90 protein-coding genes, 2 tRNA genes and 3 pseudogenes (1 of these 95 cut by a window edge) are annotated in these 105,010 nt (G+C 73.4%); 63 read left to right on the top strand and 32 right to left on the bottom strand.

Annotation, left to right across the window (positions count from 1 at the left end; genetic code table 11):
* From IE170_RS23700 to IE170_RS23685, 4 genes are all read left to right on the top strand, one after another.
* A partial coding sequence (locus IE170_RS23700; protein ID WP_189811465.1) for an aminotransferase class III-fold pyridoxal phosphate-dependent enzyme occupies positions 1–992 on the top strand: 992 nt, incomplete at its 5' end.
* 96 nt (positions 993–1,088) lie between these two features.
* Positions 1,089–1,769 (top strand): GntR family transcriptional regulator, encoded by a 681-nt coding sequence (locus IE170_RS23695; RefSeq protein ID WP_125544942.1) that lies wholly within the window; start codon positions 1,089–1,091, stop codon positions 1,767–1,769.
* Positions 1,766–4,267, top strand: a complete 2,502-nt coding sequence (locus IE170_RS23690) for a glycosyltransferase (RefSeq protein ID WP_189811464.1) — start codon at positions 1,766–1,768, stop codon at positions 4,265–4,267. Before IE170_RS23695 ends, IE170_RS23690 begins: the two co-directional genes overlap by 4 nt.
* A gap of 148 nt (positions 4,268–4,415) precedes the next feature.
* Positions 4,416–5,066, top strand: coding sequence for a putative DNA-mimic protein (locus IE170_RS23685; RefSeq protein WP_189811463.1), 651 nt, complete (start codon positions 4,416–4,418; stop codon positions 5,064–5,066).
* Between the two features lie 52 nt (positions 5,067–5,118).
* Here the strand turns inward: IE170_RS23685 and IE170_RS23680 are convergent, their stop codons facing one another.
* Positions 5,119–5,886, bottom strand: a complete 768-nt coding sequence (locus IE170_RS23680) for an SLATT domain-containing protein (RefSeq protein WP_229885110.1) — start codon at positions 5,884–5,886, stop codon at positions 5,119–5,121.
* 255 nt (positions 5,887–6,141) lie between these two features.
* Here IE170_RS23680 and IE170_RS23675 point away from each other — a divergent pair, with 255 nt between their 5' ends.
* The 7 genes from IE170_RS23675 to IE170_RS23645 all read left to right on the top strand — a co-directional run bounded on the left by IE170_RS23675 (position 6,142) and on the right by IE170_RS23645 (position 12,332).
* Positions 6,142–6,486, top strand: a complete 345-nt coding sequence (locus IE170_RS23675; protein WP_189811462.1) for a YbaB/EbfC family nucleoid-associated protein — start codon at positions 6,142–6,144, stop codon at positions 6,484–6,486.
* Positions 6,487–6,532: 46 nt separating this feature from the next.
* Positions 6,533–7,132: a recombination mediator RecR gene (gene recR, locus IE170_RS23670; RefSeq protein ID WP_189811461.1), complete on the top strand. Its 600-nt coding sequence runs from the start codon at positions 6,533–6,535 to the stop codon at positions 7,130–7,132.
* Complete coding sequence (locus tag IE170_RS23665; RefSeq protein WP_189811460.1) at positions 7,125–7,799, top strand: DUF5063 domain-containing protein; 675 nt, start codon at positions 7,125–7,127, stop codon at positions 7,797–7,799. The genes recR and IE170_RS23665 overlap by 8 nt, the downstream gene beginning before the upstream one ends.
* A 147-nt stretch (positions 7,800–7,946) precedes the next feature.
* On the top strand, positions 7,947–9,227 hold the full coding sequence (locus IE170_RS23660; protein WP_189811459.1) for an aspartate kinase: 1,281 nt from the start codon (positions 7,947–7,949) through the stop codon (positions 9,225–9,227).
* Positions 9,224–10,297: an aspartate-semialdehyde dehydrogenase gene (locus IE170_RS23655; RefSeq protein ID WP_189811458.1), complete on the top strand. Its 1,074-nt coding sequence runs from the start codon at positions 9,224–9,226 to the stop codon at positions 10,295–10,297. The genes IE170_RS23660 and IE170_RS23655 overlap by 4 nt, the downstream gene beginning before the upstream one ends.
* Before the next feature lie 173 nt (positions 10,298–10,470).
* The gene (locus tag IE170_RS23650) at positions 10,471–11,259 is read left to right on the top strand and encodes a SigE family RNA polymerase sigma factor (protein ID WP_189811457.1); all 789 of its coding nucleotides are present in this window, start codon (positions 10,471–10,473) and stop codon (positions 11,257–11,259) included.
* Positions 11,256–12,332 carry a hypothetical protein gene (locus IE170_RS23645; RefSeq protein WP_189811456.1) on the top strand — a complete coding sequence of 359 codons (1,077 nt, stop codon included), beginning with the start codon at positions 11,256–11,258 and terminating at the stop codon, positions 12,330–12,332. The genes IE170_RS23650 and IE170_RS23645 overlap by 4 nt, the downstream gene beginning before the upstream one ends.
* Here IE170_RS23645 and IE170_RS23640 read toward each other — a convergent pair.
* Both IE170_RS23640 and IE170_RS23635 read right to left on the bottom strand, forming a co-directional pair.
* On the bottom strand, positions 12,304–13,143 hold the full coding sequence (locus IE170_RS23640; RefSeq protein WP_189811455.1) for an SURF1 family protein: 840 nt from the start codon (positions 13,141–13,143) through the stop codon (positions 12,304–12,306). The genes IE170_RS23645 and IE170_RS23640 overlap by 29 nt on opposite strands.
* 44 nt (positions 13,144–13,187) lie before the next feature.
* A complete protein-coding gene (locus tag IE170_RS23635) occupies positions 13,188–14,993 on the bottom strand; it encodes a S9 family peptidase (protein WP_189811454.1) in 1,806 nt (601 codons plus the stop codon).
* 151 nt (positions 14,994–15,144) lie between these two features.
* Here IE170_RS23635 and IE170_RS23630 point away from each other — a divergent pair, with 151 nt between their 5' ends.
* Genes IE170_RS23630 through IE170_RS23615 form a run of 4 tightly spaced genes read left to right on the top strand, consistent with a single transcriptional unit; the run spans position 15,145 to position 17,860 of the window.
* Positions 15,145–15,312, top strand: a complete 168-nt coding sequence (locus IE170_RS23630) for a hypothetical protein (protein WP_189811453.1) — start codon at positions 15,145–15,147, stop codon at positions 15,310–15,312.
* Between the two features lie 41 nt (positions 15,313–15,353).
* On the top strand, positions 15,354–16,682 hold the full coding sequence (codA, locus tag IE170_RS23625; RefSeq protein ID WP_223855521.1) for a cytosine deaminase: 1,329 nt from the start codon (positions 15,354–15,356) through the stop codon (positions 16,680–16,682).
* A gap of 11 nt (positions 16,683–16,693) precedes the next feature.
* Complete coding sequence (locus IE170_RS23620; protein ID WP_189811452.1) at positions 16,694–17,296, top strand: HD domain-containing protein; 603 nt, start codon at positions 16,694–16,696, stop codon at positions 17,294–17,296.
* A 54-nt stretch (positions 17,297–17,350) separates the two neighbouring features.
* Positions 17,351–17,860 (top strand): DUF5956 family protein, encoded by a 510-nt coding sequence (locus IE170_RS23615; RefSeq protein WP_189811451.1) that lies wholly within the window; start codon positions 17,351–17,353, stop codon positions 17,858–17,860.
* Positions 17,861–17,869: 9 nt separating this feature from the next.
* On the opposite strand, the gene IE170_RS23610 is transcribed toward IE170_RS23615, so the two are convergent.
* A complete protein-coding gene (locus IE170_RS23610) occupies positions 17,870–18,982 on the bottom strand; it encodes a sulfite oxidase (protein ID WP_189811450.1) in 1,113 nt (370 codons plus the stop codon).
* Positions 18,983–19,045: 63 nt separating this feature from the next.
* Here IE170_RS23610 and IE170_RS23605 point away from each other — a divergent pair, with 63 nt between their 5' ends.
* Positions 19,046–19,390, top strand: coding sequence for a VOC family protein (locus tag IE170_RS23605; RefSeq protein ID WP_189811449.1), 345 nt, complete (start codon positions 19,046–19,048; stop codon positions 19,388–19,390).
* 10 nt (positions 19,391–19,400) lie between these two features.
* Here the strand turns inward: IE170_RS23605 and IE170_RS23600 are convergent, their stop codons facing one another.
* The 4 genes from IE170_RS23600 to IE170_RS23585 all read right to left on the bottom strand — a co-directional run bounded on the left by IE170_RS23600 (position 19,401) and on the right by IE170_RS23585 (position 22,048).
* Complete coding sequence (locus IE170_RS23600) at positions 19,401–20,174, bottom strand: aminotransferase class IV family protein (RefSeq protein ID WP_189811448.1); 774 nt, start codon at positions 20,172–20,174, stop codon at positions 19,401–19,403.
* Positions 20,175–20,280: 106 nt separating this feature from the next.
* Positions 20,281–20,685 (bottom strand): VOC family protein, encoded by a 405-nt coding sequence (locus tag IE170_RS23595; RefSeq protein ID WP_189811447.1) that lies wholly within the window; start codon positions 20,683–20,685, stop codon positions 20,281–20,283.
* Positions 20,686–20,936: 251 nt separating this feature from the next.
* Positions 20,937–21,010: transfer RNA gene (locus tag IE170_RS23590), tRNA-Pro, on the bottom strand.
* A 99-nt stretch (positions 21,011–21,109) separates the two neighbouring features.
* Positions 21,110–22,048 (bottom strand): metallophosphoesterase, encoded by a 939-nt coding sequence (locus tag IE170_RS23585; protein WP_189811446.1) that lies wholly within the window; start codon positions 22,046–22,048, stop codon positions 21,110–21,112.
* 67 nt (positions 22,049–22,115) lie between these two features.
* Between IE170_RS23585 and IE170_RS23580 the strand changes: the two genes are divergently transcribed.
* Complete coding sequence (locus tag IE170_RS23580) at positions 22,116–22,580, top strand: GatB/YqeY domain-containing protein (protein ID WP_189811445.1); 465 nt, start codon at positions 22,116–22,118, stop codon at positions 22,578–22,580.
* Positions 22,581–22,656: 76 nt separating this feature from the next.
* Here IE170_RS23580 and IE170_RS23575 read toward each other — a convergent pair whose 3' ends face one another.
* Complete coding sequence (locus IE170_RS23575; RefSeq protein WP_189811444.1) at positions 22,657–24,951, bottom strand: transglycosylase domain-containing protein; 2,295 nt, start codon at positions 24,949–24,951, stop codon at positions 22,657–22,659.
* Positions 24,952–25,348: 397 nt separating this feature from the next.
* On the opposite strand from IE170_RS23575, the gene IE170_RS23570 reads away from it, so the two are divergent.
* Positions 25,349–25,699, top strand: a complete 351-nt coding sequence (locus IE170_RS23570; RefSeq protein WP_030228569.1) for a WhiB family transcriptional regulator — start codon at positions 25,349–25,351, stop codon at positions 25,697–25,699.
* A 42-nt stretch (positions 25,700–25,741) separates the two neighbouring features.
* Here IE170_RS23570 and bagB read toward each other — a convergent pair whose 3' ends face one another.
* Both bagB and bagA read right to left on the bottom strand, forming a co-directional pair.
* Positions 25,742–27,025, bottom strand: coding sequence for an ATPase BagB (gene bagB / locus IE170_RS23565; protein ID WP_189811443.1), 1,284 nt, complete (start codon positions 27,023–27,025; stop codon positions 25,742–25,744).
* Between the two features lie 89 nt (positions 27,026–27,114).
* Positions 27,115–28,077, bottom strand: a complete 963-nt coding sequence (gene bagA, locus IE170_RS23560) for an ATPase BagA (protein WP_189811442.1) — start codon at positions 28,075–28,077, stop codon at positions 27,115–27,117.
* 112 nt (positions 28,078–28,189) lie between these two features.
* On the opposite strand from bagA, the gene sp36 reads away from it, so the two are divergent.
* The 5 genes from sp36 (at position 28,190) to IE170_RS23535 (ending at position 31,025) form a co-directional block, all read left to right on the top strand.
* Complete coding sequence (gene sp36 / locus IE170_RS23555) at positions 28,190–28,351, top strand: Sp36 family protein (RefSeq protein WP_007264966.1); 162 nt, start codon at positions 28,190–28,192, stop codon at positions 28,349–28,351.
* Positions 28,348–28,821 carry a RidA family protein gene (locus tag IE170_RS23550; protein WP_189811441.1) on the top strand — a complete coding sequence of 158 codons (474 nt, stop codon included), beginning with the start codon at positions 28,348–28,350 and terminating at the stop codon, positions 28,819–28,821. The genes sp36 and IE170_RS23550 overlap by 4 nt, the downstream gene beginning before the upstream one ends.
* 148 nt (positions 28,822–28,969) lie before the next feature.
* On the top strand, positions 28,970–29,881 hold the full coding sequence (locus IE170_RS23545; protein WP_189811440.1) for an NUDIX hydrolase: 912 nt from the start codon (positions 28,970–28,972) through the stop codon (positions 29,879–29,881).
* Complete coding sequence (locus tag IE170_RS23540; protein WP_189811439.1) at positions 29,878–30,723, top strand: MBL fold metallo-hydrolase; 846 nt, start codon at positions 29,878–29,880, stop codon at positions 30,721–30,723. The genes IE170_RS23545 and IE170_RS23540 overlap by 4 nt, the downstream gene beginning before the upstream one ends.
* The gene (locus tag IE170_RS23535) at positions 30,720–31,025 is read left to right on the top strand and encodes a hypothetical protein (protein WP_229885107.1); all 306 of its coding nucleotides are present in this window, start codon (positions 30,720–30,722) and stop codon (positions 31,023–31,025) included. Before IE170_RS23540 ends, IE170_RS23535 begins: the two co-directional genes overlap by 4 nt.
* A gap of 81 nt (positions 31,026–31,106) precedes the next feature.
* Here the strand turns inward: IE170_RS23535 and IE170_RS23530 are convergent, their stop codons facing one another.
* Together IE170_RS23530 and IE170_RS23525 are read right to left on the bottom strand one after the other, a co-directional pair.
* Positions 31,107–31,907 (bottom strand): nucleotidyltransferase domain-containing protein, encoded by an 801-nt coding sequence (locus IE170_RS23530; RefSeq protein WP_189811438.1) that lies wholly within the window; start codon positions 31,905–31,907, stop codon positions 31,107–31,109.
* Positions 31,908–32,048: 141 nt separating this feature from the next.
* Positions 32,049–32,723 (bottom strand): Crp/Fnr family transcriptional regulator, encoded by a 675-nt coding sequence (locus tag IE170_RS23525; protein WP_014046869.1) that lies wholly within the window; start codon positions 32,721–32,723, stop codon positions 32,049–32,051.
* A gap of 353 nt (positions 32,724–33,076) precedes the next feature.
* Here IE170_RS23525 and nth point away from each other — a divergent pair, with 353 nt between their 5' ends.
* The 3 genes from nth to IE170_RS23510 all read left to right on the top strand — a co-directional run bounded on the left by nth (position 33,077) and on the right by IE170_RS23510 (position 36,025).
* Positions 33,077–33,883, top strand: a complete 807-nt coding sequence (gene nth / locus IE170_RS23520) for an endonuclease III (protein ID WP_373299046.1) — start codon at positions 33,077–33,079, stop codon at positions 33,881–33,883.
* Between the two features lie 170 nt (positions 33,884–34,053).
* On the top strand, positions 34,054–34,809 hold the full coding sequence (locus IE170_RS23515; protein ID WP_189811437.1) for an NUDIX hydrolase: 756 nt from the start codon (positions 34,054–34,056) through the stop codon (positions 34,807–34,809).
* A 13-nt stretch (positions 34,810–34,822) separates the two neighbouring features.
* Positions 34,823–36,025, top strand: coding sequence for a MarP family serine protease (locus IE170_RS23510; RefSeq protein ID WP_189811436.1), 1,203 nt, complete (start codon positions 34,823–34,825; stop codon positions 36,023–36,025).
* A gap of 361 nt (positions 36,026–36,386) precedes the next feature.
* Here the strand turns inward: IE170_RS23510 and IE170_RS23505 are convergent, their stop codons facing one another.
* From IE170_RS23505 to IE170_RS23485, 5 genes are all read right to left on the bottom strand, one after another.
* Positions 36,387–37,343 carry an alpha/beta fold hydrolase gene (locus IE170_RS23505; protein ID WP_189811435.1) on the bottom strand — a complete coding sequence of 319 codons (957 nt, stop codon included), beginning with the start codon at positions 37,341–37,343 and terminating at the stop codon, positions 36,387–36,389.
* Entirely contained in the window at positions 37,340–37,798 is a 459-nt protein-coding gene (locus IE170_RS23500) for a phage holin family protein (protein ID WP_189811434.1), read from the bottom strand. Before IE170_RS23500 ends, IE170_RS23505 begins: the two co-directional genes overlap by 4 nt.
* Before the next feature lie 63 nt (positions 37,799–37,861).
* On the bottom strand, positions 37,862–39,322 hold the full coding sequence (nhaA, locus tag IE170_RS23495) for a Na+/H+ antiporter NhaA (protein ID WP_189811433.1): 1,461 nt from the start codon (positions 39,320–39,322) through the stop codon (positions 37,862–37,864).
* A gap of 118 nt (positions 39,323–39,440) precedes the next feature.
* Positions 39,441–41,438, bottom strand: coding sequence for an acetate--CoA ligase (acs, locus tag IE170_RS23490; RefSeq protein WP_189811432.1), 1,998 nt, complete (start codon positions 41,436–41,438; stop codon positions 39,441–39,443).
* Between the two features lie 161 nt (positions 41,439–41,599).
* Positions 41,600–44,029: a SulP family inorganic anion transporter gene (locus IE170_RS23485; protein WP_189811431.1), complete on the bottom strand. Its 2,430-nt coding sequence runs from the start codon at positions 44,027–44,029 to the stop codon at positions 41,600–41,602.
* A gap of 298 nt (positions 44,030–44,327) precedes the next feature.
* Between IE170_RS23485 and IE170_RS23480 the strand changes: the two genes are divergently transcribed.
* A complete protein-coding gene (locus tag IE170_RS23480; protein ID WP_189811430.1) occupies positions 44,328–45,626 on the top strand; it encodes a polysaccharide deacetylase family protein in 1,299 nt (432 codons plus the stop codon).
* Here IE170_RS23480 and IE170_RS23475 read toward each other — a convergent pair.
* Complete coding sequence (locus tag IE170_RS23475; RefSeq protein ID WP_189811429.1) at positions 45,580–46,656, bottom strand: ATP-binding protein; 1,077 nt, start codon at positions 46,654–46,656, stop codon at positions 45,580–45,582. The two genes, IE170_RS23480 and IE170_RS23475, sit on opposite strands and share 47 nt — an antisense overlap.
* Before the next feature lie 109 nt (positions 46,657–46,765).
* On the opposite strand from IE170_RS23475, the gene IE170_RS23470 reads away from it, so the two are divergent.
* A complete protein-coding gene (locus IE170_RS23470) occupies positions 46,766–47,587 on the top strand; it encodes a Fic family protein (protein WP_189811428.1) in 822 nt (273 codons plus the stop codon).
* A gap of 393 nt (positions 47,588–47,980) precedes the next feature.
* On the opposite strand, the gene IE170_RS23465 is transcribed toward IE170_RS23470, so the two are convergent.
* The gene (locus IE170_RS23465) at positions 47,981–48,823 is read right to left on the bottom strand and encodes an HAD family hydrolase (protein ID WP_223855626.1); all 843 of its coding nucleotides are present in this window, start codon (positions 48,821–48,823) and stop codon (positions 47,981–47,983) included.
* Between the two features lie 542 nt (positions 48,824–49,365).
* On the opposite strand from IE170_RS23465, the gene ssd reads away from it, so the two are divergent.
* From ssd to IE170_RS23430, 7 genes and pseudogenes are all read left to right on the top strand, one after another.
* A complete protein-coding gene (gene ssd / locus IE170_RS23460) occupies positions 49,366–50,565 on the top strand; it encodes a septum site-determining protein Ssd (RefSeq protein ID WP_189811473.1) in 1,200 nt (399 codons plus the stop codon).
* Positions 50,562–51,710 (top strand): TadA family conjugal transfer-associated ATPase, encoded by a 1,149-nt coding sequence (locus IE170_RS23455; protein ID WP_189811426.1) that lies wholly within the window; start codon positions 50,562–50,564, stop codon positions 51,708–51,710. The genes ssd and IE170_RS23455 overlap by 4 nt, the downstream gene beginning before the upstream one ends.
* Positions 51,707–52,585 carry a type II secretion system F family protein gene (locus IE170_RS23450; RefSeq protein WP_229885102.1) on the top strand — a complete coding sequence of 293 codons (879 nt, stop codon included), beginning with the start codon at positions 51,707–51,709 and terminating at the stop codon, positions 52,583–52,585. Before IE170_RS23455 ends, IE170_RS23450 begins: the two co-directional genes overlap by 4 nt.
* Entirely contained in the window at positions 52,582–53,367 is a 786-nt protein-coding gene (locus IE170_RS23445; RefSeq protein ID WP_373299045.1) for a type II secretion system F family protein, read from the top strand. Before IE170_RS23450 ends, IE170_RS23445 begins: the two co-directional genes overlap by 4 nt.
* A 76-nt stretch (positions 53,368–53,443) precedes the next feature.
* Complete coding sequence (locus tag IE170_RS23440) at positions 53,444–53,641, top strand: DUF4244 domain-containing protein (RefSeq protein WP_189811424.1); 198 nt, start codon at positions 53,444–53,446, stop codon at positions 53,639–53,641.
* Positions 53,642–53,708: 67 nt separating this feature from the next.
* Positions 53,709–54,017, top strand: coding sequence for a TadE family type IV pilus minor pilin (locus tag IE170_RS23435; protein ID WP_373299044.1), 309 nt, complete (start codon positions 53,709–53,711; stop codon positions 54,015–54,017).
* Positions 54,014–54,274 (top strand): annotated as a pseudogene (locus IE170_RS23430) (Rv3654c family TadE-like protein); the annotation flags it as partial. The gene IE170_RS23435 and the pseudogene IE170_RS23430, both read left to right, overlap by 4 nt.
* A gap of 586 nt (positions 54,275–54,860) precedes the next feature.
* Here IE170_RS23430 and sftH read toward each other — a convergent pair.
* A complete protein-coding gene (gene sftH / locus IE170_RS23425) occupies positions 54,861–57,344 on the bottom strand; it encodes a DEAD/DEAH box helicase (protein WP_189811423.1) in 2,484 nt (827 codons plus the stop codon).
* Between the two features lie 82 nt (positions 57,345–57,426).
* On the opposite strand from sftH, the gene bldG reads away from it, so the two are divergent.
* The 12 genes from bldG (at position 57,427) to IE170_RS23365 (ending at position 75,432) form a co-directional block, all read left to right on the top strand.
* Positions 57,427–57,768, top strand: a complete 342-nt coding sequence (gene bldG, locus IE170_RS23420; RefSeq protein WP_030152678.1) for an anti-sigma factor antagonist BldG — start codon at positions 57,427–57,429, stop codon at positions 57,766–57,768.
* Positions 57,769–57,896: 128 nt separating this feature from the next.
* Positions 57,897–58,334: an ATP-binding protein gene (locus IE170_RS23415; RefSeq protein ID WP_189811422.1), complete on the top strand. Its 438-nt coding sequence runs from the start codon at positions 57,897–57,899 to the stop codon at positions 58,332–58,334.
* A 259-nt stretch (positions 58,335–58,593) separates the two neighbouring features.
* Positions 58,594–60,996, top strand: a complete 2,403-nt coding sequence (locus IE170_RS23410) for a sodium-translocating pyrophosphatase (RefSeq protein ID WP_189811421.1) — start codon at positions 58,594–58,596, stop codon at positions 60,994–60,996.
* Between the two features lie 138 nt (positions 60,997–61,134).
* Positions 61,135–61,695 (top strand): small secreted protein, encoded by a 561-nt coding sequence (locus tag IE170_RS23405; protein ID WP_189811420.1) that lies wholly within the window; start codon positions 61,135–61,137, stop codon positions 61,693–61,695.
* A 104-nt stretch (positions 61,696–61,799) separates the two neighbouring features.
* A complete protein-coding gene (locus IE170_RS23400; protein WP_189811419.1) occupies positions 61,800–63,323 on the top strand; it encodes a DUF7059 domain-containing protein in 1,524 nt (507 codons plus the stop codon).
* A 139-nt stretch (positions 63,324–63,462) separates the two neighbouring features.
* The gene (locus IE170_RS23395; protein ID WP_189811418.1) at positions 63,463–63,660 is read left to right on the top strand and encodes a hypothetical protein; all 198 of its coding nucleotides are present in this window, start codon (positions 63,463–63,465) and stop codon (positions 63,658–63,660) included.
* Between the two features lie 268 nt (positions 63,661–63,928).
* Positions 63,929–66,766: a type I DNA topoisomerase gene (gene topA, locus IE170_RS23390; protein ID WP_189811417.1), complete on the top strand. Its 2,838-nt coding sequence runs from the start codon at positions 63,929–63,931 to the stop codon at positions 66,764–66,766.
* 209 nt (positions 66,767–66,975) lie between these two features.
* Complete coding sequence (gene tmk / locus IE170_RS23385; protein WP_189811416.1) at positions 66,976–70,197, top strand: dTMP kinase; 3,222 nt, start codon at positions 66,976–66,978, stop codon at positions 70,195–70,197.
* 748 nt (positions 70,198–70,945) lie between these two features.
* Positions 70,946–72,157: a DNA polymerase III subunit delta' gene (locus IE170_RS23380; RefSeq protein ID WP_189811415.1), complete on the top strand. Its 1,212-nt coding sequence runs from the start codon at positions 70,946–70,948 to the stop codon at positions 72,155–72,157.
* Between the two features lie 170 nt (positions 72,158–72,327).
* Entirely contained in the window at positions 72,328–73,896 is a 1,569-nt protein-coding gene (locus IE170_RS23375; protein WP_189811414.1) for an alpha/beta hydrolase, read from the top strand.
* A 117-nt stretch (positions 73,897–74,013) separates the two neighbouring features.
* Positions 74,014–74,087: transfer RNA gene (locus tag IE170_RS23370), tRNA-Thr, on the top strand.
* A gap of 133 nt (positions 74,088–74,220) precedes the next feature.
* On the top strand, positions 74,221–75,432 hold the full coding sequence (locus IE170_RS23365; RefSeq protein WP_189811413.1) for a serine hydrolase domain-containing protein: 1,212 nt from the start codon (positions 74,221–74,223) through the stop codon (positions 75,430–75,432).
* Between the two features lie 4 nt (positions 75,433–75,436).
* Here the strand turns inward: IE170_RS23365 and IE170_RS23360 are convergent, their stop codons facing one another.
* The gene (locus IE170_RS23360; protein ID WP_189811412.1) at positions 75,437–77,158 is read right to left on the bottom strand and encodes a bifunctional 3'-5' exonuclease/DNA polymerase; all 1,722 of its coding nucleotides are present in this window, start codon (positions 77,156–77,158) and stop codon (positions 75,437–75,439) included.
* A gap of 690 nt (positions 77,159–77,848) precedes the next feature.
* On the opposite strand from IE170_RS23360, the gene IE170_RS23355 reads away from it, so the two are divergent.
* Entirely contained in the window at positions 77,849–79,027 is a 1,179-nt protein-coding gene (locus tag IE170_RS23355; protein WP_189811411.1) for a DUF2786 domain-containing protein, read from the top strand.
* Between the two features lie 158 nt (positions 79,028–79,185).
* Positions 79,186–79,422 (top strand): DUF397 domain-containing protein, encoded by a 237-nt coding sequence (locus tag IE170_RS23350; protein ID WP_114053532.1) that lies wholly within the window; start codon positions 79,186–79,188, stop codon positions 79,420–79,422.
* Positions 79,423–79,547: 125 nt separating this feature from the next.
* Here IE170_RS23350 and IE170_RS23345 read toward each other — a convergent pair whose 3' ends face one another.
* Complete coding sequence (locus IE170_RS23345) at positions 79,548–80,051, bottom strand: ATP-binding protein (RefSeq protein ID WP_189811410.1); 504 nt, start codon at positions 80,049–80,051, stop codon at positions 79,548–79,550.
* 372 nt (positions 80,052–80,423) lie between these two features.
* On the opposite strand from IE170_RS23345, the gene IE170_RS23340 reads away from it, so the two are divergent.
* The 6 genes and pseudogenes from IE170_RS23340 to IE170_RS23315 form a co-directional block, all read left to right on the top strand.
* Positions 80,424–81,302, top strand: coding sequence for a Sco1979 family transcriptional regulator (locus IE170_RS23340; protein ID WP_189811409.1), 879 nt, complete (start codon positions 80,424–80,426; stop codon positions 81,300–81,302).
* 86 nt (positions 81,303–81,388) lie between these two features.
* Positions 81,389–82,846 (top strand): aldehyde dehydrogenase family protein, encoded by a 1,458-nt coding sequence (locus IE170_RS23335; protein WP_189811408.1) that lies wholly within the window; start codon positions 81,389–81,391, stop codon positions 82,844–82,846.
* A gap of 61 nt (positions 82,847–82,907) precedes the next feature.
* Positions 82,908–84,974: pseudogene (mrdA, locus tag IE170_RS23330) on the top strand (penicillin-binding protein 2); the annotation flags it as partial.
* 133 nt (positions 84,975–85,107) lie between these two features.
* Complete coding sequence (locus IE170_RS23325; RefSeq protein WP_189811406.1) at positions 85,108–85,665, top strand: DinB family protein; 558 nt, start codon at positions 85,108–85,110, stop codon at positions 85,663–85,665.
* A gap of 100 nt (positions 85,666–85,765) precedes the next feature.
* Positions 85,766–86,524, top strand: coding sequence for a MerR family transcriptional regulator (locus IE170_RS23320; RefSeq protein WP_189811405.1), 759 nt, complete (start codon positions 85,766–85,768; stop codon positions 86,522–86,524).
* Positions 86,525–86,675: 151 nt separating this feature from the next.
* A pseudogene (locus IE170_RS23315) lies at positions 86,676–87,311 on the top strand (DedA family protein); the annotation flags it as partial.
* A gap of 139 nt (positions 87,312–87,450) precedes the next feature.
* Here IE170_RS23315 and IE170_RS23310 read toward each other — a convergent pair.
* Complete coding sequence (locus tag IE170_RS23310; protein WP_189811403.1) at positions 87,451–89,106, bottom strand: threonine/serine exporter family protein; 1,656 nt, start codon at positions 89,104–89,106, stop codon at positions 87,451–87,453.
* Positions 89,107–89,290: 184 nt separating this feature from the next.
* Complete coding sequence (locus IE170_RS23305) at positions 89,291–89,782, bottom strand: inorganic diphosphatase (RefSeq protein WP_125541818.1); 492 nt, start codon at positions 89,780–89,782, stop codon at positions 89,291–89,293.
* Positions 89,783–89,929: 147 nt separating this feature from the next.
* Between IE170_RS23305 and dacB the strand changes: the two genes are divergently transcribed.
* From dacB to folE, 6 genes are all read left to right on the top strand, one after another.
* Positions 89,930–91,363, top strand: coding sequence for a D-alanyl-D-alanine carboxypeptidase/D-alanyl-D-alanine endopeptidase (gene dacB / locus IE170_RS23300; protein WP_229885100.1), 1,434 nt, complete (start codon positions 89,930–89,932; stop codon positions 91,361–91,363).
* A 69-nt stretch (positions 91,364–91,432) separates the two neighbouring features.
* Entirely contained in the window at positions 91,433–92,584 is a 1,152-nt protein-coding gene (locus IE170_RS23295) for an Rv3626c family coenzyme F420 biosynthesis-associated protein (RefSeq protein ID WP_189811401.1), read from the top strand.
* Positions 92,585–92,785: 201 nt separating this feature from the next.
* The gene (tilS, locus tag IE170_RS23290) at positions 92,786–93,868 is read left to right on the top strand and encodes a tRNA lysidine(34) synthetase TilS (protein WP_189811400.1); all 1,083 of its coding nucleotides are present in this window, start codon (positions 92,786–92,788) and stop codon (positions 93,866–93,868) included.
* Positions 93,869–93,933: 65 nt separating this feature from the next.
* Positions 93,934–94,494 carry a hypoxanthine phosphoribosyltransferase gene (gene hpt, locus IE170_RS23285; protein ID WP_114053543.1) on the top strand — a complete coding sequence of 187 codons (561 nt, stop codon included), beginning with the start codon at positions 93,934–93,936 and terminating at the stop codon, positions 94,492–94,494.
* Between the two features lie 207 nt (positions 94,495–94,701).
* A complete protein-coding gene (ftsH, locus tag IE170_RS23280; protein WP_189811399.1) occupies positions 94,702–96,714 on the top strand; it encodes an ATP-dependent zinc metalloprotease FtsH in 2,013 nt (670 codons plus the stop codon).
* Between the two features lie 109 nt (positions 96,715–96,823).
* Positions 96,824–97,429, top strand: a complete 606-nt coding sequence (folE, locus tag IE170_RS23275; RefSeq protein ID WP_189811398.1) for a GTP cyclohydrolase I FolE — start codon at positions 96,824–96,826, stop codon at positions 97,427–97,429.
* 24 nt (positions 97,430–97,453) lie between these two features.
* Here the strand turns inward: folE and IE170_RS23270 are convergent, their stop codons facing one another.
* The 6 genes from IE170_RS23270 to IE170_RS23245 all read right to left on the bottom strand — a co-directional run bounded on the left by IE170_RS23270 (position 97,454) and on the right by IE170_RS23245 (position 102,468).
* Positions 97,454–97,945, bottom strand: coding sequence for a DUF3180 domain-containing protein (locus tag IE170_RS23270; protein WP_114053546.1), 492 nt, complete (start codon positions 97,943–97,945; stop codon positions 97,454–97,456).
* A gap of 61 nt (positions 97,946–98,006) precedes the next feature.
* On the bottom strand, positions 98,007–98,615 hold the full coding sequence (gene folK / locus IE170_RS23265) for a 2-amino-4-hydroxy-6-hydroxymethyldihydropteridine diphosphokinase (protein ID WP_229885095.1): 609 nt from the start codon (positions 98,613–98,615) through the stop codon (positions 98,007–98,009).
* Complete coding sequence (folB, locus tag IE170_RS23260; RefSeq protein WP_229885094.1) at positions 98,612–98,971, bottom strand: dihydroneopterin aldolase; 360 nt, start codon at positions 98,969–98,971, stop codon at positions 98,612–98,614. The genes folK and folB overlap by 4 nt, the downstream gene beginning before the upstream one ends.
* A gap of 128 nt (positions 98,972–99,099) precedes the next feature.
* The gene (locus IE170_RS23255; RefSeq protein ID WP_189811395.1) at positions 99,100–99,543 is read right to left on the bottom strand and encodes a nuclear transport factor 2 family protein; all 444 of its coding nucleotides are present in this window, start codon (positions 99,541–99,543) and stop codon (positions 99,100–99,102) included.
* A gap of 43 nt (positions 99,544–99,586) precedes the next feature.
* Entirely contained in the window at positions 99,587–100,459 is an 873-nt protein-coding gene (folP, locus tag IE170_RS23250) for a dihydropteroate synthase (protein WP_189811394.1), read from the bottom strand.
* A gap of 152 nt (positions 100,460–100,611) precedes the next feature.
* Positions 100,612–102,468 (bottom strand): phosphatidylglycerol lysyltransferase domain-containing protein, encoded by a 1,857-nt coding sequence (locus tag IE170_RS23245; protein WP_189811393.1) that lies wholly within the window; start codon positions 102,466–102,468, stop codon positions 100,612–100,614.
* Positions 102,469–102,623: 155 nt separating this feature from the next.
* On the opposite strand from IE170_RS23245, the gene IE170_RS23240 reads away from it, so the two are divergent.
* Positions 102,624–103,733: an alpha/beta hydrolase gene (locus IE170_RS23240; RefSeq protein ID WP_189811392.1), complete on the top strand. Its 1,110-nt coding sequence runs from the start codon at positions 102,624–102,626 to the stop codon at positions 103,731–103,733.
* A gap of 94 nt (positions 103,734–103,827) precedes the next feature.
* Here IE170_RS23240 and IE170_RS23235 read toward each other — a convergent pair whose 3' ends face one another.
* Positions 103,828–104,811 carry an ABC transporter ATP-binding protein gene (locus IE170_RS23235; protein ID WP_189811391.1) on the bottom strand — a complete coding sequence of 328 codons (984 nt, stop codon included), beginning with the start codon at positions 104,809–104,811 and terminating at the stop codon, positions 103,828–103,830.
* Between the two features lie 167 nt (positions 104,812–104,978).
* On the opposite strand from IE170_RS23235, the gene IE170_RS23230 reads away from it, so the two are divergent.
* On the top strand, positions 104,979–105,010 hold the start of the coding sequence (locus IE170_RS23230; RefSeq protein WP_189811390.1) for an ABC transporter permease. The gene runs 682 nt beyond the window's last position; the window shows 32 of its 714 coding nt (coding positions 1–32); the start codon lies at positions 104,979–104,981; its stop codon lies off the right edge, out of view.

Raw genomic sequence — 105,010 nt, 5'->3', positions numbered from 1 at the left:
ACGCCGTCCGCATGGCCCGCCTGCACACCGGGCGGCCGAAGGTGCTGTCCGCCTACCGCTCCTACCACGGCGCCACCGCCGCCGCGATCAACCTGACCGGCGACCCGCGCCGCTGGCCCTCCGACACCGGCTCCGCCGGGGTGGTCCACTTCTGGGGGCCCTTCCTGTACCGCTCGCCCTTCCACGCGGCAACGGAGGCCGAGGAGTGCGAGCGGGCCCTGGCCCACCTCGCCGACACCATCGCCTTCGAGGGCCCGGCGTCCATCGCCGCGATCATCCTGGAGACCGTCCCCGGCACCGCCGGGATCATGGTGCCGCCCGCCGGCTACCTGGCCGGCGTGCGCGAGCTCTGCGACCGGTACGGCATCGTCTTCATCCTCGACGAGGTCATGGCGGGCTTCGGCCGCACCGGCCGGTGGTTCGCCGCCGAGCACTGGGGCGTCACCCCCGACCTGATCACCTTCGCCAAGGGCGTCAACAGCGGGTACGTCCCCCTCGGCGGCGTCGCCATCTCCGCGGCCATCGCCGAGACCTTCGCCACACGCCCCTACCCGGGCGGGCTGACCTACTCCGGACACCCGCTGGCCTGCGCCGCCGCGGTCGCGACCATCCGCACGATGGAGGAGGAGGACGTCGTCGGGCACGCCGCCCACCTCGGCCGCCACGTGATCGGCCCCGCCCTCGCCGAGATCGCCGAGCGCCACCCGTCCGTCGGCGACGTCCGCGGCCTCGGCGCCTTCTGGGCCGTCGAGCTCGTCCGCGACCGGGAGACCCGCGAGCCGCTCGTCCCGTACAACGCCTCCGGCGCCGACAACGCGCCGATGGCCGAGTTCGCGGCCGCATGCACGGCCTCCGGCCTGTGGCCGTTCGTGAACATGAACCGCGTGCACGTCGTCCCGCCCTGCACCGTCACCGAGGCGGAGGCGAAGGAGGGCCTGGCCCTCCTGGACGAGGCGCTGACCGTCGCCGACCGGCACACGGCCTCCGCCTGACCGGAGGCAACTCGATAACAGCACCGAATCGATCGGTTTCGGCCGCGCTGCCTGCCCTAAGGTGTCCGAAGTTCACCCCAAGGAGTAAGGACCCCCATGGCAGGCAGCGCCGCCGTCACCCGCAACACACTCCGCCGGCAGATCGCGGACGCGCTGCGCGACGAGGTGCTGGCGGGACGCCTGCCACCCGGCACCGAGTTCACCGTCAAGCAGATCGCCGAGCAGTACGGCGTCTCCGCGACGCCCGTGCGCGAGGCGCTCGTCGACCTCGCCGCGCAGGGGCTGCTGGAATCCGACCAGCACCGCGGCTTCCGCGTGCGCGTCTTCACCCTGGACGACTTCCGGGGGATGATCGAGGCCCGTACGCTCATAGTCGACGGGATCTTCCGGCGGCTCGTGGAGCGCGGCACCGCGCCCGGCTGCGGCGAGAGGCTGGTGTCGGTGCGCCGTCGGGCCGAAGAGGCGTGCCGGGCCGTGCAGAGCGGCTCGCTCGAAGTGCTGATCGGCTACGACCTGCGCTTCTGGAGGGAGCTGAGCGGGCTGGTCGGCAACACGTACATCTCGGATTTCCTGCACCGCATCCGCGTGCAGTGCTGGGTCTTCGCCGTGCCGCACCTGAAGGCGGCACCGGACCTGAACGCCGGGCTGTGGTCCGGCCACAACGAGCTGATCGACGCGGTGACCCGCGGCGACGCCGACGAGGTGCGCCGCCTCGTGTACGCGTACAACCAACACGGCCTGGACTGGGCCGCCACCCTGAAGACGGCCGACGCATGAGCGCCGCGAACGCGGACTCCGCCGCCACCCCGCACGCCGCGGCCCCGCCCGACCCGGGCCCCGCCCCGGGGAGCCCCGCCGCGCCCGCCGGCCTGTCCGTCGTCGTCCCCGCGTACCGCGACGGGCACCGGATCCGCGCCACGGCCGCCGCCCTCCGCGAGCACCTCGACTCCCGCCCCGGGACGGGGCCCGCCGCCTGGGAGGTCGTCGTCGCCGACGACGGCTCCGACGACGACACTGCCGCCGCCGTCGCGGCCGAGGCGGCCGCCGACCCGCGGATCCGGCTCGTCCGCCTCGACGCCCCCCGCGGCAAGGGCGCCGCCCTGCGCGCCGGAGTCGCCGCCTCCACGGGCCGCCGCATCCTGCTCGCCGACGCCGGGCTCGGCGTACCGCCGGAGGAACTGGACCGCCTCGAACCGGTCCTCGCCCCGCCCGCGGGCACTACCGCCGACCGGGATCCGGACGCCCCGGCCCCCGAAGCCCCCGAACCCCCCGTCGCCGTCCTCGGCCGGACCGGCAGCCGCCTCGTCCGCGCCCTCGGCATCCCCGGCGTGCCCGGCTTCCGGGCCGACACCTGCGGCTTCGCCCTCCTCGACGGCGACCGGGCGCGCGCCGCGTTCGCCGCCTCCACCCTCGACGGACCCGCCGTCGACGCCGAGGTGACCCGCCTGCTGCGCCGCGAGGCCGGCCCCGGCGCCGTCGCCGAAGTGCCCGTACGCCGCTCCGCCGCGCCGACCGGCCCGCCCGGCCGCCGCCCCGCGGGCGGCCGCCGCCGCGCGCTCGCCGACCTGTGGCGCCTGAACGCCGGCGGCCTCGCCGTCGCCGGGGTGTTCCTCGCCCTGTCCTTCTACCTCTTCCACGGCCTGTGGGCCGACCTCGACGGCCGCTACCTGCGCGACGCCCTCCAGGACCAGAACCAGTGGGAGTGGTTCACCGGCGTCGTCACCGACAACATCACCCACCTGCGGAACCCCCTCTTCACCACCGCCCAGGGCATGCCCGACGGCGTGAACCTGATGGCGAACGCCACGATGCTCGGCCTGAACGTCCCGTTCATCCCGATCACGCTGCTGTTCGGGGAGACGGTCACCTTCGCCCTCGTCCTCACGCTCGGCATGGCCGCCAGCGCCTGGACCTGGTACTGGCTGATCCGCCGCCGCTTCGTCCGCAGCCGGTGGGCCGCCGCCGCGGGCGGGGCGCTCGCCGCGTTCGCGCCGCCGATGGTCTCGCACGCCAACGGCCACCCGAACTTCACCGTCCTCTTCATGCTGCCGCTGATCGTCGACCGCGCCCTGCGCCTGTGCGAGGGCCGCCGCGTCGTCCGCGACGGGGTGCTGCTCGGCCTGTTCGCGGCGTACCAGGTCTTCATCGGCGAGGAGCCGCTGCTCATCGCCGCGCTCGGCATGCTGCTGTTCTGCCTCGCCTGCCTGCTGGTCGACCGGCGGCGCGCCCTGGCCGCCGCGCGCCCCCTCGCGCGCGGCCTCGCCATCGCGCTGGCCGTGTGCCTGCCGCTGGTGGCGGTCCCGCTGTACTGGCAGTTCCTCGGCCCGCAGAGCTACCACTCGGTCCTCCACGGCGACAACGCCGGCAACAGCCCGCGCGCCCTGATCGAGTACGCCGCCCGGTCCCTCTTCGGCGACGCCGAGACCGCCGCCCGGCTCTCCATGAACACCACCGAGCAGAACGCCTTCTACGGGTGGCCGCTGCTCGCCTTCGGCGCCGCCGTGTGCGTCTGGCTGTGGCGCCGGCCCGGCATCCGCGCGCTGGCCCTCACCGGAGTCGCCGCGCTGCTGCTCTCGCTGGGGCCCCGGGTGAGGGTGCCGCTCACCGACATCGTGCTGCCCGGCCCCTGGGCGCCGCTCGCCCACGCGCCGCTGTTCGAGTCCGTGATCGAGGGGCGCGTCGCCATGGTGTGCGCTCCCGTCCTCGGCATCCTGCTGGCCCTCGCCCTCGACGGCGCCGCCCGCGCCCGGTCGCGCGACATGCGGAGGCTCGGCCTGTTTGCGGCCGCGGCCGCGGTGATCCCGGTGCTGCCGCTTCCGCTGGCCGTACGGGACCGGGCGCCGGTGCCCGCGTTCATCACCTCGGGCGCCTGGAAGGACTACGTCCGCGAGGGCGAGGCCCTCGTCCCGGTGCCGCTCCCGGACCCCGCCCAGGCCGACGCGCTGCACTGGCAGGTCGAGGCGGACTTCGGCTTCCGGCTCGCCGGAGGCTACTTCAACGGCCCGTGGGGCGAGGAGCGCATCGGCATCTACGGGGCCCCGCCGCGCCACCTGTCGAACCTGCTGCGGGACGTCCGCTACGGCGCCCCGGCCCCGGAGGCCACCCCGGAGTGGCGGGAGCAGGCCCGCCGGGACCTGGCCCACTGGAAGGCGGGCGCCGTGGTGCTGCCGTCCCAGGACCGGGCCGACGAGCTGCGCGGCCTCCTGACGGGGCTGCTCGGCGCGGAGCCGGAGCGGGTCCGGGACGTCTGGGTCTGGCGGGTGGGCCCCCGGTAGCCGCGGAGGCGGCGGGCCGCCGGGCTCCGGCCGCGGGGTGGCCGGAGCCCGCCCCCTGCGGCCCCCGGGTTCTGCGCAGCCCTTCGCTCGGGGTGTCCGGAGCACTACGCTGGCGGCATCGGCGCGACAACGACTGATCGGAGCCCGAGTGGCCTGTGACCTGTGGCTGGTTCCCCTTGTCGACGTGCTGTGCCACAGCGCCGACAACCCCTTCGCGGAAGAGATCGCCTCGTACGACAAGGCGCTGGGCGAGGCCGGGCTGCCGTCCGTGCCGGTCTTCGCGTACATGCCGGGGCTGAGCGGGGACGTCGCCCCGGTCGCCGGGTTCGACTACGACGCCCTGCACTTCCTGCGCCGGGCCTACCTGCTGCGGGTCTGCGGACTGCCGGTGACGCCCGTCGACGAGCTGGGCGGGGACTACGAGCAGCTGCTGGAGATGTTCGAGGCGGCGGCCCAGCAGTCGCACCTGGTCTGGCACTACGACCACGCGGGCGCGTACGTGCCGGTGGACTTCGCGGCGCCGCTGGCGAACGAGGAGCTGCTGGCCGGGGGCGGCCCGCTGGGCTCGGCGCAGGGCTTGCTGCGGGAGCTCGCGGTGGTGGCCCCGGCGATCGGGATCGACCCGGCGAACCCGCCGGTGGCGCCGGCTCCGCCCGGCCGGCCGACGTCGCTGGAGGAGCCGGCGGGGCCGATCCCGTACGACGACAGCCCCTTCGCGCGGGAGCGGCACGTGTGGCTGGGCCTGCACGCCGCGGCGACGCGGAGCCTCGGCCAGGGCTCGATGATCATCTTCAGCTGAAGCCTCGCCGGTTCCCTCTGGCCGCGCTCGCCTGCCCGGCCCCCGCCGCAGGTCAGCGGGGCTGCTCGGGCGGCCGCTGCCGCGGCATGTTCGGGCGCGTCCCCGGCGGGAGCGGGAAGCGGGCCGGCGGGGTGCCCGCCTCCGACGCACGGCCTGCGGACCCGCCGAGGGACTGCATCACCAGCGGCGCCGGGCCGACGCTGAACTCGACCATCCACTCGGCCGTCTCCGAGCGCACCAGCTCCGTGATGTCCTCCGAGAAGCGGCGCAGGACCGTCAGGCAGCGCTCGGCGGCCTCGCTGGCGGTGCCTTCGGTGGGCCCCAGCACCTCGCGCACGTTCTCCGACGCCCAGTCGAACTGGAGGGTCTGCAACCGCCGCTGCACCGCCTGCGCCGTCGCGACGTCGCGCATCCAGCCGGAGGTGAGGCCGAAGAACCGGTCGCAGGCCAGGCAGGCGGCGCTCAGCAGCAGCGCGAGCCAGCCGTACTGCGACGCGCCGTGCCCGGCCCCGGCCAGCTCCACCAGCGGCATCGCGGCGCCGACGACCGCGCCCGCCGCGGTCCCCGCCCGCAGGATCCGCGCGCCCCGCCGCTTGAACGCCCGGTCGGAGAGGTACCACTCGGCGGTGCGCAGCGCGTCGGCCTCGACCCGCCGGTACAGCTCGTCCAGCCGCTCGGCCGGCTCGCCCCAGTCCCCCAGGGGGAACGGCCCCCCGGTCAGGTCGCCCGCCGCCATCGGTCCGCCGCCCTCCTCCCGGGGGTCCCGGGGCTCCCGGGGATCCCGGGCCGGCCCCTCGGGCTGCATGTCCGGCTGGCTCACCCGGCGCTCCCTCTGCTGCGCTGACGTGTGGTGGTGCGCGTGTGCTAAATGGTGCGCATGCCCTTTCCTACCTTCGAATGGCGGCCGGTGGGCGGGGAATCCCCGGTTTTCCGCCCGCAGGAAGGTCCCCATCAGCGATGCGCACGCCGCGCCCCTCACTCGAAAGAGTTGGTCCTCTCGGCGTAGGGCGCCGCGCGCGGTGAGCACGTAGGCTCGGATTGACCAAGCGTCCCGACGTACGGAGTGAATCACCTGATGTTTCCCGGTGGCGGTCAGCCCAACATGCAGCAGCTGCTCCAGCAGGCCCAGAAGATGCAGCAGGATCTCGCGGCGGCCCAGGAGGAGCTGGCGCGCACGGAGGTCGACGGCCAGTCCGGCGGCGGCCTGGTCAAGGCGACCGTGACGGGCTCCGGCGAGCTGCGCGCGCTGGTGATCGACCCGAAGGCGGTGGACCCGGAGGACACCGAGACCCTCGCCGACCTGGTCGTCGCCGCCGTGCAGGCGGCGAACGAGAACGCCCAGGCGCTCCAGCAGCAGAAGCTGGGCCCGCTGGCCCAGGGCCTGGGCGGCGGCAGCGGCATCCCCGGCCTGCCGTTCTAGCCCCCTCCCCCGCACCCCCCACCCCATAGCGAAAGAAGGCGTTCCGTTGTACGAAGGCGTGGTCCAGGACCTGATCGACGAGCTGGGCAGGCTGCCCGGCGTCGGGCCCAAGAGCGCGCAGCGGATCGCCTTCCACATCCTGCAGGCGGAGCCGGCTGACGTCCGGCGCCTCGCGCACGCCCTGCTGGAGGTCAAGGACAAGGTCCGGTTCTGCGCGGTGTGCGGCAACGTGGCGCAGGAGGAGCAGTGCGGCATCTGCCGCGACCCGCGCCGCGACACCTCCGTGATCTGTGTGGTGGAGGAGCCGAAGGACGTCGTCGCGATCGAGCGGACCCGCGAGTTCCGCGGCCGCTACCACGTGCTGGGCGGGGCGATCAGCCCCATCGAGGGCGTCGGCCCGGACGACCTGCGCATCCGCGAGCTGCTCGCGCGGCTCGCGGACGGCGCGGTGAACGAGCTGATCCTGGCCACGGATCCGAACCTGGAGGGCGAGGCGACGGCCACGTACCTCGCGCGCATGATCAAGCCCATGGGCCTGAAGGTCACCCGCCTGGCCAGCGGGCTCCCCGTCGGGGGAGACCTGGAGTACGCGGACGAGGTCACGCTCGGGCGTGCCTTTGAAGGAAGGCGGCTACTCGATGTCTGACGCAACGCTGCACGCCCTGGGACAGGACCCGGACGACTTCGCCGTCCAGATCGCGGACCAGATCGAGTCGTTCATCGTCGCGGTCACCGAGGTGGCCAAGGGCGAGGACCCCGACAGCGCCGTGCCCTTCCTCCTGCTGGAGTTCTCGCAGCTGCTCCTGGCGGGCGGCCGGCTCGGCGCCTACCAGGACGTCCTGCCCGACGAGCGCTACGAGCCCGACCTGGGCCCGGAGCCGGACGTGGACGAGCTCCGCGAGCGCTTCGCGTACCTGCTGGAGCCGGTCGACGTCTACTCGGAGGTCTTCGACCCGTACGAGCCGCGGAAGGCGCCGGTGGCGCACCGGATCTCCGACGACGTGGCCGACGTGGTGGCCGACCTGCGGCACGGGCTGGCGCACTACCGGGCGGGCCGGACGGCCGAGGCGCTGTGGTGGTGGCAGTTCTCGTACTTCTCCAACTGGGGCCAGACGGCCTCGGCGACGCTGCGCGCCCTGCAGTCCCTCGTCGCGCACGTGCGGCTGGACCAGCCGCTGGCCGCGCTGGACGGGCTCGACACGGACGAGGACCTCACCGAGGACGACCTCGCCGAGCAGGCCGGACTGGTGATGGCCGAGGAGCTCGGGAACGTCGGCCGCCGGCCCGTCCGCAACCCGGTCGGCGAGCGGTAGCGGAAGGCGGCCGGCCCCGGGGGCGGCGTGGCGCGGCGTGGTCATGGGCTGAACGGAAGGTCTCATGATGTGGTACACGTCGGCCGCATTGCGGTCGCTCGTTACACTGGCCCGCGACCGCAGTACAGGAATGAGCGAGGAGCGCACGTGGGCCTTGTCGTGCAGAAGTACGGAGGCTCCTCCGTAGCCGATGCCGAGGGCATCAAGCGCGTCGCCAAGCGGATCGTGGATGCCAAGAAGAACGGCCACCAGGTGGTCGTCGTGGTTTCCGCGATGGGCGACACGACGGACGAGCTGATCGATCTCGCCGAGCAGGTATCCCCGATGCCTGCGGGGCGGGAATTCGACATGCTGCTGACCGCCGGAGAGCGGATCTCCATGGCGCTGCTGGCCATGGCGATCAAAAACCTGGGCCACGAGGCCCAGTCGTTCACGGGCAGCCAGGCGGGCGTGATCACCGACTCGGTCCACAACAAGGCGCGCATCATCGATGTCACGCCGGGCCGTATCCGCACCGCGCTCGACGAGGGCAACATCGCCATCGTCGCCGGCTTCCAGGGCGTGTCCGCGGACAGCAAGGACATCACCACCCTGGGCCGCGGCGGCTCGGACACGACCGCCGTCGCGCTCGCCGCGGCGCTCGACGCCGAGGTCTGCGAGATCTACACCGACGTCGACGGCGTCTTCACCGCCGACCCGCGCGTCGTCAAGAAGGCGCGGAAGATCGACTGGATCTCCTCCGAGGACATGCTGGAGCTCGCCGCCTCCGGCTCCAAGGTGCTGCTGCACCGCTGCGTCGAGTACGCGCGCCGTTACAACATCCCGATCCACGTCCGCTCGTCCTTCTCCGGACTGCCGGGTACCTGGGTCAGCAACGAGAAGCCCGAGTCGCAAGGGGACGAGCAGGTGGAGCACGCCATCATCTCCGGAGTCGCCCACGACGTCTCCGAAGCCAAGATCACTGTCGTCGGCGTACCGGACAAGCCGGGCGAGGCCGCGGCGATCTTCCGGGCCATCGCGGACGCCGAGATCAACATCGACATGATCGTCCAGAACGTGTCCGCCGCGGCGACCGGTCTGACGGACATCTCCTTCACCCTCCCCAAGACCGAGGGCCACAAGGCCATCGACGCCCTGGAGAAGGCGAAGGCCGCGATCGGCTTCGACTCGCTGCGCTACGACGACCAGATCGGCAAGATCTCCCTGGTCGGCGCGGGCATGAAGACCAACCCGGGCGTCACCGCCTCCTTCTTCCAGGCGCTGTCCGACGCGGGAGTCAACATCGAGCTGATCTCCACCTCGGAGATCCGCATCTCGGTCGTGACCCGCCAGGACGACGTCAACGCCGCCGTCGTCGCCGTGCACACGGCCTTCGGCCTGGACTCCGACAGCGACGAGGCCGTCGTCTACGGAGGCACCGGACGATGAACCCCGCACGGTCCTCCGGCCCGGTGCTCGCCGTGGTCGGGGCGACCGGCGCGGTCGGTTCCGTCCTGCTCCAGCTCCTGTCCGTACGGGCGGACGTCTGGGGCGCGATACGCCTGATCGCCTCCCCGCGCTCGGCCGGCCGCCTGCTGGCCGTCCGCGGGGAGGAGGCCGAGGTGCTGGCCCTCACCGAGGACGCCTTCGACGGCATGGGCCGCGGCGACGTCGTCGTCTTCCTGACCCCGGCCGACGTCTCGGCCCGCTGGGCGCCCGCCGCCACCGCGCGCGGCGCCGCCGTCGTCGACCAGTCCGCCGCCTTCCGGGAGGACCCCCGGGTTCCGCTCGTGGTGCCCGAGGTCAACGCCGAGGAGGTGCGGGATCGCCCGCGCGGCATCGTCGCCGGCCCCGACTGCGTCACCGCCGCCATGGCCGCGGCCCTCGGCGCCCTCCACGCCGAGTACGGGCTGCGCGACCTCACCGTCTCCTCGTACCAGGCCGCCAGCGCGGCCGGCCGGGCCGGCTCCGAGACGCTGCGCCGTCAGATGTCCCTGGTGGCCGGCACCTCGCTCGGCGGGATGACCGGCGACGTCCGGCGTGCCGTGGGCGAGGACACCGGGCCCTTCGCGGGCCCCCTCGCCCTGAACGTCGTCCCCTGGTGCGGTGATCTCGCCGCCGGCGGCTGGTCCACGCACGAGCTGGCCATACGGGCGCAGACCCGCCGGATCCTGCGGCTCCCGGCGCTGCCGGTGGCCGTGACCTGCGTCCAGGTACCGGTGATGACCGGCCACTCGCTGAGCCTGCGGGCCCGCTTCGACGGTGCCGTGGACGCCGGCCGGGCCCGCGAGGTGCTCCAGGCGGCGCCCGGCGTCGTAGTGGTCGACGACCCGGCGGCCGGCGAGTTCCCCACCCCCGTCGACGCGGCGGGCACGGACCCCGCCTGGGCGGGCCGGCTCCGCGCCTCCCTCGACGACCCGTGCTCGCTGGAGTTCTTCGTCTGCGCGGACAATCTGCTGCACGGATCCGCGCTCAACGCCGTCCAGACCGCGGAACTGATCGCTGCTGAATTCGCGTAATGCACTTTGTAGGATCAGGTGCTGATCCCTAGATCAAGGTGATGGCCTGACTGCCGCCTGGACGGACTGGGGCAATCAGGAAGAGCGAGTACGCATGAGGCCACAATGAACATGTTGCTGGTGAAGCAGCCTCGCGCGTACAACCCTGGCGGGGGGACGCGTGTCCAACGGGCGTGGCAGAGGCACTTCTCGACTTCGCCGGCATCCCGGTGCGCAGCACGATCGCCGCGCCCCGGCGACGGCCCGGCCCGTCCGGCGGGTTCCCGGTGACCGTCCCGGTGCCGCCCGCCGTGCCGCCGGGCGCGCTGTCCGCGGCGCCGACCCGGGGCGGCCTCGTGCCCGCGCCGCGCGGTAGCGCGGGCGCCTCCGGCGAGGAAGGAGCACCCGAGGACGCCGCGGCCCGCGAGGCCGCCGGGGTGCGGGGCGCCGTCGACGGAGACGCCGCCGAGCAGCGGGAGGTCGTCGCCGGAACCACCGTCGACCACCTCACCGAGACCTACCGGGCCCACTACCGCTCCCTCCTCGGCCTGGCCGCCCTGCTCCTCGACGACACCGCCTCCTGCGAGGACGTCGTCCAGGAGGCGTTCATCCGCGTCCACTCGGCCCGCAACCGGGTCCGCGACCGGGACAAGACCCTGGCGTACCTGCGCCAGACCGTCGTCAACCTCTCCCGCTCCGCACTGCGCCGCCGCATCCTCGGCCTGAAGCTGCTGTCCAAGCCGATGCCGGACATGGCCAGCGCCGAAGAAGGCGCGTACGACCAGCTGGAACGGGACGACCTCATCAAGGCAATGCGGGGGCTCCAGCGGCGGCAGCGCGAGGTGCTGGTGCTGCGGTACTTCGCGGACATGACCGAGGCCCAGGTCGCCGAGACCCTCGGCGTCTCCCTCGGATCGGTGAAGGCGTACGGATCGCGGGGAATTGCCGCGCTGCGTGTGGCGATGGAGGCTGCGCAGTCATGATGGACGACCACACCGGGCCGCGCGGCGGCGAGGAGCAGGAGCTCCGGACCCTGCTGCACGCAGCCGTCGCCGGACTCGAACCCTCCGACGGCGCCCTGGAGCGGCTGCGCCACGCCGTCCCCGCCCGCCGGACCCGGCGGCGCAGGGCCCTCGTCGGCGCGGCGGCGGCCGTGCTGCTGGCCGGAGCCGGCGTCCCGACGGCCGTCCACCTGAGCACCACGGCCGGCAGCGGAGCCGCCGGCCACTCCGCCATGGCGGGCCACGGGCACGACCACACGGTCGCCGGCGCCGGCGGCACCGGGACCCGCCACGACGGCGGCCACGAGTCGAACACCGCCCCCGACGGCGGCAGCACCACCGGCCACGGCACCGCCGACCCCGACCCCTCGGGCGCCGGATCGCCGGACGGCGGCAGCACCACCGGACCCGAGGCCTCGGGCGGCCCCGCCGTCCCCGGATCCGGACCCATGCCGCCGGTGACGGCCCAGGGCGCGCCGCCCGGGTGCAGCGCCGACCAGCTCGGCGTCCGCGGCAGCGCCCAGGCACCCGAGCCGGACGGCAAGGTCTACGGCAGCTTCAAGGTCACCAACGTCTCCGCCCGCGGCTGTACCGTCACCGGCCCGGACACCGTCACGGCGGCCTCCGTGAGCGCGTCCGCGGCCGGCAAGGGCGTCGCCGTCGTCGGCCACAAGGCCGGGGACCCGGCCGCCAAACTGCCCGACCCGGCGGCGGAAGCCCCGCAGCTGGTGCTCCAGCCGAACACCGCCTACGAGGTCCGCTTCGCCTGGGTGCCCTCCGGCGAGTCCTGCGCGGCCGCCCCCTCCGGCGCCGGCAGCGCCCCGCCGGCCGGCGGCACCCCGCAGGACGAGCAGCGCACGGACGCCGGCGGCGGCACGACCGGGAGCGCCGACCAGGGCACCACGCCGGCCCCGGAGACGGCCGCCGTGGAGGTGACGCACACCCCGGCCGCCGCGGGGGCGGCCGCCCCGACCACGCAGACGACGATCCCCGCCGCCTGCGGGGGCACCGTCTACCGGACGGGCGTCATTCCGCTGGACGAGCCGAAGCAGTGACCTGCGGGCCGCCGCCCGCACCCGCGGGGGCGGCGGCAGGGGCGTCGGGGGCGGCATCGGCGGTCAGCAGGCCCGCCTCGGCGTCGCGCAGCGCCTCCACCTCGCGGCGGTACAGCCGGAACCACATGAACAGCACGAACGCGACGAAGACGAACCACTCGCCGGTGTAGCCGAGGTTCTGGAACGCCTTCAGGTCCAGTCCCGTGTTGGTCGGCGCCTGCGCCGGCACCGGAGTCAGCCCGTCCGCCGGCGTCTGCACCGTCAGCCACGCGTCGTACAGCTCGTACGGCACCATGTTGACCAGCGAGGCCGCACTGATGACGCCGAGTTGCCCGGCGGGCAGCCCGCCGCGGGAGTACACGCCCTTGCTGGTGGACGTCTCCGAAGCCTGCAGGGCCCCCGTGACCTCGACCCGCCCGGTCGGCGCAGCCGGCGCCCGGCCCGCGTCCGCCGCCCCCGGCAGCCAGCCCCGGACCACCGGAACCGCCTTGCCGGAGTCGGTCCTCAGCAGCGTCAGGACGTAGAAGCCGGCCTTGCCGTCGAGCCGCCGCTCCGGCACCAGCAGCTGGTCGGCGTACTCCCCGGAGACCGAGGCGAGCCGGCCGGAGGTCATCTTGTCCACCGGCAGCAGCGAGGCGAGCGGGGCCGCGGCCTCGCCGGCGGGCCGCTCGACGGAGGCCTCGCGGTGCGTGGCGACGCGGTCCTCGAAACGGCCGAGCTGCCACGAGCCCATGAACAGGCAGAACGGGACGGCGAGCGCGACGAAGACGTTGATCCCCCACCACCGCGGGGTCAGGAGAAACCGGTGCACCCCACCACGGTACGGGGGGTGCACCGCGGCCGCGGTGGCGGGGTTCAGCGGGGGAGGTGCTTCAGCGCGAAGTCGATCTCCATGCCGACCTGCTTGATCCGCTCCTCGACGACGAGCGAGCCGTGCCCGGCGTCGTAGCGGTACACCTCGTGCACCGCCCCGCGCGCCGCCAGCCGGTCGACGTAGTTCTCGATCTGCCGGATCGGGCAGCGCGGGTCGTTCACGCCCGCCGCGATGTGCACGGGCGCCCGCACCGCGTCCACGTACGTCAGCGGGGAGGACGCCGCGAAGCGCTCCGGTACCTCCTCCGGCGTGCCGCCGAAGAGCGTGCGGTCCAGGGACTTCAGCGCCTCCATCTCGTCGTGGTACGCGGTCACGTAGTCCGCGACCGGCACGGCGGCCAGGCCCACCGCCCACGCCTCCGGCTGCGTGCCCAGCCCCAGCAGCGCCAGGTAGCCGCCCCACGAGCCGCCCGACAGCACCAGCCGCGCCGGGTCGGCGAGCCCGCTGTCCACCGCCCAGGCGCGGACCGCGGCGACGTCCTCCAGCTCGATCAGGCCGACCCGGTGCTTGAGCGCGTCCGTCCACGCCCGCCCGTACCCGGTCGAGCCGCGGTAGTTCACGCGGACCACCGCGAAGCCGTGGTCCAGCCAGGCCGCCGGGCCCGCCGCGAAGGCGTCCATGTCGTGCCAGGTCGGGCCGCCGTGCAGCTCGAACACCGTCGGGAACGGGCCGTCGCCGCGGCCGGCGGGCCGCTGCACCAACGCGTGGATCCGGCCGCCCGGCCCGTCCACCCACGCGTCCTCCACCGGGACCGAGCCCGGCGGCCGGAAGCCCGGCGGCTCCAGCACGACCCCGCCCGCCGTCGACCGCACCGCCGGGGGCTCGGCCGCCGACGACCACTGGTACTCGACCGTGCCGTCCGGCCGGGCCGTCGCCCCCGAGACCGTCCCCGGCGGGGTGGCCACCCGGGTCAGCTCCCGCGCCGCCAGGTCGTAGCGCCACAGCTCGCTGCGGGCCTCGAAGCCGTGCTCGACGAGCAGCGCCGAGCCGTCCGGGTACCACTCGGCGGCCACGTCGCCCGGCAGGTCGAGCGCCAGGTCCGTCTCGGAGCCCGTCGCCACGTCCCACACCATCGGCTCCCAGCGTCCGCGCCGCTGGTGCCCCACCAGCAGCCGGGTGTCGCCCGGGACCGGTGCGAAGCCGAGGACCTCCAGGCCCAGCTCCTCCGTGCCGCCGCGGGAGTCGTCGAGCTCGGCGACGGTCTCGCCGTCGAGGGTGACCACGCGCAGGGAGGAGTGCATGGCGTCGCCGTGCTCGGTGTGCTCGATCGCGATGAGCGTCCCGTCCCACGACAGGTCGCCCACCCCTGCCGACTCGCGGTGCCGGTAGACCTCCACCGGCTCGCCGCCCGGCCGCACCACGTGGATCGTCGAGCCGTCCTCGTCGGTGGACCGGCCGACGACCGCCGTGCCGTCCCGGCCGAGCGCCAGGCCGGCCGGGTACGCCGGGTCAAGGCCCGGGACGGCCGGCTCGTCCGGGCCGCCCGCGAACGGCTGTCGCACCCAGACGCCGAACTCGTCGCCGTCGGTGTCGCGGAACCACCAGATCCACTCCCCGTCGGGGGAGAGCGTGCCGTCGGTGGTGCCGTGCGGGCGGTCCGTCGCCTGCCGCTGCGCGCCGGTGGCCCGGTCCCACGCGTACAGCTCGTAGGTGCCCGTCGCGTTCGACACGAACAGCGAGCGGTCGGGGGCGTCCTGCGCCCACTCGGGCAGTCCGACGCGCGGCGCCCGGAAGCGCTTCTCCCAGTCGGGCATGGACGGGGCCGGCGGGGCCGTGTTGTCAGTCATGCCTCTATGTAAGCCGATCGGCCTCGCGAACCGATCGGCCGAGGCCCGCGGTCGCCCCCGGCCGCGGGGATGCCGGGGGCCGCGGACCGGAGGACAGTGGAGGGCGTACGCACACTTCCGGCGAGACCCCGGCGACCCGAGGAGGACGGCCATGGCCAAGAAGGAGCGGGCCGGCACGGCGCAGGCCGCGGAGCGCCAGCGCGAGAGGGCGAAGAACACCGCGGCGGAAGCCCGCGCGAAGTCCGCCGCCCGCGAGGCCCGGTACACGTCGGCGAAGACGCGCGGCATGCAGCAGAAGGCCCAGGCCAAACGCGGCTGAACCGCCCCCTCGGAGGCCGGGCGCGGGCCTAGGGTGTGCCCATGCGGATGACCGTGCGCGGCGCCCGGCTGCCGGAGGCCGGCGGAACCGGTGTGCGCCCCGGGCTGTACGACGTCCACGTCGGGGAAGACGGGCGCATCGCCCGCATCAGGCCCCACGGGTCCCGCGGTGCCGACGACCACCCGCCGCCGCGCGCCGCGGTGGACGTCGACGCGGACGGCGGGCTGCTCAGCGCCCCCTTCGTCGAGCCGCACATCCACCTCGACACCGCCCTGACCGCCGGCGACCCGCGGCCCAACGCCTCCGGCACCCTCTGGGAGGGCATCGCCTGCTGGAGCGCCCGCAAACCCGCCCTGACCAGGGAGGACGTCCTGGCCCGCGCCACCGAGGTGCTGCGCTGGCAGGCGGCGCAGGGCGTCCTGCACGTACGGACCCACTGCGACACCACCGACCCGGCGCTGACCGCGCTGGACGCGCTGCTGGAGCTCCGCGACCGCGTCCGCGACTTCATGACCCTCCAGGTCACGGCCTTCCCGCAGGAGGGCATCGTCTCCTTCCCCGGCGGGGAGGCCCTGCTCCGCGAGGCCGTCGCCCGCGGCGCGGACGTCGTCGGAGCCATCCCGCACTACGAGGACACCCGCGAGGACGGCGTCGCCTCCCTCGGCATCGCCTTCGCCCTCGCCGAGGAGCACGGCCTGCGCGTCGACGCGCACTGCGACGAGATCGACGACGAGCACTCGCGGTTCGTGGAGGTGCTCGCCGCTCACGCCCTGCGCACCGGGCTCCGCGACCGGGCGACCGCCTCGCACACGACTGCCATGGGCTCGTACGGCGGCGCGTACAGCCTCAAACTCCAGCGGCTCCTGGTCCGATCCGGCATCAACCTGGTCGCCAACCCCTTCGCCAACCTCAACCTCCAGGGCCGCTTCGACGCCTATCCCAAGCGGCGCGGCCTCACCCAGGTCAAGGAGATGCTGGCCGCCGGGGTGAACGTCGCGTTCGGCCACGACGACGTGATGGACCCGTGGAACGCCCTCGGCACCGGCAACCCCCTCCAGACGGCCCTCGTGGGCCTCTACGCCGCCCAGCTGACCGGCGCCGCCGAGATCCCGGAGGCGTTCGCGATGGTCACCACCCGGGCCGCCCGCGTCCTCGGCCTGACGGACGCCGAGTACGGCATCGCGGAGGGAGGGCCCGGCTCCTTCGTCCTGCTGCCCGCGCCGACCCCGCAGGAGGCGCTCCGCCGCCAGGTCCGCCCCCGCCTCGTCGCCGCGCACGGCAGGGTCGTCGCCGAGACCCCGCCGGCGCCGGCGCTGCTGTCCTGGCCGCCCGGCGCCCCTCCGGAGGAGGTGGATTTCGGCCGCGGCTAGGGTGAACCGCCATGAGGACATGGACACGTGACACCGCATCGGCCCGGGCAGCCCTGGAGACCGCGGCCGAGTACGCCGGCGCCACGCTGCTGAACCACTCCGTCCGCTCGTACGCCTTCGGCGCCGAGTACGCGGCCGTCCACGGCCTCTCCTACGACGAGGACCTCTTCTACGTCAGCGCCCTCCTCCACGACCTGGGCCTGACCGCCCCGTTCGACAGCCACACCCTGCCCTTCGAGGAGGCCGGCGGGCACGTCGCCCGCGTCCTGACGGCCGGGCTCGGCTGGCCCGCCGAGCGGCGCGCCCGCGCCGAGGAGGTCATCGTCCGGCACATGCGGGACGACGTCACCGCAGACGAGGACGTCGAGAGCCACCTCCTCCAGGTCGGGACCAGCGCCGACGTGTCAGGCCTGCGCGTCGCCGAGTTCGACCCGGCGTTCACCGCCGCCCTGCTCGCGGCCCACCCGCGGCTCGGCTTCGGCGGGGCCTTCACCGCCCTCGTCCGCGACCAGGCCGCACGCAAGCCCGACTGCGCGGCCGCCGCCTGGATCGCCTCGGGCGGCGCCGGACGCGCCGCCTCCAACCCCTTGGACGTGCCGCAAGGGCGGGGCTGACGGCTGCGGCGGGGCTGACCCGTGCCGGCCCGCCGCGCCGGTAGCCTCTCGCGCATGTCGTGGGACGAGGACGGAACACCGCACCCGCTCGCACAGCGCCGCTCCGGCCGCAGCGAACAGGAACCCGACCGGCTGCCGGAGGTCCGCGAACTGGAGGCGCTCGGCTGGGAGCCCGCCCCCGAGGAGGCGGCCTGGGTGTTCCTCCCGTACGTGTGGCCGCCGGCCGACCGCACCTGGATCCCCGACCGGTCCACCCACTGGGCCGTCGACACCCTCCTCGACGGGCACGGCCACATCACCGACGTCCGCGCCGAACCGCTGGCCGGCCCGGACCTGCGAGGCCTCGACCGCGAGACCGACGAAGCCGTCGCCGCGCTCGGCCTGCCGCCCCGGCCCCCCGGCCGGCTGTGGCTGCTGCGGCCGGTGGGGCGCTTCCCCAGCGTCGCGGCCGTCCTGGACCACCTGCGCGGGCTGGCCGCCGGGCGCGGGGTCGACCCCGCGGCGACGGTCGCGTTCATGGAACTGGTCCGCACCGAACTGGCGGAGCTGGCAGCGGGGGACTAATCCTCCCGATCACGTGCACAGCACCGGCACGTACTGGACGAGGTTGTTCCCGAAGCCGCCGCGGTTCCACGGCTGCTCCAGCGGTTGGATGCGCCCGGCGGCGTCCGCGGCCCGCGCCGTGAGCACGTACCGCCCGGGAGCCGCGTCCCACTCGGCCTGCCAGGCCTGCCAGGCGCAGCGCTCACCGCCCGGCGCTGCCAGGTCCGCATCCGCCCAGGTCAGCCCGGCATCGGTGCTCACCTCGACCCGGGTGACCGGCCCGAAGCCCGACCAGGCGCGGCCCTCCAGGCGCACCGGTCCCGGCCGCACGATGCGGGTGCGCGACATGAAGTCGGGGAAGCCGGGCGGTACGAGCAGGGCGCGCGGGGCGATCCGCGTGACGGGATCGCCCGGCTCGTCCGGCGCCTGCCGGTACCGGTAGGCGACCGCCTGCTGGAAGCCGGTGAACGGCTGAGCGACCAGGGTGACCGCCCTCAGCCACTTCACGTGCGCCATCCCGTACCAGCCGGGGACGACCAGCCGCAGCGGGTGCCCGTGCTGCGGCGGCAGGGGCCCGCCGTTCATGGCGTACGCGAGCAGCACGCCCGGGTCGCCGCCGGTCGCGGCGCCGACCGGCAGGCTGCGCTGGTAGTCCTGCTCGACACCGCGCTCGATGCCGTGGTCGGCGCCCGTGAAGACGGCCTCGACGGCGCCCGGGCGGATGCCGGCCGCGTCGAGCACGGTGCGCAGCGGGACGCCCGTCCAGTCGGCGGTGCCGACCGCCTCGACGAGCCACGGCTGGCTGACCGGACGCGGCTCCAGCCGGGCGCGACCGTTGCCCGCGCACTCCATGGTGACGCGGCGGGTGACGGACGGCAGCGCGCGCAGCTCCGCCAGGTCCAGCTCCAGGGGCGTGCGGACCAGGCCGTCCACGGTGAGCCGCCAGGCACCGGCGTCAGCGGCGGGGATGTCGTAGTGGACGAGGACGTAGTGCAGGCCGGGCGGGGTGACCTCGTAGCGCAGCGCCTCCAGCGGCATCCCGTGGTTGCGGGCGGCGAGGGCCAGTTCGTCCGCTCCGATCCCCTCGCCCGGCCCGGCGATCCGGGGCGGCCCGCTCACGTCGGCGGGCGACGGCGTGTCCATGCCCCCATCGTCTCCCCGGCCCCGGCCGGACGCCCGCGGGGGCCGGGGCCGTACGCTGCCGGCATGCGCGTACGCCTGCACCAGATCGTCGTGGACTGCCGGGAGCCGGGGGAGCTCGTGCGCTTCTGGGCGGAGCTCTTCGGAGTGGAGCCCGTGGAGCGGGCCCGCGGATGGTTTCACGTGAAACTGCCCGGGGTCGCGCGGCTCGCCTTCCAACCGGTCCCGGAGGGCAAGTCGGCGAAGAACCGGCTGCACCTGGACCTGGCGGTCGACGACCTCCCGGCGGCGGTCGCCCGCGCCGTCGCCCTGGGGGCCGCCCCGGCCGGCGGGACGATCACCGACGACCAGGGCTCCTTCCAGACGATGCGCGACCCGGAGGGCAATGAGTTCTGCTTCGTGACGGGCTGACGCCCGAGCCCTACAGCTCGTCCCCCGGAATGTCCTCATAGGCGCGGCGCAGCTCACCCACGACGGGATGGGAGGGGTCCAACCCGACCCCGTCGACGAGGCTTACGGCCCGGACCCCCACGGCCGCGTTCGTGGCGAACGCGGCCTCCATCCCCGCGACGTCGCCGAGCCGCACGGTCGCCGAACCGTACGGGTGGGCCTGCTTCAGCAGCCGCATCGTCACGCCGTCGAGGCACTCGCCGTCCGGCCACACGACCCGGCTGCCGTCGAAGAAGCCGATGTTCCATGTGGCTCCCTCGGTGACGGCCTGCCCCCGGTCCGTGAACAGTGCGTCGTCGAAGCCGGCCGCCTGCGCCTGCCGCCGCTGGTACAGCCCGCCGAACAGGCCGACGCCCTTCACGCGGGGCAGGTCCCGCACGTACGCCACCGACCGCACCCGCAGCGGGGGCGGCACGGCCCCGCCGGCGGGCCGGGAGGTCACGAGGACGTGCGGATCACGGGCAGCCGAGGGCCGGCCGAGGTCGAGCCCCGGATCGAAAAGGGTGACCCGCACCGTGACGGCACCGGAGCCCGGCACGACCCGCCGCGCCAACTCCCTTACCCGCCCGGTGTCGAGCGCCACCCCGAACAGCACCCGGCAGTCCTCCCGAAGCCGCTCCAGATGCAGGTGGAGCCCCCGTACCCGCCCGTCCTGGACCCGCATGGTGGTGAAATGCCCGTAGTTGACGAGCGCGAGCGCCTGCAACTCCCCGACCCGGACGGGCTCCCCATTCAGCTCAGCCATGGGACCACCCTGCCAGGAGCTCCGCTCCCTTTCCCACCGGCTGTCGCACCCGATCCCGTCCCGTCCCGATCAAGCCGGTGGGGCCGCCGGGGTCGCAACCGGGCACTCAGCGGGTGGCGAGGACGTCCAGGTAGTGGCGGTTCTGCATGATGCCCAGGGTGTTGCCGAAGGGGTCCACCACCGAGGCGCCGACGAAGCCCTCGCCGAACTGGCGGACCGGTTCGTGGAGCGTCGCGCCCAGGGAGAGCAGGCGGTCCATGGCGGCCTGGACGTCGTCCACGTGCCAGTAGATCACCGCGCCGCCTGCGGCACTCCCCGGGTCGTGGGCGCCCAGGACCTCCGCGTACTTGCTGTCGAGCAGTCCCAGCTCGTGCTGGTAGTCGCCGATGCGGTACTCCGCGTAGCCGGGGCGCTCGAAGTAGGGCGTGATGCCGAGGAGTTCGCTGTACCAGGACTTCGCGGACTCCAGGTCGGCGGCGTGGAAGCGGACCGTCGTGAGACCTCGCAGCATTGCTGCTCCTCATGGGTGGGCGGCGTGGGGCTCCGCGAAGGTAGCCCGCCATTAGGTCCGTTCGTGTCCTACATCGGGTGCACGATCCGTCCGTCGCCCGGAGAACCGGGGCGTACGCCGAGGCCCGCTTCGGCAAGGGCCACGGGGGAGGGGGCCGACGGCGCTCCGATTCCCCGTGGCTCCGGGGGCCAAAACCACTCAGGGGCCTGATCCGATTTCTCGGATCAGGCCCCTGACCTGGTCTTACTCTGTCGGGGTGGCGGGATTTGAACCCACGACCTCTTCGTCCCGAACGAAGCGCGCTGCCAAGCTGCGCTACACCCCGATCGCCGCCTTGCCGGGCTGCTGCCCTGGCGACATCGATTACTTTAGCGGACCCGCGGCCGGAGACGAAATCCGGTTTCGCCGCGGTCCGCCCCGGGGGTCAGGGCTTCGGGGTCAGGGTGAGGAGGGTGGCCTCCGGGGGGCAGGCGAAGCGGACCGGGGTGAAGCGGTTCGTGCCGCAGCCTGCGGAGACGTGCAGGTAGGAGCGGTGGCCCGCCGCCTCGTGGGTGGAGAGGCCCTTGACGCGGTCCGTGTCCAGGTCGCAGTTGGTGACGAGCGCCCCGTAGAAGGGGATGCACAGCTGCCCGCCGTGGGTGTGGCCGGCCAGGACCAGCGGGTAGCCGTCCGCGGTGAAGGCGTCGAGGCTGCGCAGGTACGGGGCGTGCACGACGGCGATCGAGAAGTCGGCGTCCGCCTCGGGGCCGCCCGCGACCCGCTCGTAGCGGTCGCGCTTGATGTGCGGGTCGTCGAGGCCGGTGAAGGCGAGGTCCAGGCCATCGAGCTTGAGCCGGCCGCGCGTGTTGGTGAGGTTGACCCAGCCCGCCGCGTCGAAGGCGTCCCGCATGCCCTCCCACGGGTTGTGGACGGCGCCGACGACCGGCTTGTTGCCGTTCAGGCCGTGCCGGCCCTGCACCTTCTCGATCAGGTAGCGGCCGGGGTTGCGTAGCCGCGGGCCGTAGTAGTCGTTCGACCCGAAGACGTAGACGCCGGGGAAGGACATGAGCGGGCCGAGCGCGTCGAGCAGCTCGGGCACGCCCTCGGTGTCGGAGAGGTTGTCGCCGGTGTTGACGACGAAGTCCGGGCGGAGCCCGGCCAGGGACTGGAGCCAGGCCCGCTTCTTGCGCTGCCCGCAGACCATGTGGATGTCGGAGACCTGCAGGACGCGCAGCGGCCGCATCCCCGCGGGGAGGACGGGAACGGTGACCCGCCGCAGCCGGAACGACCGGGCTTCGAAGCCGGCGGCATAGGCCACTCCGGCGGCCCCCACCGCCGCGATTCCGGCGGTGACCTTCAGGGGTACTCCGTAACGCGCGCGCATGGCCCCATGGTCTCAGACGGGGAAAACCGGTGGGCGCCACCGCCCCAGCACCTGGCAGACTCGGGTCATGACCACGCTCAAGGCCAAGCTGCAGGAAGACCTCACCACCGCGATCAGGGAGCGGAACGAGCTCCACTCGTCCACGCTCCGGCTGACCCTCGCCGCCATCACCAAGGAGGAGGTCGCGGGCAAGGAGGCGCGCGTCCTGTCCGACGAGGAAGTCCTCAAGGTGATCGCCAAGGAGGCGAAGAAGCGCCGGGAGGCCGCGGAGGCGTTCGCGCAGGGCGGCCGGGCCGACCAGGCCGCGCGGGAGACGGCCGAGGGCGAGTTCCTCGACACCTACCTGCCGAAGCAGCTGACCGACGACGAGCTCGGCGCGATCGTGGCGCAGGCCGTCGAGGAGGCGCGGGCCGCCGGTGCGGAGGGGCCGCGGGCCATGGGCGCCGTCATGAAGATCGTGAGCCCGAAGGTGGCGGGGCTGGCCGAGGGCGGGCGCGTCGCCGCCGCCGTCAAGAAGCACCTCTCCCAGTAGCCGCCGCACGGGCGCGCACGAGGGCCCCGGTCGCCGTGAACCACGGCGGCCGGGGCCCTCATGTGTCGTGTGCCGTCTACTGCGTGTCGCGGCCGCCGATGATGCCGGGCTCCAGGGTGATCCCGGGGAACGGGTCGGTCGGCGTGCCGCCCGTCGCGCCTCCGTTGGCCGCGCCGCCGATGGCCTGGCCGCCGGTCTGGCCGCCGGGGCGGCCGCCGGGCTTGCCGTCGCCGCCGGGCTTGCCCGGCTTGGCCGGCTTCACGGGGGCGGTCGGGGTGCCAGGGCGGGCGCTGCCGCCGGCGGCTCCCGCGTCGGGCAGGCCGACGGTGGTGAAGGACGCCACCTCCCGGCCGGCGAGGGCGCCGCTGACGGCCTGCTTCCAGATCGGGCCGGGCAGGCCGCCGCCGTAGACCTTGTCGTAGTACCTGCCGCCGATGGTGATGTTCTCCATCGACACCTGCTTGGCGCCGCCGGAGCCGACCCACGTCGCGCCCGACATGTTCGGGGTGTAGCCGACGAACCAGGCGTTGTAGCGGCTGTCGGTGGTGCCCGTCTTGCCCGCGCTCTGCCGGTCCGTCAGGCCGGCCTGCGTACCGGTGCCGGAGTCGACCACGCCGAGCAGCAGCGTGTTGATGGTGTCGGCGGTCCGCTCGGACATCACCCGCTCGCACTTCGACTTCGGCACCGACAGCGCCTTGCCGTGCGCGTCGGTGATCGACTCGATCGAGACGGGCGTGCAGCGGACGCCGCGGTTGGCGAAGGCCGCGTAGGCGTTGGCCATGGTCAGCGGGGACATGCCCTCACTGCCGAGCGCGATGGCCGGGACCTCGGGCAGCTTGGTGCCGTCGGCCGGGATGACGCCGAGCTTGGTGGTCATCTCGGTGACCGGGCACAGGCCCGTCTCCGCGATCATCTCGACGAAGTAGGTGTTGACCGACTTCGCCATCGCCTGGGTCATGCCGTACGGGCCGACCTCGGACTCCTGCTCGTTCTCCAGGCGCTCGTTGTCGGTGTTGACCCACGGCTTGTCGCTGCAGGTCCGCACCGGGCTCGGGTACTCCATCTGGTAGGGGGAGTTGTAGACCCGGCCCGGGGAGATGCCCTGCTCCAGCGCGGCCGCCGCGACGAACGGCTTGAAGGTGGAGCCGGTCGGGAAGCCGAAGTTCGAGCCGCCCATCCGCTTGTCGACGGAGTAGTTGATCTGCGTCTCGTTCTTCCCGAAGCCGTAGGGCTTCGACTGGCCCATCGCGAGGACGCGGCCGGTGCCGGGCTGGACCAGGGTGACCGCCGTGGCGATCTTGTCGTCCTGGTTGACGTGGTCCTTGATCGACTCGTTGACGGAGTCCTGCGCCTGCGGGTCGAGCGTCGTGCGGACGGTCAGGCCGCCCTGGTTCCACAGCTTGGCGCGCTCCTCGCGCGTCTTGCCGAAGACCGGGTCGGTCAGGAAGGTGTTGCGCACGTAGTCGCAGAAGAAGCCCGCGCCCTTGACGGCGGTGATGCAGCCGTTCTTCGGCCGGGTCACCTTCAGCTGGACCGGCTTGCCCTTCGCCTCGTCCGCCTCGGCCTGCGAGATGTCCTTGACGTCGGCCATCCGCTGGAGGACGACGTTCCGGCGCTTCATGGCCTCCTGGGAGTCGTTCACCGGGTCGTACCGGCTCGGCGACTGCACCAGGCCGGCGAGCAGAGCCGACTCCTCCAGCGTCAGGTCCTTGGCGGGCTTGCTGAAGTAGCGCTGCGAGGCGGACTCGATGCCGTACGCCTGCTGCCCGAAGTAGGTGATGTTGAGGTAGTTCTCGAGGATCTTCTTCTTCCCGAGCTCCTCCTCGACCTGGATCGAGTACTTCAGCTCGCGGATCTTGCGGCCGAGGCTCTTCTCCTGGGCCTCGCGGACCTTCGTCTCGTCGTCGCCGGCCTCCTCGACGAAGACGTTCTTCACGTACTGCTGCGTCAGCGTCGAGGCGCCCTGCGCGGCGGCGCCCTCCTGCGCGTTGCGGTTGACCGCGCGCAGGATGCCCTTGAGGTCGACTGCGCCGTGCTCGTAGAAGCGTGAGTCCTCGATCGCGACGATGGCCTTCTGCATGTACGGGGAGATGGCCGTCAGCGGCACCACCTGCCGGTCGCGGGAGTACACGGTGGCGATCAGGCCGCCCTCGGCGTCGAGGATGGTGGTGCGCTGGCTGAGCGGTGGTGTCTTGAGGTTGGCCGGGATCTCGTCGAACCCCTCGACGGTGCCCTTGGCGGCGAGCCCCAGGGCGCCGGCGCCCGGGATGGCGATGCCGGCGAGCACGACGCCGGAGAGGACGGACAGGCCGAGGAACTTGGCGGCCTGCTGCGGCCCCGTGAGCCCGGCGCCCGAGCGCTTCTTTCCCATGGAGGGAAGCCTACGTTCTCATTCACCGGACACGCGCGAATGCCTTGGCCTAAGCTGTCCCCAACTGTCACAGCAGTGTGGTGCGACATCAACCCCTCGGCTTGATTTTCACCCTTCCCGAATGGGGTGGACTGATGTCCGAATCCCGCTCCTCACTCGGACGGCCGCTCGTCACCACTTCACCGATTTCATCCGAATCGCCGGATTGGTCGGGCATGTCGCCGGATCACTCCGTCGGGTGATCTGCCGCTTACCCATAGTCCGTTCGGACCATTCAAGATTGGGCCCGTCGGGGGTGTTGCACTGTGCTCGCCTTCCGTAACGTCCTCAACTGGCAGCGGTGAATATGCCGCTACCGCCGTGGGGGAGCCTCGATTCGGGAGAGGACGGCGCCGGGATGGGCTGGGTTACCGACTGGAGTGCGCAGGCAGCCTGCCGCACTACCGATCCGGATGAACTGTTCGTTCAAGGAGCGGCACAGAACAGGGCCAAGGCGGTGTGCACCGGGTGTCCGGTGCGTACGGAGTGCCTGGCCGACGCGCTCGACAACCGCGTGGAATTCGGTGTGTGGGGCGGAATGACCGAGCGGGAGCGCCGCGCACTGCTGCGCAGGCGGCCCACCGTCACCTCGTGGCGGCGGCTGCTGGAGACGGCCCGCACGGAGTACGAGCGCAGCACGGGCATCCTCACCGTGGATGTCGACGCGGAGATCGACGTGTCGTACGAGACGTACGCGGCAGCAGGGTAGGCCCACCGGCCGTCCCCGCAGCCCCTGCGTACGGGCGCACGCCTACGCTCCGGCCGGCACCCCGGCCGCGAGGCGTTCTCCGATGGCCCGCAGCCCGGCGAGGTCGTGCACATCGCCGGGAAGGGCCGCCACTTCGGTCACCGCCACTTCGGGATGCAGCGAGGTGAAGCGGTTCCTCGTGCGCTGTTCGCGCGCGATCAACTGCATGCGCTCGGCGTGCAGGCGCAGCAGTCCTGCCGTGATGCCTTCCACATCGGCGCCCTCGGCGGCGTCCGCGTCGGCGCCCGCCTCGGCGCCTTCCGATTCCGGTGCGCCTCCGCCCGCGGGGGAGTGGGCGGCCGGGGCACCGAGAGCAGCTTTCCCGGCCTCCTGATCCACAATGCCGCCTTCTTCAAGATTCTCCGCGGCGGCCAGCGCCCGCTCCGCCGACAGCTGGGCGGCGCCGCTCCCGTGAACCCGGTTGAGCACCAGCCCCGCCAGCGGCATCCGCTCCGCCCCGAGCCGCTCCACGAAGTACGCGGCCTCCCGCAGCGCGTCCGGCTCCGGCGCCGCGACCACCAGGAAGGCCGTGCCCGGCGCCTGCAGCAGCCGGAACGTGGCGTCCGCGCGCGTGCGGAACCCGCCGAACATCGTGTCCATCGCCGCCACGAACGTCTGCACGTCACCCAGCAGCGAAGCGCCCATCAGTTTGTTGAGCGTTCCGGTCATCAGCGACATGCCGACGTTCAGGAACTTCATCCCCGCCCGGCCGCCGACCTTCGCGGGAGCCATCAGCACCCGGATGAACTTCCCGTCGAGGAAGGACCCCAGCCGCTTCGGGGCGTCCAGGAAGTCCAGTGCGGACCGGCTCGGCGGGGTGTCCACGACGATGAGGTCCCAGTCGTCGCGGGCCCGCAGCTGCCCGAGCTTCTCCATCGCCATGTACTCCTGCGTGCCGGCGAAGCCGGCCGACAGGGACTGGTAGAAGGGGTTCGCCAGGATCGCGGCGGCCCGCTCCCCGTCCGCGTGCGATTCGACGATCTCGTCGAACGTCCGCTTCATGTCCAGCATCATGGCGTGCAGTTCGCCCCCGCCGGCCACGCCCGCGACCTTCCGCGGGGTGTTGTCCAGCGAGTCGATCCCCATCGACTGGGCCAGCCGGCGCGCCGGGTCGATGGTCAGCACGACCACCTTCCGGCCGCGCTCCGCCGCCCGCAGACCCAGCGCCGCCGCCGTCGTCGTCTTGCCGACCCCGCCCGCGCCGCAGCACACGATGATCCGGGTCCCCGGGTCGTCCAGCAGCCGGTCCACGACCAGCTCCGGCGGCATGTCCATGCCCGCTCCCATCCCGATCCGCGCCCCCGATCCCTTTCCCGTACCTGCGCCCGTTCCCCGGCCCGCTGCGGCGTCCCCCGCCGCCGGGCCCACGGCCCCGCTCACTCCTCGTCCGCCTGCTTGCGCAGCTCCGCCGCGAGCTCGTACAGCCCCGCGAGGTCCACGCCCGTGCCCAGCAGCGGCAGTTCGTACGCCGACACGTCCATCCGGGCCAGCACCCGGCGCTGCTCCCGCTCCAGCGCCACCCGGCTCGCGTGCTCCGCCGCCTGCTCCAGCAGCGGTTCCACCAGCCGCTCCGCGGGCCCGCCGAGCCCGGCCCGGGACAGGGCGTGCGCCACGTCCCCGCGCAGCTCGCCCGCGGCCCGCAGCGCCTCGTCGTCCAGGTGGTGCGGGCGGACCATGTTGACCACCACCCGCCCCACCGGCAGGCCCGCCCGCGCCAGCTCGGCGATCCCGTCGGCCGTCTCCTGGACGGGCATCTCCTCCAGCAGCGTCACGAAGTGCACCGCCGTCTCCGGGGACTTGAGCACCTTCATCACGGCCTGCGCCTGGTTGTGGATCGGCCCGATCCGGGCCAGCCCCGCCACCTCGTCGTTCACGTTGAGGAACCGGGTGATCCGCCCGGTCGGCGGCGCGTCCATCACCACGTGGTCGTACACGTACCGGCCGGACCGGTCCTTGCGGCGGACCGCCTCGCACGCCTTGCCCGTCAGCAGCACGTCCCGCAGCCCGGGCGCGATGGTCGTCGCGAAATCGATCGCGCCGAGCTTCTTCAGCGCCCGGCCCGCCGACCCCAGCTTGTAGAACATCTGGAGGTAGTCCAGCAGCGCCTGCTCCGCGTCGATGGCGAGCGCGTACACCTCCCCGCCGCCCGCCGCGACGGCGATCTTCCGCTCCTCGTAGGGGAGCGCCTCCGTCCCGAAGAGCTGCGCGATACCCTGCCTGCCCTCGACCTCCACCAGAAGAGTCCGCCTGCCCTCGCGCGCGAGGGCCAGCGCGAGTGCCGCGGCGACCGTGGTCTTCCCGGTTCCGCCCTTGCCGCTGACCACCTGGAGCCTGCTCACAGCCTCTGAGCCTAACCACTCGCTCCCCGGGCCGCGCAGGACCCTCTCCCCCCGGACGCGGCCCCGCCCCGCCCGGCGCGCCCCGCCCGCGGCAGGCGATACGCTCGCCCCCATGACCAAGAAGTTCGAATACGCGACGGTCCCGCTGCTGGTCCACGCCACGAAGCAGATCCTGGACACCTGGGGCGAGGACGGCTGGGAGCTCGTCCAGGTCGTGCCCGGCCCGAACAACCCCGAGCAGCTCGTGGCCTACCTCAAGCGGGAGAAGGCATGAGCGGCGCCGTCGAAGCGAAGCTGGCCGAACTCGGCCTGACCCTCCCCGAGGTCGTCCCGCCGCTCGCCGCGTACCAGCCGGCCGTCCGCTCGGGTGCGTACGTGTTCACCGCGGGCCAGCTCCCGATGGTCAAGGGCAGCCTGCCGGTCACCGGCAAGGTCGGCGCCGAGGTCTCCGCCGAGCAGGCGAAGGAGCTCGCCGCGACCTGCGCGCTGAACGCCCTGGCCGCCGTCAAGTCCGTCGCGGGCGACCTCGACCGGATCGCGCGCGTCGTGAAGGTCGTCGGCTTCGTCGCCTCCGCCCCCGACTTCACCGGCCAGCCCGGCGTCCTCAACGGCGCCAGCGAGCTGCTCGGCGAGGTCCTCGGCGACAAGGGCGTCCACGCCCGCAGCGCCGTCGGTGTCGCCGTCCTCCCCCTGGACGCGCCCGTCGAGGTCGAGATCCAGGTCGAGCTGCTGCCCGACGCCTGACCGGCACCCCCGCCGTCCCGCAGGCCGGGCCCGTACGCCGTCCGCGGCGCGGGGCCCGGCCTGCGGCGCGTCCGCCTGCCTGCGGCGCGCCGCCCCGCAGCGGCGTGCGGCTCTCGAACATCGGGCCGGATGGCCGTAGCATCCCCGCATGCCCAACGGTGAGCAGGGACAGCAGCAGACACCCGGAACCAGGCCCGCCGGAGGCCAGTGGTACCCGCCGGAGTGGCCCGACCGCATCCGCGCCCTCGCGAACGGCAGCCTGGTCCCGGTGGAGCCCCGCCGCGCGTCCACCGTGATGCTGCTCCGCGACACCGCCGCCGGGCCGGTCGTGCACATGCTGCGCCGCCGCGCCTCCATGGCCTTCGCGGGCGGCGCGTACGCCTACCCGGGGGGCGGCGTCGACCCGCGCGACGAGGAGCACCTCGTCGGCTGGGCCGGCCCCGGCCTCGGGGAGTGGGCCGAGCGGCTGCGCACCGATGCCCGTACCGCCCAGGCCATCGTCTGCGCGGCGGTCCGCGAGACCTTCGAGGAGGCGGGCGTCCTCCTCGCGGGCGAGAGCGCCGAGACGGTCGTCGGCGACACCACCGGCGACGACTGGGAGGCCGACCGGCAGGCGCTCGTCGCCCGCGAGCTCTCCTTCGCGGAGTTCCTCGACCGGCGCGGGCTGCGGCTGCGCTCGGACCTGCTCGGCGCGTGGGCGCGCTGGATCACGCCCGAGTTCGAGCCGCGCCGCTTCGACACCTGGTTCTTCGTGGCCGCCCTGCCCGAGGGGCAGCGGACCCGCGACGTCTCCGGCGAGGCCGACCGGACGGTGTGGATCCGCCCCGCCGACGCGGCCGACGGCTATGACAAGGGCGAGCTGCTGATGATGCCGCCGACGATCTCCACGCTGCGCTCGCTGGAGCCGTACGGGAGCGCCGCCGACGCCCTCACCGCGGCCGCCGGCCAGGACCTCGCGCCCGTCCTGGCGCAGGCGGCGCTGGAGAACGGCGAGGTGGTGCTCAGCTGGCCCGGCCACGACGAGTTCACCAAGCGCGTCAGCTTCGGAGGTGCCTCGTGACCGACGCCGCCGCACTGCCCGGACAGCCCCGCGGAGCGGTCGCCTCCGGGCGGGCCACCCCGCGCGCCTACAACGTCCTCGCGCCCAACCCGTCGGCGATGACCCTCGACGGCACCAACACCTGGATCGTCGCCGAGCCCGACTCCGACCTCGCCGTCGTCATCGACCCCGGGCCCCTCGACGAGGGGCACCTGGAGGCGGTCACCGCGACCGCCGAGCGGATGGGCAAGCGCATCGCGCTGACCCTCCTGACGCACGGCCACGCCGACCACGCCGCGGGCGCCGGCCGCTTCGCCGAGCTCACCGGCACGAAGGTCCGGGCCCTCGACCCGGCGCTCCGCCTCGGCGACGAGGGGCTGGCCGCCGGGGACGTCGTCCGCACCGGAGGCCTGGAGCTGCGGGTCGTCCCGACGCCCGGCCACACCGCCGACTCGCTGTGCTTCCACCTGCCCGCCGACCGGGCCGTGCTGACCGGTGACACGATCCTCGGCCGCGGCACCACCGTCGTCGCGCATCCGGACGGGCGCCTCGGCGACTACCTCGACTCCCTGCGCCGGCTGCGCTCGCTCACGGTCGACGACGGGGTCCGGACGGTCCTGCCGGGCCACGGCCCCGTCCTGGACGACGCGCAGGGCGCGGTGGAGTTCTACCTCGCCCACCGCGCACACCGGCTCGCGCAGGTCGAGACGGCCGTCGAGGACGGCTACACGACGCCGGAGGCGGTCGTCGCCCACGTCTACGCGGACGTCGACCGGTCCCTGTGGCCGGCGGCCGAATGGTCCGTGCGCGCCCAGCTCGAGTACCTTCAAGATCACGGACTGATCCCCGGAGGACCCGAGTGACCACCCTTTACCTGCTGCTCGTCCTGCTCGCCGTCGCGGCGTGGATGACGTCGACCGTCGGCCTCCGCATGAAGGCCCTGGAGCGGCGCGCCGAGCGGCTGGAGCGGCGCCTCGGCCTCGTCCTGGCGCACCTGGGCGTCGAGGAGCCGGAGCCGGCCGGCCTGGAGGAGGTGCGGGCGCTGCTGCGGGAGGGCCGCACCGTCTCCGCGATCAAGGCGTACCGGGAGGCGACGGGCGCGGGGCTGGCCGAGGCGAAGGCGGCGGTGGAGGCGCTGGCGGAGCTGGAGGCGGACCGCGCCTGATTGCCCGGCGTACCGGGCACGGGGCGCAACCGGGCCCGACCGCGCCCGCCCCGGGGCCGGGCCTGAGCCGGGGCGGCCGCCTCACGCGCCCTTGGTGCCGATGCGGGCCGCGTACTCGGCCGCGAGCCACGGGCCGAGGTCCTCGACCAGGTCCCGTACGGCGGCCCGGTCGGCCGCGGGCTCCAAGGCCAGCGCGGCGGCGGCCCGCATCTGGGCGGCCCGCTCGGGGTAGTACCGGCCGAAGACCTCCGCGGACTCGCCGAGATCGCTCGTCCAGCCGCCCCAGCGCGGCATCACCAGCGTGAACCCGGTGCGCACGAGGTGCCGGGACCAGCCGCGGGCCAGCCGGCGCAGCTCGTCGGGGCCGTCCGCGCGGGCGAGCCGCTGCCGCCAGGCGGGCAGCAGGTCGGCCAGGTCGCCGTTGGTCCCGCGGGCGAGGCGGGCGTCGGGGCGGTAGCGGGGGAGGTCCTCGGCCAGGTCGGGGCCGAGCAGCGGGGTGCACAGGCAGGCGAGGAACCAGCCCATGTCGAAACGTTCCTGCTCGCTCAGCAGGCGGTCCCGCCCGTACAGCAGCAGCCCCACGCCGTCGATCTGCGGGAAGTCCTCGTCGAGGGTGCGGGCCAGCACCTCGGCGGTGTCCCGGTCGTCGCCGGAGGGCTCGTGGTGCAGCGCGAGCAGCAGGTCCAGGTCGGAGCGGCCGGGCCGGGCCGTGCCGCGCGGGACGGACCCGTACAGGTAGGCGCTGTGCAGCCGGGGCCCGTACGCGTCCCGGATCCGCAGGCGCGCCGCGGCGACCACGGGCGTGAACGGCTCGCGGATCCGGCCGAGGGAGCCCTCCCGCTCGAAGTAGCCGTACGCGTCGACGCCCCGCTGCACACCCATGGCCCCTACTCTGCCTCGCGCCGCGGTGGGAGGGGCCCCCGGGGGCCGTGGGGCGCCCGGGAACGCGCGGAGGGGCCCTGCCCGGTTCCGCCCCGGGCAGGGCCCCTCTCGTTGCTTGTGCCGCGCTCGGGCGGCGGCCGGTCAGCGCGAGCGCTTGGCCAGGCGCTCGACGTCCAGCAGGATCACCGCACGGGCCTCCAGGCGGAGCCAGCCGCGGCCCGCGAAGTCGGCGAGGGCCTTGTTCACGGTCTCCCGCGAGGCGCCGACGAGCTGCGCCAGCTCTTCCTGCGTCAGGTCGTGGACGACGTGGATGCCCTCCTCGGACTGCACGCCGAAGCGGCGCGACAGGTCCAGGAGCGCGCGGGCGACGCGGCCCGGGACGTCGGAGAAGACCAGGTCGGACATCTGGTCGTTGGTCTTGCGCAGGCGGCGGGCCACCGCGCGCAGCAGCGCGGTCGCGACCTCGGGGCGGGCGTTCAGCCAGGGCTGGAGGTCGCCGTGGCCCAGGCCCAGGAGCTTGACCTCGGTCAGGGCGGTCGCCGTGGCGGTGCGCGGGCCCGGGTCGAAGAGCGAGAGCTCGCCGATCAGCTCGCCGGGGCCGAGGACGGCCAGCATGTTCTCGCGGCCGTCGGGGGAGGTGCGGTGCAGCTTCACCTTGCCCTCGGTGACCACGTACAGCCGGTCACCGGGGTCGCCCTCGTGGAACAGGGCGTCACCGCGCGCGAGAGTCACCTCGCTCATCGAGGCGCGGAGCTCCGCGGCCTGCTCGTCATCGAGCGCCGCGAAGAGCGGGGCGCGCCGCAGAACGTCGTCCACGAGTCTCTCTCCTATGTCGACCAGCTCAGGGGACCGTGTTCCCCATTTTGCCGGACGGCTCAAACAGTGCGATCAATCACAAGGATGCCGGACGTACGGGTGTGCTGTGCGGCGGGCGCCCAAACGGAGTCGTGTTACCAGAGGTCCGGGCGGGTGTCCGCGGCCGGGCTTAGGCTGGCCGGGTGTCCAATAAGCCGGTGAGAGCACAGGCCAAGGGGTCCGCGGGAGTGACGCTCGCGCCCGATTCAGCTGTGGGCGAACAAGCCCCCCGAAAGGCGCCCTCGAAGCCGCCGAGGGCGCGCGCGAAGCCCCCGGGCAAAGCTTCGGCCAAGAAAACGGAATCCCGCCTGGCCATGGTCCGCAGGGCCCGCAGGATCAACCGGGAGCTGGCCGACGTCTACCCGTACGCCCACCCGGAACTCGACTTCCGGAACCCGTTCGAACTGCTCGTCGCCACGGTCCTGTCCGCCCAGACGACCGACCTGAGGGTCAACCAGACGACCCCCGCGCTGTTCGCGGCGTACCCGACCCCCGAGGACATGGCCGCGGCCGTCCCCGAGGAGCTGGAGGAGCTCATCCGGCCGACCGGGTTCTTCCGGATGAAGGCGAAGTCCCTGCTGGGGCTGTCCGCCGCCCTGCGCGACCGCTTCGGCGGCGAGGTCCCGGGACGGCTGGAAGACCTCGTCACCCTGCCGGGCGTGGGCCGCAAGACGGCCAACGTCGTCCTCGGCAATGCGTTCGGAGTGCCGGGCCTGACCGTGGACACCCACTTCCAGCGGCTGGTCCGGCGCTGGAAGTGGACCGAGCAGAAGGAGCCGGAGAAGATCGAGGCGGAGATCGCCGCGATCTTTCCCAAGAGCGAGTGGACGATGCTCTCGCACCGGATCATCTTCCACGGCCGCCGCATCTGCCACGCACGCAAGCCGGCCTGCGGCGCCTGCCCGATCGCCCCCCTGTGCCCCGCGTACGGGGAGGGCGAGACGGACCCGGAGAAGGCGAAGAAGCTCCTGAAGTACGAGAAGGGCGGACAACCGGGCCAGCGGCTGAGCCCGCCGCCGGACTACCCGGGCAGCCCGGCCCGGCCGCTGGAGGCCGCGGCGCAGCGCCAGGCGGCAGGTGGTACGGCGGACACGGCGGACAGCGGCGCGGCGGCGTCCTGAGCAGGGCCGCGGGCCCGCCGCCCCCGGCGGGCCCGCGCAGGAACGAAACCGGACCGGCGGGGCGTTGCCCCGGTGCGGGCCGGCGACGGCCGCGGCAGACGGCACAGCGGGACACAGCAGGGCACAAGCACGGCACGGCACGGCACGACGGCAGGGAACAGGGATTGCCCATGACGCGCGGAGCACGGGACGACAGCAGCGTGGCCCAGGCGGCCGCACCACCGGGCGGGCCGGGCGGCGGGCCTCGCGGCCTGCCGCCCGCCCCGGTGGTCACCACCGACGGCCTGCCCGACTGGCTCGACCCCGTCGTCGAGGCCGTGCGCACGGTCCGCCCGACCCAGCTCAGCCGCTTCCTGCCGCCCGAGGACGGCCGCGGCCGCCAGTCCGCCGTCCTCATCCTCCTCGGGGAGGGCCCCCGCGGCCCGGAGCTGCTGCTGATGGAGCGCGCCGGCAGCCTGCGCTCGCACCCGGGCCAGCCCTCGTTCCCCGGCGGCGCCCTCGACCCGGAGGACGGCGACCCGCACACCACCGGCCCGCTGAGGGCCGCCCTGCGCGAGGCGGAGGAGGAGACCGGGCTCGACCCCGCCGGGGTCCAGCTCTTCGGCGTGCTGCCGCGCCTCTACATCCCGGTCAGCGAGTTCGTCGTCACGCCCGTCCTCGGCTGGTGGCGCGAGCCCAGCCCGGTCGGCGTCGTCGACCCCGCCGAGACGGCCCGGGTCTTCACGGTGCCCGTGGCCGATCTCACGGACCCCGCGCACCGCGCCACCGCCGTGCACCCCAGCGGCCACCTGGGCCCGGCGTTCACCGTGCACGACGCCCTGGTCTGGGGCTTCACCGCCGGGGTGATCGACCGCATGCTCCACTTCGCTGGGTGGGAGCGGCCCTGGGACCGCTCGCGGCGGGTCCCGCTCGACTGGCGCGCATGAGACGGTGGCCCATGTGAACGTGCTGGACATCCTGTTGCTGGTCGCCGCCGTGTGGTTCGCGATCGTCGGTTATCGCCAGGGCTTCGTCGTCGGCATCCTGTCGGTGATCGGCTTCCTCGGCGGCGGTCTCATCGCCGTGTCGGTGCTGCCCCTGGTCTGGAACCAGGTGACCGACGACGGCACCCAGGTGTCCACCACCGTCGTGGTGGCCGCCGTCGTCGTGGTCATCATCTGCGCCTCCATCGGGCAGGCCTTCACCACCCACCTGGGCAACCGGCTGCGCCGCCACATCACGTGGTCGCCGGCGCGCGCCCTCGACGCGACGGGCGGCGCCGTCGTCAACGTCGTCGCCATGCTGCTCGTGGCGTGGCTGATCGGCTCGGCGCTCGCCGGGACCTCACTGCCCACGCTGGGCAAGGAGGTCCGCAACTCCAAGGTGCTGCTGGGCGTGTCGCGGGTGCTCCCGGCGCAGGCGAACACCTGGTTCTCGGACTTCTCCTCCGCCCTCACGCGCAACGGCTTCCCACAGGTCTTCAGCCCGTTCTCCAACGAGCCGATCACCGCGGTGCGGGAACCGGATCCGGCGCTCGCGACGAGCCCCGTCGCCGAGGCGGCCAAGCGCTCGATCGTGAAGGTCGTCGGCACGGCGCCCAGCTGCAGCAAGGTGCTGGAGGGCACCGGGTTCGTCTTCGCCCCGGGCCGGGTCATGACCAACGCGCACGTCGTGGGCGGCGTCAGCGAGCCGACCGTTCAGGTAGGCGGCGAGGGCAAGCTGTACGACGGCAAGGTCGTGCTCTACGACTGGGAGCGCGACATCGCCGTCCTGGACGTGCCCAAGCTGAAGGCGCCGCCGCTGGAGTTCACGGAGAAGGACGCCGTCAGCGGCAGCGACGCGATCGTCGCAGGCTTCCCGGAGAACGGCGCCTACGACGTCCGCTCCGCGCGCGTCCGCGGCCGCATCAACGCCAACGGCCCGGACATCTACCACCGCGGCACCGTCCGCCGCGACGTGTACTCGCTGTACGCGACCGTCCGCCAGGGCAACTCGGGCGGCCCGCTGCTCACGCCCGACGGCAAGGTGTACGGGGTGGTCTTCGCCAAGTCGCTCGACGACCCGAACACCGGCTACGCGCTCACGGCGGACGAGGTCCGCGACGACATCCGGCTCGGGAAGACGAACGACCGCCGCGCCGACACCCAGGGCTGCGCCCTGTGACCGGGGGCGGCTGACCCGAGGCGGCTGCGGGACCCGCGTGGCCCCGCCCGGGCTGCGGCCCGGGCGGCTACGGCGTGCGCTGGTGGCGCAGCCGGGCCGAGACCCAGCGGGCCCGGCGGCGAAGGATGCGCGGGATCCCGAGCCGAGGGTCGTGGCCCTCGCGGCCCGTCCTCCCGTACGCGCCCGGCGTCGCTGCCGGGCGGCGGTCGCGTGCGGTGTCACCGTGGTCGTGCGTCCAGCCCATACAACGAGCTCTGCCCGTGCCCCCGCGTCCGTAACCCCTTCCGCGGCGGCCAATTGGCCTATGCGCGCGGCAATTGAAGGCTTGTAGGACCGCTCGGCCGACAATCCGTCAGGTCGGTCAGCGGTCGGGCTCGGGGTCCTTCAGCCAGCCGATCAGCTCGGACGAGAAGGCGGCCGGGTCCTCCTCGTGCGGGAAGTGCCCGAGGCCGTCGAACAGCCGCCAGCGGTACGGGGCTTCGACGAACTCGCCGGATCCGGCGGCGCTGCGCGTGCGCATCACGGGGTCGAGCGAGCCGTGCATGTGCAGCGTCGGCACCCGTACCGGCATCTTCATGCGGCGGTTGAACTGGAGCCCGTCCGGCCGGGCCATGGAGCGCATCATCCAGCGGTACGGCTCGATCGAGCAGTGGGCGGTCGACGGGATGCACATGGCCCGCCGGTAGACCGCGAGGTCGTCCTCCGCGCCGTCCTCGCGGAGCCGCGGCCCGGACCAGTCCCGGATGAGCCGGCCGACGAGCGCCCCGCCGTCGGCGACGAGCTGCCGCTCGGGGATGAACGGGCGCTGGAAGCCCCAGATGTGCGAACTCGCCCGGGTCTGGCCGACGTCGGACAGCATCGCCGACCGCCAGCGCCGCGGGTGGGGCATCGACACGACGGCCAGCCGGCGCACCAGCTTGGGCCGCATCACGGCGGCCGTCCAGGCGAGGTAGCCGCCGAGGTCGTGCCCGACGAGCGCGGCGTCCGGCTCGCCGAGGGAGCGGATCACCCCGGTGACGTCCAGGGCCAGGTTCGCGGGGTCGTAGCCGCGCGGGGTGCGGTCGCTGCCGCCTACGCCGCGCAGGTCCATGGCGACGGCGCGGTAGCCGGCGTCGGCGAGGGCGGTCAGCTGGTGCCGCCAGGTCCACCAGAACTGGGGGAAGCCGTGCAGGAGCAGGACGAGCGGGCCGTCACCGAGCTCGGCGACGTGGAACCGGGCGCCGTTGGCGGCGACGTCCCGGTGGGTCCACGGCCCGTCGAGGCGCACCGCCGTCGCGGCGGTCGGCGGTGTGCTGGGATCCGGTGCGCTCGCTGTCATGAGGACGAGCGTGCCACACCCACCGCCTGGTCACTCAACGGCCGCGGATGCGGCTTGACGGTGCTGACGACCGCCGCGGTCTCCTTCATGGAGGCGATGGACTTCTCCGGCGGCTTGACCTTCTTGAACTTGGACACCGCGATCAGCGAGAGCAGGCCCGCGATCAGCAGGAACGCCACGCCGACGATGAGGAACGACCAGGCGAGGCCGAGCCCCAGGTTGTGGATGCCGTACGCCGCGGCGAAGCTCAGCACCGGCAGGGAGAACAGGGCGAACACCCCTGCGACCGAGATGGCGGCGCCGCCGATTCCCGCGCGCTTGACGTCCTGGCGGATCTCCGCCTTGGCGAGGGCGATCTCGTCGTGCACCAGGGCGGACATCTCGGCGGTGGCCGAGGCGACCAGCTGGCCGAGTGTGCGCTCGGCTCCTTGCGCCCCTTGGTCCACTGCGGTCATCGCTCTCTCCCTCTGTCGTCTGCCGGCGGCTGTCCTCCGTCGGACACAAGCGTTCAGTTCAGATCATGCCGGACGGTCGCCCGCTGCGCTGGACCCGGCCGCCCCTTCGGCGGTGCCGCCGGGCGCGCGGGAGTCCGCGGCGGCCCGGGCCAGGCGCCGGTGCTCGGCGGCCTTCTCCTCGTGGATCCGCGCCATGCGCAGGTGGTACTCCGGGTTGCCGGCCTCGTACACGTCCGGGATCCCGTCGTGGTCCTCGTCGAGCTCTTCCGCGGCGCTGAGGGTGCGGTACCTGCGGTCGCGCAGCTTGAGCAGCACGCCCGCGAGGACGGCGGCGACGAGGGAGCCGACCAGGACGGCGGCCTTCACCTCCTCGGCCAGCCCGGGGTCGTCCGCGAACGCGAGCTCGCCGATCAGCAGCGAGACGGTGAACCCGATGCCCGAGAGCCCGGCCACGGCCAGGACGTCCGGCCAGGCCAGGTCCTCGTTCAGCTCGGCCCGGGTGAAGCGCGCGGCCAGCCAGGTGCCGCCGAAGACGCCGACCGTCTTGCCGGCGACCAGGCCGAGGACGACGCCGAGGGGCTCCGGCCGGGCGAAGACCTGGGCGAGGGCCCCGCCGGAGAGGGGGACGCCGGCGGAGAACAGGGCGAACAGCGGGACGGCGACCCCGGCAGACAGCGGGCGGACCAGGTGCTCGATGTGCTCGCCGGGGGAGTGCTCCTCCCCTTCCCTGCGGGTGCAGCGGAGCATGAGCCCCATGGCGACGCCGGCGATGGTGGCGTGGATGCCGCTGTTGTACATGAGCGCCCACACGGCGGTGGCCAGGGGGACGTACAGGTACCAGCCGCGGACGCCCGCGCGCAGCAGGAGCCACATGAGGGCCAGCCCGGCGAGGGCGCCGGCGAGCTGAGGGAGCCGGATGTCGCCGGTGAAGAAGACCGCGATGATCAGGATGGCGAAGAGGTCGTCGACGACGGCGAGGGTGAGCAGGAAGGCGCGCAGGGCGGACGGCAGCGAGGTGCCGATGACCGCGAGCACGGCCAGTGCGAAGGCGATGTCGGTGGCGGTGGGGACCGCCCATCCGCCGAGCGAGCCGCCGCCCGCCGTGTTGACGGCCGTGTAGACCAGCGCGGGTACGGCCATGCCGCAGAGTGCGGCGATCACGGGGAGAGCGGCAGCCTTGGGGTCGCGGAGGTCGCCCGCGACGAGTTCGCGTTTGAGCTCGATGCCGGCGACGAAGAAGAAGACCGCGAGGAGGCCGTCGGCCGCCCAGTGCTGGAGGGACAGGTCCAGGCCGAGTGCGGCGGGGCCGAAGTGCAGGTCGCGGACGGTGTCGTAGCTCGCGGAGACCGCGGGGATGTTGGCCCACAGCAGGGCGGCCACCGCGGCCACGAGGAGGACGACGCCGCCGACGGTCTCGGTGCGCAGGGCGTCCGCCACGTAGCGGCGCTCGGGCAGGGAGAGCAGGCCGAGGAACGGGCGGCGGGAGGGGGAGTCGGCGGAGCGGGGAGGGCGGGGCGCGGCCACGGATGGCACCTCGGGTGTGCGCGGGCATGCAGCGGACGATCGTCACCTTATGCGCGAAAGGGGCATCCGGCGCGGAGGTCGCGTCGGATGCCCCTGTCGGCGGGCTGGTGCCGGGCGGTCAGTCCTCGGAGGACGCCGAGGGCAGCTTGGTCTGGATGAGGTCCATGACGGTGGAGTCGGTGAGCGTGGTGACGTCGCCGAGCTCGCGGTTCTCCGCAACGTCGCGCAGGAGGCGGCGCATGATCTTGCCCGAGCGCGTCTTGGGCAGTTCGGCGACGGGCAGGATGCGCTTGGGCTTCGCGATCGGGCCGAGGGTGGCGCCCACGTGGTTGCGGAGCTCGGCGGTGAGGCCCTCGTCCTCGCTGGCGGTGCCGCGGAGGATGACGAAGGCGACGATGGCCTGGCCGGTGGTCGGGTCGGCGGCGCCGACGACGGCGGCCTCGGCGACGGCAGGGTGGGAGACGAGGGCGGACTCGACCTCGGTGGTGGAGATGTTGTGGCCGGAGACGAGCATGACGTCGTCGACGCGGCCCAGCAGCCAGATGTCCCCGTCCTCGTCCTTCTTCGCGCCGTCGCCCGCGAAGTAGCGGCCGGGGAAGCGGGACCAGTAGGTGTCGGTGTAGCGCTGGTCGTCGCCCCAGATCGTGCGGAGCATCGACGGCCACGGCTCGGTGAGGACGAGGTAGCCGCCCGCACCGTTGGGCACTTCGGCCGCCTCGTCGTCGACGACGGTGGCGCTGATGCCGGGCAGCGGCCGCTGGGCGGAGCCCGGCTTGGTCTCGGTGACGCCGGGCAGCGGCGAGATCATCATCGCGCCGGTCTCGGTCTGCCACCAGGTGTCGACGATCGGGCAGCGGTCGCCGCCGATGTGCTTGCGGTACCAGATCCACGCCTCGGGGTTGATGGGTTCGCCGACCGAGCCGAGGATGCGCAGGCTGGACAGGTCGAACTTGGCGGGGATGTCGTCGCCCCACTTCATGAACGTCCGGATGGCGGTGGGGGCGGTGTAGAGGATCGTGACCCCGTACTTCTGGACGACCTCCCAGAAGCGTCCCTGGTGCGGGGTGTCGGGGGTGCCCTCGTAGAGGACCTGGGTGGCGCCGTTGGCCAGCGGCCCGTAGACGATGTACGAGTGGCCGGTGACCCAGCCGATGTCGGCGGTGCACCAGTAGACGTCGGTCTCGGGCTTGAGGTCGAAGACGGCGTGGTGCGTGTACGCCGTCTGCGTGAGGTAGCCGCCGGAGGTGTGCAGGATGCCCTTGGGCTTACCGGTGGTGCCGGAGGTGTAGAGGATGAACAGCGGGTGCTCGGCCGGGAAGGGCTGCGGGGCGTGCTCGCTGCTCTGGCGGTCGACGATCTCGTGCCACCACACATCGCGGCCCTCGGTGAAGGCGGTGTCCTGCCCGGTGCGGCGGACGACGAGGACGTGCTCGACCTGCGGGCACTTCGTCAGCGCCTCGTCGATGGCCGGCTTGAGGGCGGAGGGCTTGCCCCGGCGGTAACCGCCGTCGGCGGTGATGACGAGCTTGGCGTCGGCGTCCTGGATGCGCGAGGCGACGGCGTCCGCGGAGAAGCCGCCGAAGACGACGGAGTGGGCCGCGCCGATGCGGGCGCAGGCGAGCATCGCGACGACCGCCTCGGGGATCATGGGCAGGTAGACCGCGACGCGGTCGCCGGCGGTGACGCCGAGTTCCGCCAGGGCGTTGGCCGCGCGGGACACCTCGTCCTTGAGCTGGGCGTAGGTGATCGTGCGGCCGTCGCCCGGCTCGCCTTCGAAGTGGAGCGCGACCCGGTCGCCGTTGCCGGCCTCGACGTGCCGGTCGACGCAGTTGTAGGCGACGTTGAGGGTCCCGTCGGCGAACCACTTCGCGAACGGCGGGTTGCTCCAGTCCAGGGTCTCGGTCGGCTCCTGCGCCCAGGTCAGGCGGCGGGCCTGCTCGGCCCAGAAACCCAGCCGGTCCGCCGCGGCCTGTGCGTACGCCGCCTGCGTCACGTTCGCTTCGGCCGCCAGACCGGCAGGCGGAGCGAACCGCCGCTCCTCCTTGAGCAGATTGGCCAGGCTCTCGTTGCTCACGACATCTCCCTTTCCCAGGGTGTCCGTTGTGTCCCCGGGCATAGCTCATCAGTCGAACGGGCCGGTGACAAGGGGTAACCCGAAATTGGTTTAGACCTATCGCGTGGCGTCCCCTGCACACGAGCGGCCCCCTCCCGCCGGACGGGGGAAGGGGCCGAACGATGGCACGGAAACGGGAGGGTATCGGTTCGGGCGCGTCCTGATCAGGCACGCCGGCCGACACTGTCAAAAACCCGACAGTCGAAGAAGTCCTCCCCCTCGGACAGCAGGTAGGCCTGGGCCTCGCCCACGTGGAAGTACATGCCGTGCAGCTCCAGGGTGCCCTCCGCGAGGCGCCGGGCCACCGACTCGTGCGCCCGCAGGTGCTCCAGCTGCTGCACGACGTTCGTCAGGCACAGCTGCTCCACCGCGTCCGCCGGGAGCCTGCCGGCGATCCGGGCCCAGGCGTGGTGCGGGCTGTCCATCCGCTCCAGGCTCGGCCGGCCGTGCCGCAGCCACCGGCCGAGCGGCGTCGCCGGCTCCCCGGGCGCGGAGTCCAGCAGCGCCTGCATGGCCCCGCAGCCCGAGTGCCCGCACACCGTGATGCTGTCGACCTGGAGCACGTCCACTGCGTACTCGATCGCCGCCGCGACCGAGTCGTCCCCGGTCTCGGCGCCGGGCAGCGGCACGAGGTTCCCGACGTTGCGGACCGTGAACAGGTCGCCGGGGCCGCTGGCCGTGATCATGCTGGTGACGAGCCGGGAGTCCGCGCAGGTCAGGAAGAGCTGCGACGGGCGCTGCCCCTCGCGGGCCAGGCGGGCCAGCTCGTCGCGGACGTGCGGCGCGGTGTCCCGCTGGAAGGCGGTGATCCCGCTGGCCAGGCGGCTGGCGCCGCGGCTGCGCGGGGCCGCGGCGACTCCGGCGCCCTCACCGGCGGGGTTGCGATCCGTCACGGCGCCTGCCTGGCCGGCGTCCGCCGACGCGGACGGAACCGGAGCGGCCTCCGGGTGCGTACGGTCGCCGGTCGGCTGGTGGTCGCAGTGGTTCTTCCACGGGGTCCAGGGCCGGCAGCAGTGGTGGCCGGATCCCGAAGCGGAGGCCGTGCGGGAGGCGGGGACGGCGCGGGCCCCGGGTTCCGCCGCCGGCGGGCCGTTGACCTCCAGCGAGCCGCCGTGCGCCAGATGCGACTCCTGCCAGTCGTGCAGCGTCTCGTACGCGGCGTGGTCCATGAAGGAGCCCCCCAGCTCCACGACCACGTGCCCCTTGTGGGGAATCTGCGCCAGGGCCCGGCTCAGCCGGGGCACCGCGAGGAAGGTCAACTGGCCGCGCACCGCCAAGTGGTGGACGCCGTCCCGCTCCTCCAGCGTGATCCTGGTCCGGGCCAGCCGGTGCAGGGCCAGCGCCACGGCCACTGCGATGCCGACGCCGACGCCCTCCAGGACGCCGCCGAGGACGACCGCCGCGATGGTGGTCGCGTACACGGCGACCTCCCGGTGGCGGGTGACGGTCCGCATGTGGGTGATGCTCACCATCTGCACCCCGACCGCCATGACGAGCGCGGCGAGCGCGGCCAGCGGGATGAGGTCGAGGACGGGCACGAGGAGCCCGGCCGCGAGCACCACCCAGAAGCCGTGCAACATGGCCGATTTGCGGCTCATCGCCCCGGACTTCACGTTGGCCACGCTGCGGACGGCGACACCGGTGATGGGCAGGCCGCCGAGTGCACCGGAGACGATGTTGGCCGCGCCCTGGCCGCGGAGCTCGCGGTCCAGGTCGGCGCGGGGCGGGCGGGAGCCGGTGGGCCGCTCGGAGGCGATCAGCTTGTCCGTGGCGACCGAGGACAGCAGGGACTCGACGCTGCCGACCAGGGTGATGGTCAGGACGGCGGCGATGAGGCCGAGGACCGGGCCCTCGGGCAGCTCGGGGAGGGCGTGGCTGCGCCACGAGGGCAGGTCGACGCGGGGGAGCCGCAGACCGGCGACGGCGGCGACCGCGGTGGCGGTGCCGACGGCGGCGAGCGCGGCGGGCATCTTGCGCAGGGCCTGGCCGGCCCGGCCGGGAAGCCGCGGCCAGGCGATGAGGAGGAGCAGCGTGAGCGCGCTGATCCCGAGGGCGGTCGGGTGGATGTCGGCCAGCTGCGAGGGCAGCTCGCGGACGTTGGCGAGGGCGGAGCTCTGCGGGGTGCCGCCGAGGACGATGTGCAGCTGGGCCAGGGCGATGGTCACGCCGATGCCGGCGAGCATGCCGTGCACGATCGCCGGACTCACCATCAGGGCGGAGCGGGCAGTGCGCAGCGCGGCGAGCCCGAGCTGGCAGCAGCCGGCGAGGACGGTGATGGCGCAGGTGGTGCGCCAGCCGTACCGCTGGATCAGCTCGGCGGTGACGACGGTGAGTCCTGCGGCCGGGCCGCTGACCTGGAGCGGGGCGCCTCCGAAGTAGCCCGCCACGAGGCCGCCCACGGCTGCGGCCACCAGGCCGGCCTGGAGCGGGGCGCCGGTGGCGAGGGCGATGCCGAGGGAGAGGGGCAGGGCGATGAGGAAGACGGTGAGGGAGGCGGAGAGGTCCGCCGCCAGGTCGGCCCGGCCGGGTGGGGACGGGGAGCCGGGCTGGGCGCCGGGGGCGTCGGCGAGGGGCTTGGAGAAGGTGGCAGTCACGGGGTCCCGTCTCCTCTGTGAGGGATGAAGCGGCGGGAATCAGCGGAAATCGGTTGCTGGTAGTCGAATTCGGTCGCCGTTCGATGCGAACATCTACGGCAGTCTCAACACTCAGTAAATGAAAGGTAATGCTGAGTAAAGCGCTAGGGAAGGTAATACGGGCAAAAGGTCTAAAGATTCACCCTCCCTGCTGAATAAGCATTTTTTACGGCTTGTCACACCATCTCTGGGGCGTGCGGCGTGGGACGTTGCGGCCCGGAAGCGAAGTCCTGCGAGGCAAGCGAGGAGAGGTGGACGGATGATCCCCGCCACGAAGAAGACCGCAGGCGGCCTGGTCGCCATGGCGCTGGTGCTGGGCGCCGCCGGGTGCAGCGGTTCGGAGTCCGCCGGCCCCTCCCGCGGGCCCGGCGGGAAGAAGGGCGCGGCCGCGCCGGAGGCCCCGGGCAGCGTCAACCGGCCTATCGGTGACGGCTCGACCGCGTACACGGGCCCACAGCCCCACGTGGCCGCGCAGCAGCGGATGAAGCCCGGCGAGAAGCCCCCGCAGTTCGTGGTCTTCTCCTGGGACGGCGCCGGCGAGGACAGCCAGAAGCTCTTCTCGCACTTCCGCGAGGTCGGGAAGAAGTACAACGCCCGGATGACCTACTTCCTCTCCGGCGTGTACATGCTCCCGGAGGAGAAACGTTCCCTCTATGTGGCGCCGCAGCACGAGCCCGGCCGCTCCGACATCGGTTTCGGCGACCTCCAGGGCATCCGGGACACGGCCGCCCAGATCCGCGCCGCCTGGCTGGAGGGCAACGAGATCGGCACCCACTTCAACGGGCACTTCTGCGGCCCCGACGGGGGTGTCGGCACGTGGTCCGTCGAGGAGTGGAAGAGCGAGATCAACCAGGCCAAGTCCTTCGTCAAGAACTGGAAGACCAACTCGGGCCTGAAGGACCTGCCGGCGCTGCCGTTCGACTACGACAAGGAGCTCATCGGCGCCCGCACGCCCTGCCTCGAGGGGCAGGAGAACTTCATGCTCGCCGCCAAGGGCATGGGCTTCCGCTACGACTCCAGCGGCATCTCCAAGCAGGTCTGGCCCAAGAGGACGGACGGCCTCTGGGACATCCCGCTCCAGCTCGTGCCCCTGCCCGGCCGTGCCTTCGAGACGCTGAGCATGGACTACAACTACCTCGTCAACCAGTCCGGGACGACGACCCAGGGCGACCCCTCGCAGCACGTCTACTGGGGCAACCAGATGCGCGACGGCCTGCTGCAGGCCTTCGAGCGCGCCTACCAGGGCAACCGGGCCCCGCTGATCATCGGCAACCACTTCGAGTCCTGGAACGGCGGCACGTACATGCGGGCCGTCGAGGAGACCATCAAGGGCACCTGCACCCGCCCCGAGGTCCGCTGCGTGCCGTTCCGCGAGCTGGTCGACTGGCTCGACGCCCAGGACCCGAAGGTCCTGGAGCGGATGCGGACGCTCGGCGTCGGCGAGGCCCCGAAGGAGGGCTGGGCGGCGTTCCTGACGGCCGCGCCCGCCTCCCCGTCCGTCGGCGCCGCGGTCAAGCCGGCTGCGGCGCCTGCCGCAGGGGAAGCGGCGCAGGACTGAGCAGATCCGCCGCCGCGGGCAGTTCCGCCGCCGCGGGCAGTTCGGCCGCTGCGGGCCCGCGGTCGGAACCCTCGCGCAGGACGAAGCCGGGATCGACCTGGGACGCCAGGTCGATTCCGGTCCTGGCGTTGCCCCAGCTCTCCGCGTTGCGCAGGTGGAAGTGCACCATCTGCGCCGTGTAGCGCTCCCAGTCGCGGAGGGCGTAGGAGGCGTCGGCCGCCTCCCGGAGCGCTCCCAGGGCCCGCCGGCTGTCCTCCTCCAGCAGCGCGAACGGCGCCGGGCGGCCCTTCTCCATCGCCCGCACCCAGTCGGAGTGCCCGACGGCCACCAGCAGGTCCTCGCCGACCTCGTCCCGCAGGAAGGCCAGGTCGTCCTCGCCCTGCACCTTGTTCCCCACGACCCTCAGCGCGACCCCGAAGTCCCGCGCGTACTCCTTGTACTGGCGGTAGACGGACACGCCCTTGCGGGTCGGCTCGGCGACGAGGAAGGTCATGTCGAAGCGGGTGAACATGCCGGAGGCGAAGGAGTCCGAGCCGGCCGTCATGTCGACCACCACGTACTCGTCCGGCCCGTCGACCAGGTGGTTGAGGCAGAGCTCCACCGCCCCGACCTTCGAGTGGTAGCAGGCGACCCCCAGGTCCGATTCGGTGAACGGGCCCGTGGCCATCAGCCGTACGGCACCGCCGTCGAGCGGCACCTCCCGCGCGCACGCCGTGTAGACCGGGTTGTCCTCGGTGACGCGCAGCAGGCGCGAGCCGGCGCCGGGCGGCGTGGTCTTGATCATCGCATCGGCCGATGCGATCCGCGGATTGGAACCCCGCAGGTACTCCTTGACGAGGGGCAGGTGCGCGCCGAGCGCCGGGAGGGCGGCGGCCTGCGCCTCGTCGAGGCCGAGGGCGGCGCCGAGATGCTGGTTGATGTCCGCGTCGACGGCGACGACGGGCGCGCCCGCCGCGGCGAGGTGGCGGATGAACAGGGAGGACAGGGTCGTCTTGCCGCTGCCTCCCTTTCCGACGAAAGCGATCTTCATGTTCACGAAGCGTAGTCGTTCGATCGCTGCACGTGGTGCGAGTGAGTGGGGAAGACCACTCCAAGGAGGGGTCGGTGGCACGGCCCGGCAGTGCGTAGGCTCCCTACCTATGAGTAGCGCTGCCGACCCGCTGGCCGCCCTGGGCTCCCTGCCGGGCGTCACCGAAGCCGTGGATTCCGTACGCAAGGCCGTGGACCGGGTCTACGGGCACCGCGTCATGCGCCGGCGCAGCGGCGAGATCACCTCCGAGGCCGCCCTGCGCGGCGCCCGCGCCAGCGCCGCACTGTCCGGGGCGGACTGGGCGCTTGAGGAGGTGCGCCGCCGTACCGACTTCAGCGCGGACGCGGAGGCCCGCACGGTCGGCGCTGCCCTGCGGCTCACCGCGGAGGCGGGCCAACTCCTCAGCATCTGGCGCCAGTCGCCGTTGCGCGTGCTCGCCCGCCTGCACCTGGTCGCGGTGGGCTCCACGGCCGACGGCGACGCGGTGGGCCGCCCGCGCCTGGCGGGGGAGCCGGTGGACGAGCCCCTGGTCGCGCAGCCGCTTCCGTCGGCCGACGAGGTCGCGGGCCGGCTGGACGGGCTGTCCCGGCTGGTCCTCGCCGGGAGCTCGGCCCCGGCGCTGGTGATGGCGGCGGTGGTGCACGGCGAACTGCTGGCGCTGCGCCCCTTCGCCTCCCACAACGGGCTGGTGGCGCGGACGGCCGAGCGGATCGTGCTGATCAACAGCGGTCTGGACCCGAAGGCCATCTGCCCGGCCGAGGTGGGCCACGCCGAACAGGGTCGGGACGCCTACCTGGAGGCCTTCGAGGGCTACCTGTCGGGCACGCCCGAGGGGATGGGCCGCTGGATCGCGCACTGCGGCCGTGCGGTCGAGCTGGGCGTCCGCGAGTCGACGGCGGTGTGCGAGGCGCTCCAGCGCGGCGCGGCCTGAGGCGTCCGGGGGAGCCCGGTACAAACGGGTTGCGGCGACACCGTCCTGCTTGTGGTGTCGCCGCTGGCACTCCCGCCGGGTTACCAAGCGTCCTCGATATGTGCCCATCAGGTCGGGGTCTTTGCCCGGTTACCTGGTGCGGCTGGCCCGTAATCGACGGGTCGACGTCGCGTGGGTGCTCGGCGTTCGTGCATTCGGTCCGTGGGCCTTACTGCGTTCTTAAAGATGATCCTCTCGGATGTTCTTCGGTCTCGCGGGCCGTGACTCCTTTGTACTCCGCTTCCGGGATAAGCGGAACCCCTGGCTGCTTTTTTTACTTTCCGGGGCGCACGGGCGCGAACCGGGCGCCCGGAATCCCTGCTGCCGGTCCGGGTGCCGTGGCGCGGCGGGGGGTCAGGCGCCGGCGGCGGCGGCAGCGGCCAGGGCGCCGGCCTTGCGGCGGCTCGCGTACCAGACCAGGCCCGCGGTGGCGGCCGCCGCACCGACTGCCGCGGCGGCGACCAGGGCCGGGCGCGCGGGCATGGAGAACCCGGGCAGCCGCTGCTTGAGCCGCACCGGCCGGTTGAACACCAGCACCGGCCATTCGCGGGCCGACGCTTCGCGCCGCAGCGCCCGGTCGGGGTTGACCGCGTGCGGGTGGCCGACGGCCTCAAGCATCGGGACGTCGGTGATCGAGTCGCTGTAGGCGTAGCAGCGCGAGAGGTCGTAGCCCTCGGACTCGGCGAGCTCCCGCACCGCCTCCGCCTTGGTGGGCCCGTACGCGTAGTACTCGATGTCGCCGGTGAAGCAGCCGTCCTCGCCGATCACCATGCGCGTGGCGACGACCCGGTCCGCGCCGAGCATCTCGCCGATCGGCTCGACGACCTCCGCGCCGGAGGTCGAGACGATCACCACGTCGCGGCCGGCGGTGTGGTGCGCTTCGATCAGGGATGCGGCCTCGTCGTAGATCAGCGGGTCGATCAGGTCGTGCAGGGTCTCCGCGACGATCTCCCGCACCTGCTGCACGTTCCACCCCTTGCACAGGGCGGACAGGTACTCCCGCATGCGCTCCATCTGGTCGTGGTCGGCGCCGCCCACCAGGTAGATGAACTGGGTGTAGGCGGTGCGCAGCACGGCCCGGCGGTTGATCAGACCGCCGTGGTAGAACGACTTGCTGAACGTCAGCGTGCTGGACTTCGCAATGACCGTCTTGTCCAGGTCGAAGAAGGCTGCGGTGCGGGGCGACGAGTGCGGCAAGGGCTGGATTTCCACGCCCCGAGCATATGCGCCCACCATTCGGCGTAAGGTGTGGCGCGTGGGTTTGCCTGAGAAGCCTCTCGGGTACACCATGGAAGTCACGGATCGTTCGCGACCGTGCTAACCCGGTCTGGCTCCTCCCCCCCCGAGTCGGACCGTGGGGACGACCCCCGCTCTCCCCCCCGGCGGGGGTCGTCGCATGTCCGGACGCGGTTCGCGTCCCTTCCGCCGGTCTCCACCGCTCACTGCCGCCCCCTGTGCGTCGTGCCGGGCCGGCGCGGTGCAGGCCCTCACCCCTCAGGACTCGTCACGGTGCGTGATGGTTCCGCAGCGCTGGGGAACTCACCTGTGTGGGTGACGGAGTTATTCACAAGGCTCCCGTTGTCCACGGTTTTCGATCAAGATCCACTTCTTTTTCCGGATCGCTGCACGGTGATTGCGGGCCGCGAAGTCCGCGGCGCCGGGATTTGCAGCGAGAAGGGGCCGAGATCGTGGCTGGATCGAAGTCGTGCAAAGCGCCGAACCGGATCGGCGCAGGTGGAATCCGGACGGCGGAAGCCCCCGCCGGGGCGGTGCCGCCGGGCGGGCGCCCGCTGATCATCACTGAGGACCCGTTGCTCCTGGACGACCTGCTGCGGCTGTGCGCCGCCGCGGGAGCCGAGCCGTACGTGCACCACGGGCTGCCGGCGCCAAACGGAAGCGGAGGCGGCCGCGCCGCCGACGGCGGCGCCCCTGGCGCGAAACCCGGTGGCGTCGGCGGCGGACCTGCCGCACCACCCGGCACGGGATGGGAGTCCGCACCCCTCGTCCTCGTCGGGGACGACGCGGCCCGCAGGGTCCGCGGGGCCCCGCGGCGCGGCGGTGTCCTCCTCGTCGTCCGGGAGCCGGCCGAGGACGACCCGACGGTGTGGCAGCGCGCGGTGGAGATCGGCGCGGAGGAGGTGCTGCGGCTCCCCGGGGCCGAGGGCCGCCTCGTCGACCGCATCGCCGACGTGGCGGAGGGAGCCGGCCGCAGCGCCCTCGCCGTCGGGGTCATCGGCGGCAGCGGCGGCGCGGGGGCGTCCACCCTCGCCTGCGCCCTGGCCGTCCGCGCCGCGCGGGCCGGGGAGCGGACCCTCCTCATCGACGGAGACCCCCTCGGCGGCGGGCTGGACGTCCTGCTCGGCGGCGAGAGCGCCGCGGGCCTGCGCTGGCCCGACCTCGCCGGCTCCCGCGGCCGGGTCGGCGCCGGAGCGCTGGAGGAGTCGCTGCCCGAGCTGCACGCGCTGCGTGTGCTCAGCTGGGACCGCGGGGAGCGGGTGGCCGTCCCGCCCGCCGCGGTGCGCTCGGTCGTGGCCGCCGCCCGCCGGCGCGGCGGGGTGGTCGTCGTCGACCTGCCGCGCCGCGTCGACGAGGCGGTCGCCGAAGCCCTGGCCCAGCTCGACCTCGTGCTGCTGGTCGTCCCGGGCGAATTGCGCGCGGTCGCCGCCGCCGGCCGGGTCGCCGCGGGCGTGCGCATCGCCGCCCGGGACGTGCGCGTGGTCGTGCGTGGCCGCTGCTCCGGCGGACTCGACGCCGAAGCGGTGGCCGGGCTGCTGGGCGCGCCGCTCGCCGGGGAGGTGCCGGTCGAGGTGGGCCTGCCGGGGCGCGTCGCCGAGGGCGAACCGCCCGGGGCGCACGGGCGGGGGCCGCTCGCCCGCTTCTGCGACGGCTTCTGGCGGCGGGCCCTGGGCCCCGCGCCCGACCGGGAGGTGACGGCATGAGCGCGGTACTCCTGGAGGCGGTGCGCCAGCGGCTCGCCGAAACGGGCGCCGAACCGACCCCGGCCCGGGTGGCGGAGGCCCTGCGGGCCCAGGGCCGGCTCCTCGGCGACGCCGAGGTGCTGGGCGTGGCCGCCCAGTTGCGGTCCGAGCTCGTCGGAGCCGGCCCCCTGGAGGCGCTCCTCGCCGACCCCGCCGTCACCGACGTGCTGGTGGCCGCCCCCGACCGGGTGTGGGTCGACCGGGGCGGCGGGCTCGAACTGACCGCCGTCGCCTTCCCCGACGCGGACGCCGTCCGGCGACTCGCCCAGCGGCTGGCCGCGGTGGCGGGGCGGCGCCTCGACGACGCCCGCCCCTGGGTCGACGCCCGCATGCCCGACGGCACCCGGCTGCACGCGGTGCTGCCCCCGGTCGCCGTCGGCTCCGCCTGCCTCTCCCTGCGCGTGGTCCGGCCGCGGGCCTTCACCCTGGACGAGCTCGTCGAGGCGGGGACCCTGCCGCCCGGCGGGCAGCACCTCTTCCGGGACGTCATCGGGGCGCGGCTGTCCTTCCTGGTCTCCGGCGGGACCGGAACCGGGAAGACCACCCTGCTCAGCGCCCTGCTCGGGCTCGTCGGCCCGGGGGAGCGGATCGTCCTAGCCGAGGACTCGGCCGAACTGCGCCCCGACCATCCGCACGTGGTGCGGTTGGAGACGCGGCCCGCCAACCAGGAGGGGGCAGGGCTTGTCACCCTGGCCGACCTGGTCCGGCAGGCGCTGCGGATGAGGCCGGACCGGCTCGTCGTCGGCGAGGTCCGGGGCGCCGAAGTGGCTGACCTGCTGGCCGCCCTGAACACCGGTCACGAAGGGGGCACGTGCACGGTCCACGCCAACGCGGCGGCGCACGTCCCGGCCCGACTCGAAGCGCTCGGTACGGCCGCCGGCCTCGACCGGGCCGCCCTGCACAGCCAGTTGGCGGCCGCCCTCACGCTCGTGGTCCACCTGGTCAGGGACCGGGCGGGGCGGCGCCGGGTGGCCGAGGTGCACGTACTGGAGCGGGACGCCGCCGGCCTGGTCGTCACGGTGCCCGCACTGCGATGGTCGCCCCGCGGCTTCGTGCGGGAGCAGGGCTGGGAGCGGCTGCGGCCGCTGCTGGGAGGTGCCCGGTGAACGCCGTGGCGGCGCCCGCGCCCGTGTTCGCCGGCGTGCTCTGCGCGGCCACGGCCGCCTGGGCGCTGGCCGGCGGGAAGCGGGCCGCCCGCCGGGCCCGGAGCGTCCTGGCCGGGGGCGGTGCCAAGCCGCGCGGGCCGGGCCGCGGGCAGGTGTGGGCGGCCGCCGTCCGGGTGCGGGCCGAGCTGTGGCGGGAGTGGGCGGGCCTCGGCGCCGGGCTCGTGCTCGCGCTGATCGGTGCGTCGGTGATCCCGATGGCGGCGGGCGCGGTGTCGGTGCCGCTGCTGCGGCGCTGGCTGCACACGCGGCAGCGGCAGCGGGAGCGGTCCGCGCGCCGGGCTGAGGTCATCGCCCTGTGCGGGGCCGCCGTGGGCGAGCTGAGGGCCGGGGCCCAGCCCGGTCAGGCGCTCACCGCGGCATTGCGCCGGTCGGCGGTCGGACCCGGGGCGCCCGGGCCGGCGGAGACGGCGGTGCTGGCGGCGGCCGCGTTCGGCGGGGACGTACCGGAGGCGCTGCGGGAGGCGGCCCGGGAGCCGGGAGCAGAAGGGCTGGCCGGCATGGCGGCCTGCTGGCGGATCTCTGTGGACGGGGGTGCGGGCCTGGCCGCCGGCCTGGACCGGCTGGAGGGCGCCCTGCGCGCCGAGCGGGACCGGCAGGAGTCACTGCGGGCCCAGCTGGCCGGGGCCAGATCGACCACGGCCGTGCTCGCCCTGCTGCCGCTCGTCGGGCTGCTGATCGGGTCGGGACTGGGCGCCGACCCCCTGCGGGTGCTCCTCCACACCCCCGTCGGCTGGGGCTGCCTGGTCGCGGGGAGCGTGCTGGAGGGGCTGGGGCTGCTGTGGTGCAGCCGCATCGTGCGGGAGGCGGAGCGGTGACCGGCGCGATGGCCGTCCACAGCCTGGGGACAGCACTCTCCCTCGCGGCGGCGGTGCTGTGCGCGGCCGCAGCGGTCGCCGCTCGGCTGCGGATACGCGCCGCCCGGCGCAGGACGGCCGCCGTGCTGGCGCTGCCGCCGGTCCGGCGGCGACCCTTCCCCGGACCGCGGGTGCGGAGTGCTGCCGCCGAGTGGGCGGTCCCGGTCGGCGTGCTGGCCGCGGTGTGGCTGCTCGTCGGCGGCCCGATCGGCGCCCCGGCAGGCTGTGCGGCGGCCCTCGCGGTGCGGCGGCTGCGGCGCCGGCCCCGGCCGGACCCGGCCGCGGCGGTGGATCCGCGGGAGGTGGAGCGCGGGCTGCCGTTCGCCGCGGACCTCCTGGCGGCCTGCCTGGCAGCCGGGGCCGGGCCGGTGCAGGCCGCGGAGGCGGTCGGCGAGTCGCTGGGCGGGCCCGTCGGCGACGGGCTGGCGCTGGCCGGCGCGGAGGTGCGGCTCGGCGGTGAACCCGGTTCTGCATGGGGCAGGTTGGCGCGGCTACCCGGTGCGGCCCCCCTCGCGCAGTGCCTGGAGCGGGCCGCCCGCACGGGCGCGCCGGCCGCCGAGCAGGCCGCCCGCCTGGCCGGCGCGCTGCGCGAGGAGCGGGCCCGGTCGGCGCAGGCCCGGGCGCAGCGCGCCGCGGTCCTCGTCACGGCGCCGGTGGGGCTGTGCTTCCTCCCCGCGTTCCTGGCGGTGGGTGTGGCCCCGGTCGTCATCGGAATGGCGAGCGGTCTGCTCTCCGCCCGCTGAAAAGGAATCAGTGTTGCGGGTGGGACGCAGAAAGAGCTGAGAGAACGTCAGTAAACGGATATCAACAGGAGTTGCCATGAAGATGATCTGGTTTCGTGTGCGGGCCGTGATCGCCGGGCGCACCGGCGATGCGGGGATGTCGACGTCGGAATACGCCATGGGAACGATCGCTGCGTGTGCGTTCGCCGCGGTTCTGTACAAGGTGGTGACGAGCGACGTGGTCTCCACGGCGCTCCAGTCGACCATCGGAAAGGCACTCGATGTGCCTTTCTGAGGAAAAGCCGCGGCCGGCTCCGGCCCGCGCGCGCGACGGCGGATTCGCCACCGCTGAGGCGGCTCTGGTGATTCCGGCCCTGGTGCTGTTCGCCGCCCTGCTCGTATGGGCGCTGATGGCGGCGGCCGCGCAGATCCGCTGCGTGGACGCGGCGCGGGTCGGAGCCCGGGCCGCGGCCCGCTCCGAGCCGGGGCATGACGCGGCCGGGGCGGCCCGGGCGGCCGCCCCGGCGGGGGCCGAGGTGGCGATCGAACGCAAGGGCGACCTGTGGCACGTTCGGGTGGAGGCCCCCGCGCCGGGGCCGGCCGGGCTGCAGGTGCGGCTCGGGGCCCGGGCGGCGGCCCTGGCCGAGGACAGCGTGGGGCCGCCGCCATGAGGGGCGACCGGGGTTCGGCGACCGTGTGGGCGGCCCTCGTGGCCACCGCCCTCGGGGCGGTGTTCGGCGGGGTGCTCCTGCTCGGCCAGGCGGTCGCCGCCCGCCATCGCGCGGCCGCGGCCGCCGACCTGGGGGCGCTCGCCGCGGCCGCCACCTGGGCTCACGGTCCCGAGCCCGCGTGCGCCGCCGCCCGGCGCGTGGCGGCGGCGCAGGGCGCCTCCGTCGCCGCCTGCCTCGTCCACGGCGAGGTGGCCGAGGTGGCGGCCCGCCCCACCGCGGGCCCCTTCACCCCGGTGATCACGGCCCGCGCGGGCCCGCCCGTGACGGAAGACGCACCACCTCCGGCCGGGGAGGAGCCGCCTCCGGCCGAGGGCGCGCCCCAGGCCGGGGCTCATCCGCCCCTGACCGGCAACGGGCCGCCTTCGGCCGACGACGTACCGCCTGCGGCCGACGACGTACCCCCTCCAACCAGTAAGGCACCGCCTCCGGCGCAGGACGTGCCGGTAGCCGCCAGTAGTGCACCGCCTCCGGCGCAGGGCGTACCGCCTTCGGCCGGGGATGTGCCGGCCCGGGCCGGAGACGCACCGCCTCGGGCCCACGACGCACCGCCTCCGGCCGGGGATGTGCCGGCACCGGCCCAGGACCCACTGCCTCCGGCCCAGGGCGTACCGCCTTGTCGGGGATGTGCCGGCCCGGGCCGGAGACGCACTGCCTCCGGCCCACGACGCACCACCTCCGGCCCACGACGCACCGCCTGTGGCCGGGGATGTGCCGGCACCGGCCCAGGACGCACTGCCTCCGGCCGGGGAGCGGCCGGCCCCGGCCGGGGATGTGCTGCGCGGCTCAAGGGGCGGGCGGGTGCGGGTCGGTGTCGGGGGCGGCCGGGGCGTGGGCGAGGAGGCGGGTCAGGAGGCGGATTGCACCGCGCTTGTGGAGCGGGTCGTTGCCGTTGCCGCACTTCGGGGACTGGATGCAGGAGGGGCAGCCCGCCTCGCACTCACAGGCGGCGATGGCGTCGCGGGTCGCCGTCAGCCAGGCGCTGGCCGTGTGGAAGGCCCGCTCCGCGAAGCCGGCGCCGCCGGGGTGGCCGTCGTAGACGAAGACGGTCGGCAGGAGGGTGTCCGGGTGCAGGGGGACGGAGACGCCGCCGATGTCCCAGCGGTCGCAGGTCGCGAACAGCGGCAGCAGACCGATCGAGGCGTGCTCGGCGGCGTGCAGGGCCCCGCCGAGGATCTCCGGGGCGATCCCGGCCTCGTCCAGCTGGTCCTCGGTGACCGTCCACCACACGGCGCGGGTGCGCAGGGTGCGCGGCGGCAGGTCCAGCTTGGCCTCGCCGAGGACCTCGCCGGTGATCAGCTTGCGGCGCAGGTAGGACACCACCTGGTTGGTGACTTCCACCGAGCCGTAGCAGAGCCGGGCGTCCCCCCAGGGGACCTCGGCGTCGGTCTCCAGCACGGAGATGGCGGTGGTGTCGCGGGCGGTCGTCGAGAAGGGCGGATCGGCCTCCTCGACGAGCGCGACGGAGTCTTCCAGGTCGAGGTGCCGCACCAGATAGGTGCGGCCCTGGTGGAGGTGGACGGCGCCGTCGTGGACGGCGGTGTGGGCGGCGGACTCGTCCACCGTGCCCAGCAGCCGCCCTGTGGAGGCCTCCACGATCTGCACGGGGCGGCCGCCCCCGCCCCGGATGTCCGCCAGGTCCGCGGCCCGCTCCCGGCGCGTCCAGTGCCAGGCCGTGGCCCGCCGGCGCAGCAGCTTCGCCGCCTCCAGCTGCGGGACGAGCTCCCGGGCCGCCGGACCGAACAGCGGCAGGTCAGCCTCCGTCAGCGGGGCCTCCGCGGCGGCCGCGCACAGGTGCGGGGCCAGCACGTACGGGTTGTCCGGGTCCAGGACGGTGGCCTCCACCGGACGGCGGAACAGTGCCTCCGGATGGTGCACGAGGTAGGTGTCGAGAGGGTCGTCGCGGGCGATCAGCACGGCCAGGGCGCCCTGGCCGGAGCGGCCGGCCCGGCCCGCCTGCTGCCACAGCGAGGCCCGGGTCCCCGGATAGCCGGTGATCAGGACCGCGTCGAGTCCGGAGACGTCCACGCCCAGCTCCAGGGCCGTCGTCGCGGCCAGGCCCAGCAGGTCGCCGGAGTGCAGGGCCGCCTCCAGGGCCCGCCGCTCCTCCGGCAGGTAGCCGCCGCGGTAGGCGGCGACGCGCCCGGGCAGCGACCGGTCGACATCGGCGAGCCGCTCCTGCGCGATCACCGAGATCAGCTCCGCGCCGCGCCGGGACCGCACGAACGCGACCGTCCGGACCCCCTGCACGACCAGGTCGGTCAGCAGGTCGGCGGTCTCGGCCGTGGCGGTGCGGCGTACCGGGGCGCCCCGCTCGCCCCGCAGGTCGGTCAGCGGCGGCTCCCACAGGGCGAAGACCACCTCGCCGCGCGGCGAGGCGTCGTCGGCGACCTCCCGTACGGGCAGGCCCGTCAGGCGGGACGCGGCGGCCGCCGGGTCGCTGGCGGTGGCGGACGCCAGCAGGAAGACCGGGTCGGCGCCGTAGCGGGCGCACAGCCGCCGCAGCCGGCGCAGCACCTGCGCCACGTGCGAGCCGAAGACGCCCCGGTAGGTGTGGCACTCGTCGACGACGACGTAGCGCAGGGCGCGCAGGAAGGAGGACCAGCGGGCATGGGCCGGCAGGATCCCGCGGTGCAGCATGTCGGGGTTGGTCAGGACGTAGTTGGCGTACTGGCGCACCCATTCGCGTTCTTCCACCGGCGTGTCGCCGTCGTACACGGCGGGGCGGACCGAGGCGCCGAGCGGCGCCGCCAGTTCGCGAACGGCGCGCCGCTGGTCGGCGGCGAGCGCCTTCGTCGGGGCCAGGTACAGGGCGGTCGCGCCCCGCCCGTTCGGGGCCTCGGAGCCGTCCGCGAGGGCGGACAGCACCGGCGCCAGGTAGGCCAGCGACTTGCCGGAGGCCGTTCCGGTGGCGACCACCACGGACTCGCCGTCCAGGGCGTGCTCCGCGGCCGCCGCCTGGTGGGCCCAGGGGTGCTCGACACCCGCGGAGCGGATCGCCGCCACGACATCCGTTCGGATGCGGTCGGGCCACACTGCATGACGGCCCTCCCGAGGGGGCAAGTGCTCCGTATGAGTGATGCGTGCAGCCCTGTACGGCCCCCGTGACAGGCGGTCCAGGACCGTGCCGGGATCGGGTTTCGGGTCCCCGGGCGCCATATGGCGTCCGGGGCGGTGAGTATTGGCCATTGGAACCGAGTGTGTCACCGGCGTGCAGGACAATGGACGGAAGGCGTCGTGCGCGCCTGCCGGTAAGTGGTTGAATGCCATCGCGGCAGCCAATCTCTTCCCCGCCTGCGGGTGGGGGAGGCCCCTGGGGGGCGCCGCTCGATAGCAAGGTGCTGGAGGATCCGTGGACCTGTCCCTGTCGACTCGCACTGTCGGCGACCGCACGGTCGTGGAGGTCGGTGGCGAGATTGATGTGTATACCGCGCCCAAGCTGCGCGAGCAGTTGGTCGAGTTGGTGAACGACGGCAGCTACCACCTGGTTGTCGACATGGAGCGGGTGGACTTCCTCGACTCCACCGGCCTCGGTGTGCTCGTCGGCGGCCTCAAGCGCGTCCGCGCGCACGAGGGCTCGCTGCGCCTGGTCTGCAACCAGGAGCGCATCCTGAAGATCTTCCGTATCACGGGTCTGACCAAGGTGTTCCCGATTCACACGACGGTGGAGGACGCCGTCGCCGCCACCGACTGACGTCCGTCCCCGTCCCGGGCGCAGCCGTGCGCCGGCCCGGGCAGCGGGGGCGCCGGAGAGGAGCGGGGGGCGCGGGCCGCGAACGGCCCGGGCCCTCCGCAAGGCACGCCCAGTCCGAGGGGGACGCAATGGCCACCGTTGAACTGCGCTTCAGCGCCCAGCCCGAGCACGTCCGCACGGCCCGCCTGGTCGCGGCCGCCGTGGCGCGCCGGGTCGGCGTGGACGAAGCCGTGCTCGACGAGGTCCGCCTCGCCGTGGGCGAGGCCTGCTCGCGCGCCGTCGGACTGCACCTCAGCAACGGGCTCACCGCGCCCGTCCGCGTCGTGCTCACCGAGGAGGAGAAGTCGTTCTCCATCGAGGTCGGCGACGAGGTGCCCGGCCCGTCCGGCGGGACCGTACCCGGCCTGCAGGCGGCCCTCGACCCGGACGGCGACACGGAGGACGAGATGGGGCTCGCGGTGATCAGCGGCCTCGTCGACGACGTCGAGGTGATCAGCGGCGAGGCCGGCGGCACCATCCGCATGAGCTGGCCCGTCTCGGGACCGGGCGGGGGCGAACTGCCCTAGCCGGTACTCCCTGATTATTTTTGGATCTTATTCAAGGCCCTGCCGAGCAGGGCCTTTTCTCATGTCCGGACGGGTATTCCGGATCAATGACCAGGCGTCAATGCCTTTGCCCCATTACCTCTTTCGGGGGTAATGGAGTGACGCGATCTATTGGTGGGGTGCAAGAGCAGGCCAATTCCGTTTCCGGTGCACTGTTTTGATGCGGAAGAGGTCCCTACAATCCGTCCACATCTTGAGCTCATCACGTCAAGGAGGACGAATGACGGGGCTCTTCACCCCCAACGCGCCGGACGGCACCGCCGATCTGGCAGCCGCCGTACTCACCGAGGACAATCGGCTCATCGTCATGGTGATCGCGGCCGTGGCAATCGCCGCACTCGTCGTCGCGCAGGTCCTGGTCCGCCAGGTCCTTTCCGCCGACGAGGGAACCGACAGGATGAAGGAGATCGCCGCGGCCGTCCAGGAAGGCGCCAACGCCTACCTCGGCCGGCAGCTGCGCACCCTCGGCATCTTCGCCGTCGTCGTGTTCTTCCTGCTCTTCCTGCTGCCCGCCGACGACTGGGCCCAGCGGGCGGGCCGCTCCGCCTTCTTCCTCGTCGGCGCCCTCTTCTCGGCCGTCACCGGCTACATCGGCATGCGCCTCGCCGTCCGGGCCAACGTCCGCGTCGCCGCCGCCGCACGCGAGGCCACCCCGGCCGAGGGCGAACCCGCCAAGGACCTGACCGACGTCTCCCACCGGGCCATGCGGATCGCGTTCCGCACCGGCGGCGTCGTCGGCATGTTCACCGTCGGCCTCGGCCTGCTCGGCGCCTCCTGCGTCGTCCTGGTGTACGCCGCCGACGCCCCCAAGGTCCTGGAGGGCTTCGGCCTCGGCGCCGCCCTGATCGCGATGTTCATGCGCGTCGGCGGCGGCATCTTCACCAAGGCCGCCGACGTCGGCGCCGACCTGGTCGGCAAGGTCGAGCAGGGCATTCCGGAGGACGACCCGCGCAATGCCGCGACCATCGCCGACAACGTGGGCGACAACGTCGGCGACTGCGCGGGCATGGCCGCCGACCTCTTCGAGTCCTACGCCGTCACCCTCGTGGCCGCGCTCATCCTCGGAAAGGCCGCCTTCGGCGACCTCGGCCTCGCCTTCCCGCTCATCGTCCCCGCCATCGGCGTCGTCACCGCGATGATCGGCATCTTCGCGGTCTCCCCGCGCCGCTCCGACCGCAGCGGCATGACCGCCATCAACCGCGGCTTCTTCATCTCCGCCGCGATCTCCCTGGCCCTGGTCGCGGCCGCCGTCTACGCGTACCTGCCGTCCTCGTACAAGGACCTCGTCGGCGTCGGGGACGCGGCGATCACCGGCCACTCCGGCGACCCCCGGATCCTGGCCCTGGTCGCCGTCGCCATCGGCATCGTGCTGGCCGCCCTGATCCAGCAGCTCACCGGCTACTTCACCGAGACCACCCGGCGCCCCGTCCGCGACATCGGCAAGTCCGCCCTGACCGGGCCGGCCACCGTCGTCCTCGCGGGCATCTCCGTCGGCCTGGAGTCCGCCGTCTACACGGCGCTCCTCATCGGCCTCGGCGTCTACGGCGCGTTCCTGCTCGGCGGCACCTCGATCATGCTCGCGCTCTTCGCGGTCGCCCTGGCCGGCACCGGCCTGCTCACCACCGTCGGCGTGATCGTCGCCATGGACACCTTCGGCCCCGTCTCCGACAACGCCCAGGGCATCGCCGAGATGTCCGGCGACGTCGAGGGCGCGGGCGCCCAGGTCCTGACCGACCTCGACGCCGTCGGCAACACCACCAAGGCCATCACCAAGGGCATCGCCATCGCCACCGCCGTGCTCGCCGCGGCCGCACTGTTCGGCTCGTACAACGACGCCATCTCCACCGCGGTGAAGGAAGTCGGCGCGAAGGCCGGGGAGATGAACCTCAGCCTCGACATCGCCCAGCCCAACAACCTCGTCGGCCTCGTCCTCGGCGCCGCCGTGGTCTTCCTCTTCTCCGGCCTCGCCATCAACGCCGTGTCCCGCTCCGCGGGCTCCGTCGTCTACGAGGTGCGCCGCCAGTTCCGCGAGCGCCCCGGGATCATGGACTACACGGAGAAGCCCGAGTACGGGCGCGTCGTCGACATCTGCACCAAGGACGCCCTGCGCGAACTCGCCACGCCCGGCCTGCTCGCCGTCATGGCGCCCATCGCGGTCGGCTTCGTCCTCGGCGTCGGCGCGCTCGGCGCGTTCCTCGCGGGAGCCATCGGCTGCGGCACCCTGATGGCGGTGTTCCTCGCGAACTCCGGCGGGGCCTGGGACAACGCGAAGAAGCTCGTCGAGGACGGCCACCACGGCGGCAAGGGCAGCGACGCCCACGCCGCGACCGTCATCGGCGACACCGTCGGCGACCCGTTCAAGGACACCGCCGGACCGGCGATCAACCCGCTGCTGAAGGTGATGAACCTGGTGGCGCTGCTGATCGCGCCGGCCGTCGTGCAGTTCAGCTACGGCGCCGACACCAGCCCGACCGTCCGCGCGATCGTCGCGGCCGTCGCCATCACCGTCATCGTCGCCGCGGTGTACGTCTCCAAGCGGCGCGACATCGCCGTCGGCGAAGGCGGCGACGGGGCCGCCGCCGAGCGGGTGTCCAAGCCGTCCGACCCCGCGGTGGTCTCCTGACCCGGAGGGACCCGCGGCGGCACACCACGGAGGCGGACGGGCGGCGCGTACGGGCGCGCCGCCCGTCCGCCTTTCCACGACGGGCGACGGCGGCCGTGTATCTTCCCCGCGGAGAGCCTCCTCGAAGGGACCGATCCGGTGAACAAGAAGCTTGCGGCCGCGGTGTCCGGCTGTGCGGCGCTGGTGCTCGTGCTGTCCGGCTGCGGCGACGACGGCGACGAGAAGGCCAACGCCTGGGCCAAGAAGGTCTGCGACGTGTGGCAGCCGCACTTGGACAAGGTCGAGAAGGCGAACGCCGAGATGAAGCGGGTCTCGTCGCAGGACAGCAAGTCGGACGAGGTCCAGAGGGTCGACTCCGCCGCCTTCCAGACGCAGGCCGACGCGTACACGGCGATGGCCAAGGCCCTGCGCGACGCCGGCGTCCCGCCCGTCAAGGACGGGCAGTCCACGCTCGACGCGTCGGCCGGCGGCTTCGAAGCGGCGGCCAAGGGCTACGCGGACGTGAAGACCAAGATCGACGCGCTGGACGCGAAGGACCCGGCGAAGTTCGCCGACGGCCTCGAAGCTCTCAGCGGCGACATCGAGGCGGCGAACCAGGGCAGCAAGAACGCCTTCGGCGAGCTCAACGAGAGCGGCATGGCGAAGGCGTTGAACGCGCAGAAGGGCTGCAAGGTCGCGGCCCCCGCACCGACGGGCTGATCCACCGGTCCGCCGGGCCGCCCGGCGGACCTCCGCCGCGGCACCTGCCGGGCGCCCGGCCGCGCGCCGCACCGATCGGCGGCGCCGGCCGACACAATGGACGCGTGAGTACCTCCAGCCTCCCCACGCCCGACCGCGCCGCCGAACTCCGCACCGCGCTGCTCGCCGCCGGCTTCACCGCCGACGGGCTGCTCGACCTGCTCGGCGCCCCCGCCTACGCCGCCCTGGCCCGCAGCGAGACCGTGCCCGCCCTGCGCGCCACACGGAGCGCCGGCGGCAGCCCGCTCGCGAGCCTGGTCCGGCTGTTCCTGCTCCGGCAGACCGTGCCGTCCGCGGACGCCGCGCGGGCGCTGCCGCTGGAGGCCGCTCTCGCCGACGGCTGGCTGCACCGCGCGGAGGACGCCGGCGGCGGGGACGCGGTCCGCGCCGCCGTCGACGTCCGCCCGTACGGCGGCCCGGACGGCGAGGACTGGTTCATCGTCTCCGACCTCGGCTGCGCCGTCGGCGGGGCCGGCGGGATCGGCTCGCGCGAGGAGGGCGTCGTCCTCGGCGTCGGCGGCGCCTCCACCACCCTCGCCGGGATCACCGTGCGCACCCCCGTCGGCACCGCCCTCGACCTCGGCACCGGCTCCGGCATCCAGGCGCTGCACGCCGCCGGGCACGCCACCCGCGTCACCGCCACCGACGTCAACCCCCGCGCCCTGGAATTCACCCGGCTGACGCTCGCCCTGTCCGGGGCGCCGGAGGCCGAGCTGCTCCTCGGGTCGCTGTTCGAGCCCGTCGGGGACGCCGCGTACGACCTCATCGTGTCCAACCCGCCGTTCGTCATCTCCCCCGGCGCCCGGCTGACGTACCGGGACGGCGGCATGGGCGGCGACGACCTGTGCCGCACGCTCGTCCAGCAGGCCGGCGCGCACCTGAACCCCGGCGGCTACGCGCAGTTCCTCGGCAACTGGCAGCACGTCGAGGGGGAGGACTGGCGGGACCGGGTCCGCTCCTGGGTGCCGCGCGGCTGCGACGCCTGGATCGTCCAGCGCGACGTCCAGGACGTGACCCAGTACGCCGAGCTGTGGCTGCGCGACGCGGGCGACCACCGCACCGCGCCGGAGGAGTACGCGCGCCGGTACGAGGAATGGCTCGACGAGTTCGAGGCCCGCAAGACCAAGGCGGTCGGCTTCGGGTGGATCACGCTGCGCCGCAGCGGCGCGGAGGAGCCGTCGATCGTGGTCGAGGAGTGGCCGCACCCGGTGGAGCAGCCGCTCGGCGACGCGGTCGCGGCGCACTTCGCCCGCCAGGACTACCTGCGCGACCACGACGACGCGGCCCTGCTGGAGGCCCGCTTCGCCCTGGCCGGCGAGGTCGTCCAGGAGCAGGTCGGCGCGCCCGGCGCGGAGGACCCGGAGCACGTGGTGCTGCGGCAGAACCGCGGCATGCGGCGGGCCACCAAGGTCGACACGGTCGGGGCCGGCTTCGCGGGCGTCTGCGACGGCTCGCTCAGCGCGGGCCGGATCCTCGACGCCATCGCGCAGCTGGTGCAGGAGGACCCGGTGGGGCTGCGGGCCCGGACCCCGGAGGCGATCCGGCTGCTCGTCGAGCAGGGGTTCCTGGAGCCGGTCGCCGACCGCTGAGCCGTCACCGGGGGTTCGCCTGCCGTTCCCCCGCGGCTGGCAGGCTCCGCGGCGGACGGGGCGCACGCCCGAGGGGCCCCGGGGTGCCGGGGGGACGCCGGGGCCCCCGGAGCGGCGCCGGCGACGAGGGGGGAACGGCATGGAGCGCGGTCCGGCGGTGTTCGCGGCGGTGGTGTTCCTGCTGTACGGGACGGCCCTGCTGGCCTGGACGGGGGCGTGCGCGCGACGCGGCGCGCCGGTTGCCGAGGGCGTGCGCCCCTCGCTCGCCCTCCCGGCGGCCCTACTCGGCGCGGCGGCGTCGCTGGCCCTCGGGGCGTGGTGCCTCGCACACGTCTGACTCCGCCCGCCCCGCCGGCCGCGGTCCGCGGGGCAAAGCCTGACGTCAGGAGGGGTGCGGGGGCGGGGCCAGACGGCCCCCTGGCCACTCGGGCCGGTGATCGGGACGGGTCCGGCGGGGTATCCGGGCGGCAGAAATGGCACTAGTCGGGTTACCGTTCGAGTGGCCGTTGCGGGCTTGTGCCGTTTGACACGGGGGCGGGTTGTACCGTCACACTCCGCAGCGTCGCCGTACTGCGACCGAGTGCCGACCGGAGAGAAGAGCCAAGTTGTCCCCGACTAGCGAGACCGCACAGGGCGGCCGCCGACTCGTCATCGTCGAGTCCCCTGCCAAGGCGAAGACGATCAAGGGCTACCTCGGCCCGGGATACGTCGTCGAGGCGAGCGTCGGGCACATCCGCGACCTCCCGAACGGCGCCGCGGAGGTACCCGAGAAGTACACGGGCGAGGTGCGCCGCCTCGGCGTGGACGTCGAGCACGACTTCCAGCCGATCTACGTCGTCAACGCCGACAAGAAGGCCCAGGTCAGGAAGCTCAAGGAGCTCCTGGCCGAATCGGACGAGCTCTTCCTCGCCACCGATGAGGACCGCGAGGGCGAGGCCATCGCGTGGCACCTCCAGGAGGTCCTGAAGCCGAAGGTCCCCGTCCACCGCATGGTCTTCCACGAGATCACCAAGGACGCGATCCGCGACGCCGTCGCCAACCCGCGCGAACTGAACCAGCGCATGGTCGACGCCCAGGAGACCCGCCGCATCCTCGACCGGCTCTACGGCTACGAGGTGTCCCCGGTGCTGTGGAAGAAGGTCATGCCGAAGCTCTCGGCGGGCCGCGTGCAGTCCGTGGCCACCCGCCTCGTCGTCGAGCGCGAGCGCGAGCGCATCGCCTTCCGCTCCGCCGAGTACTGGGACCTGACCGGCACCTTCTCCACCGGCCGGGCCGGCGACCCCTCCGACCCGTCGACCCTCGTCGCCCGCCTGAACACCGTCGACGGCAAGCGCGTCGCCCAGGGCCGCGACTTCGGTGCGAACGGGCAGCTGAAGAACGCCGAGGTCCTCCACCTCGACGAGGCGAACGCGCGCGCCCTGGCCGCCGCCCTCGCGGACAGCTCCTTCGCTGTCCGCTCGGTCGAGTCCAAGCCCTACCGCCGCTCCCCGTACGCCCCGTTCCGTACGACGACGCTCCAGCAGGAGGCCTCGCGCAAGCTCGGCTTCGGGGCGAAGGCGACCATGCAGGTGGCGCAGAAGCTGTACGAGAACGGCTTCATCACCTACATGCGAACCGACTCCACGACGCTGTCCGACACCGCCGTGGCCGCGGCCCGTGCGCAGGTCACGCAGCTGTACGGGGCCGACTACCTGCCGGAGAAGGCTCGCGTCTACGCGGGCAAGGTCAAGAACGCGCAGGAGGCGCACGAGGCGATTCGCCCTTCGGGTGATCGTTTCCGCACGCCCGCCGAGACCGGCCTGACCGGCGACCAGTTCCGGCTCTACGAGCTGATCTGGAAGCGGACCGTCGCCTCCCAGATGAAGGACGCGACCGGCAACTCCGTCACCGTCAGGATCGGCGGCACGGCCCGCGACGGCCGGGACGCCGAGTTCACCGCCTCCGGCAAGACGATCACCTTCCACGGATTCATGAAGGCGTACGTCGAGGGCGCGGACGACCCGAACGCCGAGCTCGACGACCGCGAGCGGCGCCTGCCGCAGGTCGCGGAGGGCGACGCGCTCGCCGCCGACGAGATCACCGCTGACGGCCACGCCACCAAGCCGCCGGCCCGCTACACCGAGGCCTCGCTGGTCAAGGAGCTCGAAGAGCGCGAGATCGGCCGCCCGTCGACGTACGCGTCGATCATCGGGACGATCCTCGACCGCGGCTACGTCTTCAAGAAGGGCACGGCCCTCGTGCCGTCCTTCCTGTCGTTCGCCGTCGTCAACCTGCTGGAGAAGCACTTCGGCCGGCTCGTCGACTACGACTTCACCGCCAAGATGGAGGACGACCTCGACCGCATCGCCCGCGGCGAGGCACAGGCGGTGCCGTGGCTCAAGCGCTTCTACTTCGGCTCCGAGGAAGCCTCCGGCATCGTGCCCGCCGACGGCGACCACCTCGGCGGCCTGAAAGAGCTCGTCACCGACCTCGGCGCGATCGACGCCCGGGAGATCTCCTCCTTCCCGGTCGGCGAGGGCATCGTGCTGCGCGTCGGCCGCTACGGGCCGTACGTGGAGCGCGGCGAGAAGGACGCCGAGGGCCACCAGCGGGCCGACGTGCCCGACGACCTCGCCCCCGACGAGCTGACGGTCGCGTACGCGGAGGAGCTCTTCGCCAAGCCGAGCGGCGAGTTCCAGCTGGGCGCCGACCCGGTCAGCGGCAACCAGATCGTCGCCAAGGACGGCCGGTACGGGCCCTACGTGACCGAGGTCCTGCCCGAGGGCACGCCGAAGACCGGCAAGAACGCCGTCAAGCCGCGCACCGCCTCGCTGTTCAAGTCGATGTCCCTGGACACCGTCACCCTCGACGACGCCCTGAAGCTGATGTCGCTGCCGCGCACCGTGGGCACCGATGCCGAGGGCGTGGAGATCACCGCGCAGAACGGCCGGTACGGCCCGTACCTGAAGAAGGGGACGGACTCGCGGTCGCTGGAGTCGGAGGAGCAGCTCTTCACGATCACTCTCGACGAGGCGCTGGCGATCTACGCCCAGCCCAAGGCCCGCGGGCGGGCGGCGGCCAAGCCGCCGCTGAAGGAGCTGGGCACCGACCCGGTCAGCGAGCGGCCGGTCGTCGTCAAGGACGGCCGCTTCGGCCCGTACGTGACGGACGGCGAGACGAACGCGACGCTGCGGCGCGACGACGACGTCGAGACGATCACCCCGGAGCGCGGCTACGAGCTGCTCGCCGAGAAGCGGGCGAAGGGGCCGGCGAAGAAGACGGCCAAGAAGGCCGTGAAGAAGGCCCCGGCGAAGAAGGCGACGACCGCGAAGAAGACCGCCGCGAAGAAGACGGCGGCGGCCAAGACGACGACGGCGAAGAAGACGGCCGCGAAGAAGACGACCACCGCGAAGGCGGCCGCCGCGAAGAAGACGGCCGCGGCGGCGGGCTCGGCCGAGGAGTAGGCAGGACCGCAGGACCGCAGGACCGCAGGACCCCGGCGGGGCGGTACCGGCGCGTGCGCGCGGGGTACCGGCCCCGCCGCGCGTCCGGGGGGCTTCGGGCCGACGCTCCCGGCGTGCGCCGGGAGGTGCCGGGGCGGGCCGCGGGGAGGGGCCGCCGGGGTTGTCCACAGGCATCCGCAGCCGTCCGGCGCAGCGGATAGGCTGGGCGGATGACGCGAGCCGAGCAGCCGACTGGCGTGACCGCCCCCGTGAACCCCTCCTACGACGAAGCCCTCGCCGCGGACTCCCGCGAGCGGGCGGTGCGCGCACTGCTGCGCACACCCAGGCTGCGGCGGCTGTGGAGCGCCCAGCTCGTGAGCGGCATCGGCGACGCCCTCGCCCTGCTGGTCCTGGTGCTGCTGGCCTTCCAGACCGCCGTCTCCCAGGAGGTGTTCGGCGGTGGCTACCGCGGCTGGGCCCTGACGATCGCGGCCGTCTTCGGCGCCCGCATCGCGGCGACCCTGGTCTTCGGCGCCGTCCTGCTCGGCCCGCTCGCGGGGCTCGTCGCCCCCGGCGGCAAGCTCGACCGCCGCTGGACGATGATCGCCGCCGACGCGCTCCGGATCGGACTGTTCGTCGTCGCCCCGCTGTGGCTCGACTGGATCCCGGCGCATGCGCTGACCGCGCTGCTGGCCACCGTCTTCGTCGCCGGCGCCGCCGAGCGGCTGTGGACCCTGGCCAAGGACAGCGCAGCCCCCGGCCTGCTGCCCGCCGCGCCGCCCGAGGGCGCCGCCGTGCGGCCGCTGCCCGACCACCTCGACGCGCTGCGCCGGCTCACCCTGCGTACCTCGTTCGCCGCGATGCCCGTCGCCGCGGCCGTGCTGCTCGCCGCCACCCTGGTCGGCAAGGCCCTCGCCCTCGGCGTGGACTGGCTCGCCGCGAACCAGGCCGCCCTCGGCTCGTACGTGGCCGCCGGACTGTTCGCCGCGTCCCTGTCGCTGCTCGTCCCGCTGGTCCTGCCCGAGAGCCGGACCCCGCGGCCGCGCTCGCCGCTGGAGGGGCTGCGCGCCCCCAAGGCGGGAGACCGGCCCGACAAGGGGCGCACCGGCTCCATCCCGCTGTTCGTCCTGGCCTGCGCGGCCGTCGCCGGAGCCGTATCCGCTGCCGCGGCCGTCGCCGTGCTGCACGCGTACGGCCTCGGCGGCGGCCCCGCCGCCTTCGCGCTGCTCGTCCTGGCCCTCCTCGGCGGCACCGCCGCCGGCATCCGCGCCACCCAGGCCGGGAAGGTGCTGCCCGCCCTGTCCCGGCGCCGGCTGCTGGCCCTCGCCATAGCGGTCGAGGGCGCCGCGCTGCTGCTGAGCGGCCTGGTGCCCGACACCGCGACCGTGCTGCTGCTGTCACTGCTCGCCGGCACCGCCGCGGGCGTCGCCGCGAACACCGGGCACACCCTGCTGGACCAGGAGACCGAGGAGCTCCGCCGCGGCCGCACCACCGAGCACCTCCAGGCCGTCGTACGGGTCGCGGTCGGCCTCGGCGCGCTCGTCGCCCCCGTGGTGGCGGCCGGCATCGGCCCGCACCGGCTGACCGCCGGCGACCTGGTGTTCCGGCACGGGGGCGCCGCGTACACGCTGATGCTCGTCGGAGCCCTGCTGCTGCCGGTCGCCGTGATCGTGCTCGCCAAGGCCGACGACCGGGGCGGCGTACCCCTGCGCCGCGACCTGCGCGACGCGCTGCGCGGCGGGGAGCCCCTCCAGGCCCCGGCCGGCTCCGGGTTCTTCATCGCCCTCGAAGGCGGCGACGGCGCCGGCAAGTCCACCCAGGTCCAGGCCCTGGCCGAGTGGATACGGGGCAAGGGACACGAGGTCGTCGTCACGCGCGAGCCGGGCGCCACCCCGGTCGGCAAGCGGCTGCGCTCGATCCTGCTCGACGTCTCCTCCGCCGGGCTGTCGAACCGCGCCGAGGCCCTGCTGTACGCCGCCGACCGCGCCGAGCACGTCGACACGGTGGTCCGGCCCGCCCTGGAGCGCGGCGCCGTCGTCATCAGCGACCGCTACATCGACTCCTCGGTGGCCTACCAGGGCGCCGGCCGCGACCTGTCCCCGACCGAGATCGCCCGCATCTCGCGCTGGGCGACCGACGGGCTCGTCCCCCACCTGACCGTGCTGCTCGACGTCTCCCCGGAGACCGCCCGCGAGCGGTTCACCGAGGCCCCCGACCGGCTGGAGTCCGAGCCCGCCGAGTTCCACCAGCGGGTCCGGGCCGGCTTCCTCACCCTGGCCGCGGCCGACCCCGGCCGCTACCTCGTCGTCGACGCCGGACAGGACCCGGAGTCGGTGGCCACCGTCGTACGCCACCGCCTGGACCGGATGCTCCCGCTCTCCGAGGCCGAGGCGGTCGCCCAGGTCGAGGCGCGCCGGAAGGCCGAGGAGGAGGCGCGGCGCCGCGCGCAGGAGGAGGCCGCGCGGAAGGCCGAAGCGGAGCGCCTGCGCGCCGAGGAGGAGGCCCGCCGGGCCCGCGAGGCCGAGGAGGCCCGCCGCCGGGCCGAGGCGGAGGCTGCCGAGACGCGCCGCATCGCCGAGGAGGAGGCCGCCCGCAAGGCCGAGGAGGAGCGGCTGCGCGCCGAAGAGGAGGCGCGCGCCCGCGCCGAGGCCGAGCGGCTGCGCGCCGAGGCCGAGGCGAAAGCCCGCGCCGCCGAGCAGGAGCGGCTCCGCCTGCAGGCGGAGGAGGAGGCCCGGCTCCGCGCCGAGGCGGAGGAGCGGCGCCGGGAGAAGCAGCGGCGCGCCGAAGAGGCGCTGCTGAAGGCCGAGGAGGCCCGTCGGCTGGCGGAGGCCCAGGCTGCCGCCGCCGCAGCGGAAGCGGCCCGCAAGGCCGCGGCTGCTGCCGCTGCGCCCCCTGCCGCCGCGCCCGCCGAGCCGGCCCCGCGTATCTCCATGACCAAGGAGCCGCACCCGGACGACGCGGTGACGGTGGAGACCCCCGTGGTCCGGCCGCCGGTGGACAAGCGGGTCGTCCGCCCCGACGACGTGACGCAGACGGTGCCGATGCCGAAGGCGGACCCGGCCGGGCCCGCCGCGGACCGGGTCGACCCGGCGGCGGAGACCTCCGTGCTGCCGCCCGTGCCGGCGTCCGACCCGGCCGACGAGACGGCCGTCCTGCCGCCCGTACGCCCGGACGCGCCCCGGCCCCGCCCGCAGGCGCACTCGGCGGTCAGGCCCACGGCCCGGCGCCCCGACCACGACCCGGCGGACCGGGTCCCGCCGGGCATCTTCCGGGACGCCGACGACGACGTGACCCGCGAACTGCCGCTCCTCGACGAAGCCGGCCGGCCCCGGTCCGGACGCCCGTCGTGGGCGCAGGACGCCGAGGACGACGACATGCCGACCCTGGCGGACGAACTGCTCGGCCCGCGCGACGACACCGAAGACGACGAAAACGGCCGCCGCAACCGCTGACGGGGGGCGAGCCCGGCCCCTGCCCCGCCGTACCCGGGCTGCCGCCCGCCGAGAGGCGCCGGCGGCCCGGCGACGGGGGCGCTGGGCGCAGGTCGGGGGGCTGCGCCCGTGGCGGGTTGTCGGCCGCGGGCCAGGCGCGTACGGGCGCCCGCGGAACCGGGCGGCTGCGGCCCGGAGCGGGCCACGCCGGGCTGCTGCCGACCGGGAGGCGCCCGCGGGTACGCGAAGACGGGGCAGGCCCTCGGACTCCGGCCCCGGTGCGGGACCACGGCGCCGGGTGGCGGCCGGCGGCCCGGCGTTGGCGGCGAGGCACGGCTCGGGCCGGGGCGGATGAGCCCCGGCCCGGGGCGCGCCCTCGGCCGGAGGCGGCTCCTGACCGGTTCCGCGTCGGGACCGCAACCGGCTCCGCGGCAGGTTGCCGACCCGGTCCCGGTCCCGGTCCCGGTACTCGCGCCGGGCCGAGCCGGGTTGCCGACGGCGGTCGGGCTCCGGCCTTGAAGCCGGGATCGGGGCCGCGGGCGGGTTTCCGCTGCCCGGCAGGCGCCCGCGGGAATGCAGGTGCCGGAGGCGCCCAGGGCCTTGCCCGGCACCGGGCCGGGCAGCCGGCCGGATCCGGGCAAAGGACCCGCGTGGTCGGGACTGTCGGCGGTGGGCGTCACACTGGAGGGCGCACGTGCCGAGTCGGCGGCGGCCGTGCGGCCGGCATGGCGGATGGTGCGCGAGCAGTACGTGGAAGGCGGTGGGCGGGATGCCCGTGTGGGACGACCTGGTGGGCCAGGAGCGGGTGCAGGCGCAGCTGGCCGCGGCCGCCCGTGACGCCGATGCCCTCGTCACGGCCGTGGAGGCCGGGGAGGAGCCGCCCGCCGCGTCCAAGATGACCCACGCCTGGCTCTTCACCGGCCCGCCCGGCTCCGGCCGGGCCACCGCCGCCCGCGCCTTCGCCGCCGCCCTCCAGTGCACCAGCCCCGACCGCGCCCTCGGCGGCGAGCCCGGCTGCGGCTTCTGCGACGGCTGCCACACCACCATGGTCGGCACCCATGCGGACGTGGAGGTCGTCCGGACCGACCTGCTGTCCATCGGCGTCAAGGAGACCCGCGACCTCGTCCGCCGCGCCCAGCTCTCCCCGGCCGTCGGCCGCTGGCAGGTCATCGTCCTGGAGGACTCCGACCGCCTGACCGAGGGCGCCGCCAACGTCCTGCTGAAGGCCGTGGAGGAGCCCGCTCCGCGGACCGTGTGGCTGCTGTGCGCCCCGTCCCTGGAGGACGTGCTCCCCACCATCCGCTCCCGCTGCCGGCACCTGACGCTGCGGACCCCGCCCGTCGCGGCCGTCGCGGACGTGCTCGTACGGCGCGACGGCATCCCGCCCGACATGGCCGCCTTCGCCGCCCGGGCCACCCAGGGGCACCTCGACCGCGCCCGCAGGCTCGCCCAGGACGAGTCCGCCCGCGCCCGCCGCGCCTCCGTCCTGAAGCTCCCGCTCCGCGTCGCCGACGTCGGCGGCTGCCTGAAGGCCGCCCAGGAGCTCGTCGACGCCGCCGCCGAGGACGCCAAGCAGCTCGCCGAGGAGGTCGACGCCAAGGAGACCGAGGAGCTGAAGGCCGCCCTCGGCGCCGGAGCCGGTACCTCCGGCCGCCTGCCGCGCGGCACGGCCGGCGTAATGAAGGAGCTGGAGGACCGCCAGAAGCGCCGCCGCACCCGCACCCAGCGCGACAGCCTCGACCTCGCCCTGACCGACCTCACCGGCTTCTACCGCGACGTCCTCGCCCTCCAGCTCGGCAGCGCCCTCGCCATCGCCAACGAGGACCTGCGCCCCGACCTCGAACGGATCGCCCGGGCCGGCGGCCCCGAGCGCACCCTGCGGCGGATCGAGGCGATCAGCGCCTGCCGCGAGGCCCTCGACCGCAACGTGGCCCCGCTCCTCGCGGTCGAGGCCATGACGATGGCACTCCGCGCGGGCTGACAGCCGCAGGACCCCGCCCGCAGGAGCCCGGCCCGCCCCGGTCGGCCGCGGTTGACCGCTCACCCGTACGAGCGACCCGCCCGGCGGCGGCGCGGGAACGCCGGGCAGTGCCCGGGCGGCCGCCCGACGCTCACCCGGCCGGGGCGCCCGCAGGCACGTAGGCTCCGAGGATGGACACCAGTCGCCTCCTGCGCACCACCGGCACCGTCCTCGCGGCGGCCGGGCTGCTGCTCTCCGGCTGCACCTCGGACGGCTCGACGGCCTCCCGCGCCTCCGCCTCAGCGGTCCGCGGCACCACCCCGGCCGCGCAGCCGACCGCCGTCCCCGCCGCGCTGCGCCTGTACTACGAGCAGAAGCCGGCCTGGCGCGACTGCGGTGTCCCCGGCTTCCAGTGCGCCACCATGAAGGCCCCCCTGGACTACGCCCACCCCGAGTCCGGCCAGGACGTCGACATCGCCATCGCCCGCCGCCCCGCGACCGGCCCCGGCAAGCGCCTCGGCTCGCTGGTCGTCAACCCGGGCGGACCGGGCGGCTCCGGCATCGGCTACCTCCAGGCCTTCGCCGGCATCGGCTACCCGGCGTCCGTACGCGCCCAGTACGACATCGTGTCCTTCGACCCGCGCGGCGTGGACCGCAGCAGCCCCGTCCAATGCCTGACCGGGCCGGGCATGGACAAGTTCACGCAGGTGGACCAGACCCCCGACGACGAGGCGGAGCGCGCCCGGCTCGTCGCCTCGTTCAAGGAGTTCGCCGCGGCCTGCCGGGAGCGCTCGGAGCGCATCCTGCCGCACGTCTCCACCGTCGACGCCGCCCGGGACATGGACATGCTGCGCGCGGTCCTCGGCGACGAGAAGCTGACGTACGTCGGGGCCTCGTACGGCACCTTCCTCGGCGCCACGTACGCGGACCTCTTCCCCGGCCGGGCCGGCCGGCTCGTCCTGGACGGGGCGATGGACCCCTCCCGCGCGGCGATCGACATGAACCGCGACCAGACCGCCGGCTTCGAAACCGCCTTCCGCTCCTTCGCCCGGGACTGCGCGAAGCAGCCGGACTGCCCGCTCGGCAAGGGCGGGCCGGACTCGGTGGCCGCCCGGCTCGGGGAGTTCTTCACCGCGCTCGACGCCGAGCCGGTGCCCAGCGGAGACCCGGCCCGCCCGCTCGGCGAGTCCCTCGCCACGACGGGCGTGATCGCCGCCCTGTACGACGAGAGCGCCTGGCCGCAGCTGCGCGAGGCGATCGCCGCGGCGATGGACGGCGACGGCTCGGGCCTCCTCGCGCTCGCCGACACGTACTACGAGCGCGAGCCCGACGGCCGGTACGCGAACCTGATGTACGCGAACGCCGCCGTGAACTGCCTCGACCAGCCGCCGGCCTTCTCCGGCCCCGAGGCCGTCCAGGCGGCCCTGCCCTCGTTCCGCAAGGCGTCCCCGGTGTTCGGCACGGGCCTGGCGTGGGCCGCGCTGAACTGCACGTACTGGCCGGTCAAGGCCACAGGCGAGGCCCGCCCCCTGACCGCGAAGGGCGCCGCTCCGATCGTGGTCGTCGGCACCCTCCGCGACCCGGCGACCCCGTACAAGTGGGCCCAGGCCCTGGCGGGCCAGCTCGACTCGGGCGTCCTCCTCACGTACGACGGCGACGGCCACACGGCATACGGCCGCGGCAGCACGTGCATCGACAACGCGATCAACACCTACCTCCTGGAGGGCAAGCCCCCGCAGAACGGTAAAAAGTGCACGTGACCGGGCGCCCGGGGACCCGCCCCACAACCCGGTTCGGGGCACCCCGTTCGAGCCTGTAGACTAGGCGCCGCTGCTGATGAGCGAACCCCACCAGGGGAACACTTGTCTACCGGCGGTGCCGCCTTAGCTCAGTTGGCCAGAGCAACGCACTCGTAATGCGTAGGTCTCGGGTTCGAATCCCGAAGGCGGCTCGGAACAGGCCCGGATCACCCCACGGTGATCCGGGCCTTTTGCATGAGGCGGTGGGGCCGCGTCGGCAGCGGTCGCCGGGGGTGTGGGGGCGGGCTAGCGTGAGAGGGGTCGGGCTTCGGGTTGGAGGCCGGGATGGTGACACGGTGGCGCAAGGCGGCGGTGGGTGCGGTCGCGGCGGGACTCGTGGCGGTGCCTCTCGGCGGGGGGACGGGATACGCCCTTGAGGCGGGAGGGCCGCCTGGGGTCGTTGCGCCCGTGCGGGATGACGGGGACGTCGTGCGGATCACGCCCGCCGTGGCGCGGCAGTTGGACGATGCCGTGCGGAAGGTCATGGTCGACGCCCGGGTGCCCGGGGTGATGGTGGCCGTGTCAGCGCCCGGCAAGGGCGAGTACGTGCGTACGTTCGGCGTTGCCGATAAGGCGACCGGGGCGCCCATGTCCACCGGCTTGTACATGCGTATCGGCAGCGAGACCAAGACGTTCACGGTCACCGGGCTGCTGCGGCTCGTCGACGACGGGAAGGTCGGGCTGGACGATCCCATCGGGAAGTACGTCTCCGGGGTTCCCAACGGGGATCGGATTACGTTGCGGCAGCTCGCCGGGATGCGGAGCGGGCTGTTCAACTACTCCGAGGACGAAGGGTTCTTCAAGGCGCTGACCAGTGACCCGCAGCGGCCGTTCACGCCGCAGCAGCTGCTCGCGTACTCGTTCAAGCATCCGGTGCTGTTCGAGCCCGGCGCCAAGTTCTACTACTGCAACACCAACCTGATCCTGCTCGGGCTCGTCATCGAGAAGGTGAGCGGCAGGGGGTTGGGCGACTTCCTCGCCGACGAGGTCGTCGAGCCCGCCGGGTTGAAGCGGACCGCGCTGCCGCCCGGTGCCGCCTGGCCGACGCCGCACGCGCAGGGGTACACCGACCAGACCGCCACCGGGAAGGTCGAGGAGACCGCCGACTGGAACCCGTCGTGGGGATGGGCGGCCGGGGCGATGTACTCCGACCTCGCCGACCTGCGGACATGGGCCCGCGTCGTGGCCACCGGCACGCTGCTGGAGCCGGAGACGCAGAAGCAGCGGCTGGAGGTCGATCCAGCGCTGCCCGGGACGGGGTACGGGCTCGGGATCTTCCTCGACCACGGGTGGGTCGGGCACAACGGGTCGCTTCCCGGTTATCAGTCGCTGACCCTTTATCTGCCGGAGGCGCAGGCGACGCTGGTGGTGCTGCTCAACACCGACATCTCCGCCGAGGGCGAGGAGCCGAGCACGCTGTTCGGTCAGGCCATCACGAAGATCGTGTCCCCGGACAACGTGTTCTCGCTGCCCGCTCAGCCCGCCGCCGGGAAGTGACCCCTCACTTGGCGTCCGCGTAGCACTCCACGACCGCCGTGGTGAACGGGAAGCGGACCGGGGTGTCGCCGAAGGCGATGCGGGCGGCGCGGTCGCCGGCCGCGCGGATCGCCTCTGCGACCGCCTCCGCCTCCTCGGCCGGACAGTGGACTATCACCTCGTCGTGCTGGAAGAAGACCAGCTCCGCCCGCATGCCCGCGGCCGCGATCGACTGCCGCAGCGCCGCCAGCATCAGCAGCGCCCAGTCCGCCGCGCTGCCCTGCACCACGAAGTTGCGGGTGAAGCGGCCGCGGGCGCGGGTGTTCGTCGAGGCGTAGCTCGGGGTCCACGCGTCGTTCTGGGTGTGAGTGCCGTCCGGGGGCGGGGTGTCCGGCTCCTGCGGGATGCCGGCCTCGCCGTACGGGTCGTCGGCCGCCGAGCCGGAGCGGGCGGGCGGCGGGCAGGTGCGGCCCAGCCAGGTGCGTACGAGGCGGCCCTCCTCGCCGGCCCGCGCCGCCTCGTCCACGTACGCGACCGCCTGCGGGAATCGGCGGCGCAGGGCGGCCAGGTTCTTCAGGCCGTCGCCGGACGTCTGGCCGTACACGGCGCCCAGTACGGCGATCTTCGCCGTCTCCCGGTCACCGGAGAAGCCCTGGCGGGAGACGGCCGTGTACAGGTCCTCCGCACGGCCCGCCACCGCCATGAACGCCGGATCGCGGGAGATCGCGGCCAGCACCCGCGGCTCCAGCTGGTCGGCGTCCGCGACGACCAGGCGCCAACCCGGGTCCGCGACGACCGCCCGGCGGATGACCTTGGGGATCTGCAGGGCGCCGCCGCCGTTGGTCACCCAGCGGCCGGTCAGGGTGCCGCCGGGGACGAACTCCGGGCGGAAGCGGCCGTCCCGCACCCAGTCCTGGAGCCAGGCCCAGCCGTGCGCGGTGTAGATCCGGTAGAGCTTCTTGTACGCGAGGAGCGGCGCGACGGCCGGATGCTCCAGGCCCTCGATCTCCCAGCGGCGGGTGGAGGTCAGGCGGATGCCCGCCTGGGCGAAGGCCTTCGTGACGTCCGCCGGCAGGTCCGGGCGGACGCGGCGGCCGAACGCCGAGGAGACGGCTTCCGCCAGCTCGGCCAGGCGGCGGGGCTCGCCGCCGCCGGCGTAGCGCTCGCCCAGCAGGTCGGTGAGCAGTGCGCGGTGGATGTCCGCCCGCCACGGCATGCCGGCGCGGTGCATCTCCGCCGCGATCAGGAACGCCGCCGACTCCGCGGCCGTCAGCAGGCGCATGCGGTCCGGGTGGGCGGTGGCGTCGTGCCGGCGGGCCTGGTCCTCGTAGACGGCGATCAGCGCATCGAGGGGCAGCGGCGCGGGCTGCGGATCGAACAGGGAGTCCTGCGCGCCGGGCGCTGCCGCGCGCGCCGGAAGGTCGGGCGGTACGGGCGCACCCGTGAGGCGGGCCCATGCGGCCGCGGCCGAGCGGGGCTCGCCGGAGCGGCCCTCGTGGCCGAGGAGCAGCAGCTCGGCGACCTCGATGTCGTAGCAGCGGTCGATGCGGATGCCGGCGGCGAGGAGGCGGGGGTACACGGCCGCCGTGGACCGCCAGATCCAGCGGGTCCCGGCGGGGGCGGCGCGGATCGCCTCCGCGGGGTCGCGCACGCGGATGGGGGGTGTGGGGGTGGGGGTGAGGGCGGCCGCCTGCCAGTGGCCTTCGGCGTCTTCGGCCAAGGCCCAACGGGGTGCGGGGTCGCTCATGCATGCGAGTGTCCCACCGGGCGCTGACAGCGGGGCTGCGGCCCGGGCCGCGTGCCGTGGCTGCGGGGTGCGGCAGGGGTGCGGCCACGGGGGTGCTTTCGGGGCTCTGCCCCGGGCCCCGCGCCTCAAGCGCCGGCGGGACTGTGATGGCCGGGCTGGGTTTGCGGGGCGCGGCACTGGTGGGTGGTGTGGGGTGGGCGGTGGTGCCAGGCGGCCATGGCGGTGTCTCGGGGCTCTGCCCCGGGCCCCGCGTCTCAAGCGCCGGCGGGGCTGTGATGGCCGGGCTGGGTTTGCGGGGTGCTGTGCCGGTGGGTGGTGTGGGGTGGGCGGTGGTGCCGGGCACGGCCGTGCTGGTGTTTCGGGGCCCCGCGCCTCAAGCGCCGGCGGGGCTGGAACGGGGGCTGTGCCGGAGTGGTCGAGGGGGCGGGCGGTTGGCTGCTGCGCTGGTCGGGCCGGGGCGGTGACCGAAGGCCCCGGCCGTCGTCTTTCCCCCAGGGCACCGGCCCGGGTCTTCCCCGCCGGCGCCGCCGACGGGAAGAACGGCGCGGGCACGGGCGGGCTGCCCGGCGACGACGACAAGGGGCCCGGCATGCCGGTGGCGCCTGAGGCCCGGTGGGAGAGGAGGGGGCCGGTGTGACGGCGGAGGTGGCCGCGGTGGGGGCGCGGGTGGGGGCGTGGGAAGGTGGTGGGGTGAAGGGGATTGTTGAGCGGGGCTGTGAGCTGGCGCTTTATGGGCAGGGGGATGCCGGACTGGATGCCGGGGCCTCGCTGCTCGCTGCCGATGGGCAGCAGTGGGGCGGGGTGGCTCGGGAGCTGCTCGCGCGGGGTGAACGGTATCTGCGGCAGGCCTGGGAGCGGGGGTGGCAGCCCGCGGACGTGATGCGGCTCGTGCGGCGGGACCTCGCCGAGCGGCACCTGCGGATCACCGCCGACCTCGTCGCCGCCGAGGCGCGCCGCTACGCGCGGCTGCCCGAGCGGTGGACCGACGCCGAGGTGTGGTGGGGCGATGACGACTCGGGGTACGGGGAGCAGCTCGCGCGGCGGGAGAGGGCGGACCGGTTCTCGCTCGCCACGGCCGTGTTGGAGGTGTTCCGGCTTCTCGTACGGCTTCCCGCGATCGAGCCCGTTGCGCCCGTGCCGGGGGATCCTGCTGTGGACGCCCTTGCGCACGTGCACATCGAACCGCGCATGCTCGGCCGTATCCGCGGGCTGCTGGCCAAGGCCGAGGCCACTTCCTACCCGGAGGAGGCGGAGGCGCTCAGTGCCAAGGCGCAGGAGTTGATGGCCCGGCACACCGTGGACGAGGCCCTGCTTGCGGCGAGCGGCAAGGCGCCCGTGCGGGCGCCGTCCGCCTGCCGGATCGGGGTGGAGCCGCCGTACGAGGAGGCGAAGGCGGTGCTGCTCGACGCTGTCGCCGGGGCCAACCGGTGCCGGGCGGTGTGGAACAGCGGCTTCTGGTTCTCCACGGTGGTCGGCTTCGAGAGCGACCTGGAGGCCGTGGAGCTGCTGTACACCTCGCTGCTCGTGCAGGGGACGGCCGCGATGACGCGGGCCGAGGCCGGGCAGCGGGCGGGCGGCCGCAAGCGTACGAAGACGTTCCGGCAGTCGTTCCTGCTCGCCTACGCCAGCCGGCTCGGCCAGCGGCTCGCCGAGACGGCGGAGCACACCGCCGGCGAGGCCCCGGACAACCTGCCGGCGCTGGTGGCCCGCGACGTCGCCGTGACCGCCCGGGCCGACGAGATGTTTCCGCAGACCACGACCACCCGGCTGCGGGGGGCCACCGATCCTGCCGGGTGGAACGACGGCACCGCCGCCGCCGATCGGGCCAGCGTGGGGGGTCGCGCGTCGCGCCGTCCGCTGGCTCCGTAGCCATCCGTTGCAGCCCCATCGGCGGAGTGTTTGGTTCCGTTGCCTCTCACCGTGATCAGTGCGGCACCCTCCGCGTGCACGTGCATCTGCCCATGCAGCCACACGTGAACACAGCTATGATCCGGTGGAGTTGACATCTGCACTATCGGGGGCTTCCTGTGGACCACGCGTACAACGGGATGGCAGCTGCAGAACTCGACGGGGTGACCTGGCAGAAGAGCAAGCACAGCAACTCGCAGGGCTCCTGCGTGGAGTTCGCGAAACTGCCGGGCGGCGCCGTCGCCGTGCGCAATTCGCGGTTCCCGGACGGACCGGCTCTCGTCTACACGCCGGCCGAGATCGAGGCGCTGCTCCTGGGCGTCAAGGACGGCGAGTTCGACCACCTGATCCACTGAGGGCCGGGCTCGGACGACTCTGGAACGGTGCCACAGATCCAGCCGTGCACGTGCACTGGCCGGGACCGATCCTCTCGTGATCGGTCCCGGCCAGTGCGTCTTCCCGCTCCGTGTCGGCCCGCCGCCTACTCGGGGAGCATGAACAGCGCCCACACGACCTTGCCGGTGAGCCGGCCCGCGAGCGGGTGCCAGCCCCAGCTGTCGCTGTAGGCGTCCACGAGGAACAGTCCGCGCCCCGACTCCAGGTCGCAGTTCTCCTCCGTGTGCTCGGGTTCGAACGCGCCGCCCGGCCGGTCCTCGCTGGGGTCGCGCACCGCGCACACCAGCCGGGAGCTCCACCGCATCAGGTGCAGCCGCACGGCTGCCTCCGGCTCGCCCGCCCCGGGCCCCGCACCCGCCGGCCGCGGGTCCCCGGGCAGGGCGTGCCGCAGCGCGTTGGTGACGAGCTCGGAGACGACGAGGGCCACGTCGTCGAATCGCTCGTCGAGGCCCCACTGGGCCAGGGTCGAGCGGGTGAACGTACGGGCGCCGCGCACCGCCTCGAAGCGGGCGGGGAGGGAGCAGGAGGCAGACCCGGACACAGCCGTGGGGTCGACCGGGGGCAGGCCCTGCCGTAACGGCTCGAGCATGGTCGATCCATTCGTCCCCATGCGAGGCACTCCCGGGATTCGCGGACGTGGCGGCGGCTTGCGTCCAGAAAGAACTGCGGGGTGGGTCGGTCCGGCGCCGGCGCGAACAGCACGCAGGTGCGCGGCACCATCGTTCCGAATGCAGAAGCTGGATGCAAGGGCAGATGCACGTGCACGCGCCGGACCTGTCCCCACCCGTGATGGTTCTTGCTCATTTCTTCCTACGTACACTTACGGACTTCTTTTACGGCAGCCCGGATTCCGTTACAGAACGAGTACGGGCCGATGCGTTTTGGTGGCAGACTGCGAGGCCTGGGGACACGGGGGCCCAGCGATGCAGCACACACGCGCAGACCACGCGTATCCATGGCGATGGGGAGGGCAGGACTAGTGACCGCAGAAGCAGGCGGTTCCGTGGTGCGCCGCATCCTCCTGGGCTCACAGCTCAGGCGACTCCGAGAATCCCGCGGCATCACCCGTGAGGCGGCCGGCTACTCGATCCGCGCATCCGAATCGAAGATCAGCCGCTTGGAGTTGGGAAGGGTGAGCTTCAAGGCAAGGGACGTCGAAGACCTCCTCACGCTCTACGGGGTCACGGACGGCGCCGAGCGCGAGTCCCTCCTGGGCCTCGTCCGCGAGGCCAACGCGGCGGGCTGGTGGCACAGCTACGGCGACGTGCTGCCCGGCTGGTTCCAGACGTACATCGGACTGGAGGGCGCCGCGTCCCTCATCCGCATCTACGAGGTGCAGTTCGTCCACGGCCTGCTCCAGACCGAGGCATACGCGCACGCCGTCGTCAGCCGCGGCATGCCCGGCGCCGGCAGGGCCGAGATCGAGCGCCGCGTCGCGCTGCGCCTGGAGCGGCAGAAGGTGCTCGTCTCCGAGAACGCCCCCGTCTTCCACGCCGTGCTCGACGAGGCCGCGCTGCGCCGCCCGTACGGCGGACGGGACGTCATGCGCGGCCAGTTGGAGCACCTCATCGAGGTGTCGCAGCGGCCGAACGTGCAGCTCCAGGTGATGCCGTTCTCCTTCGGCGGGCACTCCGGCGAGAGCGGGGCCTTCACCCTGCTGCGGTTCCCCGAGTCCGACCTCCAGGACATCGTCTATCTGGAACAGCTCACCAGTGCCCTCTACCTGGACAAGGACGAGGAAGTGGCGCAGTACGAGCGGGCGATGGAGCGGCTGCAGGCCGACTGCCCGGACCCCGACCAGACCCGGGATCTTCTCCGCGGTCTCCTCCAACTGTCTTGATCCGCACGTACTATGACGTCTGATCAGTGCATGACCGAACGGTCTCGGGTGCAGCGCCCGGGTGCGCGCTCGCAGTAAGGGATGGCATGTCCATATTCGAGGACCTGGCTCACCAGTACATCGACGGCACCTGGCTGGCCGGCAACGGCTCCTGGGACATCATCGACGTCAACCCGTACAACGGGGAGAAGCTCGCCGCCATCACCGTGGCCACCGTCGAGCAGGTGGACCAGGCCTACCGGGCCGCCGAGCGCGCCCAGCGCGAGTGGGCCGCCACCAGCCCCTACGCGAGACGCGCCGTACTGGAGCGGGCCCTGCGGATCACCGAGGAGCGCGAGAAGGAGATCGTCGAGGCGATGATCGACGAGCTCGGCGGGACCCGTCCCAAGGCCGAGTACGAGATCCACCTCGCCAAGGAGTTCATCCGCGAGGCCATGCAGCTCGCCGTACGCCCCGAAGGCCGGATCCTCACCTCGCCCGTCCCGGGCAAGGAGAGCCGCGTCCAGCGGCTCCCCGTCGGCGTCGTCACCGTGATCAGCCCCTTCAACTTCCCCTTCCTCGTCACGATGAAGTCGGCCGCCCCCGCGCTCGCGCTGGGCAACGCCGTCGTCGTCAAGCCCAACCAGAACGCGCCCGTGGTCGGCGGCGGCGTCATCGCCCGGATCTTCGAGGAGGCCGGCCTGCCGGCCGGGCTCCTGAGCGTCCTCGTCACGGACATCGCCGAGATCGGCGACGCCCTCCTGACCCACCCGGTCCCGAAGGTCATCTCCTTCGCCGGCTCCGACCGCGTCGGACGGCACGTGGGCGCCGTCGCCGCCCGCCACTTCAAGCGGACCGTCCTGGAGCTCAGCGGCAACAGCGCCCTCGTCGTCCTCGACGACGCCGACGTCGACTACGCCGTCGAGGCGGCCGTCTTCAGCCGCTTCGTCTACCAGGGCCAGGTCTGCATGGCCGCCAACCGGATCCTGGTCGACACCCGCGTCGCCGAGGAGTTCACGGACAAGTTCACCGCCCGCGTGCGCGCCCTGCGCACCGGCGACCCCCGCGAGGCCGACACCCACATCGGCCCGCTGATCAACTCCTTCCAGGCAGAGGCCCTCACCGCGCTCGTCGACCGCGCCGTCGCCTCCGGCGCCCAGGCGCTCGTACGCGGCGCCACGCGCGGCAACCTCGTCGAGCCGACCGTGCTCACCGGCATCCCCGAGGACTCCCCGCTGCTCACGCAGGAGATCTTCGGCCCGGTCGCCCTGCTCATGGTGTTCGACGGCGAGGAGGAGGCCGTCCGCATGGCGAACGCCACCCCGTACGGCCTGAGCGGCGCCGTCCACACCCGGGACGTCGAGCGCGGCATCCGCTTCGCCGAGCGCATCGAGACCGGCATGATCCACGTCAACGACTCGACCATCGGCGACGAGCCGCTGGCCGCGTTCGGCGGGGAGAAGGCCTCCGGCCTGGGCCGGCTGAACGGCGAGTCCACCGTCGAGGCCTTCACCACCCAGAAGTGGATCTCCGTACAGCACGGCAGGAGCACCTTCCCCCTCTGACCCCGGTCCGCCTTAGACTCGGCGGAGTCGGCGGCGGGCAGTGTTTCGGGGGAGTCCTCACGTGAGCAACATTCCGGAGACGGGGCGGACGCCCCGGGTCCAGAACCGTCTGGTGGTCATCCAGGTGGTCGTCTTCTCGCTGCTCCTCACCCTCGGCGGCCGCCTCTGGTACCTCCAGATCCGCAACGGCGACGAGTACACGGACGAGGCGAAGAACAACCACGTCCAGCAGGTCGTCCAGCCCGCCGTGCGCGGCTCGATCCTCGACGCCCGCGGCGTCCCCCTCGCCGACAACGAGACCCGCATGGTGGTCTCCGCCAGCCGCACCGAGCTGAGCAAGATGAAGGACAAGGGCAAGGAGGTCCTCGTCCGCCTCGCGGGCGTCCTCGGCCTGAACCCGGACGACGTCGTGGGCAGCGTCCGCCTGTGCGACGCCAAGACGCCCAAGCCGTGCTGGAACGGTTCTCCCTACCAGCCGATCCCGATCACCGACGAGGCGACCACCGAGCAGGTGCTGGAGATAAGGGAGCACGCCGAGCGCTTCCCCGGCATCACCGCCGAGCCGACCGCCGTACGCCGCTACGCGGGCCCCGAGGGCGCCAACACCTCCCAGGTCCTCGGCTACCTCTCGCCGGTCACCGACGCCGAGATCGCCAAGGCGAAGAAGACCGACTCCCCCTACCTGCGCTCCGACCAGGTGGGCCGCTCCGGCCTGGAGCGCACGTACGACAAGGAGCTGCGCGGCAAGGCGGGCATCACCCGCTACGAGGTCGACAACCTCGGCCGAGTCATCGGACTGGCCAAGGCGGACAAGCCCACTCCCGGCTCGAACATCGTCACCTCCATCGACGCCCGCGTGCAGGCGGTCGCCGAGCGCGAGCTGAACAACGCGATGATCGAGGCCCGCAAGGGCTACGACCGCAACACGCACCGCAACTACGAGGCCGACTCCGGCGCCGTCGTCGTCATGGAGGCCAAGACGGGCCGGATCGTCGCCATGGCGTCCAACCCGACGTACGACCCGAACGCCTGGGTCGGCGGCATCTCCGCCAAGGACTACGCGGCCCTCACCGACAAGGACTCCAACTACCCGCTCCTGAACCGGGCGATCCAGAGCGTGGCCGCCCCCGGCTCCATCTTCAAGGTCGTCACCTCGACCGCCGCGGTCAACGCCGGCTACCCCTTCAACGCCCGCTACCCCTGCCCCAGCTCCTACTCGGTCGGCCGGCAGACCTTCACCAACTTCGAGTCCCAGGGCTACGGCGACATCACCATCGGCCGCGCCCTGGAGGTCTCCTGCGACACCGTCTACTACCTCCTCGCCGACAAGGAGTGGAAGAAGGACGGCGGGATCAACCCGAAGAAGGACCCCGCCGACTGGTTCCTGAAGACGGCCCACCAGTTCGGCCTGGGCAAGCCGACCGGCGTCGACCTGCCCAACGAGGTCGCCGGCCGCGTCCCCGACCGGCAGTGGAAGAAGGACTTCTTCGAGGCCAACAAGGCCGCCTGGTGCCGCGACGGCAAGAAGGACGGCACCTTCGCCGAGCGGATCGCCTACGAGAACTGCCGCCAGGGCAACCAGCTGCGCGAGGGCGACGCGATCAACTACTCCATCGGCCAGGGCGACACCCTCGTCACGCCCCTGCAGATGGCCTCCGTGTACGCGGCCCTCGCCAACGGCGGCACGCTGCACCAGCCCAGCATCGGCAAGGCCGTCGTCAGCGCGGACGGCACCTCCGTCAAGGAGATCGCCCCCAAGGAGCGCGGCAGGCTCCCGATGGACGCCAAGCTGCACAAGGACATAGACGCCGCCCTGGAGTCGGTCGTCACCTCCGGCAGCGCGGCCTGGCGCTTCGGCGGCTGGCCGCAGAAGCAGATCCCGATGCACGCCAAGACGGGCACCGCGGAGGTGCAGGGCAAGCAGACCACGTCCTGGTTCGCCTCGTACACCGAGGACTACGCGATCGTGATGACGATCTCCCAGGGCGGCACCGGCTCCGGCGCCTCCGGACCGGCCGTCCGCAAGATCTACGAGGCGATGTACGGGCTCGACGAGAAGGGCGCCCAGGACCTCTCCAAGGCCCTCCTGCCCAAGCCCATGGCGGAGCTCCCGGCGATCCGCCCGGACAACGGCTCCGGCTCCTGAGACCGGGGCCGCCTCCGCCACCGCCTCGTCAATTAGGACATGTACTGACCGCATCGGAGCCTAACGTGGTCGTTGTCAGCAGGACGGCACACACGGCAGAGAAGGCGGTAGTTCCATGCCCACTTTCGTCACGGCAGAGGCTCACGGCGACGAGCGAGGCGCGCTCCTGTCCTACGTCGAGGCCCAGCGCGCCGGACTGCGCCGCGCGCTCCTCGGCCTGACCGAGGAGCAGGCGGCGAGCCACCCGAGCGCGAGCGGGCTCTCCCTGTCCGGGCTGGTCAAGCACAGCGCCGAGGTCGAGCTGAACTGGCTGCGCCTGGCGCAGCAGCAGCCGAACGAGCGCCAGTACACCTCGGAGAACTGGGGCGACAGCTTCCGCCTCGTCGGCGCCGAGACCATCCCCGAGATCCTCGCGTTCTGGGACGGGGTCTCCGCGGAGCTGGAGAAGTTCATCCGCGAGCTGCCGAGCCTCGACGACACCTTCCCCCTGCCGGAGATGCCCTGGTTCCCCAAGGACACCCGGGTGTCGATGCGGTGGCTGCTGCTGCACCTGGTGGAGGAGTTCGCCCGCCACGCGGGCCACGCCGACATCATCCGGGAGTCCCTGGACGGCGCGACCGCGTTCGAGCTCGTGGCCCGCGCCCAGGCCGAGGACGGCGCGCCCGCCTCCTGACCCGCTCCCCGACCGCCTCCGGCGCATCCCCGGCCGAGCCGGCTTGCACCTCACGCGGCGTGAGGAGGGAGAGTCGGAGGCGAGAGAAAGGGCGGAAGCAATGAGCTACTCCGTGGGCCAGGTCGCCGCGTTCGCCAAGGTGACGGTGCGCACCCTGCACCACTACGACGAGATCGGCCTGCTCTCGCCGAGCGGCCGCAGCAGCGCGGGGCACCGGCGGTACGACGACGCCGACCTCGACAGGCTGCAGCGGATCCTGTTCTACCGGGAGCTCGGCTTCCCCCTGGAAGAGGTCGCGGTCCTGCTGGACGATCCGGACGCGGACCCGAGGGAGCACCTGCGCCGGCAGCACTCCCTCCTGTCCGACCGGATCGCCCGGCTCCAGCAGATGGCCAAGGCCGTGGAGCAAGCCATGGAGGCGAACAGAATGGGCATCAACCTCACGCCCGAGGAGAAGTTCGAGGTGTTCGGGTCCCACGACCCGGACCAGTACGCGGAGGAGGCCGAGCAGCGCTGGGGCGGCACCGAGGCGTACCGGGAGTCGGCCCGCCGGGCGGCGTCCTACACCAAGGACGACTGGAAGCGGATCATGGCGGAGGGAGAGGACCTCAACCGGCGCCTGGCCGCGCTGCTGGACGCCGGGGCCGACCCGGAGTCCGGGCAGGCCATGGACCTGGCGGAGGAGCACCGGGGCTGGATCGAGCGCAACCACTACACCTGCCCGTACGAGATGCACACCTGCCTCGGGGAGATGTACGTGGCCGACGAGCGGTTCACGGCCTTCTACGACGCCGTGCGGCCCGGCCTGGCGGTGTTCCTGCGGGACGCCATCAACGCCAACGCCGTCCGCCGCGCCTGACCCCGACCGGTCCCGACCGGTCCCGAACGGCCGCCACCCGGTACCTGGAACCGGGTGGTGGCCGTGTGCGTTGATAATTGAGACGATCCCCTCCGTCCGCCCCACCCCCTTCATCCGCGGACGCCCCCCGATCCAGGAGAGACCGGCACCCGTGTACACGCTTGCGCTCGGCCCCGAATGGCTGTCCCCGGACTATCTGATCTCGCACTTCGGCCTGATCGGCATCCTGGTCATCGTCTTCGCGGAATCAGGACTGTTCGCGTTCCTCCCCGGGGACTCGCTGCTGTTCACCGCGGGCCTGCTCGTCGCCAACGGCGAGTACATCAAGCAGCCGCTGTGGCTGGTGTGCGCGCTGATCACGATCGCGGCGATCGTCGGCGACCAGGTCGGCTACATGATCGGCAAGTACTTCGGCCCCAAGCTCTTCAACCGGCCGAACTCCAAGCTGTTCAAGCGGGAAAACCTGGACAAGGCGCACGAGTTCATGGAGAAGCACGGCCCCAAGGCCATCGTGCTCGCCCGTTTCGTCCCGATCATCCGCACCTTCGCCCCGATGGTCGCCGGCGCCGGCTCGATGAAGTACCGCACCTTCCTCACGTACAACGTGATCGGCGGCATCGCCTGGGGCACCGGCATCACGGTCGCGGGCTACTGGCTCGGCCAGATCGACTTCATCAAGGAGAACATCGAGCCGATCCTCATCGGCATCGTCCTCGTCTCCGTCATCCCGGTCGTCATCGAGGTGCTCAAGGCCCGCAAGGAGAGCAGGGCCGCGGCCGAGCTCCCCGGGCAGGGCGGCCCGGGCGGCAGCCAGGGCGAGCGCCGGCGGCACGCCAAGCGCTGAACGCCCCCACGGCCCGGTACGGCGCCCCGCGGACCCGCAGAGGTCCGCGGGGCGCCGCCGTTTCTCCCGGGTTCCCGCGGTTCTAGTACCCGCGGGTGCGCTTGGCGGCGGCTCGGCGGCGGGCGGCGCTCGCGGCCCCCGGGATCCGCATGAAGAGCCGCGAGGCCTCCTGCCCGAGGTTCACGCCGATGGCGATGGCCAGCGCGATGGCGGCGGCGTTGGTGAGCGAGCCGAGGCCGCGGTTGAGCTCGTCCTCGGCGATGAGCAGCAGTCCGTAGTACGTCGCCGAGCCGGGCAGCAGCGGCCCGATCGCGGCGGTGACGAACGGCAGGGCCGAGGCGAAGCGGTAGCGGGAGAAGAGCTGCCCGAAGAGGCCGACGAGCCCGGCGGCGACGGCGGTGGAGGGCACCGGCGGGATCCCCCCGGCGTAGTGCAGGGCCCCGAAGGTCACCCAGGCGACTCCGCCGTTGAGCGTCACGATCCACACGGTGGAACGTTCCTGCTGGAGCAGGATCGCGAACGTGAACACCAGCACCATCGAGGCCGCGATCTGGATCAGCGGCCGCTGGGTGATCTGCAGGGCCTCCTCGGGCCGCGGCGCGGCGCCCAGCTGGAGCCCGAGGTACAGCACCACGAGGACGCCCATGATGATGCCGATGAAGAGGTACATGACCTCCAGCAGGCGGGCCGACGCGGTGATGTAGAAGCCGGTCAGGCCGTCCTGCACGGCGGCGACCAGGGCCCGGCCGGGCAGCAGCGCGAAGAGCCCGCCGGTGATCACCGCGGAGGCGAGGGCGTCGACGTCGGTCAGCGCGAGGCCGACGCCGAGCGCCGCGGGCGGCATCGCAGCGACGACGAACTGGTAGAACTCCGGCAGCCCGCGCCCCGCGCACAGCCAGGCGAGCCGGTCGCCGAGCATGGCGCCGATCGCGGCCGCGAAGAAGACGATGACTCCGCCGCCGACGAGGACGGAGGCGGCGCCGGCGAGCAGTCCGGTGGCCGCGGTGAGCACCCACGTCGGGTACGGGTGCCGGTTGCGGCGGATCTCGGCGAGGCGCCGGTAGGCCTCCTCCAGCGTGATCTCGGCCTCGGGGCTGCTGATGTCGGCCACGAGGCGGAAGACGGCCGCGAGCCGGGTGTAGTCCGTACCGCGGCGGCGTACGGTCCGGCTCGCCGAGACGGGGTCGCCCACCAGCGAGGGCTGGTGCGTGATCGACAGCATGGTGAAGGTGACGGTCGGCTCGCAGCGGTCCAGCCCATAGCTGCGGGCCACGGCGAACATGGCGGCCTCGACGTCCTCGGCGCCCTCGCCGCCGGCGAGCAGCAGCTCGCCGATGCGCAGGGTCAGGTCGAGGACGCGGCCGACGGCGTGCCCCGGCTCGCCGTGCCGCTGCACGGGCTCGGGGACGGGCCGCACGTCCACCGGCATGCGCAGCATGGTGCGCATGCGGTCCTGCCAGGGGGACTCCGTCATCCGCGCGAGGGGCAGCCCGGGGCCGTGCACGTACGCCGGCGGGGACTGCTGGGCGCTGTAGGTGGAGGGCGGTGCGAACGCCGAGCCCTCCGGGGGCTCGGGCGGCGGCAGGGGCAGCCCCTCGGGCACCGTGAACTCGGAGGTCGGCTGGTCGTCGCCGACGGGCTCCGGCCCGGTGCCGGGCGGCGGGGAGAAGGCGCTGTGCGCCTCGTCGGATTGCGGCTTCCGGTCCTCTTCGTCCCCGGATCCCTCGGCCTCCGCCACGCGTCCTCCCGTCCCTGGCCGGCCCGGGTATCAGTATGCGGAACGGTTTCATCCGGGGCGACCACGAGCCCGCCCCCGGGAAAACGCCGCGGCGGGCGGCACCCGTCCGGGGTGCCGCCCGCCGCGGGACGGGGCACGGGCTCGCAGGAGCCCTCACCGGCCCGCCGCAGCGGGCCGGAGCGGCTCAGTGGCCGCCCTGCTCCTGGAGGCGCTTGAAGGAGCGCTCGATCTCGGCCTCGGCCTCGGTGCGGCCGACCCAGTTGGCGCCCTCGACCGACTTGCCCGGCTCCAGGTCCTTGTAGACCTCGAAGAAGTGCTGGATCTCCAGGCGGTCGAACTCGGAGATGTGGTGGATGTCGCGCAGGTGCTCCACGCGCGGGTCGGAGGCCGGCACGCACAGCAGCTTGTCGTCGCCGCCCGCCTCGTCGGTCATGCGGAACATGCCGATGGCGCGGCACTTGATCAGGCAGCCCGGGAAGGTCGGCTCGTCCAGGATGACCAGGGCGTCCAGCGGGTCGCCGTCCTCGCCCAGGGTGTTCTCGACGAAGCCGTAGTCCGTCGGGTAGCTGGTGGAGGTGAACAGGCGACGGTCCAGGCGGATCCGGCCGGTCTCGTGGTCCACCTCGTACTTGTTCCGCGAACCCTTGGGGATCTCGATGGTGACGTCGAACTCCACGTCCTGCTCCTCCATGATCAGCTTCGTTGCTCGAGTGATAGCGCGTCCGGACCCAGCCCTGCCGGGTGGGGTGCCATGCTCGCGGCAAGACGCAGTGGTTAAGTGTCCCTCACGCACATACGTGATCGCGAAAGGGGCTGGTGCGAGGTGCCTCTGGTCAAGACGTGGCAGCTCATCGCGGGGTCGACCGCCGCCGGTCTCGCCCTGTCGGTGGCCGCGGTGTCCGCGGCCGGTCCTTGGGACTCCGGTCAGCGTAAGGCCGAGCGGGACAGGGCCGCCTCCTGGGAACCGGCGGGTGGCGCAGATCACGCCGCGCCGCCCCTGCCGCAGCCCGCGCCGAGCGCCCCCGGCGTGCTCGCCGGCGTCGGCCCGGGCCTCGCGCAGGCCGCCGGCGCGGCCGGGGCCGCCGAGCCCGCGGGGCTCGCCGAGGCGCTGCGGCCGCTGCTGGACGACCCGGCGCTGGGCAGTGCCCGCACCGCCTCGGTCGTGGACACCGCGACCGGACGGGTCCTGTTCGAGTCCGGGGAGAGCCGGCCGATGGCCCCCGCCTCCACCACCAAGATCGCCACGGCGGCCGCGGCACTGACCGCCCTCGGCCCCGACCACCGCATCCGCACCACCGTCTCCCCCGGCACCGACCCCGGGCAGATCGTCCTCGTCGGCGGCGGGGACCCCTCCCTCACGGCGAAGAAGAAGCCCCCGGCCGGCTCCGGCGGCAGCCTCGTGGCGCTCGCCGCCGACACCGCCCAGGCGCTCAAGGCCACCGGCCGGGACACGGTCGCACTCGGCTACGACGACGGCCTCTTCACCGGCCCGGCCCGGCACCCGATCGGCGTCAACGCCAACCTCGCCCTCGTTAGCCCCCTCATGGCCGACGAGGCACGGCCCGACGACTCCGTCTCCGGGCCCGTGACGCGCATCGAGGACCCCGCCGCCCACACCGCCCGCTCCTTCGCCGCCCTCCTGGCGGAACGCGGCATCACCGTCACCGGCGAACCCGCCCGCGCCAAGGCCGCCGCGGGCACCCAGCCGCTCGCGGTCACCCTCTCCACGCCCGTCTCCGGGCTGGTCGAGCGGATGCTGACCCACAGCGACAACGACATCGCCGAGGCACTCGCCCGGCAGACCGCCCTCGCCTCCGGCCGGCCCGCCAGCTTCGAGGGCGCCGAGAAGGCCGTCTCCGACCGGCTGGCCTCCCTCGGCCTGGACACGGCCGGCTCGCGCTTCACCGACGGCAGCGGCCTGAACCGCGCCGACCGCATCACCGGGAGCCTGCTCACCGGGATCCTGGCCAGGGCCGCCGACCCGCACCACCCCGAGCTGCGGCCCGTCCTCACCGGGATGCCCGTCGCCGGGTTCACCGGCACGCTGCGCGCCCGCAACGCGGGCGACTCCCCGGCCGCCGGCCTCGTCCGCGCCAAGACCGGCACCCTCACCGGGGTGAACGCCCTGTCGGGCACCGTCGTGGACGCCTCCGGGCGGCTGCTCGCCTTCGCGTTCCTCAGCGCCGAGGCCCCCGACGGCCCCGCCGCCGAGAAGCGGCTCGACCGGCTCGCCGCCGCCGTGGCCGCCGCCCGCTAGCAGCCGCGGCCGGACGCCGGCGGCTGCGCGGGGGATCCGCAGCGGCCCGGGTCCACGTACCGTTGACGCATGACGAGCATCGGTGGTGCCGAGATGGTCGACTGGAACCTCGCGGTGGCGACCGCGACGCGGCTGGTCCGGCCGGGTCCGGAGGTCACGCGCGACGAGGCCCGGGCCGTGGTGGCGGAGCTGCGCCGGCACGCGAGGACCTCGGAGCGCCACGTGCGCGGGTTCACCCGCATGATCCCCGACGGTGCGGAGGTCCCCGACACCCCCGTCCTGGTCGTCGACCGGGCCGGCTGGGTCCGGGCCAACGTGGCCGGCTTCCGCGAGCTCCTCGCGCCGCTGCTCGGCAAGATGCAGGACCGCCGCGCCGGCACCCCCGGCGCCGGCGTCCTCGGCGCCGTCGGCGGCAAGGTCACCGGCGTCGAGCTGGGCATGCTGCTGAGCTTCCTCGCCTCCCGCGTGCTCGGCCAGTACGAGACCTTCGCGCCCCTGGAGCGCGACCTCTCCCGCGGCTCCGGGGCCGCCGCCGGCGGCCGGCTCCTCCTCGTCGCCCCCAACGTGGTCCACGTCGAGCGCGAGCTGGACGTGCACCCGCACGACTTCCGGCTGTGGGTCTGCCTGCACGAGGAGACGCACCGCACCCAGTTCACGGCCGTGCCCTGGCTGCGCGACCACCTCGAAGCCGAGATCCAGAGCTTCCTCGGCGCCACCGAGATGGACCCGGCCGCCCTCCTGGAGCGGCTGCGCGAGGCCGCCCAGGCCTTCGCCGGGGCCCGCCCCGACGCCGAGCGCGGCGACGAGGGCCGCACCCTCGTCGAGCTCGTCCAGACGCCCGAGCAGCGCGAGGTGCTGGGCCGCCTCACCGCCGTCATGTCCCTGCTGGAGGGCCACGCCGACTACGTCATGGACGGCGTCGGCCCCGAGGTGGTGCCCTCCGTCGCCGAGATCCGGGAGAAGTTCCAGCAGCGCCGCGCCACGGGTGCCGGCCGGCTGGACGCCGCGCTGCGCAAGCTCCTCGGCCTCGACGCCAAGCTGCGCCAGTACCGCGACGGCGAGCGCTTCGTACGGGCCGTCGTCGGCCAGGTCGGCATGGACGGCTTCAACCGGGTGTGGACCTCCCCCAACACGCTGCCGACCAAGGCGGAGATCGCCCGGCCCGCGGACTGGGTGGCCCGTGTGCACGGCAGGGGCGGCGAACCGGGCGAAGGGGAATGACCCGGCAGGCGTAAACCTGTCTCATGGAGGGAACGAGCGTCACCCGTCCGAGGGACCGTGGGGCGTGGAAGGGCGTGCGATGCTCAGGGAACGGCTCGGTTCTGTCACCATCGACGCACTCTGAGTGACAACCGCCACCCCGCGGAGGCCGCTCCCGGCCTCCCACGGCATCTGACGAAACTCCACCGAAGGGCACCGGACATGGGTCCCCATCCTGCGGTCGCGGCGATACGCCTGGCGGTCCGCCGCGTTCTCCACGACGTCCTGACCGACCTCACCGAACGGTCCGCCGTGCGCGGCGGCGCCGGCCGGGGCGCGCTCCTCCCGGCGCCCGGCGGAGGCACCCCGCCGCTCGTCCTCGTCGCCTGCTCCGGCGGCGCCGACTCCATGGCCCTCGCCTCGGCCCTCGCCTTCGAGGCGCCCAAGCTGGGCATCCGGGCCGGCGGCGTCACCATCGACCACGGCCTCCAGCCGGGCTCCGACCTGCGCGCGGCCGAGGTCGCCACCCGCATGGCCGCCCTGGGCCTGGACCCGGTCGAGGCGGTCACCGTGCACGTCGGCCGCGGGGGCGGGCCCGAGGCGGCGGCCCGCGACGCCCGCTACGCCGCCCTGGACGACGCCGCGGGCAGGCTCGGGGCCGCCGCCGTACTGCTCGGCCACACCCGGGACGATCAAGCGGAAACCGTCCTGCTGGGGCTGGCCCGCGGCTCCGGCATCCGCTCCCTGTCCGGGATGCCCGAGGTCTCCGCCGGCCCCGGCGGACAGGGCACCGCCGGCCGCACCCACCGCTACCGCCGCCCCTTCCTCCAGGTCGACCGGCAGACCGCCCGCAAGGCGTGCATGGTGCAGTCGCTGCCCGTGTGGGACGACCCGCACAACATCGACCCGGCCTACACCCGCTCCCGGCTGCGGCACGAAGGGCTGCCCGCCCTGGAGAAGGCCCTCGGCAAGGGCGTCGTCGAGGCGCTCGCCCGCACCGCCCAGCTCTCCCGCGACGACGCGGACGCCCTCGACGCCTGGGCGGCCGAGGCCGAGGCCGGCGTACGCGACGACGACGGACGGCTGGAGTGCGCCAAGCTCTACGCCCTGCCCCCGGCCGTCCGCCGCCGCGTGCTGCGCCGGGCCGTCGTCGCGGCGGGCTCCCCGGCAGGCTCCCTCTTCGCCCGGCACATCGAGGAAGTCGACCGGCTCATCACCGGATGGCGGGGCCAGGGCGCCATCAACCTGCCCGGCCGGGTGGAGGCCCGGCGCCAGGGTGGCAGACTTGTCATCCGGCAGGGCTGATAGGTGCTGAAACACGGCTGAGTCCTCCGGGGTCGCCCCCGGGGTCCCGGCCGACAACGAAAGTGATGCGGGTGGACGAGAAGGACATGGGCAGCGACCTGGCGTCGGTGCTCATCACCAAGGAAGAGATCGACGCGAAGCTGGCCGAGCTGGCCGCGAAGATCGACGCGGAGTACGCGGGCAAGGACCTGCTCATCGTCGGCGTCCTCAAGGGCGCGGTGATGGTGATGGCGGACCTGGCGCGCGCCTTGTCCACCCCGCTCACCATGGACTGGATGGCGGTGTCCTCGTACGGCGCCGGCACCCAGTCCTCCGGCGTGGTGCGGATCCTCAAGGACCTGGACACCGACATCAAGGACAAGCACGTCCTGATCGTCGAGGACATCATCGACTCCGGCCTGACGCTGTCCTGGCTGCTGTCGAACCTGGGCTCCCGCCAGCCGGCGTCCCTGGAGGTCGTCACCCTGCTGCGCAAGCCCGACGCCGCGAAGGTCGCCATCGACGTGAAGTGGGTCGGCTTCGACATCCCGAACGAGTTCGTCGTCGGCTACGGCCTCGACTACGCCGAGAAGTACCGCAACCTGCCGTTCGTCGGCACCCTCGCCCCGCACGTCTACGGCGGCTGACGCACCTCCTGCGCGGGGGCTCCGACCGGGGTCCCCGCCGGGGAACCCCCGGCCGCCCCCGGCCGTTGAAGCAGGGGAAAGCAGTTCTGTCAGCCGTCCCACCGGGCCGCGGGTGACAATACAGGGGTACATTCCGAAGAACAGTCTTTACTCACAGCAGCATTTACCTACGGGCAGGAGGGACGGGGCGCCCGGCGTCCCGTATGGATGGACGTGAAGCGATACTTCCGTGGGCCGGTCATGTGGATCGTGCTGGCCGTCCTCGCCGTGGTCGTGTTGATGAACGTCGTCAGCTCAGGCGGCGGCTACAAGTCGGTGGACACCAGCGAGGTCATCAAGGCGATCAACAGTGGCCAGGTGGAGCAGGCGCGCCTGACCACCGGCGACAGCCAGATGATCAAGATTGACCTGAAGAAGAACGAGAAGCTCGGCGACAAGTCCGGGTCGAAGTTCCAGGCCAACTACATCGGAGACCAGGGCGTGCAGCTCGCCCAGAGCCTCCAGACCAAGTACGAAGCAGGTCAGATCCCCGACGGCTACTCCGTCGCCCCGGACAAGACCAGCCCCTTCCTGAGCGTGCTGCTCTCGCTCCTGCCCTTCGTCCTCATCGTCGTCGTCTTCCTGTTCCTGATGAACCAGATGCAGGGCGGCGGCTCCCGGGTGATGAACTTCGGCAAGTCGAAGGCCAAGCTCATCACCAAGGACACCCCGAAGACGACCTTCGCGGACGTCGCCGGATCGGACGAGGCCGTCGAGGAGCTCCACGAGATCAAGGAGTTCCTGCAGGAGCCGGCCAAGTTCCAGGCCGTCGGGGCGAAGATCCCCAAGGGCGTCCTGCTCTACGGCCCGCCCGGCACGGGCAAGACCCTGCTGGCGCGTGCCGTCGCCGGCGAGGCGGGCGTCCCGTTCTACTCGATCTCCGGTTCCGACTTCGTCGAGATGTTCGTCGGCGTCGGCGCCTCCCGCGTGCGCGACCTGTTCGAGCAGGCGAAGGCGAACGCCCCGGCGATCGTCTTCGTCGACGAGATCGACGCCGTCGGCCGGCACCGCGGCGCGGGCCTCGGCGGCGGCCACGACGAGCGCGAGCAGACCCTGAACCAGCTGCTCGTCGAGATGGACGGCTTCGACGTCAAGGGCGGCGTCATCCTGATCGCCGCCACGAACCGCCCGGACATCCTCGACCCGGCGCTGCTGCGCCCGGGCCGCTTCGACCGGCAGATCGCCGTCGACCGGCCGGACATGCAGGGCCGCCTGGAGATCCTCAAGGTCCACCAGAAGGGCAAGCCGGTCGCCCCGGACGTCGACCTGTCGGCCGTCGCCCGGCGCACCCCCGGCTTCACCGGTGCCGATCTGTCCAACGTGCTGAACGAGGCCGCGCTGCTCACGGCCCGCTCGGACAAGAAGCTGATCGACAACCACATGCTGGACGAGGCGATCGACCGCGTCGTGGCGGGCCCGCAGAAGCGGACCCGGATCATGTCCGACAAGGAGAAGAAGATCACCGCGTACCACGAGGGCGGCCACGCCCTGGTGGCGGCGGCGTCCCCGAACTCCGACCCGGTCCACAAGATCACGATCCTGTCCCGCGGCCGGGCCCTCGGCTACACGATGGTCCTGCCGGACGAGGACAAGTACTCGACCACGCGCAACGAGATGCTCGACCAGCTGGCCTACATGCTGGGCGGCCGCGCGGCGGAGGAGCTGGTCTTCCACGACCCGACCACCGGCGCCGCGAACGACATCGAGAAGGCCACCGCCACGGCCCGCGCGATGGTCACCCAGTACGGCATGACCGAGCGGCTCGGCGCGATCAAGTTCGGCGGCGACAACACCGAGCCGTTCCTGGGCCGCGAGATGGCGCACCAGCGCGACTACTCGGAAGAGGTCGCGGCGCTGGTCGACGAAGAGGTCAAGAAGCTCATCGAGACCGCGCACAACGAGGCCTGGGAGATCCTGGTCGAGAACCGGGACGTCCTCGACAACCTGGTCCTGGCCCTTCTGGAGAAGGAGACCCTGGGCAAGGAGGAGATCGCCGAGATCTTCTCCACGGTGGTCAAGCGCCCGGCCCGCCCGGCCTGGACCGGCTCGGCGCACCGCACCCCGTCGACCCGCCCGCCGGTGCTCTCCCCGAAGGAGCTCCAGCTGACGAACGCGGCGAACGGCACCTCGGCCGCCGTCTCGGTCGAGAAGGACCCCGTCACGGAAGACCGCGCCGAGTAGGCGCAGGCCGGGGCGGGTCCCGGAATGGATGCCGCGCCCCCCGGGTTCTAGCCTGGGGGGCGCGGCATTTTCGTATGCCCGTGTGATCGAAGACAGGAACGAGGCACAGATGACCGACCCAGTGACCCTGGACGGCGAGGGCACGATCGGCGTGTTCGACGAGAAGCGGGCCGAAGCGGCCGTCCGCGAGCTGCTCCTGGCGGTCGGCGAGGACCCGGACCGGGAAGGCCTCCTGGAGACGCCGGCGCGCGTGGCCCGGGCCTACCGCGAGATCCTCGCGGGCCTGTGGCAGAAGCCCGAGGACGTCCTGACGACCACCTTCGACCTCGGGCACGACGAGATGGTCCTGGTGAAGGACATCGAGATCGTCTCCCTCTGCGAGCACCACCTGCTGCCCTTCCACGGCGTCGCCCACGTCGGGTACATCCCGGCGGAGAGCGGGAAGATCACCGGGCTGTCCAAGCTGGCCCGCCTCGTCGAGGTCTACGCCCGGCGCCCGCAGGTGCAGGAGCGGCTGACGACGCAGATCGCGGACTCGCTGATGGAGATCCTGGAGGCGCGCGGCGCGATCGTCGTCGTGGAGGCCGAGCACATGTGCATGTCGGTCCGCGGCATCCGCAAGCCGGGCGCGAAGACGACGACCTCGGCGGTCCGCGGCCAGCTCCGCGACCCCGCCACCCGCAGCGAGGCCATGAGCCTGATAGTGGCCCGCTGACGCCGCCGCCCGCCCCGTCGGCGGTCAGGCCCGCGAGGGCGCCTGCGGCGGGGCGGTGTCGTCGTCCTCGGGGAGCTTCAGGACGCGCTCCAGGAACAGGGCGGCCGCGATGACCGCGATGCCCGCGAGCACCGAGAACGCCGCGTACCAGGCCTGGTCGCGGCGGGCGGGCACCTCCAGGCCGTCGGCCAGGAGGAAGACGCCCACGCCGCCGTACATGCCCGCGACGAGCGCCGCGACCAGCGCGCTGGCCTGGCCGAAGACCAGCGCCCGGGCGGCCATCAGCGGCTCGACGCCCTTCGCGTCGGGGCGGCGCTCCCGCTGCGCCTTCAGCCGGGAGCGCAGCGACAGCGCCGTGGCGAGCAGCACGACGGCGATCACCCCGAGCACGACGGGCGCCGCCAGGGGGACGCCAGGCAGGCTGCCGTAGGCGTTCCACAGCCGGGCGCCCGCCCAGGACAGCACCCCGGCCACGGCGAAGATGCCCGCCAGGACGGCCGGCTTCAGTTGCTTCACGTGCCCGCTCCCCGCTTTCCGCGCCGGTTCCCCGGCAGTCTGGCAGTGACCAGGCTAACGACTACTCGGGGAGGCGGAGTTCCAGGTCGGGGCGCGGCGTGACGCCGCCGCGGCCGATCCCGTCCAGCAGGTCGGCGACGGGCCCGCGGCCGGGGATCCGCGCCTCGGGGTCGACGTCGTGCCAGGGGGCCAGGACGAAGGCCCGCTCGTGGGCGCGCGGGTGCGGGAGGGTGAGGACGGGGTCGTCGGAGACGACGTCCGCGTACGCGACGATGTCGACGTCGATGGTGCGGGGGCCCCAGCGCTCCTCGCGGACGCGGTCGAAGGCCTCCTCGATGGCGTGGCCGCGCTCCAGCAGGGAGGACGGCGGCAGGGTCGTCTTCACCAGCGCCACCGCGTTCAGGTACGAGGGCTGCGAACCGGGCTCGACGCCCCACGGCTCGGTCTCGTAGACGGGCGAGACGGCCTTGACCCGGATGCCGGGGGTGTCGCCGAGGGCGTCGACGGCGCCCTGGAGAGTGTCCATCCGGTTGCCCAGGTTGGAGCCGAGGGCGATGACGGCCCACTTCGGGTTGGACAGGGTGACGTCGGCGGCGTCGACGGCTTCGACGACGGACGCCGGCACCGGCTGGACGGTCGGGTCGCTCTGGGCGTTCAGTCCGTTGTTCACGCGCGGCTCCGGGTGATCGTGATGGTCACGTCGTCGAAGGGGACGGTGATCGGCGCGTCCGGCTTGTGGACGACGACCTCCACCTGGGCGACGGCCTCGTGCTTCAGGCACTGCTGGGCGATGCGCTCCGCCAGGGTCTCGATGAGGTCGACGGGCTCGCCCTCGACCACGGCGACGACCTCCTCGGCGACGACGCCGTAGTGGACCGTCTTCGCCAGGTCGTCGTCCTCCGCGGCCGGGCGGGTGTCGATGTGCAGCACGAGGTCGACGATGAAGGTCTGGCCTTCCTCGCGCTCCCGGGGGAAGACGCCGTGGTGCCCGCGGGCCTTGAGGCCGCGCAGCGCGACACGATCCACGCGAATCACTCCTGCTTCGTAGTGCTTGCGGTCCGGGACTCCCCGGATCCATGGGCCTGCGCCGAGTGCGGTCGGCGTCGTCCGCCTTCGAATCTACCTGCGAACGGGCCCCCGGCCTGCCGTTGGGGTCAGCCGGGGGCCTCTTCGTCGTCCTCGTCGGTGTCCGCCAGGACCGGGGATCCGTGGTGGGACCACAGGCGCCAGCCCTCGGATGTGCGTCTGAACACATTCGTGGCGACGACGAGCTGGCCGACGAGCGGGCCGAGCTCCCCGCCGTCCTCGGCGGGGCCCCCGCTGAGGATGTTCTCGGTGCACGTGACCAGGGCCGTGTCGCCGAGGACGGCGACCTTGGTGTCGGTGAGGAAGAACTGGATGTAGTCGGTGTGCGACATGATCAGCGCGTACGAGCGCAGCACCTCGCCGCGGCCGGACAGCACGGGCCACCCGGGGTGCACGCAGGAGACCTCGTCCTCCAGCCAGAGCGCCGACATGGAGTCGAAGTCCCCCTGCTCCATGGCCTCGTAGAAAGCCGTGTTGACCTCTTCGACCGCTTCGATGTCGGTTCTGCTCACCTTGCCCCTTTCCAGGTGGTTCGGGCCTCGGGTGCGGGACCGGTCACCAAGCCCCTTCCACGGCGCGGGCCACCCGAACCGCGTCGGCCGTGGCCCGTACCTCGTGGACCCGTACGGCCCAGGCCCCCCGGTGGGCGGCGATGGCGGAGACGGCCGCGGTGGCGGCGTCGCGCTCGCGGGCAGGCGGCGGCGCGGCGTCGGCGGCGCCGGCCAGGACCCGGCCGAGGAATCGTTTGCGCGAGGCGGCGACGAGCAGCGGGAAGCCGAGGGCCCGCAGCTCGGGCAGGTGGGCGACGAGGGCCAGGTCGTGCTCGGCGTTCTTCGCGAAGCCGAGCCCGGGGTCGACGACGAGCCGCTCGGGGGCGATGCCCCCGGCGACGACGGCGTCGATGCGGTCGCGGAGCTCGGCGGTGACCTCGGCGAGGACGTCCCCGTAGACGGCGAGGCTGTTCATGTCCTTGCTGAACCCGCGCCAGTGCATCACGACGAAGGGCACCTCGGCGGCGGCCACGGCGGGCACCATTCCCGGGTCGGCGAGGCCGCCGCTGACGTCGTTGACGAGGCGGGCACCCGCCGCGACGGCCTGTGCGGCGACGGTGGCGCGCATGGTGTCGACGGAGACGGTGACGCCTTCGGAGGCGAGGCCGCGGACCACGGGGACGACGCGGCGCAGCTCCTCCTCCTCGTCGACGCGGGTGGCGCCGGGGCGGGTGGACTCGCCGCCGACGTCGACGAGGTCGGCGCCGTGGGCGACGAGGTCGAGGCCCCGCTTGACGGCGGCGGTGGTGTCGAAGAAGCGGCCCCCGTCGGAGAAGCTGTCCGGGGTGACGTTGACGACGCCCATGACCCCGCAGCGGTCCCATTCCGGCAGGCCTGCGACCCGGCCCCTGCCGACGGCCCCGTGCGTGTTGTTCATGGTCCCAGGGTAGGGCTGCCCCGCTCCGGGCACGGCCCGGGCGGCGGTCGGCCCCGGGAGCCGGGGGTGCGCGGCCCCGGGAAGCACGGAGCCCGGCCCCCGGGCAACCGGGGACCGGGCGGTGCGTACGGCTGCTGCGGGGCGGCGGGGGCTCAGGCCGCCTGGACCTCGCGCTCCGGGGCCTTGGCGGGGGCGGCGGGCTGCAGGTGGGCGTGGGCGCAGTCGCGGACCGGCTTCGGGCGGCGGCGGGCGGCGAAGAGCCGCGGCAGGGCCAGCGTCACGAAGCCCTCGGCCTGCATGGCGGCGAAGCCGATGCGGGGCAGGTCGCCGGTGCTGCGGAAGACGACGAAGCGGGGCTCCCAGCGGGGGCGGAACTTCGCGTTGAACTTGTACAGCGACTCGATCTGGAACCAGCGGGAGAGGAACACCAGCAGGTTGCGCCACATCCGCAGGACCGGACCGGCGCCTATCTTCTCGCCGCGGGCCAGGGCGGAGCGGAACATCGCGAAGTTCAGCGAGACCCGCTCGATGCCGAGGGAGGGGGCGGCTTCCAGGGAGGCGACGATCAGCAGCTCGTTCATGCCGGGGTCGGCGGCGCGGTCGCGGCGCATCAGCTCCAGCGACATGCCGTCCTTGCCCCACGGCACGAAGTGCTGGATGGCCTTGAGGTCGCCGAAGGGGCTGGTGTCGCCCTCCTCGGTGCGGTGGGCCGTGGCGATGATGCAGTCGCCGTCCTCCGGGTCGCCGACCCGGCCCAGGGCCATGGAGAAGCCGCGCTCGGTGTCGGTGCCGCGCCAGGCCTCGGCGGCGCCGCGGACCTGCTCCAGCTCCTCCTCGGTGAGGTCGGCGACGCGGCGGACCTTGGTGGTGTAGCCGTTGCGCTCGATGCGCTTCACCATCTGGCGGACGTTGCGCATGGCGCGGCCGGTGAGGGAGAAGTCTTTGACGTCGACGATGGCCTCGTCGCCGAGCTCCAGGGCGTCCAGGCCGGTCTCGCGGGTCCAGACCTCGCCGCCCGTCTCGCTGCAGCCCATGACGGCCGGTGTCCAGGAGTGGGCCTTGGCCTCCTCCATGAACCGCTCGATGGCGCCGGGCCAGGCCTCGACGTCGCCGATCGGGTCGCCGGAGGCGAGCATCACGCCGGAGACGACGCGGTAGGTGACGGCGGCCTTGCCGCTGGGGGAGAAGACGACGGCCTTGTCGCGGCGCAGCGCGAAGTGGCCGAGGGAGTCGCGGCCGCCGTGGCGGGCGAGCAGTTCGCGCAGCTTGGCCTCGTCGTCGGCGGTGAGGCGGGCGGCCGGGTGCTCGGGGCGCAGGGCCAGGTAGATGGTGGTGAGCGCGGTCAGCATGCCGAGGGCGCCGAGGGAGTAGCCGACGGTCCAGGACACCCGTCCGGCGTAATCCACGGGTCCTTCGAAGCCGAACAGGCCATATACCACGTGGGTGATCTGCTCGTAGATCCCCGGACGGCCGATGACGCGGCCGGGGTGGGAGTTGACGATGACGAGGCCGAGGCCGATGGAGCCGGCGCTCATCAGCACGAAGTTGGCCAGCGCCTTCCAGCGGCTGCGCGGGTCGGGCAGCGCCTTGAACTCGCGGTGGTGGCGCAGCAGGAGCGCCAGCAGCAGCGCGGCGATGACGACGCCGGCGATCGAGTGCCGGTACGTGAACTGGGCCACGGCGCCCGCGGGCAGCAGGACGACGGCGGCGCGCCAGGCGCGCCGCTTGCGCCGCTTCAGGCCGTGCGCGAGCAGGAGGAGCAGCACGCCCGCGCTGATGGACAGGGCGGCGGCGAAGGGGCCCAGCGAACCGGGCAGCACCTCGGTGACCGCGTGGATCCGGCTGTGCCTGAACCGCGGGAAGACACCCGCGGCGATGTCGAGGAGGCCGACGATCGTGACGGCCGTACCCACCAGCCCGGGGACCGACTCAGGTCGTGGTCCGCGGAGGATTCGGCGCACCCCGCTCGGAACCTGTCCCGACTTATCGCCATCTATCCTGCTAGACATCGCTTCCCGTTGCTCCGCGAGAGATCATGTGGCCGAAGGCCGCGACGACAGCCTCCGGAGTGTGGTGCGTCCACTAGGACGACGCCGGGGTCGAGCGGGTTCACTCTTTCGCCGAGAAAATCCAGTCCTGCCATCAGAAAGTCGACTGACTGCTCATGGGTCTCACCAGTAACACGGTTCTGGCGCTGGCCGTCGCCGTCGGTGTGCTGCTCTTCGCGGCCACCGTGTACCTCTGGCCCCGGCTCTCGGGCCGCACCTGGCGTGCGATGCTCGGCCGGATCGGCCTCCTGCTGGCCACCCAGCTCGCGATCTTCGCGGCGGTGGGCCTCGCGGCGAACCAGTCGTTCTCCTTCTACGGCTCCTGGGCGGACCTCCTCGGCAAGGAGACCTCCGTCGGCAAGGTCGTCGACCACTCCATGAGCAGCAAGGACATCAAGGTCGTCGACAAGCAGAAGCTCGAGGTCCCGGGCGGCGCCCAGCCCCAGGTGGGCGGCCAGATCCTCAAGGTGTCCATAACCGGGGAGAAGTCGAAGATAACGAGCCCCGGATACGTGTGGCTGCCGCCGGAGTACTTCCAGCCGCAGCACAAGGAGGCCAACTTCCCGGCCTCCATCGTGCTGACGGGCTACCCGGGCACCGCCGAGAACCTGATCAAAGGGCTGAACTACCCGATGACGGCCTTCAAGCAGGCCAAGGCGGGCAAGATGAAGCCGATGATCCTGGTCATGCTGCGCCCGACCGTCGCGCCGCCCCGGGACACCGAGTGCGTCGACATCCCCGGCGGCCCGCAGACCGAGACCTTCTTCGCGCAGGACCTGCCCCAGGCGATCCAGAACACCTTCCGGGTCGGCAAGAAGCCCGAGAACATGGGCTTCATCGGCAACTCCACGGGCGGCTACTGCGCCCTGAAGATCGCCGCGCACTACCCGCAGACCTTCGGTGCCGCGGCCGGCCTGTCCGCTTACTACGAGGCCCCGAACGACGCCACCACGGGCAACCTGTTCCAGGGCGACGAGAACCTGAAGAAGCGCGCCGACATCCTCCACAGCATGGAGCGCAAGCAGCCGTCGGGCACGTCGTTCCTCGTGACCAGCAGCGAGCAGGGCGAGCCCAACCTGGAGGACACCCGCAAGTTCATCAAGCTGGTGAAGGGCCCGGACCGGGTCTCCTCGATCATCCTCGACAGCGGCGGCCACAACTTCAACACCTGGCGCCGCGAGATCCCGCCCATGCTGGTGTGGATGAGCAACCGCATCCAGGCCTGACCGCCGCCCCGGGAGCACCGGGGCGGCGCCTTCACACCCGGACGAGACCGGCCCCCGCGGCCGGTCTTCCGCGTTTCCGGGGCCGGACGCCGCGTCAGGAGCCGCCGTCCTGCGCGGCCTCCGCGGCCTCCGCGCGCCGCAGCGCCCGGTGCACGCCCTGCGGGGTCAGGACGCCGGCGAGCCGCCCCGACTCCGGGTCCGCGACGCCGATCCGCCCCGCGTCCTGCTGGAGCAGCGCGGCGAGCGCCTCGCGCAGCGAGGACCCCAGCGGCACGGCGGCCTCCGGGGCCGTCCCGTCGGCCGGCTCCAGGTCGGCCGCCCGGACGGGGGTGACGGCGAGCCGCTTCAGGCCGCGGTCCGCGCCGACGAAGGAGGCCACGTACCCGTTGGCGGGCGCGCCCAGCACGGCGGCCGGGCGGTCGAACTGCTCGATGGTGCCCGCCCGCCCGTACACGGCGATGCGGTCGCCGAGCCGGACCGCCTCCTCCAGGTCGTGCGTGACCAGCAGGATCGTCTTGCGCACCGTCTTCTGCAGGGCCAGGAATTCGTTCTGCAGGCGCTCGCGGACCACCGGGTCCACCGCGCCGAACGGCTCGTCCATCAGCAGCACCGGCGGGTCCGCCGCGAGTGCGCGGGCCACCCCGACGCGCTGGCGCTGCCCGCCGGACAGCTGCGCGGGGTAGCGGCCCCCGTACACGGACGGGTCCAGGCCGACGAGTTCGAGGAGTTCGGCGGCCCGGGCGCGGGCGGCGGCCTTCGGGGTGCCGACGAGCTGCGGGACGGTCGCCGTGTTCTCCAGCACCGTCTTGTGCGGGAAGAGCCCGACCTGCTGGATGACGTAGCCGATGCGGCGGCGCAGCTGCACCGGGTCGGCGGCGGCGATGTCCTCGCCGCCGAGCAGGATCCGGCCGGAGGTGGGCTCGACCAGCCGGTTCACCATCTTCATGGTGGTGGTCTTGCCGCAGCCCGACGGGCCCACCAGGGTGACCAGTTCGCCCTCGGCCACCTCGAAGGAGAGGTCGTCGACGGCCGTCGTCCCATCGGCGTAGCGCTTGGTCACGTGCTCGAATCTGATCACCCCGCCATCCTCGCGCACCCGCGGCGCGGACGTGTGACGGGAGATGACGGGAGTGTTGCCCTTGTGCGAATGGTTCCGGCCACCCGGGGAAGCGGGGGATAGGGTCGCGGAGGACGTCCGGTTCCGGACGGGCGTACGAGCGTCGGCACGGTGAGGGGGCGGGGGCGATGGCCGGGCAGGGCTGCCTGGTGGCGAACGA

The sequence above is a fragment of the Streptomyces toxytricini genome, assembly GCF_014649915.1.
In the GTDB taxonomy this organism is placed as follows: Bacteria; Actinomycetota; Actinomycetes; order Streptomycetales; family Streptomycetaceae; genus Streptomyces; species Streptomyces toxytricini.
Note: the sequence above shows the minus strand (reverse complement) of the source record. Positions and strands in the feature narration are given on the sequence as shown.

Bases quoted from the DNA above. Each gene is read 5' to 3' on its own strand.
- IE170_RS23695 (WP_125544942.1), top strand. From the start codon at position 1,089: ATGGCAGGCAGCGCCGCCGTCACCCGCAACACACTCCGCCGGCAGATC.
- IE170_RS23690 (WP_189811464.1), top strand. From the start codon at position 1,766: ATGAGCGCCGCGAACGCGGACTCCGCCGCCACCCCGCACGCCGCGGCC.
- IE170_RS23675 (WP_189811462.1), top strand. From the start codon at position 6,142: ATGTTTCCCGGTGGCGGTCAGCCCAACATGCAGCAGCTGCTCCAGCAG.
- IE170_RS23665 (WP_189811460.1), top strand. From the start codon at position 7,125: ATGTCTGACGCAACGCTGCACGCCCTGGGACAGGACCCGGACGACTTC.
- IE170_RS23655 (WP_189811458.1), top strand. From the start codon at position 9,224: ATGAACCCCGCACGGTCCTCCGGCCCGGTGCTCGCCGTGGTCGGGGCG.
- IE170_RS23645 (WP_189811456.1), top strand. From the start codon at position 11,256: ATGATGGACGACCACACCGGGCCGCGCGGCGGCGAGGAGCAGGAGCTC.
- IE170_RS23635 (WP_189811454.1), bottom strand. From the start codon at position 14,993: ATGACTGACAACACGGCCCCGCCGGCCCCGTCCATGCCCGACTGGGAG.
- IE170_RS23630 (WP_189811453.1), top strand. From the start codon at position 15,145: ATGGCCAAGAAGGAGCGGGCCGGCACGGCGCAGGCCGCGGAGCGCCAG.
- codA (WP_223855521.1), top strand. From the start codon at position 15,354: ATGCGGATGACCGTGCGCGGCGCCCGGCTGCCGGAGGCCGGCGGAACC.
- IE170_RS23620 (WP_189811452.1), top strand. From the start codon at position 16,694: ATGAGGACATGGACACGTGACACCGCATCGGCCCGGGCAGCCCTGGAG.
- IE170_RS23615 (WP_189811451.1), top strand. From the start codon at position 17,351: ATGTCGTGGGACGAGGACGGAACACCGCACCCGCTCGCACAGCGCCGC.
- IE170_RS23610 (WP_189811450.1), bottom strand. From the start codon at position 18,982: ATGGACACGCCGTCGCCCGCCGACGTGAGCGGGCCGCCCCGGATCGCC.
- IE170_RS23605 (WP_189811449.1), top strand. From the start codon at position 19,046: ATGCGCGTACGCCTGCACCAGATCGTCGTGGACTGCCGGGAGCCGGGG.
- IE170_RS23600 (WP_189811448.1), bottom strand. From the start codon at position 20,174: ATGGCTGAGCTGAATGGGGAGCCCGTCCGGGTCGGGGAGTTGCAGGCG.
- IE170_RS23595 (WP_189811447.1), bottom strand. From the start codon at position 20,685: ATGCTGCGAGGTCTCACGACGGTCCGCTTCCACGCCGCCGACCTGGAG.
- IE170_RS23585 (WP_189811446.1), bottom strand. From the start codon at position 22,048: ATGCGCGCGCGTTACGGAGTACCCCTGAAGGTCACCGCCGGAATCGCG.
- IE170_RS23580 (WP_189811445.1), top strand. From the start codon at position 22,116: ATGACCACGCTCAAGGCCAAGCTGCAGGAAGACCTCACCACCGCGATC.
- IE170_RS23575 (WP_189811444.1), bottom strand. From the start codon at position 24,951: ATGGGAAAGAAGCGCTCGGGCGCCGGGCTCACGGGGCCGCAGCAGGCC.
- IE170_RS23570 (WP_030228569.1), top strand. From the start codon at position 25,349: ATGGGCTGGGTTACCGACTGGAGTGCGCAGGCAGCCTGCCGCACTACC.
- bagB (WP_189811443.1), bottom strand. From the start codon at position 27,025: ATGGGAGCGGGCATGGACATGCCGCCGGAGCTGGTCGTGGACCGGCTG.
- sp36 (WP_007264966.1), top strand. From the start codon at position 28,190: ATGACCAAGAAGTTCGAATACGCGACGGTCCCGCTGCTGGTCCACGCC.
- IE170_RS23550 (WP_189811441.1), top strand. From the start codon at position 28,348: ATGAGCGGCGCCGTCGAAGCGAAGCTGGCCGAACTCGGCCTGACCCTC.
- IE170_RS23545 (WP_189811440.1), top strand. From the start codon at position 28,970: ATGCCCAACGGTGAGCAGGGACAGCAGCAGACACCCGGAACCAGGCCC.
- IE170_RS23530 (WP_189811438.1), bottom strand. From the start codon at position 31,907: ATGGGTGTGCAGCGGGGCGTCGACGCGTACGGCTACTTCGAGCGGGAG.
- nth (WP_373299046.1), top strand. From the start codon at position 33,077: ATGGTCCGCAGGGCCCGCAGGATCAACCGGGAGCTGGCCGACGTCTAC.
- IE170_RS23515 (WP_189811437.1), top strand. From the start codon at position 34,054: ATGACGCGCGGAGCACGGGACGACAGCAGCGTGGCCCAGGCGGCCGCA.
- IE170_RS23505 (WP_189811435.1), bottom strand. From the start codon at position 37,343: ATGACAGCGAGCGCACCGGATCCCAGCACACCGCCGACCGCCGCGACG.
- IE170_RS23500 (WP_189811434.1), bottom strand. From the start codon at position 37,798: ATGACCGCAGTGGACCAAGGGGCGCAAGGAGCCGAGCGCACACTCGGC.
- acs (WP_189811432.1), bottom strand. From the start codon at position 41,438: ATGCCCGGGGACACAACGGACACCCTGGGAAAGGGAGATGTCGTGAGC.
- IE170_RS23480 (WP_189811430.1), top strand. From the start codon at position 44,328: ATGATCCCCGCCACGAAGAAGACCGCAGGCGGCCTGGTCGCCATGGCG.
- IE170_RS23475 (WP_189811429.1), bottom strand. From the start codon at position 46,656: ATGAAGATCGCTTTCGTCGGAAAGGGAGGCAGCGGCAAGACGACCCTG.
- IE170_RS23470 (WP_189811428.1), top strand. From the start codon at position 46,766: ATGAGTAGCGCTGCCGACCCGCTGGCCGCCCTGGGCTCCCTGCCGGGC.
- IE170_RS23455 (WP_189811426.1), top strand. From the start codon at position 50,562: ATGAGCGCGGTACTCCTGGAGGCGGTGCGCCAGCGGCTCGCCGAAACG.
- IE170_RS23440 (WP_189811424.1), top strand. From the start codon at position 53,444: ATGAAGATGATCTGGTTTCGTGTGCGGGCCGTGATCGCCGGGCGCACC.
- sftH (WP_189811423.1), bottom strand. From the start codon at position 57,344: ATGGCATTCAACCACTTACCGGCAGGCGCGCACGACGCCTTCCGTCCA.
- IE170_RS23415 (WP_189811422.1), top strand. From the start codon at position 57,897: ATGGCCACCGTTGAACTGCGCTTCAGCGCCCAGCCCGAGCACGTCCGC.
- IE170_RS23410 (WP_189811421.1), top strand. From the start codon at position 58,594: ATGACGGGGCTCTTCACCCCCAACGCGCCGGACGGCACCGCCGATCTG.
- IE170_RS23395 (WP_189811418.1), top strand. From the start codon at position 63,463: ATGGAGCGCGGTCCGGCGGTGTTCGCGGCGGTGGTGTTCCTGCTGTAC.
- tmk (WP_189811416.1), top strand. From the start codon at position 66,976: ATGACGCGAGCCGAGCAGCCGACTGGCGTGACCGCCCCCGTGAACCCC.
- IE170_RS23380 (WP_189811415.1), top strand. From the start codon at position 70,946: ATGCCCGTGTGGGACGACCTGGTGGGCCAGGAGCGGGTGCAGGCGCAG.
- IE170_RS23375 (WP_189811414.1), top strand. From the start codon at position 72,328: ATGGACACCAGTCGCCTCCTGCGCACCACCGGCACCGTCCTCGCGGCG.
- IE170_RS23365 (WP_189811413.1), top strand. From the start codon at position 74,221: ATGGTGACACGGTGGCGCAAGGCGGCGGTGGGTGCGGTCGCGGCGGGA.
- IE170_RS23360 (WP_189811412.1), bottom strand. From the start codon at position 77,158: ATGAGCGACCCCGCACCCCGTTGGGCCTTGGCCGAAGACGCCGAAGGC.
- IE170_RS23345 (WP_189811410.1), bottom strand. From the start codon at position 80,051: ATGCTCGAGCCGTTACGGCAGGGCCTGCCCCCGGTCGACCCCACGGCT.
- IE170_RS23340 (WP_189811409.1), top strand. From the start codon at position 80,424: ATGGGGAGGGCAGGACTAGTGACCGCAGAAGCAGGCGGTTCCGTGGTG.
- IE170_RS23335 (WP_189811408.1), top strand. From the start codon at position 81,389: ATGTCCATATTCGAGGACCTGGCTCACCAGTACATCGACGGCACCTGG.
- IE170_RS23325 (WP_189811406.1), top strand. From the start codon at position 85,108: ATGCCCACTTTCGTCACGGCAGAGGCTCACGGCGACGAGCGAGGCGCG.
- IE170_RS23320 (WP_189811405.1), top strand. From the start codon at position 85,766: ATGAGCTACTCCGTGGGCCAGGTCGCCGCGTTCGCCAAGGTGACGGTG.
- IE170_RS23295 (WP_189811401.1), top strand. From the start codon at position 91,433: ATGACGAGCATCGGTGGTGCCGAGATGGTCGACTGGAACCTCGCGGTG.
- tilS (WP_189811400.1), top strand. From the start codon at position 92,786: ATGGGTCCCCATCCTGCGGTCGCGGCGATACGCCTGGCGGTCCGCCGC.
- hpt (WP_114053543.1), top strand. From the start codon at position 93,934: ATGCGGGTGGACGAGAAGGACATGGGCAGCGACCTGGCGTCGGTGCTC.
- ftsH (WP_189811399.1), top strand. From the start codon at position 94,702: ATGGACGTGAAGCGATACTTCCGTGGGCCGGTCATGTGGATCGTGCTG.
- folE (WP_189811398.1), top strand. From the start codon at position 96,824: ATGACCGACCCAGTGACCCTGGACGGCGAGGGCACGATCGGCGTGTTC.
- folP (WP_189811394.1), bottom strand. From the start codon at position 100,459: ATGAACAACACGCACGGGGCCGTCGGCAGGGGCCGGGTCGCAGGCCTG.
- IE170_RS23245 (WP_189811393.1), bottom strand. From the start codon at position 102,468: ATGTCTAGCAGGATAGATGGCGATAAGTCGGGACAGGTTCCGAGCGGG.
- IE170_RS23240 (WP_189811392.1), top strand. From the start codon at position 102,624: ATGGGTCTCACCAGTAACACGGTTCTGGCGCTGGCCGTCGCCGTCGGT.